Below are 115,343 nucleotides of genomic sequence, written 5' to 3'. Positions count from 1 at the left end.
GCAGATTCAGATGGATGCGCTGAAGCGGCTGCGGAAGCTGCTGGAGTCGCGTGGAATGAAGGGTGACGAGGTCCTGCCGAGTTCCTGAGCGGGTTGCCGGAAAGCGCCCGAGCCCTCCACTTTGCTAGAGGATGACGTGTCGCTTATCCGTTAATGATCAGGGCAGCGGCGACGTCGCGGCCCTCGGCCATGATCAGGTTGTACGTGCGGCAGGCGGCCGCGGTATCCATGATTTCCACCCCCAGGCCCTGCGAGCGCAGATGACGCCAGACCGCGCGGTCCGGGAATTGCTGGACCGTACCGGTGCCGATTAGCAGGACCTCGGGCGGCGCGTCCAGTATTGCTTGCAGGTGATCCACGCCCAGTTGTTCGACCGAGTCGACTGGCCAGTCGGTGCGCAGTTCGTGCGGGCGCACGATCAGGCTGCGGCTGTGCGCAATCTGGTTGATTCCGACGCGCCCCGACTCATAGCCGGTCACGATGTAGGAGTCTTCGCTGGTGACTTCGGAAAACAGCATCCCTTTACGCTACTCCGAGCCCGCGAAAGGCTCAAGATTCCATCCCCGTCCGGCGGGGTGTCCGAACCTCGGTTCGTTGACAGCCGAGGGCCCGGGTTATACTTTGGCGCGCTTTCCGGTGCGGCATCCGGAGGGGCCGTTTTGGCCCTGCAAAGCGATCCCCAAGGCCCCAACCAGGACCCAGAATCCGTGACCGACGTCTTTCCCCGTATCGAGCGCCTCCCGCCCTACGTCTTCAACATCGTGAACCAGTTGAAGGCCGAGGCCCGCGCCCGCGGCGAGGACATCATCGACTTCGGCATGGGCAACCCGGATCAGCCGACGCCGCAGCACATCGTGGACAAGCTGTGCGAGGCGGCGCAGCGCGGCGATACCCACCGCTATTCCGTGTCCAAGGGCATCCCGCGGCTGCGGCGGGCGATCACGCGCTGGTACAAGACCCGGTTCGACGTCGATCTGGACCCGGAGACCGAGGCGATCGTGACCATTGGTTCCAAGGAAGGCCTGGCGCACCTTGCGCTGGCGACCCTGGGGCCGGGCGATGCGGTGCTGGTGCCGAATCCGGCCTATCCGATTCATCCCTATGGTTGTGTGATTGCCGGCGCGGATGTGCGCCATGTGCCGTTGACGCCGGATGTCGACTTCTTCGCCGAGCTGGAGCGGGCGATCCAGGACTCCTGGCCGAAGCCGAAGATGCTGATCCTCAACTTCCCGGCGAATCCGACCACCCAGTGCGTGGATCGGGAGTTCTTCGAGCGGGTCGTGGCGATCTGCAAGGAACATGGCATCTGGATCGTGCACGACCTGGCCTATGCCGAGATCAGTTTTGACGGCTACAAGGCGCCTTCGATCTTCGAGGTGCCGGGGGCGAAGGACATTGCGGTGGAGTTCTACACCCTGTCCAAGACCTACAACATGCCGGGCTGGCGCGTCGGCTTCATGTGCGGTAACCCGACCCTGGTCGCGGCGCTGGCGCGGATCAAGTCGTACCTCGACTACGGCACCTTCACCCCCATCCAGGTCGCTGCGATCGCTGCGCTGGAAGGCCCGCAGGACTGCGTGGAGGAGATTCGCGAGCTCTACCGGGTGCGCCGTGATGTCCTCTGCGAGGGGCTGAACAAGCTCGGCTGGCAGGTCGAGAAGCCGAAGGCAACCATGTTCGTCTGGGCGCCGATCCCCGAGCCCTACCGCGAGATGGGCTCGCTGGAGTTTGCCAAGAAAATGCTGAGCGACGCCAAGGTGGCGGTCTCGCCGGGGGTGGGTTTCGGCAACTACGGAGACGACCACGTGCGCTTCAGCCTGATCGAGAACGAACAGCGTACGCGTCAGGCCCTGCGCGGGATCAAGGCGATGTTCCGCGCGGACTCGATCCTGGCCGACGCCTCCGAGGAAAATCCGGGTTCGGGCAGCTAGTTCGAGCGCCGCAGACCCTCAACGCAATGAACACGGGGCGCCGCTGGTGCCCGACGTCAAGGACAGCAAGGCTATGACGCCGGTAAAGATCGGAATTCTGGGACTGGGAACTGTCGGCTGCGGGACGATCAACGTGCTCGCGCGCAACGGCACCGAGATCGCTCGCCGCGCGGGTCGCGACATTCAGGTCGTGGCGGCCGCCGCGCGCGACATCCAGCGCGAGCGCGAATGCGATTGCTCGCAGATCCGCCTGACGACCGATCCGGCCGAGGTCGTCAACGATCCGGAGGTCGAGGTTGTCGTCGAACTGATGGGCGGGACGGATCTCGCCCTGAGCCTGGTACTGGCCGCGATTGACGCGGGCAAGCACGTGGTCACCGCCAACAAGGCCCTGATCGCGCTGCATGGCAACGCGATCTTCGAGCGCGCCCAGGAGAAGGGCGTGATGGTGGCGTTCGAGGCGGCAGTCGCCGGTGGCATCCCGATCATCAAGGCGATCCGCGAGGGTCTCGCCGGCAACCAGATCGAGTGGCTGGCCGGGATCATCAACGGTACCGGTAACTTCATCCTCAGCGAGATGCGCGACAAGGGTCGTGACTTCGAGGACGTGCTGGCCGAGGCCCAGGCACTGGGCTATGCCGAGGCCGATCCGACCTTTGACGTGGAGGGGATCGACGCCGCGCACAAGCTGGCGATCCTGGCCTCGATCGCCTTCGGCATCCCGCTCCAGTTCGACCGTGTCGCGGTGGAGGGGATCAGCGATATCACCCGCGAGGATGTCGGCTTCGCCGCGGAACTGGGCTATCGCATCAAGCACCTCGGGATCGCCCGGAGGACGCCGAAGGGCTACGAGCTGCGGGTGCATCCGACGCTGATCCCGGAGCGCCGGCTGATCGCGAACGTCGACGGCGTGATGAACGCCGTACTGGTGAACGCGGATGCGGTCGGCCCGACGCTGTACTACGGCGCCGGGGCCGGGGCCGAGGCGACCGCCTCCGCAGTGGTGGCCGATCTGGTCGACGTGGTGCGCGCCCTGACCACCGATCCGGAGAACCGCGTGCCGCATCTGGCGTTCCAGCCGGATGCCCTGTCGGACAAGCCGGTGCTGGATCTTGCCGAGGTGGAGACCTCCTTCTACCTGCGCCTGCGCACCCAGGACCGCCCCGGGGTACTGGCCGACATTACCCGGATCCTGGGCGAGCACGGCATCAGCATCGAGGCGATCCTGCAGCGCGAACCGGACCCGGAGCGCGGCGAGGCCACGATCATCATGCTGACGCACAAGGTCCGCGAGGGTGCGATGAACGAGGCGATTGCCGCGATCGAGGCCCTGGATCATCTGTTGACCCCGATTACCCGTATCCGCATGGAAGGACTGGCGCGCTAGTTGGCGCTCTATCCCTTTCGCAACGACGAAGAGAACACCATGGCCTTTGGACATCGCTATACCGGACTGATCGAGCGTTACCGTGACCGCCTGCCGGTACACGACGACACGCGCATCATCTCGCTGGGCGAGGGCAACACGCCCTTGATCCGTCTGAACAACATCCCGCGCGAGCTCACGCGCGAGGTCGAGATCTACGTCAAGTTCGAGGGGCTGAATCCGACCGGATCGTTCAAGGACCGGGGGATGACCATGGCCGTGACCAAGGCCATCGAGGAGGGCTCGCGGGCGATTGTCTGCGCCTCCACCGGCAACACCTCGGCCGCTGCCGCCGCGTATGCGGCGCGTGCGGGCATTACCGCGTTCGTGGTGATCCCGGACGGCAAGATCGCCCTGGGCAAGCTCGCCCAGGCGATGATGCACGGCGCCACGGTGATCCAGATCGAGGGCAACTTCGACGACGGCATGCGTCTGGTCAAGGAGGTTGCCTCCAATACGCCGGTGACACTGGTGAACTCGGTGAACCCCTATCGCCTGCAGGGCCAGAAGACGGCCGCCTTCGAGATCGTCGAGGAACTGGGCCGTGCCCCGGACTACCACTGCCTGCCGGTGGGCAACGCGGGGAACATCACCGCGCACTGGATCGGGTACAGCGAGATGGCGGCCAAGAGCAGCGACGACGTGACCGAAGCCTGTTCGTATTGCAAGGGCCACTGCAAGTACGCGGGTGGCGGCATGGTGGGTAACCGCCCGCACATGGTCGGCTATCAGGCGGCGGGATCCGCACCCTTCATGCGTGGGGCGATGGTCGATAACCCGGACACCGTGGCGACCGCGATCCGTATCGGCCATCCGCAGTCCTGGGACATGGCCTGGAAGGTCCGCGAGGAATCCGGCGGTTGGTTCGACGAGTGCCAGGACGACGAGATTCTGGCTGCGCAGAAGCTCCTGGCGGAAAAGGAAGGCGTGTTCTGCGAGCCGGCTTCTGCCGCGTCGCTGGCGGGTGCGCTACGCGACATCCGCGAGGGCAAGATCCAGGAAGGCTCCACCGTTGTGTGCACCCTCACGGGCAACGGCCTGAAGGACCCGGATACGGCCATCGCCCAGAGCGTGATTCAGCCAGCCAAGGTCCCGGCGGAGCTGGACGCGGTCTCCCGCGCGATCCGCGACAACCTGGTTTGAGGCACCCCGCCTTCGCGCGTGACGCGATGGCGAAGAGCGAATCTGGGTCGGGTCAGGGCTTGCTGCGCAGGTCCAGGTCGAACAGGGTGTCGCCGCCCAGTCGGAAGATACGGCAAGGCGGGCGCAACGCCTGATCCAGGGAATCGATCTCCGGCAGGGTCACACCCGGACGCCCGGAGCCGATCAGCATGGGCGCGATGGTCAGGTGCAGCCGGTCCAGGGTGTCGGCCTCGAGAAAGCGCGAGACCGTCTGGCCGCCGCCTTCGACCAGCAGGCGATGCAGGCCCATCTCCGCGAGTTGGCCGCGGATCCTGGCGGGGTCGAAGCGGTCGTCGGCCCCGGTGGGCATCTCCAGGCATTCGACATGCTCGGGCAGGCCGCAGGGTCCATACCCGGCTGCGTGCAGGACAATGGTCCGGACCTCGGCATTGCGAAAGACATGGGCATCAGCGGGAATGCGGCCATCGGGGTCCAGGATCACGCGGACCGGGTTGGGGCCCTCGGTCTTGCGCACGGTCAGGCGAGGGTCGTCGGCCACGACCGTGCCGGCGCCGACGATCACGGCATCGACCAGGGCCCGCAGGCGATGCAGGCGCTCGATGTCCTCGGGGCCGGTGACGTAGTGCGACTTGCCGCTCGCGGTGGCAATGCGCCCGTCCAGGCTCTGGCCGAGCTGGGCCACGGTGATGCTGGGGGCCTCGACGATCGGGCCGTAGAGATCCAGCAGCTCGTGGGCACCCGGTGCCAGGGGGCCGGGCAGGGGGCAGCACCCGGGATCGGCCCGTTGTGCCAGCAGCCAGCGCCAGGCCTGCTCCTCGGTTACCGGATAGGCCGTCATGCCGCAATCCCCGGGGTTACGGGACCGCAAGTAGCGAGTTGGGGTAGGCTAACGCCGTCTTCGACCTGCCTGGCCAAGCCGGGAGCCGCCTCCGGGGAATTCGCGGTTTGCGGGCTGGTCATAAACAAAACTCCGTATGGAAGCACCCGATGCACAACGCCGATCGCGGGATCTTTGATCTTCGCCGGGGCCATCCGGTCCTGGTGAGTGGTTCGCAGTCGAGTGTACTCGTTGCGGCCGTCGAGGGGCTGACCCCTGTGTTGCTGGATCGCCTGACCCACATGACCGGGTCCGCGCCTCGACTGATTCTAACCGCGCACCGCGCCTCTGCAATGGGCTGGTCCCAGCCGCTGCAGGAAGGCTGGGAAGGTGTGGCCCTGGAATTCGCTCCGAATACCGATCCCGAGGCCCTGTTTACACTGGCCAGCGCCCCGGAGGCCTCGAACGAGACCACCCATCCGTACGCCGCGATTGGGGAGCCCACGGTGGTTCGTGCGCTTCCCGCAGAGGTCGCGGCCCTGGAGCTTGTGCGTGCGGGGCGTCTGTTGCCGGCGGTGGTGGCCGCGCCGGTCCCCGAGCCGGTGCCGGAGGCCATTCGCACGGCGCTGGCGGATGGCATGTTCCTCGACGTCGACGAGCAGGAGGCGCGCGCGGTGGCCAAGCACCCGCGCCTGGAACTGGCCTATGTCAGCGAGGCCCCGGTGCCGCTGGCGGACGCACCAGTGACCCGGTTCATGCTGTTCCGCGAGGGCAACGGGATCCTGGAGCACGTCGCGGTGCTGATAGGGGAGCCCCGCGACTGGCCGGATGCGGTACCGGTCCGGCTGCACTCGGCCTGTCTGACCGGGGATCTGTTCGGCAGCCTCCGCTGTGACTGCGGCGATCAGCTGCGTCTGGGCGTGAAGACCATCAATGACTCGGGCGGCGGCGTCCTGTTGTATCTGGCGCAGGAGGGGCGTGGTATTGGACTGGCCAACAAGTTGCGCGCCTATACCATGCAGACGGCCGGGCTGGATACCATCGATTCCGATTGCCAGCTGGGTTTCGAGGCCGATGGCCGGCGCTACGATGCGGCCGTGGAGATGCTGGAGTTCCTCGGCATCGACAGCGTGCGGCTATTGACCAACAATCCCGGAAAAATGGATGCCCTGCGTGCCGGTGGCATCGACGTGGTGGCACGCGAGCCGGTGCATGGCAAGCTGAATCCGCACAACCTGCGCTATCTCAGCACCAAGGCCGACCGTGGCGGCCACTGGCTCCAGGAGCTGCTGGCCTCGGAGGCCGAGCGCGGCTGACGCACCTCGCTCCCTCTCAGGGCGCGAGTTGCGTCAGGTCGAACCGCGCGGCGTCGCGGATCGTCGCGGCCAGGGTGCGAGCGTAGTGCTCCACCAATTGCTGTCCCAACTCGGCGGTTGCGCCGCGGGCATCCCCGACGACACCGGACGGGTGGAGGTCACCCGCCATCCAGGCGAAGGCCGCGCGCCCTTCGGGTTCCAGCACTTCCAGCTTTTCTGCGAGCTCCGCGCCCAGCGACGGTGCGTCCGCGGCCGCTTCCATGCGCACGTGCTCGGGAGCGAGGAACCGCATCATCGCGGTCTCGATCAAGCCGCCGTGCAGGCCGTGGCGAAGCTCGTCGGGGGCGATGCGGGGCGCGTCCGGCGGGGGCTGGGTGAAATAGTGATGCTTGACCACAAGCATGCCGTGGGCCCGGCGCAGCTCCAGGGCAGCGAGGTCGCAGATCGCAGTATTGCCGCCATGACTGTTGACGAGCAGCAGGCGCCGCAGGCCGCTGCGGGACACGCTGTCGCCGATGTCCCGCAAGGTGGCCAATGCGGTTTCGGGCTGCAGGCTCAGGGTGCCGGGGAAGCCGGTATGTTCGGTACTGGTGGCGATCGCCACTGGCGGCAGGACCGCGAGCGGAAGGTCCTCCGCCATGGTCTCGCAGGCGGCCTGCAGCAGGCCCAGCCCGATGCGATAGTCGGTATCCAGCGGCAGGTGGGGGCCGTGTTGTTCGATGGCCGAGAGGGGCAGGATCGCGACCGCATCGCGGGCGGCGAGCGCGGCGATCCCGTCGCTCGTGTGGTGTTGCCACCAGGGGAGGTTGTCGGCGTTCATAGGCTCAGCCTTGCCGCTCGCACTGGTTCCGTCAAGGCGACCCCATCAAGCATCGTGTCGGCGGGCGTACAGGTCGCCCGAACCCAGGTTTTCGCCGTGTCGCTCCAGCCAGGCAAGGATCGCTGCGGCGGATTGCCAGTCGGCGAAGTGATACTGGCGGCGTTCGCCGCGGATCAGGTTGTATTCGTACGGGCCCAGTTCCGCGATCTGCTCGAGGCAGTCGCGGGTGACGTCCAGCGCGCCGGCTACGAACTCGAAGGACAGGGCGGAGATGGGGTGGCTCAGGCCGCGCAGAACCTCGGCCTCCATTCCCTCGACGTCGATCTTGCAGAAGGCTGGAGGCCCGTATTCGGCGATGAGCTGGTCGAGGGTGACCATGGGCACCGCGATCTCTTCGTCCCAGCGTACGTGTTCAAAGCTGCGGTTGCGGGTGCGCAGTGATCGCACCCAGGAACGCGAGGCGGAGGAGACGGTCGGGTGGCGTCGGCTGACCTGCAGCTGTGCGGTACCAGGACGTGGCCCGGCCACCTCGCGCCGAATCGAGATGCCCGGGCGCCCGCGCACCGCGCGGCGCAGCCAGGGCAGGAGCTGCGGTTGCGGTTCCAGTGCGACCACACGCGCGCCAAGATCGGCGAAGGCGCGGGTGCGGTCGCCGACATGGGCTCCGATGTCGAACACCAGATCCCCGGACTGAATAAACGGGGCATACATATGCTGTAGTCCGCGCTGGCGTCCGGGCCGGCGATAGATGATCAGGGATCGCAGGACACCGATGGTCTGATCCAGCCAGGCCAGGTGGCGTGGGTTTTGCGGGGGTGTGCTCATCCTTTCAGGCTAACCGAGCGGAGGTCTCGGGGGAACGCTGGAGGCGCCGCAGGGTCTTCTGGATAGTTTGGCCGTGCCGGGCCCCGGGCTCCGGGTTCGTGGAAAAGTGGGCGTTGGAAAATGCTCCCGCGCGTAGTGGGTTCGCAACGAGGAGTACTGCATGCAGGCGGGTTTTCGGGTGGGGACATGGGTGGGCGCGGTTGGCCTTCTGGCGGCCTTGTTGGCGGGTACCGTGAAGGCGGGCAGTGATTGTCCGGCTCCGGGGGTGTGGTCCACGCCGGCGGGCGAGCCGCTGGATGCCGCCGCGCTGTATGCCGAGCTTGCCACCCGCGAGGTGGTGTTGCTGGGCGAGCGCCACGACCGGATGGATCATCATCGCTGGCAGTTGGGCACGCTTTCTGCGCTGCATGGTCAGCGCCCGGACATGGTGATCGGGCTGGAGATGCTGCCCCGCTCCAGGCAGCCGGTGCTGGATGCCTGGGTCGCGGGCGAGCTGGACCCGGAGGCATTCCTGGAGAAGAGCGGTTGGTACGAGCACTGGGGTTTCGACCCGGAGTTGTACTGGCCGATCCTGCACTTTGCCCGCGTCCACGACGTGCCGCTGCTGGCGCTGAACCTGGAGCGGGAGTATATCCAGCGTCTGGGTCACGACGGCTGGGATACCGTGGATGCCGATACGCGCGATGGGGTGTCGGCCCCGGCCGCGGCGAGCCAGGGCTACCGTGACTATCTGGAAGCCGTGCTGGAACGTCACCCAGCGGGCATGGGACCGGACTCGGAGCGGTTTATCGCGACGCAGTTGGCGTGGGATCGGATGATGGCTGGCGGGATTGCGGCGCGCATCAAGGCGGGCGGCGATACGCCGCAACTGGTGGCCGCGATCATTGGCTCCGGGCACCTGGAATACGGCTATGGGGTGCCGCATCAACTTGCCGATCTGGGCGTGACCGAGGCCGCGGTCTTGTTGCCGCGCGAGCCCGGCGGTTGTGCGGATAGCGATCCGGCGCTTGCGGACGCCGTCTTCGGCGTGCCACACGACGAGCGTTTTGAACGCTCGAGTTTGATGCTGGGCGTGCACCTGGAGTCCGATGACGCGCCGGGGATTCGCATCCTGCGCGTGCAGGAGGGGTCGGTCGGTGAGGCGGCCGGCCTGGTGGCTGGAGATCGTGTTTTGCGGGCAGGCGAACAGACCATCCGCGCCGCTGGCGATCTGCAACGCGTGGTGCAAGCGACGCCACCGGGCATGTGGCTGCCACTGCAGATCGAGCGTGAGGGCGAGCGGCTAGAGCGCGTGGCACGCTTCCCGCGCGAGGACTGACGCATGCGCCTGGGGTTGTGGGTGTGCAGTGTTGTCTTGTGGCTGGCCAGTGGAGCGGCTTCGGCCGACACGGCATACGATGGTGTGACGCTGGAGGTGGAACTGGATCCCAGCCAGGCGCAACTGGAGGGGCGGTTCGAGGCGGATCCAGCCCGGATCGACCCGGCCTCGCTGCGCCGGTTCCGATTGGATCCGGGCATTGCCGTGGATGCGGTGACGCTCGGCGGGCAGGTAGTCGAGTTCGACCGCAGCGAGGATGGTTGGCTGGAACTGGCGCGCGAGCCGGCCGCGGATGACGGGCCTTTGGCGATCCGCTATGGGGCGCGTCTTTCGGCACCGGACCAGGCACGTCCCGGGAGCGGATATCTGGGCCCGGACGGCGGGTATCTGCCGCCGGGCGCCGACTGGTATCCGCGCCGGCCCGATGCCGAGCCCCACGCAGTGCGGATCGAATTGAAGAGCCTTGGTGGCCATCTCGGGGTGGCGTCCGGCTCCCGCGTGGCCGAAGAGCGCCGGGGTGACGAATACCATGCCACGTTCGAGCACCCCGCTGGTAGAGCCCTGGCGGTCGCCACCGGCCCCTGGGAGTCGGCCGAGCGGCGGGTTGGAGATGTGGAGGTACGCACCCTGTTTCCGGTCGGCCTCGAGGAGCGATTCGGGGAGACCTATCGCGAGCAGGCGGCCAAATACCTGCAGCGCTTCAATGACGAGATCGGCCCGTACCCGTTTGCGACCTTCACGATCGCCGCGAGTCCGCAGCCCGTGGGGCTGGCGTTTTCCGGCTTTACGTTGTTGGGGGAGCGTGTGATTCCGCTGCCATTCATTCCGCACACCTCGCTGGGCCACGAGGTCCTGCACGCCTGGTGGGGAACCGGGGTGTACGTGGATTATTCCGCAGGCAACTGGTCGGAAGGGCTGACGACCTACATGGCCGACTATCAGTTCAAGCGTGACCGCGGCGAAGGGCGGGACGAACGGGGCCAGTGGCTGCGCGATTACGCGGCCTTGCCGGCCGGGGAAGATCGCGCGCACGGGAGCTTCCGGGGTGGCAATTCCGGGGCGGCTCGCATCGCCGGCTATCACCGCGGCGCGATGCTGTGGCGAATGCTGGAGGATCGAATCGGGCGCGAGGCGCTGCTGTCGGGTGCGCGGGCCCTGTACGACGAATGGCGCTTTCGCGAGGCGGACTGGGACGCCGTGATCGGGGCGTTCGACGGAACGACGGATGAAGACCTGCGGCCCTTCTTTTCCCAGTGGGTAGAGCGCGCTGGCGCGCCTGCGCTGGAACTGACGGGACTGCGCCGCGAGGCGCGGGGAGACGGTTGGCGAGTACAGGGCCGGCTGCAACAACGCGACGAGCAGGCCCCTTGGGAGCTGTATGTGCCGCTGGAGCTGGAAACCGAGAACGGCCGCGAGACGCATTGGGTCGAGCTGAATGCGGCAGAGAAGGGGATTTCGCTGGAGACCTCCAGCCGACCCCTGGCCATTGCCATCGACCCCGACTGGCGAATGTTCCGCCATCTGGCAGCGGACGAGTCGCCCGCCATCCTGCGTCAGGGGGCGCTGGACCCGGAAGCCCGGGTGGTGGCGCTGGAGGATGCGGAACCCTCCGAGGTCGCCCCCTGGCTGGGTCGAGTGCCGGGCTCCGCGGACGACGCAGAAGGCATGCGGATCGTGCTGGGCTCGCATTCCTCCGTGGCCGGCTGGCTGGGGCGGCATGACTTGCCGAGCGACCCGGTCGCACTGGCGAATGCAGGCGAGATCGGTCCGGGTGCGCGGGCCTGGGCTGTACCGGATACCCGGTTAGTTGTGATCAGCGGGGCGGATGCGGATACACGGCGCGAGGTGTTGGCCGCATTGCGGCATCGATCCCACTACAGTTACCTGTTGCCCGGCGCGAACGGCGAATGGCGGACCGGCCTCTGGTCCCAGCCGGGAATATGGCAGGAGTTTGACGATGACGAATGAATTTCTGCTGGATCCACGCCTGGAGGCCGATACCTGGGCTGTGGCCGAGTGGCCACTGTCGCGGCTGCGCTTGATGGATCATCACGACTATCCCTGGTTCATCCTGGTGCCGCGCCGCGCCGATGTGCGCGAACTGCACCAACTGGCCCCCGAGGATGCCATCCAGTTGGCGCGCGAGTCCGGTGCACTGGCACGGGCGATGGAGCAGGCCTTCGCCCCGAAGGCGCTGAACGTGGCCAAGCTTGGCAATATCGTGGAGCAGCTGCACCTGCATCATGTAGCACGCTGCGAGGGCGACCCGGCGTGGCCCGGCCCCGTGTGGGGTGCCCCGAAATCGCGCGGGCTGGAAACGCAAGAGGCCGAGGACCGCATTGCGCGGGTCCTCGGCCTCGTCGGAGACGTCGGCGGCTAGGCCGGCGTCAGACGGTCGTGGCTAGCCTCAGAAGCGGTAGCCGACGTTCATCCCGAAGGTCCACGGATCGATCTTGACCGTGCCCAGGTCGGCGCCGCCCAGCGACACGTCGGTTTCGATGTCGATCCAGCGGACCTCGGCATTGACGAACCAGTTTTCGTCCACGGCAAAGTCGATGCCGGCCTGCACCGCGGCACCCCAGGAATCATCCAGGTCGATGTCCTGCCCCAAAGTCACGTCAGCCGTATCTTCGTCGAAGAAGTGGGTGTAGTTGATGCCCGCGCCGACGTAGGGTCGAACGGCCGTTCCGGTGTTGAAGTGGTACTGGAGGCTCAGGGTCGGCGGCAGGTGGCGCGTGCTGCCGATGTCGACACCGCCCACGTTCAGATCATGCTTGAACGGGATGGCAACCAGAAGCTCCAGGCCCAGGTTGTCGGTCATCATGTAGGTGACATTGCCGGACGGGCGGGTGTTGGAGCCGACATCGGCCGGCGCGTTAGCACTCAGGCCCAATCCGCTTGCATCCAGATTGCCGTTGTCGGACTTGGGGGCCACGTGGGTCAGGCCGCCGCGCAGCAGCCAGTCGCCAGCGGAGACATCGGCGTTGGCAGCGGTCGCGTGGGCCGGGATCATGGCCGCGGGGGCCAGCAGGCCGGCCAGGGTCAGAGCGCGCAGGGTGGTGGAACGTTGCATGTCGAGCCTCCGAATCGGTGTATGTTCGCAGGCACTATCCCGCCATCGGTATTAGCGGTTGTTGATGCAGATCATGGTTGTGGCGGGTGAGCGTTCAGAAAGGCAGGCGCTGGCCCTCGAAGTCGTGGAAGCTGCCGGACTGGTCGGCCTCCAGATGGTCCAGGACACCGAGCAGACGTTCGCTTGCGTATTCGGGGCTGAGGACCTCCGGGGCGCGTGACCGGTACGGCTCCGACAGACGGGTGTCGCAGGTGCCAGGCTGAAGCGCAATCACCAGCGCATGGCGATGGCTGAAGCGTAGTTCCAGGGCCGTGGTCCGCACGATCTGGTTGAGCGCGGCCTTGGAGGCGCGATAACTCACCCAGCCGCCCAGGTGGTTGTCCTCGATGGAGCCCACCCGGGCCGAGAGGGTGGCCAGGATGCCCTTGCGGCCCCGCGGGAGCAGGGGTGCCAGGTGCTTGAACAGTAATGCCGGGCCGATGGCGTTGATGGCGAAGGCACGGCCCATGATCGTCGGGTCGAGATCGCGCAGGCGCTTCTCCGGGCCGTGGCCGTCGATGGTCAGGATCCCGGTGGCGTCGAGGATCAGGTCCCACTCGGGTGCCTGGTCTCGCAGCCAGGCGGCGGCGTGTTCGATGCTGGCCTCGTCGAGCAGGTCCACGGACGGGGTGCTTTGGCGTCCGAGGCCGACCACGCGTTCGCAGTTCGGGTCGTTCTCCATGTGGTCGACAAACGCGGCACCGAGGCCGCCCGTGGCGCCGATGACTACAGCGCGATAGGGTATCTGCAGGGATTCCATGCAGCGTAGGACCATTACGCTTGCGATTGATTCCGGGGCAGCGCCTCGGTTAGGGAGCGCATGAATTTTCTCCACACCCTGGGTCATGCGGCACGCAACCTCGCTCCGATCGTGATCGTGGTGGCGGTGTTCCAGGCGCTGGTGCTGCGCACGGTGCCGGATGGCCTGCTGTCGATGGTGGTGGGCCTGGCCATCGTGGTGTTCGGCGTGGCCTTGTTCCTGCAGGGCCTGGAGATGGGGATCTTCCCCATCGGCAAGAACCTGTCCAACGCACTGGCGCGGCGTGGATCGTTGCTGTTGCTGATGGCCTTCGGCTTTACGCTCGGGTTTGCGACGGTGATCGCGGAGCCGGCACTGATCGCGGTGGCGGAGCAGGCGGAGGTGATCAGCGAGGGCCGTATCGAGGGCATGGTGCTGCGGCTGATTGTCGCGCTTTCGGTAGGGGCCGTGGTGGCGCTGGGGATCCTGCGCACGGTGCTCGGACATCCGCTGCACTGGTACATCCTGACCGGCTATGTGCTGGTGGTGCTGGTGACCTTCTTCGCCCCCGAGGAGATCGTGGGCCTGGCTTACGACTCGGGCGGGGTGACCACGAACATCGTGACGGTGCCGCTCGTGGCGGCACTGGGCCTGGGGTTGGCGGCCTCCATAAGCGGGCGTAACCCGCTGCGCGACGGCTTCGGGCTGGTGGCGCTGGCGGTGATGGTGCCGATGATCACGGTGCAGATCTACGGGATCATCGTGTTTACAGGAGCGGAGATCGCGGCTCCAACCGGCGCCGAGACAGCGGCCATGGATCCGGGAACCGATCTGCCAGGCGCAGGCGAGCGGCACTGGCTGTCCGCGATGGGCATGGACCTGTTGCTGATGCTGCGTGACGTGGCACCGATCATCGCAGTGATCGTGGTGTTCCAGTATTTCGTGCTGCGCAAGCGCATCCCGTATCTGCCGCGGGTGATGTTCGGTTTCGTGTTGGTGGTGCTGGGGCTTTATGCCTTCGTGGTAGGGCTGAAGCTGGGCCTGTTCCCGATCGGCGAGAGCATGGCCGAGCAGTTGATTACCAACGAACTGTTCGTGTGGGTCTATTTGTTCGCCTTTTCCATCGGGTTCGCGACCACCATGGCGGAACCGGCGCTGATCGCGATTGGCCAGAAGGCCGAGGAGGCCGCTCGCGGTTCGTTGCGCGGCAATGTAATCCGCATCCTGGTGGCGCTGGGCGTGGCCATTGGCATCACCATCGGAGTGCACCGCATCCTGGCGGGGGACTCCATCCACCACTACATCATGGGCGGCTACCTGCTGGTGATCGTGCTCACGATCCTGGCGCCCAAGCAGATCGTGGCACTGGCCTTCGATCTCGGTGGGGTGACCACCTCCGAGGTGACTGTGCCCCTGGTGACGGCTCTGGGGATCGGCCTGGCGACGCACCTGGAGGATCGCAACGTACTGATCGACGGCTTCGGTCTGATCGCGTTCGCGTCGATATTTCCCATCGTCACGGTGATGCTATACGCGATCGCCGTGGATCTTTACGAACGCTGGTCCGCTCGCGACGAGCGGCAGGAGGAGTGAGCAATGCGATTTTCTGCACTGGTGGCCGTCCTCTCGGATGATCTGGAGGAACAGGCGATTGCCACGGCCAAGGAAGCGGGCGCTGGTGGCGTAACCATCATGGATGCGCGCGGGATTGGCGCCGAGGCCCGCAGGACGTTTCTCGGCATGACCTACGAGGGCAGTCAGTCGGTCCTCTTGTGGGTGCTGGAGAAGAAGGTGGCCCTGGACGTGCTCAAGTGCATCTCGAGGGAGCTGGACCTGGCCAATGACCCGCGGGGAGTGGCCTTTACGGTGGATGTGGCCCATCTCGCCGGTATCGGGCGCAAGCAGATCGAGCAGTTCCAGGAACAGGTCAAGGAAGAACTCTGACGGAGAGCAACATGCTGGTAAGCGAAATTCTAAGACCCAATGTCGTCACGGTGTCTCCCCTGGCACCGCTGCGCGAGGCGATGCAGCTGATGCGCAAGCATGGCGTCAAGTCGCTGGTGGTGGAGAAGCAGCACGCCCACGATGCCTACGGCATCATCACCTACACCACCATCCTCAAGACGATCGTGGCGGAAGAGGGCGATATCGACCTCTCGAATGTCTATGATGTCTGCACGAAACCGGTGATCACGGTGCCCGCCGAGATGGATGTGAAGTACGTCGCGCGGCTGATGGTGAGCCAGGGGATCCGGCGGCTGGTGGTGCTGAAGGGCAACGAGCTGGAAGGGATCGTGACGACCAGCGACATTGTCGGGTCGATCCTCGAGATGGCGGACATGGACTGAACCGCGCCGCCCCAAGCGGGTCGGATCTCAGTGACCTCGCGCATGACCCCGTGTCGTGCGTTCATTTTTGCAGAAGGCCCGATATGGCGTCCGTGTCGATCATCGAGGGGTTCGAGAAACTCCGACTGCTGGATGCCGCTATCGAGCAATCGTACAACTCGGTCGTCATTACCGACGCCGATCTGGACGGCGGTCCGCGGATCGTTTACGTCAATGCCGGTTTCGAGCGCATGACCGGGTATTCGCGGGAGGAAGCCCTGGGGAAAACCCCGCGTATCCTTCAGGGCCCGGCAACCTCGCGCGCCGTTCTGGACAGGTTGCGCGGGGCCCTCGTCAGTGGCGAGTATTTCGAGGGCGAAACGGTCAACTACCGCAAGGATGGCTCCCCGTACGAGGTTCGCTGGCACATCTCGCCCGTATATGCCAGCGATAACGACCGTGACATCACCCACTTTGTCTCGGTGCAAAAGGACATTACCGAGGAGCGGCGGCGGGATGACGAGCTGCGGCTATTGTCGACCGCGCTTGAGGTGTCGGTGGACCCCGTGCTGATCACCGACCCGGACGGCACGATCACCTATGTGAACGCGGCCTTCGAGGAGCAGACCGGATACAGCCGGAATGAAGCGGTAGGCAAGAATCCGCGGTTCCTTCAGTCCGGTCAGCAGGAGCCCGGGTTCTATCGCGGGATGTGGGAAACACTCGCGCGCGGCGAAGCCTTCCGTGGCGAGTTCGTGAACCGCCGCCGCGACGGCACGCTGATGAACATGGAGCAGAGCATCAGTCCGGTGACCGATGCCCATGGCCGGGTGACGCACTACGTGTCGATCAGCAAGGATGTGACCGATCGAGTGCGCATGGAGGACGAGATCCGGCGCCTGGCGCATACCGACTGGCTGACGGGGCTGGCCAACCGCCTGAGCCTGGGCAACACGCTGGAGGCGGAGATGGAGCGCAGCCGCCGCTACGGACGGCCCCTTTCCCTGATCATGTTCGATATCGACCATTTCAAGGACTTCAACGACGACTACGGCCACGAGACCGGAGATGACGTCCTCAAGCGGCTGGCCGATACGGTGCAGGGCGCGCTGCGCGAGGCGGATGCCCTGGGGCGCTGGGGCGGGGAGGAGTTCATGGTCGTCGTGCCGGAGACCCCTGGCGCGGGCGCCGAGGCCATGGCCGAAAAGCTGCGCAAGGCCGTCGCGGCCATGGAAACGGCGTGCCCGGTGTCGGTTACGGCCAGTTTCGGGGTGACCGAGATGCGCCAGGGCGATACCCCCGAGACCTTCGCCCGCCGCGTGGACGAGGCGATGTATCAGGCCAAGGAGGCGGGGCGCAACCGCGTCGTCTTGCTCTGAGGCCGTGGTTCCGGTAGTGCGGCGGCGGCCCTAACGAAAACGGGCCGACCCCAAAAGGGCCGGCCCGTCCTGTCGGGGATGCCATGCCCCGAGATTGGCAGCGTCCGGACTACGCGCGGCGGCGCAGCACCCAGATCTCCAGCAGGGCCCAGTCTTCGCCCGGATAGTTCTCCTGCTCCAGCGGCGACAGGCGGCGATGGCGGCTGGCGGTGCTACCGACGAATTCCAGGTGTTCCAGCAGCAGGCGCTTGGTCGCGTCGGCCTTTTCGAGGGCGAAGGGGTTCAGGAAGTTGACCAGCATGTAGCCCTCGCGCGGGGTCTCGGCGAAGGAGCGGATCAGCTTCTCGATTGCCGGCGGGTCCAGATAGACCAGCGATGCGGTGGAGATCACGATGTCCGCGTCGGCCATGGCCTTTTCGATCGCGGCCTGGGTCTCCGGTGCGGGCTGGTTCAGGTCGGCCTCGAAGGTTTCGTCGAACAGCCCGGCGCTCTTGCCATAGGCCAGCGCGTTGCCCGAGATGTCGATGCCGGTGGTCTTCATCGGCAGACGGCGCGGGGCGGCGACGGTCTTGCAGGCCTGCTCATCGGCCCAGTTGGCGCGGATCGCCTCGACATCCATGTTGTGGATGGCGGCCATGGTGGTGTTGCCAAAACAGCAGCACAGGTCCACGTAGTTCAGGGTCTTGCCAGTGGCGGCCTGTTTCTCGGCCCAGGGCAGGATCAGCCGGTCGAAGGTTTGCCGGTTGAAGTCGTCGGAGATGTAGTCGAGCGCGTCGATGATGCGCTCCTTGAACGGCACCGGGGTCTCGGCGACGTAGATATCGTCGAAATGCTGTTTCTTCTCCTCGGTCTTCACTTGCGGCTCACTCATCGGCTTTTCCTCGTTGTATAAACCCACCATGCTCGGGGGTATGCGTGTAGAGCGTCAAGTAACGGCACTCACGCCAGTGATGCTGGCATGGCCTCGCGGAGCCCTTCGGCTATGTATCATGAAGGTGTACGCAACGGATTTCTGTCCGGTGCGGGAAGCGAATGATGCCGGTAAGGGGCGTGCATGAAGATCGACTGTTTCAAGGCCTACGACATACGTGGGCGGGTGCCGGACCAGCTCAATCCGGATGTGGTGCGAGCGATCGGGCGCGCCTTCGCCGAGGAGATCCGGCCGGGACGCACGGTCGTCGGGCACGATATCCGCCTTTCCAGCCCGGAACTGGCGCGGGCGCTCACCGAAGGGCTTACGGCGGGCGGGAGTGATGTTGCCGATATCGGCATGTGTGGCACCGAAGAGGTGTATTTCGCCACCGCGCACTATGGGGCCGGTGGCGGGATCATGGTGACGGCCAGCCACAATCCGCTGGACTATAACGGGCTGAAACTGGTACGCAGCGATGCGCGCCCGATCAGCGGGGATTCCGGGCTGCAGGCGATTCGCGTCTGCGCCGAGCGCGGTGACTTCCGGCCCATGCCCCACGGGCAGGTCCGGCACCTGGATCATCGGGCGGACTACATCTCCCGGTTGCTGGCTTCGGTCGACCGCGAAACCTTGCCGAAACTCAAGGTGGTCGTGAACCCCGGCAACGGGGGGGCGGGGCCGGTGCTGGAGGCCCTGGAGCCGCATCTCCCGTTCGAGCTGATCCGCGTCAACTTCGAACCGGATGGGCGTTTCCCCAATGGCATTCCCAATCCATTGCTGCCGGAAAACCGCGCGGCCACCGCGGAGGCGGTGCGCAAGCACGGCGCCGATCTGGGCGTGGCCTGGGACGGCGACTTTGATCGCTGCTTCCTGTTCGACGCCCAAGGCAACTTCATCGAGGGGTATTACATCGTGGGCCTGCTGGCCGAGGCATGCCTGGAGGGGCACGCCGGGGAGCGCATCGTCCATGATCCGCGCCTGACCTGGAACACCATTGAGATGGTGTGTGCCGCGGGGGGCGAACCCATCCAGTCCAAGACCGGACACGCCTTCATGAAGGAGCGGCTGCGCCACGAGGATGGAATCTACGGGGGCGAGATGAGTGCTCACCACTACTTCCGGGACTTCTACTACTGCGATACCGGGATGTTGCCCTGGTTGCGGGTGGCCGAGCTCATGGGCCGACGCGGCCAGGCATTGGGCGAGATGGTGGCCGAGCGCATGGCGCGCTTCCCCTGCAGCGGCGAGCTGAACTTCGAGGTCGAGGACGCCGCCGCCGCCACCGATCGGGTGATGCAGGCCTACGCGTCGGAAGCCGTGGGACTGGATCATACGGACGGCGTCAGCCTGGAATTCGCGGACTGGCGCTTCAACCTGCGCAGTTCCAATACCGAGCCGCTGTTGCGGTTGAATGTGGAGACCCGCGCCGATCCGGCCCTGCTGGAACGCCGCGTGGACGAGATTTCACGCCTGATACGGGGGTAAGGCCGATGGAACATACGCAAAGCCGGACGGAACTGCAGCCGGTGATCCTGGCCGGCGGATCGGGGACTCGGCTGTGGCCGGTATCGCGCAGTCACTACCCCAAGCAGTTCCTGCCCCTGACCGGGGAGCAGACGTTGCTGCAGCAGACGGCCGAGCGGCTCGACGGCCTGGGCGCGTCGGCGCCCCTGGTGCTGGCCAACGTCGAGCATCGCTTCCTGGCGGCCGAGCAGTTGCGGGCGGCAGGTGTGGAGCATGCCCGCATCGTGCTGGAGCCGGAGGGGCGCAATACCGCCCCGGCGATCGCCCTGGCCGCATTGCAGGCGCAGGCGGAAGGGCGCGACCCGTTGTTGCTGATCTTGGCGGCGGACCACCACATCGGTGATCCCGAGGCCTTCCAGGCCGCCGTGGCGCGAGCCATGACGCTGGCGGAGGCGGGCCACCTGGTGACCTTCGGGATCGTGCCTACCGCTGCGGAGACCGGTTATGGCTACATCCAGCAGGGTGAGTCCCTGGGGGAGGCCGGGGCGCGAGTGGCGCGTTTCGTCGAGAAGCCGGATGCCGCCACCGCGCGCGAGTACGTCGACAGTGGCGATTACCTCTGGAACAGCGGCATGTTCGTGTTCCGCGCCTCGCTGTACATGCAGGAGTTGCAGCGTTTCGAACCGGGCATCGTCGAGGCTTGTCGCGCCGCGCTGGAGGGCGCCCGCGAGGACCTCGACTTCCTGCGGGTGGACCCGGAGGCCTTCGCCGCGGCCCCGAACATCTCGGTGGACTACGCCGTGATGGAGCGCACCGAGCACGCCGCCGTCACACCGCTGGCCGCCGGTTGGAGCGACATCGGCTCGTGGTCCGCTCTGGCGGGCGTGCGTGGCGTGGATGAGCAGGGCAACACCCTGCGCGGGGACTGCCTGCTGGAAGATAGCGAGGGCTGCGTGGTGGATGCCGACGGCTTGCTGGTCGCCGGCATTGGCCTGCGCAACCTGGCCGTGGTCGCCACCCGTGACGCCGTACTGGTTGCCGACCGCGACCGCGTCCAGGACGTCAAACTCATCGTTGAGCGCCTGAAAGCCGACAACCGCAGCGAGCACGTCAATCACACAGCGGTTTATCGTCCCTGGGGGTGCTACGAATCCATCGATACCGGGGCGCGCTATCAGGTCAAGCGCATCACCGTGAACCCCGGTGCGCGTCTTTCCCTGCAGATGCATCATCATCGGGCCGAACATTGGGTAGTAGTCAGCGGCACCGCGCGGGTGACCAATGGCGAGCAGAACTACCTGGTCACCGAGAACGAATCGACCTTCATCCCGATTGGCCAGGTTCACTGCCTGGAGAACCCCGGCGCGCTCCCGCTGGAATTGATCGAGGTGCAATCCGGCAGCTACCTCGGCGAGGATGACATTGTCCGCCTGGAGGACGTGTACGGCCGCGCGTGACCGGGCATCGGGTGGTTCCGGGAATGCTATGATCCGCCCTTTTGGGCGGCGCGCGAACGGGGCGTGGCCTGCGAGCGGGAGTTGGCATGGCCAAAGTGGCATTGATCACCGGGATTACCGGGCAGGACGGGGCCTACCTGGCCGAGTTTTTGCTGGACAAGGGCTACGAGGTGCACGGCATCAAGCGCCGCTCCTCTCTGTTTAATACCGATCGTATCGACCACCTGTATCAGGATCCGCACGAGAGTGATCGCCGGTTCATCCTGCATCACGGGGATCTGACCGATTCGACCTGCCTGATCCGCATCATTCAGCAGGTGCAGCCGGACGAGATCTACAATCTCGCCGCGCAGTCGCATGTCGCGGTCTCGTTTGAGGAGCCGGAGTACACCGCCAACTCCGATGCCCTGGGCACGCTCCGCGTGCTGGAGGCGATCCGCATCCTCGGTATGGAGCAGACCACGCGCTTCTATCAGGCCAGCACCTCGGAGCTCTACGGGAAGGTTCAGGCCACCCCGCAGGACGAGGCCACCCCGTTCTATCCGCGCAGCCCGTATGCGGTGGCCAAGCTGTATGCCTACTGGATCGTGGTGAATTACCGCGAGGCCTACGGGATGTATGCCTGCAACGGCATCCTGTTCAACCACGAATCGCCGGTGCGCGGCGAAACCTTCGTCACCCGCAAGATTACGCGCGCCCTGGCGCGCATCAAGCTGGGGCTGCAGGAACGGCTCTATCTGGGCAACCTGGATGCCAAACGGGACTGGGGACATGCCCGTGACTACGTCGAGATGCAGTGGCTGATGCTGCAGCAGGAAACCCCGGACGACTACGTGATCGCCACCGGCGAACAGCACAGCGTGCGCGACTTCGTGGATGCCGCGGCGCGCGAACTGGGCATGAGTATCGAATGGCGCGGCGAGGGCGTGGACGAACAGGGATTCGACGAAAAGGGCCGCTGCATCGTGTCGGTGGACCCGCGCTATTTTCGTCCCACCGAGGTCGAGACCCTGTTGGGGGATGCCAGCAAGGCCAAGCGCGAGCTGGGCTGGGAGCCGCGCATTCGCTTTGACGAACTGGTGGCCGAGATGGTGCGCGAGGACCTCAGGAGCGCCGAGCGGGACGAGCTGGTGCGCGACCACGGCTACCGGACCCTGAGCCGCCATGAGTAAATCGCAACGCGTCTTCATCGCCGGACACCGGGGGATGGTGGGCAGCGCGGTGTGTCGCCAGCTCGAGGACTGGCCGGGGGTGGAACTGCTGACCCGTAGCCACGCGGAGCTGGACCTGACCGATCAGGCGGCGGTCGAGGCCTTCATGCGCGTGGAACGCCCGGATCAGGTCTATCTGGCGGCGGCGAAGGTCGGGGGTATCCATGCCAACAACACCTATCCGGCCGAGTTCATCCGCGACAACCTCGCGATCCAGACGAACGTGATCCATGGCGCGCACATCGCGGGCGTGCGGCGGCTGCTCTTTCTCGGGTCCAGCTGCATCTATCCGCGCGAGGCGCCGCAGCCGATCCCCGAGGAGGCCCTGCTGTTCGGGCCGCTGGAGCCGACCAACGAGCCCTACGCGATTGCAAAGATCGCCGGCATCAAGCTGTGCGAGAGCTACAACCGGCAGTACGGCACGGATTACCGCTCGGTGATGCCGACCAACCTCTACGGCCCGGGTGACAACTATCACCCGGAGAACAGCCACGTGATTCCCGGGCTCATCCGGCGCTTTCACGAGGCGAAGCGGGCCGGAGCCGGGCATGTGACCGTCTGGGGGAGTGGCACCCCGCGCCGGGAGTTCCTCCACGTGGATGACATGGCGGCGGCCTGTGTGCACGTGATGAACCTCGATCACGTGACCTACGCAGAACACACGCAACCGATGCTGAGCCATATCAACGTCGGCACCGGCGAGGATCTTGCGATCGCCGACCTGGCGCGGCTGGTGGCCCGGGTGGTGGGCTTTTCCGGCGAACTGCGTTTTGACACGTCGCGCCCGGACGGGACGCCGCGCAAACTGCTGGATGTCTCGCGACTCGCGGCGCTGGGATGGAAGGCCCGAATCGAACTTGAAGAGGGGCTCTCCGGGGCCTATGCCGAGTTCCTGGAACGCGGCGGAGATCGGCCGTGACCGAGCCCACCTCGCGTCCGATTCGGGTCAAGTTTCTCTCGACCATGCGCGAGGGTATCTGGCGCCATCAGTTGCCGGACGGCGAGGGGCGCTGGGGGCGCTGCGAGTTCGTTTTCGACCCCGCGGTAACGGACTACGACTGGCTGGTGGTCTACGACGAATTTCCTTCCAACACCGGGCGCAACCGGCACTACAGCGAACAGCTGACCTGTGGGGCCGAGCGCACGCTCCTGGTAACCATGGAGCCGCCGTCCATCAAGTCCTACGGCCGGCGTTTTACCCGGCAGTTCGGGCGCGTGCTGACCTCGCACCCGGAATGGGCCCTCAAGCACCGGCGGCGCATCCATTCCCAGCAGGGGATGCTCTGGTACTACGGTTTCGGCAGTCAGGGCGAGCGGCCGTACAACGAGATGCTCGCGAGGCCGCCGCTGGAGAAGACCCGCGAGATCGCCACCATGTGCTCGGCGAAACGCCAGCGCCACACCTTGCACCGGCGGCGCTATGACTTCACCTGGGCGCTGAAGGCCGAGCTGCCGGAACTGGAGATCTTCGGCAAGGGGGTGCAGCCGCTGGATGACAAGGCCGAGTGCCTGGACGCGTACCGGTACCACCTGGCGGTGGAGAATTACGTGGGCGCGCACCACTGGACCGAGAAGCTGGCGGACGCCTTTCTCGGCGCGACGCTCCCGTTTTACTACGGTGCGCCCAATGCGGCGGACTATTTTCCGCCGGAAAGCTTCATCGCGATTGATATCGATGACGTTGAGGGGACGGCGGAACGCATTCGCCACGCCATCCGCGACAACGAATACGAGCAGCGCCTGCCACACATCCTCGAGGCCCGGCGCCGGGTACTGGAGGAGTACAACGAGTTCGCCGTGGTCTCGCGGATTATCGAGGCCGCACACGACACCGAGCCGGCTGGTCCCACGGGGCAGTGGATCCATTCTCGTCGCGCCCTGCGGCGCCGCGATCCGCTGGCCGCTCTGGAAGGAGCCTGGGAGAAGGTCAGCCAGCGCATCGGCCACCTCGCCGGACGTACCTGAACTGGCCGCTTTGCGGTTCAGCCGAAGTCGCGGGAGTGGGTGGCGAGTTCGCCGAGCCAGGTGCTGCGGTCGATCAGGCGCTGCACGATCAGGTGGCCGACGCCCTCGCTGTACTGCCACTCGCCGTGGGCCTCCAGCAGGCGGCCGTGCAGGGCCTCGGCGCGAAAGCGTTCCACCCGGTCCGGCCAGACGATCAGGTTCAACGTACCGGTCTCGTCCTCCAGGGTCAGGAATACTGTGCCGTTGGCCGAGCCGGGGCGCTGGCGGGTGATCACAAGCCCGGCGTAGCGGGCGCCACTGTGGCCGGGTTGTTCGAGTAGCCGGGCGGCGGTGGCCAGGCGGTGCTGTTCCAGGGACGGGCGCATCAGTGCCAGCGGGTGCGGGCCCAGGCTCAGCCCGGTGGTGGCGTAGTCCTGGACCAGGTCATCCACCGCATCCGGGCGTGGCAATAGCGGGGTCACGTCGGCCTCGCGCACGGTCTCGCCTGGCCCCTCGGCGAACAGTGGCAGGGGTTCCTCCACCGCCTCCGTCGCCCAGCGCGCCTGGTGGCGGTTGCCGGCCAGGCCCTTCAGCGCGTCGGCGCGCGCCAGGCGATTGGCCTGGGCGCGGGTGAGGGCGGCGCGGGCCACCAGATCCGGGACGTCCGCGAAGGCCCGTTCAACGCGGGCGGTGACCACGCGCGTGGCGACGTCGCGGGCCAGCCCGCCGACGCGGTTCAGGCCCAGGCGCAGGGCCAGCGCATCGCTCCCGGCCAGCGGTTCCACCGTGCACTCCCAGTCACTGCAGCGCACGTCCACCGGGCGGACCTCCACGCCGTGGCGGCGGGCGTCGGCGACGATCTGCGCCGGGGCGTAGAAGCCCATCGGCTGGCTGTTCAGCAGGGCGCAGGCGAAGATCGCGGGCTCGTGGCACTTGAGCCAGGACGAGACATAGGTGATCAGTGCAAAGCTCGCCGAGTGCGACTCGGGGAATCCGTATTCGCCGAAGCCGAGGATCTGCTTGTACAGCTGCTCGGCGAATCTCTCCGGATAGCCGCGTTCGCGCATGCCGTCCATCAGGCGCTCGCGGTAACGCGCGAGCTGGCCGGTGCGGCGCCAGGCACCGATCGCACGGCGCAGCCCGTCCGCCTCGCCGGCGGAGAAGCTGGCCGCAACCATCGCCAGCTCGATCACCTGCTCCTGGAAGATCGGCACGCCCAGCGTGCGTCCGAGCACGCGTTTCACCTCTGCATTCGGATAGCGCACCCGCTCCGGGTGGGCGCGGCGCTTGAGATACGGGTGCACCATCTCGCCCTGGATCGGGCCGGGGCGCACGATGGCGATCTCGATCACCAGGTCGTAGAAGTTCGCGGGCTTCAGGCGCGGCAGCATGCTCATCTGCGCGCGCGACTCGATCTGGAACACGCCCAGGGTGTCGGCCTTCTGCAGCATGCGATAGACCGCCGGATCCTCGGCGGGAATGTCGGCCAGGCCCCAGTCGCGGCCCCGGTGATGCGCCATCAGCTCCAGCGCGCGGCGCACGCAGGAAAGCATCCCCAGCGCCAGCACGTCGATCTTCAGCAGGCCCACCGCGTCCAGATCGTCCTTGTCCCACTGGATCACCGAACGTTCCGGCATGGCCGCGTTCTCGATGGGGACCAGCTCGTCCAGCCGGCCGTCGGCGATCACGAAGCCGCCGGTGTGCTGCGACAGGTGGCGCGGGAAGCCGAGCAGCTCGGCGGTCAGCGTCTGCCACTGCCGGGCCAGGGCGCCGTCCGGGTCCAGCCCGACCTCGCGCAGGCGCTCGGCGGGGATGCCGTCGTCCCACCAGGCGAGGTTGGCGGTCAGCGCATCCAGCCGCGCGCGCGAGATGCCCAGCGCCCGGCCGACGTCGCGCAGGGCGCTGCGGCGGCGATAGCGGATCACCGTGCAGGCCAGTGCGGCGCGCTCGCGGCCGTAGCGCCGGTAGATGTACTGGATCACCTCCTCGCGGCGTTCGTGCTCGAAGTCGACGTCGATGTCCGGCGGCTCGCCGCGCTCGGCGGAGATGAAGCGCTCGAACAGCATGCTGGAGCGCGAGGGATCCACTGCGGTGATGCCAAGTGCGTAGCACACAGCCGAGTTGGCGGCCGAGCCGCGCCCCTGGCACAGGATCCCGCGGCCGCGGGCAAAGCACACGATGTCGTACACGGTCAGGAAGTACGGCTCGTAGCCCAGCTCGCGGATGATGCCCAGTTCGCGTTCGATCTGTTCGCGCACCGGGGCCGGGATGCCATCGGGCCAGCGCTTGAGCGCGCCCTTGAGGGTCTCCTCGCGCAGGTAGGCGGACGGGGTCATGGTCTTCGGCAACGGGTCGGTGGGGTAGCGGTAGGTGACCGCGTCCAGCGAGAAGTCGCAGTCCCGCGCGATGGCCACACTGGCCTCAAGCCAGGCGGCGGGATACAGCGTGGCCAGTTCGGCCCGCGGGCGCAGGCAGCGTTCCCCATTGGGGAAGCGTTCCTGCGCCGCCTCCGCGACCGTCGAACGCAGGCGCAGGGCGGTCAGCACGTCCTGTAGTGCTCGCCGGCCGCGCCGGTGCATGTGCACGTCGCCGCAGGCGACGAGCGGGAGTCCAGTGGCGGTTCCCAGCGTCCGGGCGCGGGTCGTCAGGGTGGCATCTTCGGGGGTACGCAACTGGCTCACGGCCAGGTGGCCCTGACCTGGGGCGGCCCATCCGGACAGCCAGTGGGCCGCTTCGGCGAGCGCCGTCCCTGGGCTGTCGGCCTCGACCCGCAGCAGGCTGTGCCAGCCGGTGCGGCTCTCGGCGGGCAGGGCATCCAGGTCGGCGCGCGTCAGGTGGTAGTGTCCCTTGTCCGCCGCGCCGCGGGCCCGAGTGATCAATCGACACAGGGCGGAATACCCCGTGGGATTGCGCACCAGAAGCGTCAGGGTGGGGCCATCGGCCAGCCGGAAGGTCGCCCCCAGGATCAGGTGTAACCCACATTCCTTTGCTGCCGAGTGTGCTCGTACTACACCAGCCAGCGAGGCGATATCGGTCAGCGCCAGCGCGCGATAGCCCAGTGCCTGCGCCTGCTCGACCAGTTCCTCCGGGTGCGAAGCCCCGCGCAGGAACGAGAAGTTGCTGAGCGTCGTCAGTTCGGCATAGGCCGGGGGGGCGCCGGCATGCTTGCGGGTGGGGGGATGGGCTGCGGATTCCATATACTGTCGATATATACAGTATATGGAATCCGTCCCACAATGACCGGGGGGATCGCCAACCCATTACGCTTCAACGCGGTGCCGGGATAACAGGCCACCTGACGAACCTTCGCCGGTTTTTGTAACCGGCTGTGTACACTGAGCCAAAATCCTCATGTATTCGCTGCGTGCCTGGAGACCCCATGCGCTACGTCCTGCTCCCGGTGGTGCTGATTGCCCTGATCTTTGCGCTGGGGAATGTGGTGCTGTTCAATGCGTTGCCGAAACCGGACCGGCTGAAAGAGCCGCTGGCGCTGGAGTACGGGACTTCGTCGGAGCAGTTCCGGCGGGACATGGGCCTGCTCCTGCAGCAGCCGATCATGAGCGGCAACCGCATTGACCTGTTACAGGACGGCGAGGCCATCTACGCGGCCAAGATCGAGGCGATCGAAAACGCCGAGCATTCGGTCACCTTCGAGGTGTACGAGTACTGGGGCGAGCAGGCGGCGATTTTCTCCGAGGTCCTGGCGCGTGCGGCGGAACGCGGGGTTCGGGTGCATGCCATGCTGGATTTCCTTGGTTCGCGCGATGCTGACCCGGAGATGTTCGAGCGCATGGAAGAGGCCGGGGTGGAGCTGGTGCGCTGGCGCGAGCCGTCCTGGTACCAGTTGTCGCGCTTCAATCACCGCACGCACCGCAAGCTATTGGTGGTGGACGGTCATACCGGTTTCATCGGGGGAGCCAACGTGGCCGATCCCTGGGTTGACGGTGACGACCGCGATGGCTATCGCGACAATCACTTCCGCATCCAGGGCCCGGTGGTCGGCAATCTGCAGGCGGTGTTCCTGGAGACCTGGCTGGACGCCACGGGGCGGATGCCCACCGGCGAGGCGTATTTCCCCGAGCTGTCCGAAATGGGGGATCGCGACGCCCAGATGGTTAACAGTGCCCCGCGCGAGGGGCGTCACCGGGTGCGCCTGATGTTTCTGCATGCCATCGCCGCGGCGGAAGAGCACATCACGATCGGTACGGCCTATTTCTATCCCGATCCGCGGTTCCTGGAGGTACTGGAGGAGGCGGCCGACCGGGGCGTCCGTATTCGCGTGCTCGTCCCGGGCGACAGCATGAACTTCGGTTTCTTCCGTCATGCATCGGTCAATCGCTGGCGGCCGATGCTCGAATCCGGGGTGGAACTGTACGAGTATCATCCGCGCATGTACCACTCCAAGCTGATGGCGATCGACGACCGCTGGGCCAGTATCGGCTCCGCGAATCTGCACAACCGGTCGTTTCGTCTGAACGACGAGGCCAACCTGAACATCTGGGACGAAGGCTTCGCCCGCGAGATCCGCGAACTGATCGAGGTGGACAAGGCCGATGCCGAGCGCCTGACCATCGAGGACTGGGAGAACCGGCCGCTGCGGCGACGCCTGGCGGGGTGGATCACGCACCTGATTGGTCCCTATCTTTGATGCACCCATTCCGACCCCCACGGCAGGAGCACGCCATGACATCCCCCACGGCCGGCCAGACCCCTTCGTTCGACATCGGGGTCATTCATCTGCCCGAGGGCGGGGCGATTGGCATGACTCGTTGCCCCGGCAAGCGGCCGGATGGAACGAGTTGCGCGGCGCAGGACGTGCAGGCGGATCTGGCGGCGCTGTGGGACTGGGGTGCGAACGTGCTCGTGACCCTGAATCAGGGGTCCGAGCTAACTGATCTGGGTGTTCCGGATCTCGGGAAGACCGTTCGGGCGGCGGGGATGCGCTGGCTGCATCTCCCGATCGGCGACATGGCCGCTCCCGATCGGCCCTGGGAAGAGGGTTGGCAGGATGTCGGGCCGCAGGTCCACCAGCGGTTGCGGGCCGGCGAGCGCGTGGTGTTCCACTGCGGGGGCGGTCAGGGCCGTGCGGGCACCATTGCTGCCCTGACCCTCATCGAACGCGGGCTTGCGCCGGAGGCGGCCATCCGGGAGGTCCGGTCGGCCCGTCCCGGCGCGATCGAAAGCCCCGACCAGGAACGCTACCTGCGCAGCTTGCCGCGCACGGACTGAGGTGCGTTTCAGGAGTGGTTCAACGGCCGCGCGACGATAAAGGCATCCGCGAGCGTATCCCCTTCCTGTGCCTCGAGGGCGGCCATCGCGGCTGCGCGCGCGTCGAACAGGCCGATGCGAACCCGGTAGCGTTCGGAGGCCGGCTCGGGTCCGTCCACGACCTCCAGGCGGCTGGCAAGCCCGCGGGCCTTCAGGATCCGGTCCAGCTTCCGGGCGTTTTCCAGTTCGGTGAATACGCCGGCCTGGATGGAATACAGCTCCTCGGGTGCGGAGGCGGCTTCGCTCCGCTCATGCTGGCGTTCCGGCGTGGGTTCCGCCAGCGACGGCTCCTGGCTTTTCCGCTCAATGCGGCCGGAATGGCGAGCCGGCGAGAAGAGTGGCAATGCGGTGTCATCGCCGGCGCGGGTCGACAAGGGTGCCGGGGTATCCAGCCAAGACGCGCGGGCGCGTCCGGATTCCGGCGCCGAGCCCGTGTTCTCGGTTGCCGGCGATTCGGGCTCGGCGACAAGCGGTCCGGGGGCCCCGATCGCGGCGCCCGAAAAGACACCCAGAACGAATAGCAGGACCGTGGCCAGCGGGGTGCCCAGCACCAGGAGGAACAGTTGGCGTCGGGTAAGGAACAGATTGATCATCTTATGACCCTCCTTGGCAATCTTTGCCTTTTCGTCATCGAGGGGCGGGACCTCCGTCGGGCGACGGAAAAATGACGTTTCCGCCCTCTTGTAGCGATATGCAAACAAGATGCCAGTTATGGGTCGGGCCGGGAGGCGAGAGGTTCGTGGAAGACTGTCTGCTTGGGTGCGATGATGCGCGCAGGGCCTGGCGAGGGTTCGTACGGCCCTTGTCCCTGCCGCGCTGCCCTACCGGTCCTTGGCGAGAAGCCTGATGCGAAGTGCGATCTACGATCTCCTGATCCTGCGACTGACCGCCCGCTGGTATGCGGAGGCCCTGGATCGGATGCCCGATGGCGCGCGAGTGCTGGATGTGGGCATCGGCACGGCGGGGGCATTGCTGGCCAATGCCGAGCGGGCGCGGCACAAGCAGTTGCACCTGACCGGGATCGACATCGATGGCGACTACGTCCGGCGGGCGCGGCGCCGGTTGCAGGAATCAACCCTGGCCGACTGCGCCGCGGTATTTCGGGAATCCGTGTACGACCACGCGGGTGGTCCCTACGACGTGGTGTACTTTTCCGCGAGCTTCATGCTGCTGCCCGATCCGGAACAGGCCCTGCGCCACTGCAAGGGGCTGCTCGCGCCAGGCGGCCGGTTCCTGTTCACGCAGACCATCCAGCGCCACCCGGCGCGCTGGGTCGAGATCCTCAAGCCCCTGCTGCTGCGGATCACGACCATCGATTTCGGGCACGTGACCTACGAGGCGGATCTCCGCGCCCAGCTCGCGGCCGCGGATCTGGTGGTGGAGGAATGGAGCGTGCTGGCCACCCATGGGTCGCGTGCTTCCTGCCTCGTGGTGGCGTGTCCGGCGAGCGAGGGCGCCGGATCAGGCAATGGGCTTGCGCGCCAGGATCATGTAGTTGACGCTCATGGATCGTGACAGCCACATCCGGCGGTTGAGCGGATTGACCCTGACCCCCGTCTGCGTCATGGGCTCCAGGCCGTCCCGTGCCAGTAGGTCCCGCGTTTCCCGGGGCGTGACGAATCGCTTCCACTGATGGGTGCCTCGGGGCAGGATGCGGAAGAGGTACTCGGCCCCGACAATGGCGACCACGAACGAGACCGGATTGCGGTTGATCGTGGCCACGAAGGTGTGACCGCCGCGGCGGAGCATGCGATTGACGCTCCCCATGAACGCCGGCAGGTCCGCGACGTGTTCGACCACCTCCATGTTGAGGATCACATCGAAGTCTTCTCCGCGCTCCGCGAGGGCCTCCGCCGTGTTGACCTCGTACTGGATATCGAGGCCTTGCTCGTCGGCGTGATGCCGGGCCGCGGCGATGTTGCGGTCCACCACGTCCACGCCCAGCACGTCCGCACCGAGGCGGGCCATGGCCTCGCTCAACAGGCCTCCGCCGCAGCCGATGTCCAGCATGCGCAGGCCGGCCAGGGGGCGGTCGGCTTCCGGGTCCCGTCCGAGCGAGTGGCAGAGCTGATCCCGGATGTAGTCGGTGCGCAGGCGATTCAGCACGTGCAGGGGCCAGAGTCTGCCATCCGGTTGCCACCACATCTCGGCCAGGGCGCGGTAGCGCTCCACCTCGTTCGGATCGACGGTTCGGTCGCGTTCCACATCCGGAGAATTCATTGGCTGCGCGGCTCACCATGTATGTGAAGGTTACTTTCGGACCACGCGATCCCGTTTTTGATCGCACCCGGCCAGGATCGATGCGATGGTGGCCCTTCGTCAGAAGCGGGCCGAGGTAGATCGAATGGGGCAGACGATCATCGGGGTGGACCTGTCCGGTCCCGGGAGTGCCGCGCATACCTCCGTCGCCGTGTTCCGTGAACAGGGTGGGGCGCTCGATCTGTTGGAGCTGGTGGCGGGGGCCAATGACCAGGCGATCCTCGACCGTGTACCCGCGGGCGCGATTGTGGGGCTGGATGCGCCCTTGTCGTATTCGCCCATCGGAGGCAGCCGCACATCCGACCAGTCCCTGCGACGCGTGGCGGTCGAACACGGATTGCCGGCCGGAACCGTCATGGCACCTTCCGCACCGCGCATGGCCTACCTGACGCTGCGGGGCGTGGCGGTCAGCCGCATGCTCCGCAGCGAGCGCCCGGACGCCCGGGTGGTGGAGGTACACCCCACCGTGGCGATGGTCCTGAGGGACGCCTCGGTGGCGACATTGAAGGCCATGAAGCATGATTCAGAGGCGCGCCGCGAGCTGCTGGTCTGGCTGGAGGGGCAGGGGCTCCACGGGGTGTGCGATCTCGATCAGGTCAGCGATCACTCGGTGGCCGCCTGTGCCGCGGCCGTGGCGGCCTGGTGGTGGAGCCAGGGCAGCCCCGCCTGGATCCACCCGGCCGAGCCGCCGCTGCATCCGTTCGACTTCGCCTGCTGACGGGCTGCTTCGATCAGAGGTGACGGCGCATCTGCCCGACCAGTACGGCCTGGATGCGGAGTCGGTCCGGGGCGACGAAGAGGGGCGCATAGGTCCGAGTCTCCGCGTGCAGCAGGACGACATTCGGGGGCTGCTCGATACGCTTGAGGGTGGCTTCTTCGCCATTGATCAGGACCACGAGGATCTCGCCGTTGCGGGCATGGTTGCGCGATTCGATCACCACCCAGTCGGGTTCTACCCCATTTCTGCGGACGGTTTGGAAAGGGCTGAAAACTTCAGATCCTGAACGGCGATGCGGCGCCGCATCCTTGGATTGTGGAACCGCTCAATGTAGCCAAACAGATCGTCGCGTACCACGAGTCGGGGCATGCCCTTCTGGCGTATTTGTTACCCAAGGCTGATGCTCTCGAAAAGGCGACCGTGATCCCGCGCGGGCACGCCCTTGCGGTAACGGCGCAGGTGCCCGAGGAGGAGCGCTACAATTTCGGCGAGTCCTACTTGCGCGACAAGATCGCGGTGATGTTCGGGCGGGCGTCTGGCCGAATCTCTGGTATTCAACGAGGCTCGCGCTCGGGAGACACTGGAAAAACACCGCGAAGCATTCGAAACCCTTGCCCAGGCCCTGGCGGAACAGGAAACCCTGGAGGTGGAAGCAATCCGCGAGATCCTGAAGGATCAGGCGATGGAAGGGCAGGCGTGACGCTCTTCCGCCGCGGGCTTGACTACACCCGTCATGAAAACCCCTGCATGGAGGAAGCACCATGAGCCTTGCCGACAAGCATGTCGCCATCCTCGCAGAAGATAATTACCAGGAGCTGGAGCTGCACTATCCACGGCTGCGCATGCTGGAAGCCGGGATGCGGGTTTCCGTTGTGGGCGCCGGCAAGCCGGAATACGCCAGCGCCAAGGGCTATACGGTGAAGGCGGACGTCAGTGCCGTCGGGGTCGATGCGAACGACCTTGATGCGCTGATCATCCCGGGCGGCATGGCACCCGACAAGATGCGGAGGCATCGGGCAATGGTCGATCTGGTGTGCGCCGTGCACCAGCGTGGCGGGCTGGTGGCCTGGATCTGTCACGGTGGCTGGATGGCCGTATCGGCCAACATACTGGCCGGGCGGCGGGTGACCTCGTTCCATTCGATCCGTGACGATATGGTCAACGCAGGTGCCGACTGGTTCGACGAGGAAGTCGTGCAGGATGGCAACCTGATCAGCAGCCGCACGCCGGATGACTTGCCTGCATTTTGTCGGGTGTTGCTCGAAAAACTGGGCTGATTCCCCCGCACATACAGCAGAGGGCTTTAGTTTGAGCCAGCAGGCCCTAGTCCCGGACCAATGCTTCCGCTAACGGATGTATTGGGGCGTGTTCAGGGCGCAGCTTTATATGCTGCGGATCCTTGGTTCGCAGCGGACCCATGCAATTCACGAAGAACAAGGATACGGACGAGATGAGTGATCGCGAACAATACGTCGAGAAGATGAAAGCAAAAATTGACGAGTGGAACCACGACCTGGGAAAGCTGGAGGCGAAGGCCAAGCAGGCGGATGCGGATCTGCGCGCCAAGTACGAAGAGCAAATCCAGGAACTGCGTAAACGGCGCGACGAGGCCGAGGAACGGCTACGCCAGGTGCGCGAGGCGAGCGAGGATTCGTGGAAGGAGTTGCGGGAAGGAATGGAGTCCGCCTGGGATGACATGGCAAAGGCACTTCGGAACGCTTCGGATCGCTTCCGGTAAGAACGAGGCCTGGCGAAATGGAAACGGTCGCGCGAGCCGCGTCGCCGCCCCGATCGCCTTTTCTTGCTCCCCGGCCCAGTGCCTGGCATTGCCAGAGGCATGGCCGCGAGTCCGTCCCGGGGGCGGTGCGTCCCCCGTGGAGGGAGGTCGCTTCGGTGGGTTCAGCCCAGCGTGGTGTGGCCCGCGCCTGCTGGTTCGCGAATAACCGCCATACTCGTGGGCGTCCGCCCTCGGCGTGGTGTTTCCGAGTGTGGAACGGGTCCGCACCGCAGTAAGCGGTGTCTGGTGCGGATCAGAAAGAAGACAGCCCGGTTGCCTCCATCATCCGGTAGCGCCAGTAGCGCAGCCGGGAGTCGTCGGCATATTCCTGGTAGGGGAGGCTGTGAACCCGGCCCGGCTCGTTGTGCCAGCGGGTATCGAAGAATTGGGCGGCATCGGCGATAACCGGAGTCCCGGCCTCGGCCTGAATCTGCACGTTGGTCTCCAGGTTGAAATTGTCCAGGTTGCGCCGGGTGAAGTTCGCGGAGCCCGCAAGCAGCGTGGCATCTCCATCGCGAGGACGATGCAGGAGCATCTTCGCGTGGCACTGCTCGCCCTGGGTATTGCACCAGCGCACCGAGACGCCCCCGGCGTTCAGTTCCAGCGCCACTTGCCGGTTGGGTAGTCCCTGCTTTTTCCGGCCGAATGCATCACGGTTCGGATCGAGAAGCACCCGCAGGTCGACGCCGCGCTGCTGCGCGGCCAGAAGGGCCTTCACGATGGCCCGGTGCGAGAGGTAAAACATCCACAGGTCCAGCTGGTCCCCGGGATCCGAGGCGTCAATCATCTCCAGGGCGGCGTCGCGGATCCGTGACTCGGTCAGGACTCGGATCCCGGCGGGCGAATCGACGGCTCCGTTCGCTTCCACGCGATCCGGAAGGGCCGTTCGGGTTCCATTCGAGAACTCTGCGACCGCGCGCTCGGTGTGCAGCAGGTCGATGGCCGCGGCGCCCCGGAAACGCACGGCGATGTTGTCGTGCCGGCTGCTGGCGTCATGCGGATTCCCCGAGGTCACCAGTCCGGTCCAGCCGTCCGGCCCATCCGTGACCAGCGTCTTGCGGTGGTTCGCCTTGAAGTTTAGAAGCGCAAGGTACGTGCGCAGGGTGACGGGTGTATCGCCCACCGGGTTCGGGAGCCAACCACCATGCGAACTGTTGCCGAACCACTGACAACAGATGCGCCAGGTGGCCGACCACAGGGGGTTGGGATCGCGCAGGGCCCGCAGATCCGTTTCGATCACGGGGATCCCCTGCGCCTCCAGCCGGGAGAGCAGGGGCTGCTTGATGCCGCCGTAGAGGGTGTTGAAGGGATCGGTGATCAGCAGCGCCTCGACCCCGGGGCGTTGTGCGTGCCACTCCGCCAGTCCGAGGACGAACTCGCTTGAGAGTGGACGATGCGCAGCCTCGGACGTCGCCGCAAACTGGTTCACCAGAAAGAAATCCGCGACGACCAGCGACTGCGCCTGTCCGATCATCTCCAGGGCGGCATCGAATATCTCCTGCTCTGTGTGCTGATTGCCCTGCGTGTCCGTCCATGTGGCATCCGCGAGGAACTCGACCCCCTCGGCGGGATGGTAGGGCGTGACGACATCGAGCCCTTCGGGAAGCGGCTTGTACAGGTGGTAGGCGCCGGTCGAGAGGTAGACAGCCAGCAACCCAAGCAGGAACCAGCGCCCGCGCCTCATGCGCAGCCCGAAGCGCCGGAGGCCAGGGACGAACGCGGCGGCGTTCCGGTCCTGGCACCATCGCCGATCAGGCCGTGATCCTCGATCGGCACATAGCCGTCCAGAGGTGGCGGGGGCATCTCAGTGACGTTCAACGGGACCCCTCCGATGGTGGGCTACACTGATGTCAGGGAACCCGCCCGGCTGCGGTGGCGGGTGGCCCCTGAAGCGCAACTGCTTGTCCGGGCCGTAGGACCGCGCAGCGTCTGCCTAGAGACTGGGGTTTGGTGGCGAAGTCTGTCAATGCGCAGGCGGGTGCCTGGACGCCAGTGCCGGACAAGTGGTCTCGCGATCCCGGCTTCGGCGAGAGCATCGCCGCGAACGGTGTGATGCTGGAAAAGGCCCGGGACGCCGGTGTGGAGACCGGCCTCGGCGGTCGGGCCCCGAACGACTACCCGGAGTTCGCCGCGTTTCGGGTGGAGCAGGGGATCGAACGCATCCTGGTGAGTGTCCGGACAGCTTCATGGTGAAGCGGAGGGTCGCGCAGGCCGAATGCACAGAGGAACTCGCAGCCGATGAGTGGGGCGCTACGCCGATACCCGGATTCGGTACTTGAGAACATCCGCGCGCAAGCACCGGAGGAAATACGATGCAACCGATCGTCACGCTCACGATGAATCCCGCACTCGACGTCAGCACGTCGGTGGAGGAGGTGGTCAGCAAACACAAGCTGCGCTGCTCGGGCGGCCGTTTCGATCCCGGTGGCGGTGGCGTCAATGTCGCCCGCGTGATCGAGCGTCTGGGAGGCGAGGCGACGGCGCTCTACGCCGTGGGCGGCCCGATGGGCGACGTGTACCGCGGGTTGCTGGAAGCCGAGTTGGATGGAGCACAGCCGATCGAAATCGAGGGCAGCACCCGCCAGAGCTTTAACGTGACCGAGGACTCGACCGGAAAGGAATATCGCTTTGTTCTGGAGGGTCCGGAGTGGCAGGAGAAGGAGTGGCGCGGGGCGCTGGACCGTGTGGAGGAGGCGCTTTCGGACGGTGGCTATCTGGTGGTGAGCGGCAGCCTGCCGGAAGGGGTCCCGGACGATTTCACGGCCCGGGTGGCACGGCTGGCAAAGCAGGCAGGGACCCGCTGTGTTGTCGATGCTTCCGGCGCCTCCCTGGAGGCTGCGCTGGATGAAGGGGTCTTCCTGGTCAAGCCCAACAAACAGGAATTGCGCCAGCTAACCGGGGCCGATCTGGATTCGCGGGAAGAGCAGGAGGCCGCGCTGCAGAAGATCCTCGACGCCGGCGGCTCGGAGATCGTCGCGCTGAGCCTTGGCGGGGAAGGGGCGCTGTTTGCCTCGTCCGAGGGTGTCTTCCATCTCCCCTCGCCAGAGGTTGAAGCCCGCAGCGCGGTGGGTGCGGGTGACAGCTTCGTGGCTGCTCTCGTACTCGGGCTGGCTGGCGGAAAGTCACTCGGGGGTGCGGCCCGGTATGCCGTCGCCGCGGGTGCCGCCGCGCTGTTGAGCGAGGGTACCGTGATGTGCCGTGCCGAGGATGTCGAGCGGTTTTTTCGGGAGACTCGTGGTGAAGACAACGATCGGTCCGGTCCGGACGATCTCCCATAACCGGTAGAAGTCCGCATGAAAGATGGCCTGGAAACAGGCGATCCTCGTTGAAACACCCGCGCCTTGGGGCGACCCAGGCCTGGGGCGTGTGCCCTGATCTCCGGGCTGGGGATGATGATCAGCCGCTTGGCGAACTCGATTGGCCAATCACTCTGAAAAACCCCGTTCAGCACGACAGTCGGGGTGCTCATTATCTGCGCGAGGGTGATATCCGTGCCGCGTGGCGGCGGCAGGGTTTCATCGAAGATCAGGGTTTCTTGGCGAAATCTTTCCATGCGTATGATGAGAGTGGGGGTTGCCTGCAGGCGCCGCCATTCGACCGAGGGATTTCATGCAGCGGGAGGCCCGCATGAAGGATCAGGCGGAACGAGGGGCAAACACCAGGGCCGTGCTGTTCGATATGGACGGGGTGGTGACGGATACGGCACGCGCCCACGCCGCGGCCTGGAAGCGCCTGTTCGACGAGTTCCTCGAGGCGCGCGCCGAGCGTTTCGGAGAGACGTTCGAGCCCTTCGACGCCGATGCGGAGTATCGCCGGTATGTGGACGGGCGCCCTCGTGCCGAGGGCATCCGCACGTTTCTTGACGCGCGCGGCATCGAACTGCCGGCCGGCAGCGACGAGGATGACCCGGAGGCGGAGACGGTCGCGGGCCTGGGCCGGCGCAAGAACCGGTATTTCCATGCCTGGCTGGAGGCAAACCGGGTGCAGCCGCTCCCGGGCACCCTGCGACTGCTTGATGTACTGCGCCGCGGTGGCATCCCGGCCGCGGTGTTCTCTTCCAGTCGCAATGCGGAGGCCGTCCTGCGCAGCGCCGGCTTGCTCGACGCCTTCGACGTACGGGTGGATGGCAACGAGCTGGCGCGGCTGGATATCCCCGGCAAGCCGGATCCGGCGATGCTGCTGGAGGCGGCGCGGCGACTGGGCGTAGCGCCGCAGGAATGCGCGGTCCTCGAGGATGCGGGCAGTGGTGTCGAGGCGGCGGTGCGCGGCCGCTTTCGGCCCGTGATCGGCATGGCCGGTCCCGACCGTGCCGATGCCTTGCTCGAGCTCGGCGCCGACCTGGTGGTCCGCGATGCCGCCGAGCTTCGCTACAGTCGTGCCGCCGGACTGACCCGACGCACGCTCGTCGATCTGCCCCGTGCCCGGGATCGCGAGAGCGAGATGTTCGCGCGCCTGCAGGCCGCGCGTCCGGTGGTGTTTCTGGATTACGACGGCACCCTGACGCCGATCATCGAGGATCACACGCAGGCATGGCTGGCCGGCGACATGCGCGCGACGGTGGGGGCGCTGGCCCGGCACTGCAGTGTGGTCATTGTGAGCGGTCGCGATCTGATGAAGCTTCGGGAGCTGGTCGCCCTCGACTCCGTGTGGCTCGCGGGCAGCCACGGCTTCGAGATCGCCGGTCCGAAGGACGACGACCGAAGTCTGGAGAAGGGCGATGAGTTCCTCCCCGAACTGGATGCGGCGGAACAGGAACTAACGCAGCGGCTGGCCGGGATCGAGGGCCACATGGTGGAGCGCAAGCGCTTTTCCATTGCCGTGCATTACCGGCGTGTCGCCACCGCGGAGGTGGATCGGGTCGGCGCGATCGTCCGCGAGGTGCTGGAGGTACACCCGAAACTGCGTCTCGGCCACGGCAAGAAGGTGCTGGATATCGGTCCGGGCATCCACTGGAACAAGGGCGAGGCCGTGCGCTGGATTCTTGGCGAGGTGGACGGCCCGGGCGAGAAGTTCGTGCCGGTGTATGTCGGCGACGACCTGACCGACGAGGACGCCTTCCGCGCGCTTGCGGGGGAGGGCATTTGCGTCGCGGTGCGACATGACGAAACCCGGGCGACTGCTGCCGACTGCGTGGTGGATGACGTCCTCGGCGTGAAACGTCTGCTCCAGTCCCTGACCGGGATTCTGGCGGCGCGCGTCTCCGATGCCGCGGCGGCGGATACACGGGACAAGGGAGGCTGGGTGTTGCGCTACTCCGGCTACCGTCCCTGGCAGGAGCGTCTGCGCGAGGCGCTGTGCACGCTGGGCAACGGGTATTTCGCGATGCGGGGTGCCGCGCCGGACGCGTGGGCGGATGACGTGCATTACCCGGGCACCTATCTCGCCGGCGGCTACAACCGCCTGATCAGCGAGGTGGCCGGTAGGAAGGTCGAGAACGAGGACCTAGTCAACCTACCCAACGCCTTGCCGCTGACCTTCCGCGTGGATGACGGCGACTGGTTCCGGCTTGACGACACGGAGATCCTGTCGTTTGCACAGGAACTCGATGTTGACCGCGGCCTGTTGCTGCGCAGCGTGCGTTTCCGCGATCCGGCGGGCCGTACCACGCAGTGGCGCGAGCGTCGGTTGGTCAGCATGGATAACCCGCACCTCGCGGCCCTGTGCGTGGAGCTGACCGCGGAGGACTGGTCGGGACGGGTCACCCTGCATTCCGCGCTCGACGGCGGGGTGGTCAATGATGGCGTGGCGCGCTACCGGGGGCTCGAGAACCGCCATCTCGAGATTCTCGAGGCGGACCACCGGGGCGACGACACCCTCTTTCTTCGGGCCCGGACCAACCAGTCCCGGCTCGACATTGCGCAGGCCGCCCGCACCCGTGTGTACCACGAAGGCGTGGAGGCCGGGGTCGAGCGCCAAACGCTGCGGGAGGCGCAGGGCGTGGCGCAGGAGATCATCCTCGATCTGCCGGAACGCGCTAACCTCCGGATTGAGAAGGTCCTCGCGCTGTACTCGTCGCGTGATGCCGCGATCGCCGAACCCGGCATAGAGGCCCTCCGAACCCTCGGCCGTGCCGGTGATTTCGACGCCCTTCGGGCCCGCCACGAGATGGCCTGGCGCCACCTGTGGGGGGAATGCGACATTGCGCTCGAGGATGACGCGGCGCCGGATACCGAACTCAAGCTGCGGATCCACATCTTTCACCTGCTGCAGACCACCTCGAAGCACTCGGTCGATCTCGATACCGGCATCCCCGCGCGGGGCTGGCACGGCGAGGCCTACCGCGGACATGTCTTCTGGGACGAGTTGTTCATCTTCCCCTTCCTGAACCTGCGTATTCCGATGCTGACCCGGGCGCTGCTCCGCTACCGCTATCGCCGCCTCGGGGAGGCCCGGCAGGCGGCGCTTGAGGCCGGCTATCGGGGCGCGATGTATCCCTGGCAGAGCGGCAGCGACGGACGCGAGGAGACGCAGCGACTGCATTTGAACCCGACTTCGGGGCGGTGGCTCCCGGATACCTCCCACCGGCAGCGGCACATCAACTCCGCGATCGCCTACAACCTGTGGCAGTACTTCCAGGCCACCGGTGACCAGGAGTTCATGAACTTCTACGGGGCGGAGATGCTGTTGGAGATCGCCCGGTTCTGGGCCAGTGCATCGGTCTATAACCCGAACCTGGAGCGCTACGAGATCAAGGGTGTGATGGGGCCGGACGAGTATCACACCGCGTATCCGGACGCCGACCCCGAGGCCCAGGGCGGGGTGGACAACAATGCCTACACCAACGTGATGGCGGCCTGGGTACTGACCCGCGCGCGGGACGTCATCGACCTGCTTCCGGAGATCCGCTGGCGGGAGCTGCGGGAACGTGTCGGCCTGGACGACGCGGAACTCGATCTCTGGGACGAGATCAGCCGCAAGCTGCGCGTGCCGATGGACGCGGACGGGATCATCTGTCAGTTCGAGGGCTATGAACAGCTCGCAGAGTTCGACTGGCAGGAGTACCGGGAACGCTACGGTGATATCCAGCGCCTGGACCGGATCCTGGAGGCCGAGGGCGATTCGTCAAATCGCTACAAGGTCTCAAAGCAGGCCGACGTCCTGATGATGTTCTATCTGTTCTCGGCGGAGGAGCTGGCGATGCTGTTCGAACAGCTCGGCTATCCGTTCGATCCGTCGATGATCCCGCGCAACGTCGATTACTACCTGGCCCGCACCTCGCACGGCTCGACCCTGAGCCACGTGCCGCATTCCTGGGTGATGGCGCGGTCTGACCGCTCCCATTCCTGGGATCTCTTTCAGCGCGTCCTGGACAGTGACCTCGAGGACATCCAGGGCGGTACGACGCCCGAGGGCATCCATGTCGGCGCGATGGCCGGGAGCGTCGATCTGGTTCAGCGTTGCTACCTGGGGATCGACATGCGGGGTAACGTGCTCCACTTCGATCCGGTGTTCCCCCCGGAACTGCACTGCGTGAAGGTGCGATTGCATTATCGCAACCAAACGCTGGAGGTGGAGGCCACCCGCGAGTTGCTGGAGATCCGCAGCGGTGCCTATACCACCCACTCGATCATGGTGGCTTACCGCGGTCATTACCGGGAGTTGGCGCCCGGCGACGACTGCCGCTTCCGGCTGCTGAAGCCGGAGGAACGCGTGCGCGACGAGAATCGCACCGGCGGGGCCGAGCCCGACGCGGCACATTGATCCGTGTTTCCCTGGAGGTTTCCGACATGAATGCCCAGACCGTCGACGAACTCTTCGCCTCGCAGTCGCCGGAGGAGGGGCAGGTGGCGGTCGTCGCGATGACCCGCGATGGCCTCGAAACCACTTCGCGGGCGGATCTGCTCGAGCGAGCCGGGCGTCTGGCGGCCGGACTCCGGGAGGCCGGCCTGGAACGCGGAGACCGGGTGGGGCTGTTCGCCCCGAACAGCCCGGAGTGGGTCATCGCCGCGCTGGGGGTGATGAACGCGGGGGGCACTGTGGTTCCCCTGGACACGCAGATGCCCTCCGAGGATCTGCAGCACGCCCTGTCCGATTCGCGGCCGCGCTTCATCTTCACTACGTCGAGGCTGGAACAGCGCCTCCCGGATGATTTGGGCGAGGTGCGCACCTGTCTCTTTGATGCCGAGCCGGAGGCTTCCAAGGCGTGGGAGGGGCTTCTGAAGCAGGATGCGGCATCGTCGGTTGCGCGACACGACGATGTCGCGGCGGTCTTCTACACCTCCGGTACCACCGGACCGCCGAAGGGCGTGCCGCTGACCCACCGGAACCTGACGAGCAATGTCGACGCGCTGTGTGCGGAGGAAATCGCGGACCATCGCGACCGGGTCCTGGTCCCGCTGCCGTTCCACCACGTCTATCCCTTTACGGTCGGCATCCTGGTCCCCCTGACCCTCGGGGCGCCCATCATCGTGCCGTTCTCCCTGGTAGGGCCGCAGATCGTGCGCGGCCTGCGCGACGGCGAGGCAACGGTGATGCTGGGGGTGCCGCGGCTTTACGAGGCCGTGTGGAAGGCCCTGGAGGACCGGGTTACGGGGCGTGGGCGGATCGTGGCGCTGTTGTTCCGGCAGATGCTGGGGCTGTCGAGACTGGCGCGCCAGCGATTCGGGCTGCGCCTGGGGCGCAGGCTGTTCAAGGGCCTGCATCAGCGGCTCGCCCCGCGCCTGCGCCTGGTGGTCGCCGGGGGTGCCGCGCTCGACCCCAAACTCGGGCGCGATCTGCAGGCGTTGGGCTGGGAGGTGGGTACCGGCTACGGGCTCAGCGAGACCGCGCCGATTCTCACGTACAACCCCCCGGACCGGTTGCGACTGGAGGCTGCGGGGCTGCCCCTTCCGGGCGTCGAGCTGGCCATCGACGACACTGATTCCCGCGACGGGCGCGGCGAGGTGATGGCACGCGGCCCGAACATCTTTGCCGGCTACCTGAATCTTCCGGACAAGACCGAGGAGGTCCTCGACGAGGACGGCTGGTTCCGCACTGGGGACACGGGCGAGATCGACGACGATGGCTACCTGCACCTGCACGGTCGCGAGTCCTCGATGATCCTGCTCTCCGGGGGCGAGAACGTCGACCCGGAACGGGTAGAGGGCGCCCTGCAAGGCATTGACGAGATCCGCGAGGCCGGCGTGCTGGCGCATGACGATCGCCTGGCGGCGGTCGTGGTTCCGGAGTCGGGGCTGTTGCGCGAGGTCACCGGCGAGGACCTGGAGAAACGGGTGAAGGATGCGGTCAAGCGCGGGGCAGAGGAACTGCCGAGTCATCACCGCCCGGGCGTGGTGCGCATTGCGCTCGATCCCCTTCCGCGCACGCGCCTGGGTAAGCTGCGCCGGCACAAGCTCGAAGAGCTCTTCGAGGAATTGGGCAAGGAAGATGCCGTTTCCGAGGCGCGACCGGAGCCGGTCTCTCCGGAGTCGATGGCCCCCGAGGACCAGCAGCTGCTCTCGGACCCGGGCGCCGAACGTACCTGGAACTACCTCGCCGAGCGCTTTCATGATATCCGCGTTACGCCCGACAGTAGCCTCGCCGAGGAGCTCGGGATCGATTCGCTCAGCTGGGTCGACCTCACGCTTGCGCTGCAGGATCGCGCCGGGATCGACCTGGATGATTCGGCGATCGAACGCGTCGAGACGGTCCGGGATCTGCTGCAGGAGGCGGCCGGGGCCTCCGAAGCCAAGGAGGGCCGGGGCGAACTGAAGGCGCAGCTCGTAGATCCGGAAGCGCTGCTCGCCGAAGACCAAAAAAAGGACCTGGAGCCCCCCGGCGCGGCCCGTCGTGTGATCGGCGGCCTGCTGCTGGTTTGTGCGCGGCTGCTCTCGCGGTTGCTGATGCGCGTGGAGGTCCAGGGCAGTCTTCCGGCCGACGGTCCTTACCTGCTCGCCCCCCGCCATCTGAGTTTCGTGGACCCCCTGGCGCTATTGCCCGCGCTGAGCAGGCAGGATCTCGAGTCGCTGTACTGGGCCGGTCTGGAGGACTATTTCTTCTCCAATCGGTTGTATGGGGCGCTCAGCCGCACTGCGCGCGTCCTGCCGGTTGACCCCGGGTCCGCTCCGCGCCGGAGTCTGGCTCTGGCCGCGGCCAGTGTGAAGCGGGGCAACAGCCTGATCTGGTTTCCGGAAGGCCAGCGCTCTCCGGACGGCACGCTCCAGAGACTGCGACCCGGTATCGGGCTCGTCCTTGCGGCACAACCCGTCCCGGTGGTGCCCGTGTGGATCGAAGGCACGCGCGAGGTGCTGCCGCCAGGGAAGCATTTTCCGCGCTTCGGCGGAAGGGTGCGTGTCGTCATCGGGGAGCCGGTTCTGCCGGCGCAATACGGCACCGACGAGCGAGAGATTGTCCGCACCCTGCAGTCCGCGATGGAGGAACTGGGCGCTGCGGCAGAACCCGGCAGGTGAACCACTACGTTGACCGCTAGGGGGTGAGGGGGTGTCTGGCGTCAACTACGCTGGCTGGCTGGCTGGCTGGCTGGCTGGCGGGGGTGGGGCGTGATGTGCCGTGCCGAGGATGTCGAGCGGTAGTTTTGGAGCGCTCGTGGTGAAGACAACGGTCGGCCCGGCCTGGACGATCTCCCGTAACCGGTGGACGTCAGCATGAAAGACGGCCTGGAAAGAGGCGATCCTTGTTGAAGCCTTGAGCCTTGAGCCTTGAGCCTTGGGGCGACCCAGCCCCTGTGTGTCCTGATCTCCGGGCCGTGGATGATGATCAGCCGCTTCGCGAACTCGATTGGCGGATCACGCTGACAAACTCCTCTCACCACGACAGTCGGTGCGGCCCCCGAGCTTGCTATCTGGTAGGCACCATCTAATCTCGGGGTAATGCCCTCATGTGACAGGGCGAGCGTTTTGGCCAGCCCGGCTCTGTACTACCTGCACTTGGTCTGGTGCAGGCCAAGGCGATTGTGTTCTGTACCACTTCGCCGTGGAGGATTTTAAATGGCCAAGAATATTTTCATCGTCGGGGCCGACCCGTTTAACATGAAGAAGGTCAGGGCGGTCGACATCGGCATCGACTACAGACTCCATGAGCTATTGACTTTTGATGAAGTAAAAGCCAAAGGGTTTTATCCTGTCGAAGAATGCCTTGGAAAGGCACGAGAACGTCTACAGGAGTTCGACGGTTCGATCGACGGAATTCTCGGTTATTGGGATTTTCCAGTGACCACGATGGTGGCGATCCTCTGCCGCGAATATGGACTTTCCTCGCCCTCGCTCGAGAGTGTCCTCCGCTGCGAGCACAAATACTGGAGTCGGCTGGAACAGCACAAAGTGATCCCGGGCATGGTCCCGCGATTCGATGTCCTGGATCCGTTCGATGATGCCGCCATCGACGCCATTGACGTTCCCTTTCCCTTCTGGATCAAGCCAGTTAAGGGGATGGACTCGCTTCTTGCATTCAGGGTAGGCAACCGGCGCCAGCTGGGCCATGCCATTGGCCAGTTCCGCGCGCGCATCGATCGGATCGCCGGACCCTTCGACCAGATCCTTTCGTATGCAGATCTCCCTGAGGAGATTGCCGCCATCGGCGGCCGGAACTGTATCGTTGAACAGGCTGTTGGTGGGCGCCAGTGCACGATAGAGGGTTACGTGTTTGCCGGCAAGCCGCAGCATTACGGGATCATCGATTCGATCAATTATCCCAACCGTTCGTCGTTTCTTCGCTATCAATACCCGTCTAGCCTTCCGAAGCGGGTGAAGAACAGGATCAGTGAGGCGACCAACAAAGTATTGCTACACTTTGGCTACGACAATGCGACCTACAACGTGGAGTTTTTTTACCGGCCAAAGTCCGAGGAGCTCACGTTGCTGGAAGTCAATCCGCGATTGTCACAATCACATAGCGATATGTTTGAAAAAGTGGATGGGGCTTCCAATTTCCAGATCATGCTTGAACTGGCATTGGGAAGGGCACCGGATTTACCGCTACGACACGGCCGTTATGGGTGTGCCGCGAAGTTTCACGTGCGCGTGTTCGAGGACGGAATCGCCACGCATGTTCCCAGCGCAGGCGATATCGAGCGTATCCAGGAGGAATTTCCGGATACCCTGATCGAGCTGAAGGTCGAGCAGGGGACGCGGCTCTCGAGCCTGCTGGAGCAGGACAGCTACAGCTACGATATCGCCCATGTCCATACGGGCGCAGAGGATCGCAAGGCATTGCTGGAAAAATACAACCGTATTCTGCAGGCCCTGCACTTCGAGTTCGGTTCTGTTCCAGAGACATCAGACGAGTCCCCGGAGGCGCAGAATGCTGTGTCCTGAGATGCGGCCTTCGCTACGGGATTGGAATCCGAAATGGCCCCGGGGTGTGCGAGGGTGCGCGGCCGGGGTTTCCGCTTTGCACGGGATACGGCTTGCGCGCATGGTCTGAAGGGCGATCATGTTCCAAAAAGCAGTGTTCGGTCGTCCCGGGGCATATGAGCGGATCAATCAGTCGCGTTTGCGGACCTGCGCGGAGGGGGTCTGATGAGGTAGCCCGGCACCGGTGGGCTGCTTGCCGACGTAGCGGCGCAGCCCTGGCCTGGCCGTACATCTTCTGGGTACGGGCTGTGATGTGGGTTGGCTTATCCCGTCGCAGGTCTTTTTGGTGGCGGATCGTTCATGCACAACGGCGGAAGGCGGGTGAACGAGGGGGCCGGATCCGGAGGAGAACGGACCATTGCGAATTTGGGTCTAGCTCATAACTCTGCCTAAAGTGGAGGGATTTATCGCGGCTGGAAACCGGCCGTCCGATTCTTGCAAGGAGCACGAGCATGTCAGCAAGCCAACAAGTCACGGAACTATTGCTCAGCGCTGACATCGAGGTTGGTGGCGAGCGGCCCTGGGATGTTCAGGTCCACGACGAGCGGCTGTATCGGCGGATTCTGGCTGAGGGGTCGCTCGGGACCGGCGAGGCCTACATGGACAGCTGGTGGGACGTCGAGCGGCTGGACGAGTTGTTCTTCCGGATCCTCCGGGCGCGCCTGGAGCGCAAGGTGCGCAGCCCCGCGGTGCTCGGCCGGGTGCTGCTGAGCTGGCTCGCCAATGAGCAGAGTCGAGGGCGCTCGCGGCGGGTCGCGGAGCAGCACTACGACCTCTCGAACCGACTCTACGAGGCCATGCTCGGGCCGACCATGCAATACACCTGCGCCTATTACGGCCCCGACGGGGCCGACGCGACCCTGGACGAAGCCCAGCGCGCGAAGCTGGACCTGATCGCGCGCAAGCTGCACCTGGAGCCGGGTATGCGCGTGCTCGAACTGGGCGGCGGGTTCGGCGAGCTGGCCCGGTTTCTGGCCGGCGAGTACGGATGCGAGGTGGACAGCTACAACATCAGCAGCCAGCAGGTGGAGTACGCGAGAGGACTCTGCGAGGGCCTTCCAGTCGATGTCCGGAAGCAGGACTACCGCGAGGCCGCCAACGAATCCCGGCAATACGATCGTGTCGTGAGCATCGGTCTGATGGAGCACGTCGGCCCGAAGAACTTTCGCGCCTTCTTCGAATTGGCCCGGGCCCGCCTGAAGCCCGCTGGCCTGATGCTGCTGCACACCATCGGGGGCAACGTCAGCTGCGTTCGTACCGACCGCTGGATCGCCAAATACATCTTTCCCGGCGGCGTGATCCCGTCCGAGGCGCAGCTCACCCGGGCCAAGGAGGGTTTGTTCGTGCTCGAGGACTGGCACAACTTCGGTCCGGACTACGACCGCACCCTGATGGCCTGGGACGACAATTTCGTCGCCGCCTGGCCGGAGCTGAAACGAAGCGAAGGGCTGGACGAGCGCTTCTACCGGATGTGGCGCTATTACCTGCTGAGCTGTGCGGGCGCCTTCCGGGCGCGCCATCTGAATCTCTGGCAGCTTGTGCTCAGCCACGGGGATCTGCCGCGTTACGAGCCGGTCCGATGAGCAGCGCCGCCTGGGACGCCCACCGCGATCGTGTGGCGGCGATGGCCGCGGCGCTGGCCGGCTCCGACGGGCCGGTGCGCCTCAGAAAGTCCACCAGCAACCTGTTCAGGCCGCGCCAGGAGGCCCGCCGGACAGAGATCGACGTGGCTTCGCTCAACCACGTGATCGAGATCGACGCCGAGGCCGGCATTGCCGAGGTGGAGGGCATGACGACCTATGCCGACGTGGTCGACGCAACCCTGCCGCACGGCCTGGCACCGGCCATTGTGCCCGAGCTCAAGAGCATCACCGTCGGCGGCGCGACCACCGGGATCGGCATCGAGTCGGGTGCGTTCCGCTACGGCCTGGTGCACGACACGGTGGACGAGCTCGACGTCATGGTCGCCGACGGCCGCGTGTTGACCTGCTCGCGCGAGCAGCGCCCGGAACTGTTCTACGGCTTTCCGAACTCCTACGGCAGCCTCGGGTACGCCACGCGGGTCCGGCTGCGGCTGATTCGGGTGGAGCCTTATGTGCGGCTGGAGCACACCGGCTTCCGCGACCCCGAAGAACTGTTCGCCGCGATCGCCGAGGAATGCGCGCACCCGACCTGCGCGTTCCTCGATGGCGTGTACTTCGGACCCGGCGATTACGTGCTGACCCGCGCGCATTGCGTCGAAGCGCCGCCGGCGGGCACCGAGGCCAGCGACTACACCTGGATGCGCCAGTACTGGCAGAGCCTGCGCGAGCGGCGCGAGGATTATCTGAGCATCCACGACTACCTCTGGCGCTGGGACACCGACTGGTTCTGGTGCAGCAGGAACGTCGGCGCCCACCTCAAGCCGGTGCGGCTGCTTCTGGGGCGCAAGCGCCTGTCGAGCGTGACCTACCAGAAGATCATGCGCGCCAGCCGCCGCTGGCCGCTGAGCCTGCTCCATGCCGTACGGCCGCGCAGCGAGGCGGTGATCCAGGACGTCGACATCCCGATCGCCAACGCCGCGGCGTTTCTGGCCGATTTCGAGGCCGAAATCGGGATCCGTCCGGTGTGGATCTGCCCATTTGTCGTGCCCGAGGCCGGGTTCTCGTTGTTCCAGCTGCGTACCGATACCGCGTACATCAACTTCGGCTTCTGGGACATGGTCCGCTCCAGCGAGCCCGATGGTTATTACAACGCTCGGGTCGAGGCACTGGTCGCGAAGCACGGCGGCAAGAAAAGCCTGTACTCGCGCAGCACCTACGACGAAGCCACCTTCTGGCAGAACTACGACCGCCCGGCCTACGAGGCCCTCAAGCGCGAATGCGATCCCGAAGGGCGCTTTCCGGGGCTCTATGAAAAGGCGGTGCAACGGGGCTGAGGCCGGTTGGGTCTCGAGGTCGGAACCGCTCGTCCACACCCTGGTGCGTCGCGCGCCGGGAAACCGCGGCGACCGGCAAGAGCGCGATCGACGGTCAATGCAGCGTTGCGCGTCCAGGGTGCCGCGGGCCGACCCCGTTAACGCGGCACGCAAAATGAGTTAACGGATGCTTTGACAGGGGGCGGGGAGTCGGTAGAATACGCGGCTCGAAGACGACAGGCGCGTAGCTCAGCTGGTTAGAGCACTACCTTGACATGGTAGGGGTCGTTGGTTCGAGTCCAATCGCGCCTACCAATTTGTTGAAAAAAGCGAGTCAGGGTCCGCCCGGCTCGCTTTTTTTATGCCTGGGCAGTCGGTATCGACAGGGCGCGTACGCGGCGTCAGGCTGGCACCGGGCGTGCTATTCGATATAAGGGGGCATCGCGTCGGGCGATTGCTTGTTCATGCTTGATTCGTATCGGTTTTCCTGGCTTCTGGCAGTGCTGTTTCTGGCGCTCGCGGCCGGTTGTGCGCCGTTGCAGCCGGCGCCGGAACGCGGATGGCAAGCGCTGGAGCCCCCCGCCTCAGAAGGACCGCTGGCGGAGTGGCTGGAAGGATTTGCGCCGGCCCGCGATCACGGTAAGACGGGATTCCGGCTGCTGGACGAGGGGGCCGAAGCCTTCCGCTGGCGGGTGATGAGCGTGCGCATGGCGCGCGAACGAATCCAGGTGCAGGCCTATATCTGGCGCGACGATGCTGCCGGACGGGTGTTGATGGGCGAATTGCTCGGGGCGGCCGATCGTGGCGTTCGGATCTCGTTGCTCCTGGATGACGTCGACGCGCGCGGGCGGGACGCGACGCTGGCCGCGATTGCCCAGCACCCAAAGATCGACGTTCGCATCTTCAATCCGTTCCGTACGCGCGAGGGCCTGCTGCGGGCCAGTGCCGAGTTCTTTTTTCGCGGTAGCGACCTGAACCATCGGATGCACAACAAGGCCTGGGTGGTGGACGGGCGCCTGGCGATTACGGGCGGGCGTAATGTCGGGGACGAGTACTTCGAGGTGAGCCCCGATTACAATTTTGCGGATCTGGATCTGGTGGTGGTGGGGCCGTTGGTCCGGGAGATCGACCGGTCGTTCGTGGAATTCTGGAACAGTCCGGGCGCGATCGGGGTCGAGCGCGTTGCGCGAAAGGACGGTTCGCCGGAGCGCCTGGCAATGCAGCAGGGGTCCTTGCGGGCCTGGCTGGCGCAGAATCACACCCATCCCCTGATGCAGATGGAACCTCTGAATGGGCAACCGGTGCCACAGCCGATTGCCGACCCGGCGGCATATGTGTGGACGACGCAAACCGAGTTCGTGGTCGATGACGAGGCCAAGGCGCGTGCACGAGGCGATGGCTCGCGCGTTGCGGACGCCCTGGGGGAGCGGCTGCTGGGGGTGGAGAAGGAACTGCTGATCGTCTCGCCGTACTTTGTTCCGGGGCGTGACGGGACCGCCCAGCTGTCGCGGATGAGCGAGTCGGGGGTGCGTGTACAGGTGCTGACGAACTCGCTGGCGGCGAACGATGTGGCCTTTACCCATGCCGGCTATGCGCGACGGCGACATGCGTTGCTGGATGCCCGGGTCGAGCTCTTCGAGCTGCGCCCGACCGGGCCGCCGCGCTGGGCGCGCCTGGAGCGCGATCGCGGGATCGAGCCCTCGCAGGCCAGCCTGCATTCCAAGCTGCTGGTTTTCGACCGCGAGGAGGCCTTTGTCGGCTCGTTCAACCTGGACCCGCGCTCGGCGCATACGAACAGCGAGTCCGGTGTGTTCCTGTCCGAGCCGGTTTTGGTGGAGCAGCTGGCCGCGCTGCATCAACGGGGAATTCGGCCGCAGGTGGCCTACCGGGTGGAGCGGGATGCATCCGGTGGTCTGGTATGGCGGGACGGTTCCGGAAATGCCTACCGTCAGGAGCCCAAGGCGGGTCTGTGGCGTCGGTTTGTGTCCGGGATGACCCGGATCCTTCCCGTCGAGCCGTTATTGTAGGCGGACCGTCCCGGCGAGAGCGCACAACATAAAGGGAGAGCGAGACATCATGGATTGTGGACAGTGTGGCAAGCAGAACCCACCAGAGGCGCGGTTTTGTATTCAGTGTGGTGCGCCACTGGCGGCCGGAGTCGGTAGTGACGACGGCCCGCCCGAGGCGCGCGCGGCCTACGGTGGCTTCTGGGTGCGCGTGGGGGCCTATCTGCTGGATGCGGTGATTATCGGGGTGCCGCAGATCGTGGCGCAGGCGCTGATCAGCCCGGAGACCCTGGCTGCGCGCGGGCCGGATGATCCCGTGCCGCCGGGGGAGGCGGCCTGGTTTCTGGTGAATGTCGTGGTGGCCTGGCTGTACTGGGCCGGCATGCACAGCTCCCAGTACCAGGCGACGCTGGGCAAGATGGTGTTCGGGCTGCGGGTGGTGGACTTCCAGGGCGAGCGGATCTCGTTCCTGCGTGCGACCGGGCGGCATTTCGCGACCATCCTGTCCGGGCTGATCCTGATGATCGGCTACATCATGGTGGCCTTTACCAAGCGTCGGCAGGCCTTGCATGACCTGATCGCGCAGACCCTGGTGGTGCGCAAGGAGTGGGTGCGCTGATTGTGCCAGGGACGACGCCCGACTCCCGGTTCGAGCCGCAACGCGCGCCATGAGTGAGGCGGCGAAGCATTTCGATGTGGTCGTGATCGGGGGCGGGGCGGCCGGGCTGATGTGTGCCCTGACGGCGGGCGACCGCGGGCGCCGGGTGCTGGTTCTGGACCACGCCAACCGGGTCGGGAAGAAGATCCTGATGTCGGGTGGCGGCCGCTGCAACTTCACCAACATGTACTGCGAGCCGGAGAATTTCATCTCCGCGAACCCGCATTTCGTGAAGTCCGCGCTCAGCCGCTACAGCCAGTGGGACTTCATCGCCCTGGTGGAAAAGCACGGCATTCCCTACCACGAGAAGAAGCTGGGCCAGCTGTTCTGCGACCATTCGTCGAAGGATATCGTGCGGATGCTGCTGGACGAGTGCGCGGCGGCCGGTGTCACGGTGCGCACGGACACGCCGGTGACGGATGTGGAAACGGGCTCGCCGCACCGCCTGCAGGCCGGTGCGGAGACCATTGTCTGCGAGTCGCTGGTGATTGCCACGGGCGGCTATTCCATCCCGCGCATGGGGGCCACCGGCTTTGGGCTGGACCTCGCGCGTTCGCTGGGGCTGCCGGTGCAGCCAACCCGTCCGGCCCTGGTGCCGTTCACCCTGAGCGGGCGGCCCCTGGAGGAGCTGGAGGGGCTTTCGGGTGTGGCGCTGGATACGGTGACGACGGCCGGGGGCATGGGGTTTCGCGAAAATCTGCTGTTCACGCATCGGGGATTGAGCGGGCCGGCGGTGTTGCAGGCGTCGTCCTATTGGGAGGAGGGGCAGGCGGTGGCGATCGACCTGTTCCCGGGCATCGATCTGGCGGCGCATCTGCGCGAACTGCGCGAGCAGCGTCCGAAGCTGGAGCTCAAGAGTGTGCTGGGCGAGCAGCTGACGCGCCGGGTTGCGCAGCGCTGGTGCGAGTTGTGGGTGGAGAACCGGGCGCTGGAGCACTTGAGCAACGCGGATATCGAGCAGGTAGTGGCCGCTTGTCAGCCATGGACGGTGTGGCCCGCAGGGACCGAGGGTTATCGTACGGCGGAGGTCACCCTGGGCGGGGTGGATACCGCTGCGCTGTCATCCAAGACGATGGAGTGCCGGACGATCCCGGGCCTTTACTTCATTGGCGAGGTGGTGGATGTAACCGGGCACCTGGGTGGCCACAACTTCCAGTGGGCTTGGGCCTCCGGACACGCCGCGGGCGAGTACGCCTGAGCGGTTTTCGTGCGCCGTGCACACGGCCTTTCGTGCTGTTCCGGAAACTGTGGTGGGGTTTTCCCTGTCGGGTTGGAAGAACCCGCGGAGGGTGACTACTCTTCGAAGGCAGTTCCACGCAGAAACCCAAGGAGCAGGCATGAAGATCGATCAGTTGGTAGAGACGGCCGAAGCGATGGTGGCCCCCGGCAAGGGCATCATCGCCATTGATGAATCCACCGGGACGATTGCCAAGCGCCTGGGCGCGGTCGGTGTCGAGAATACCGAGGAGAACCGCCGCACGTACCGCGAGCTGTTGCTGACGACGCCGAAGCTGAAGGAGTACATCTCGGGCGCGATCCTGTATGACGAGACGCTTCGCCAGTCCACCCGTGACGGCAAGCCGTTCGTGGACGTGATGAACGAGGCCGGCATCCTGCCCGGCATCAAGGTCGATACCGGCGCGAAGGATCTGGCCGGCTTCCCCGGGGAGAAGGTGACCGAGGGTCTGGACGGGCTGCGCGAGCGGCTCGAGGAGTACGCGCGGATGGGGGCCCGGTTCGCCAAATGGCGCGCGGTCATCACCATTGGCGAGACCATGCCCACGGATACCTGCATCGAGTCGAATGCGCATGCCCTGGCACGGTATGCCGCACTGTGCCAGGAGCACGGGATCGTGCCGATCGTGGAGCCGGAGGTCCTGATGGATGGCGACCATGACATCGAGACCTGTTACGGCGTGACCGAGGCGACCCAGCGCGCCGTGTTCCGGGCGCTGTACGAGCATCACGTGCTGCTCGAGGGCACCATCCTCAAGGCCAGCATGGTGCTGCCGGGCAAGGACTGCCCCGAGCAGGCCAGTGTCGAGGACGTCGCCCATGCGACCCTGCGCTGCCTGGAATCCGCCGTGCCTGCCATCCTGCCGGGGGTGGTGTTCCTCTCGGGGGGGCAGAGCGACGCCGATGCCACCAACCACCTGGACGCCATGAACCAGATCGGTGGGACACCGTGGCCGCTGTCCTTCTCCTATGGCCGTGGCATGCAGCAGGCCGCGATGGAGCTTTGGGGCAAGGATCCCGCCGCCAATTTCGAGAAGGCCCAGCAGACGGTGTTCGAGCGCGCCCGGGACAACGGGCTGGCGGCCCAGGGAAAGTACGGGGCCTGAGGTCGCCGCCTGCCAACCGCGGTTCGCAAGCGCGGCAAACGGATCGGCGTATATATTGATCTGGATCAAGAAAGACCGTCGGAAGGCTGACTAGCCTGAGATCGTCGGATCCGATCCTCGGCCCAGCAAGGGATGCACGATCCCCCAGCGTGCGCTGCGGGCCGATTGCTTCCGACGGTGTATGTCGCGTCTTGGCCTGCTATCTCCGGATAGCAGGCTTTTTTGTGTCTGCACCGGTGCGAAATGTGACGGGCCTGGCAAAAAGATGGAAATTCGCCAACACTCAGGAAATGGCGTGTTTTCCTCCCGATCTCCATCAAACAGCGCGAAAATACGCTTTTGTTGTGCGCATTCCCCCGCCCGGTCCGGGGAACATTCGCGGTGGCCGTGCGTCGGGAGCTTGGTAAGGGGTGCGATTGGCGTCCCGGATAAAACCAAGCCACCAAGGAGATCCATATGAGTCTTACGCGCAGAGAGTTTCTCGAAGCCATGGTCGCGGCCAGTGCCGCCGGCTTCTCGATGAATGCCTGGGCTGGCGAGAAGGGGTCCTGGAAGCCGGCCGATGCGAACATGTACGACCTGCCGAAATTCGGCAACGTGTCGCTGTTGCACTACACCGACTGCCACGCGCAGCTGAAGCCGGTGCACTTCCGCGAGCCGGACGTGAACATCGGCGTGGGCGACATGCAGGGCAAGCCGCCGGTGCTGGCCGGCAAGGACATGCTCGAATATTTTGATATCCAGCCGGGCACGCCGCTGGCGCATGCTGTCACCCATATGGACTTCAAGTATGCGGCCGAGAAATACGGTCGTCTGGGTGGGTTCTCCCATCTGTCCACGCTGATCCAGAAGCTGCGCGCGGAGCGCCCGAATTCCCTGCTGCTGGATGGTGGCGACACCTGGCAGGGCTCCGCGACATCGCTGTGGACGAACGGGCAGGACATGGTCGATGCGCAGAAACTACTGGGCGTGGACATCATGGTCGGCCACTGGGAGTTCACCTTCGGCGACGAGCGGGTGATGGAGATCATCGAAAACGACTTCAAACCCAACAACATCGAGTTCCTGGCGCAGAACATCGAGGATCGCGACTGGGGCGACCCGGTGTTCGAGCCCTATACCATCCGCGAGATGAATGGCGTGCCGGTCGCCGTGATCGGCCAGGCGTTTCCCTATACATCCGTGGCCAACCCCGACTACATGTTCCCGGACTGGAGCTTCGGCATCCGCGACGAGAACATGCAGCGCATGATCGACGAGTGCCGCGAGAAGGGCGCCAAGGTGGTGGCGATCCTGTCGCACAACGGGATGGTCACCGACATGGAGATGGCCCGTCGCCTGCGCGATGTGGACATCATCATGGGCGGGCACACGCATGACGCGGTGCCGGGCGCGATGGAGATCGAGAATGTCGGCGGCGAGACCACGCTGGTCACCAATGCCGGTTCCAATGGCAAGTTCCTTGGCGTGATGGATCTCGACGTGACCGACAGCGGCATCCGCGACTACAAGTTCACGCTGCTGCCGGTGTTCTCCAACCTGATCGAGGCGGATGCCGAGATGGAGGAGCACATCCGCTCGGTGCGCGAGCCCTATGAGGACAAACTGAATGAAGAACTGGCCGTAACCGACGGTGTTCTTTACCGCCGCGGCAACTTCAACGGTACCTTCGACGAGGTCATCATGGATGCGATGATCAAGGAAATGGATGCCGAGGTGGCCCTGTCGCCCGGCTTCCGCTGGGGCATTAGCGTCCTGCCGGGTTCGCCCATCACCTTCGAGGAGTTGATGACGCAGACCGCGACCACCTATTCGGAGACGCAGCGCAACGAGATGACCGGTGCGCAGCTCAAGAATGCCCTGGAGGACGTGGCCAACTCGATCTTCAATGCCAATCCCTACCATCACCGCGGCGGGGACATGGTGCGAACCTCCGGCATCGAATACACCATCGATCCGCACGAATCGATGGGTAGCCGTATCAGCGACATGCACATCAACGGTGAGCCGCTGGACCCGGACAAGAACTACGTGGTGGCCGGCTGGGCCAATGTCCACGAGCCGCTGGATACCGATCCGGTCTGGGAGGTGGTCGCCGGGTATCTGCGTGATCGCGAAACCATCAGCCCCGGCAAGCCCTATCTGCCGAAGCTGAAGAACGTGGCGGGTGATCCTGGCCTGGATCGCTGATCGGCGTTTGGCTTGGCCCGCGCAAGCGGTCCGGGTAGTCTCGCAGCCGCCGTGCACCATTCGGGTGTACGGCGGTTTTTTGTGTGTGGGAGAGGGGTTCTGGGATGGAAGCGAGCGGATCAGGCTTTTCCGGCCTGCTGCTGTATTGTCGCGCGGGCTTCGAGGCGGACCTGACGGCCGAGCTGACCGACCGGGCAGCGCGCGCGGGGCTGGGTGGCTTTGCGCGGGTGCAGCCAGGCAGCGGGTACGTCCATTTCGAGCCGGCCGGTTGCACGGTGGAGGCGCTGGCGCGCGCATTGCCGTTCGCGGAATTGATCTTTGCGCGGCAGGTCTTTCCGGCGTTGCCCGCACTCGAGGGCCTGGATCGCGCGGATCGGCTGACGCCCATCATCGAACAGGCGTTTGCAGCCGGGTGCCCGGTGGATTCCATCTGGCACGAGATGCCCGATACCAACGAGGGCAAGGGCCTGCGCCGGTTGATCAAGGCCGTGGAACGCCCGCTGGCCTCCGTCCTGCGCAAACGCGGGGTACTGCGGGCGCAGGCAGGCGGGCTGCGCCTGCATGTGTTCTGGCACTCCGGCGACTGCGTGCAACTGGGCCTTAGCCGGCCCGGCGAGCGCAGCGAGTGGCCGGGCGGGATCCTGCACCTGCGCTCGCCGCGCGAGGCACCCAGCCGGTCGACCCTGAAGTTGGAGGAGGCCTGGCACACCTTCATCCCGCGGGATGCCTGGGACGCGCGCCTGGCGCAGGGCATGCAGGCCGTGGATCTGGGCGCAGCCCCGGGCGGCTGGACCTGGCAGTTGGTGCGGCGCGGTATGTATGTGCATGCAGTAGACAACGGGCCGATGGATGCCACGTTGATGGCAACCACCCAGGTGGAGCACCACCGCGAGGACGCCTTCTCCTGGGTGCCACCGAAATCGGTCACCTGGCTGGTCTGCGACATCGTGGACAAGCCCTCGCGGGTGGCCGCACGCATGGCGGACTGGCTGGAGGCCGGCTGGTGCCGCGAGGCCATCTTCAATCTCAAGCTGCCGATGAAACAGCGCTGGCAGACCGTATACGACTGCCTCGACCACATCGAGGAACGCCTGCTGGATGCCCGAATCACCCACCGGATGCGGGCGCGCCAGCTCTATCACGACCGCGAGGAGATCACCGTGCATGTCGAGCGGAGCTGAATTGGATGTACTCGCCCTGACGCGACCGTTTTGCGTCCGAAATTGCACGAATAAGCGTCTCATTGGGTGGTTTTTGTGGGCAAAAAATACGTGGAGTCAGGTGGTTACCGTGGTCCGACCCTAGCGGTCACCCGTCGGGCCGGGCGGTGGCCATGTACCATATGTCAGGACCGCAGGAGAGGGTTGCGGTTGGACCCCGGCACCTGGACTGAAGAGGCCTGCTAATGACTCCCGCCACCGAAGACGCCCCTGATCCGCAACGGGAGACTTCGGTTCCGGCCAGTGACGGTTCCGCCACGATCGAAGAGTTGTTGCTTGGCCTGCAGGCGCAGCTCGCCGAATCCGACTCCCAAGCCGCTGTCTGCGATTTCCTGCAAGGCCTGGATGAACAGGCCATCGCCTTGTTGCTGGAATCGTTTCCATTCCGTGAGCGGGAACGCATCTGGTCCTGCATACCTCAAGACCAGCGCGGGGAGGTATTGGCCGAAGTCGGCGTGGATGCCCGCGAGCATTTGATGGCGGACATGCCGGTCGAGGAGGTCACGGCCCTGGCGCAGGATCTTCCACCGGAAACGGTGGCGGAGCTCCTGGACACGATCGACGATCCGATCCGAGAATCCGTGATCGAAACGCTGGCCGCGGGAGTGCGACACCATGTCACGACGCTTCATGGCTACGATGACGATGCGGTCGGGCGTTACATGGATCCCGAAACCACCAATGTGAAACCGGATGTAACACTCGAGGCCGTTCAACGGTTTGTACGCATTAGTCACTCGCTGGACAGCGAGTCGCAGGAATTGCTGGTCACGGACAAGGATGCCCGCCTCGTTGGCTCGCTACGTCTGGTCGACCTCGTGCGCAACCATCAAAAAAGGACGGTTGCCGATTTCATGTACATGCCGACGTGCCTGCTCGACACCATGGATATCCGCAAGGCGGCAACCATCCTGCGTGCCCGGGAACTGCCGTTTGCGCCCGTGGTAGACGCCGAAGGCGTCCTCGTCGGTCAGCTGAACATGAGCCACATCATGGAGATCGTGCGCGAGGATGCGGACGCGACCCTGCTCGGGATGGCCGGGGTCAAGGAAGAAGGCGAGCTGTTCGCACCGATCCGGTTCAGTATTCGCAGTCGCGGTATCTGGCTCGGCATCAATCTGGCAACGGCCTTTCTGGCCGCCTACGTCATTGGCCAGTTCGAGGCCGTGCTCTCGCAGGTCGTCGCCCTGGCGGTACTCATGCCCGTGGTGGCCAGCATGGGGGGTATTGCCGGGAGCCAGACCCTGACTGTGGTCATCCGTGGCCTGGCCATGGGTCAAATCGCCGGTACGAATCGCTGGTGGCTCTTGAACAAGGAGCTGTGGGTCGGCCTGGCCAACGGGATTATCTGGGCATTGGTTGTCGGCCTGGTGGCCCATTTGTGGTTCCAGGACCTGGCGATCAGCCTCATCATCACCCTGGCGATCATCATCAACATGACGGTGGCCAACGTGGCCGGGATCACCATACCGCTGACCTTGAAACGCCTCGGCATGGACCCCGCACTTTCCGGAGCGGTCATCCTGACGACCGTCACCGACGTGGTCGGATTCCTGTCATTCCTGGGGCTGGCGACGCTGCTGATTCTGGTCTGAGCTTCGTGTCTCAATCCTTCCCGGGCCTCGCGGCATTCGTCGAGCCGAGTACGCGTCGATGAGGTCCGGAGGGAGATGATTACCGTGCATGTAGAGCGGGGCTGAGTCGGGTTCTACTCGCCCTGGACCGTAATCGTGAGCTTGCGCGAGTGGGCGGCGCCAGCGGTGCTCCCAGATATGGTTCGTGGGATCAACGGTCGTACCCTGCGTTAGGTTGACCGAAAGCCGCGATTCGCCCTAGACCGCGCACCAACTGTCGGTAGAGCCGCATCGGCCGTCGGGTTGAACGTACAGCGCGAATATGGCGCCTATTCGCGCTGAGCGCCCCCCTCGCGCAGGGTTTCTTCGAGTAGTGTCTTCACGCCGGACGGAAACGACCAATTCGTGTATCGGGGTTTCCAGCGACCACCAAGGTTCCGGGCGGTTTCCTTAAGCCGTGCGTTGAGATCTTTGTCGAAGGCCGACCACAGCGTGATACCCCAAGGGTAAGTGCGGATTACGATGGGCACGCCATCCCAACGCCATTTTTCCTGGTCGGGTTTCGTCTTGCTGTCTGAGGTTTCCGCCGGAACAGCCGGCTTGCGGGCGTTCTCTCGCATTTGTTCAAGGATTGGGTGGTAGAGCCACACCCGGTTAAGAGGGTCCTCCAGAACTTGCTTGCGCAGCAGCTCCCAGCTCCATTCAAGATTCGGATCGCCTGCCAAGTGGATTTCCATGGCGGGATGTCCAAGGTTGGCCAGGAGCTGTCTTTTCTCCGGGTCTGCGAAATGGCTGACGGCGACCTCGATCAGGATCGGTTGGCCGGCGTACTCAGCGACAACGTCCGCGCGGATCAGCCCGGAGGCAAGGGTCACTTCGGGCTTCGGGTCATGAAGGTGGGCAACCCCCTCGGGCGGCATCCATGCGCCGTCAGAGTCGCTCGGTTCACACTCCAAGCTCGTTCGTTCTCGCTCAAGTGGGGGCAGGGTGATCCATCTTTCTTGCAGGAGGATCTGCTTGGCCGCTTGATGCAGTGCGCTCTCTCCTGTGCCCCCGCAGTCCGCGCCGCTGCTGTGGGCGAAGTGCCATTGCCGTACCTGACCCTGCCGCGCGATGACGACCTCGCCGCACTCGGGGCAGCTGCAGCCACAGGCCTTGCCCTTGGTAACGTCGTGGATGGAAACGATCTGGCCCGCGTTGTTGCGGGCAAAGGACTGCAGTAGCGTGGACTTCTCCATGGTGACCTCCAGAAGGACCTGTTGATGGAACACTCAGAGGCAAAGTTGGCTTCGATTGCCGCGCCCAAACAGGGAGTAGAAACCGGAAAAACCGGTTTTCATGAGCGCGCGGCGGCTCGCAAGCTGCTGGACATCTCCGAGGCATGGCTGGCTTCGGAGTCGAAAACAAACCCCGTCAGGCTCCTGCGCTGCCTATGCGAAATGACCGCAGAGTCCGAGGACTCGGAAGAACCCTGGTTTACCAATAAGGCCCTGGCTCAATGCGCGGTTCGCGGGGGAGCAAGTGCCTCGACGTGGGGCGTCGGATCCGATGGCGGTATCGACGATCGGGAATCCGCAAGAAAGGCAGTCACGAACGCATGGAGGGAGGTGGAAGACCTTTGGTCAAGGAAGTCGCAAGGAGTGGAAGAGCGATTCAGGGATGCGGGTTGGCCGTCCTGTCCGCGACCCGAAAAACAGAAGAGTCAGGGCGGGAGAAACAAGCCAACTAAGTACTTCATCAAGCTGGATCCGATTTCCGAGTCTGAGGGGCCTTCGGACTCCCTGCCTGACACCGTCTCACCGTACGGGGTGCGTTACTACACTGAAGATCTTCAACTCGGACGGGGGGCTAGAGCCGCCTTGGTGCGTGGCTGGCCGATCACGGGTTGGCGAGCGGTTCTGACGGGATTCCTCATCTTTCTCGTTGTCTCACTGGGTGCTGTTGGAGCCTGGGTGTCGCTGGTGTCGATCGCTCAGGCGTCCACTACCGGCCACGTCGTTGCCGTGGCAATGGTGGTGGCGCTGGCGGCAGGACTGGCTTGGTGGGTCGTAGGGCCGCTGGAAAAGCTCTCTCGAAACCGGATCGCCCTGGCTCCCTTCTGGATGCAACGCGCCACCAGCGGCTGGGATGACCGTGTGCTGGAACTGCGCCCGGACTTTGCCCATGGAGTGAACCGTCTCTATCTCGCCCATTATTCGGCCGATTGCCCCATCTGCTCCGCACCGGTACATGTCGCCGCCGGTGGTCGCGAGTTCTATGGGCGATTGGTCGGGCGTTGTGCGGCTTCGCCTGCTGAGCATGTTTTCTCGTTCGACCACGTGACGCGGACGGGCCTGCCCCTGCGAAGACATATCCAGCTCTGATTGGGCGCTGGTTCCTCTCATAGCGATAGGCCGAGTTTCGCGATCCGTCACGTACGAATGTGCGGCTCAGGTAAGCCCGCGATGGACGGCGGCTGCCTACGCCATGAGCGTCCACAAGGAGGTATTGCCGTTGGCCACGTCGGACGCTGATCGCGCTGAGCGCTCATTGCTGCAACAATCGCGTGGGGATTGTGGCTGGGGGTAAGCCGCATATCGAGTTCATTGAGGGAGAGCGGTAGTTGAATACGGAGAATCATTCGGAGACGGCGGCGTGGATCTGGTCGGTGGCGGATCTGCTGCGGGGGGACTTCAAGCAGTCGCAGTACGGGCGGGTGATCCTGCCGTTCACGCTGCTGCGGCGGCTGGAGTGCGTGCTGGAGCCGACGAAGGACGGCGTGCTGGCCGCCGCGAAGGAGCACGAGAACAAATCGGAGACCGTTCGCGAGCAACTTCTGCTGCGCAAGGGCGAGCAGCCGTTCTTCAACACCTCGCCGCTATCGCTGGGCAGTCTGTCGGACACGCAGACGGCCGAGGACCTGATGAGCTACATCGAGTCCTTCAGCTCGCATGCCCGCGAGATCTTCGATCACTTCCACTTCGAGGATTTCGTCGAGCAGCTCGCGTCCAACAACCTGCTGTATCAGGTAGTGCAGCGTTTCGCCGCCATCGACCTGCGCCCGGCGCGCATCTCCAACTTCGGCATGGGCCTGATCTTCGAGGAGCTGATCCGCAAGTTCGCGGAGAGCTCCAACGAGACGGCGGGGGAGCACTTCACCCCGCGCGACATCGTGCACCTGACCACCTCGCTCGTGCTCACCGGGCAGGACCACAAGCTCAAGCCGCACGGCATCGTCACCGTGTACGACCCGACCTGCGGCACCGGCGGCTTCCTGTCCGAGAGCGACGAATACGTCCAGCAGATCAGCCAGGACGTGACCGTGTCCTTGCACGGGCAGGAGTTGAACCCCGAGTCCTACGCCATCTGCAAGGCGGACATGCTGGTGAAGGGCCAGAACGTCGAGAACATCAAGCTCGGTAACACGCTCTCCGACGACCAGCTCGACGAGCTACAGGCCGACTTCATGCTCGCCAATCCACCGTTCGGCGTGGAATGGAAGAAGGTCCAGAAGCAGGTCACCGACGAGCACAACCACAAGGGCTTCAACGGCCGCTTCGGCCCCGGCCTGCCGCGCGTGTCCGATGGCTCGCTGCTGTTCCTGCTGCACCTGGTCAGCAAGATGCGCGACCCCCGCAAGGGCGGCTCGCGCATCGGCATCATCCTCAACGGCTCGCCGCTGTTCACCGGCGGGGCCGGTAGCGGAGAGTCCGAGATCCGGCGCTACCTGCTGCAGCACGACATGGTCGAGGCCATCATCGGCCTGCCGACGGACATGTTCTACAACACCGGCATCGCCACCTACATCTGGGTGCTGAACAACAACAAGCCGGCCGAGCGCCGTGGCCGGGTGCAGCTCATCGACGCCACCGACCGCTACGCCAAGATGCGCAAATCGCTGGGCTCCAAGCGCCAGTACATCGACGACGCCAACATCGACGCGATCGTGCGCACCTACGGCAGCCTGGAGGAGAGCGACCAGAGCAAGTTCTTCCCCAACGAGGCCTTCGGCTACCGCCGCATCACCGTCGAGCGCCCGCTGCGCCTGAACTTCCAGGCCAGCCCCGCGCGCATCGAACGCATGCTGGCCGAGAAGCCGATCCAGAAGCTAGACGACACCACCCGACTCGGCGTGCAGGCCGCCTGCGAGCGGCTGGACGCCGACCGCGTCTACACCAACCGCGAGGCCTTCCTGAAAGACCTGAAGGCCACGCTGAAGGACCTCGGCATCAAGCTGGGCGCCCCGGTCCTCAAGGCCATCTGGAACGCACTGAGCGAACGCGACCCCGAAGCGGACATCTGCACCGACAACAAGGGCAACCTGGAGTCCGACAACGAGCTGCGCGACACCGAGAACGTCCGGCTGGGCGAGGACGTGTTCGACTACTTCGAGCGTGAGGTGAAGCCGCACGTCCCGGATGCCTGGATCGACGAAGACAAACGCGACGAGCAGGACGGCGACATCGGCATCGTTGGCTTCGAGATCCCCTTCAACCGCCACTTCTACGTGTTCCAGCCCCCGCGCCCGCTGAAGGAGATCGACGCCGACCTGAAGGCCGTCACCACCCGCATCAAGAAGATGATCGAGGAGCTGTCGGCGTGAGCTTCCCGAAGTACCCCGAATACAAGGACTCCGGTGTCGAGTGGCTGGGCGAGGTCCCGGCGCATTGGAAAGTGAAACGACTGCGATATGTGGCGGAGCTGAACCCATCAAAATCCGAGATCCGATCATTGCCGGAAGAGACCCGGGTGAGTTTTATCCCGATGGAGGCCGTGGGTGACGATGGCTCCCTTGTCCTGGATCAGACCCGTGCGCTTCACGATGTGATTGATGGCTATACGTACGTCCGTGAAGGTGACGTGGCTGTGGCGAAGATCACGCCCTGCTTCGAAAACGGGAAAGCGGCAATGATGCGTGGTCTGACCAATGGAGTGGGACTTGGCACGACGGAACTAACCGTTCTCCGTCCACGAGGCCCGGTTACCACGAGCGCTTATCTTTTCCGGATCGTCACGTCGGAGCCGTTCCGGTGGTTGGGTGAATCACACATGTACGGAGCCGGCGGGCAGAAGCGTGTTCCGGACGATTTCCTGCGCGATTTCTCAATTGCATGGCCATCTAGGGAGGAGCAGGCCGAGATTTCCGCCTTCCTCGACCACGAGACCGGGAAGATCGATGCGCTGATCGAGGAGCAGCGGCGGCTGATCGAGCTGCTGAAGGAGAAGCGGCAGGCGGTGATCTCCCACGCCGTCACCAAGGGCCTTGACCTCAACGTGCCCATGAAGGACTCCGGCGTCGAATGGCTGGGCGAGGTGCCTGCGCATTGGGAGGTTCGGAAGCTGTCTACCGTTACGGAAAAGATTACGAATGGGTATGTTGGGCCAACGCGGGATATTTTCGTTAATGAAGGGGTGCCCTATCTTCAGTCCCTTCATATCAAGAATAATCAGATTGTGTTCTCACCCAGGTATTTTGTTTCCGATGGTTGGAGTCGCCTTCACCAGAAATCGATATTGCAGGCAGGGGATGTCCTGATCGTGCAGACGGGTGATATTGGCCAGGTGGCAGTAGTAACGAAGGAGTTTTCAGGTTCGAACTGCCACGCATTGATCGTCGCGTCACCTGTGTCAGAGTTTGTAGATGGGGTATGGCTATCTTGGGTTTTGAACTCGGATTATGGCTATAACTCATTGCTTTCCATAAAGACAGGAGCTCTCCATCCGCACCTTAATTGCGGGTACGTGAAAGATGTTTATGTGCCTGTGCCGCCACTTGGGGAGCAATATGATTTGGTCGGTCATATAAAACGTGAGTTGGAAAGTTTTTCGGGGTTGATATCTGAAGCAGAAAAGGCGAAGAATTTCCTTCAGGAAAGGAGATCAGCCCTGATCTCCGCAGCCGTTACCGGGAAGATCGATGTTCACGGCTGGTCGGCCGGGGCCGAGTCGGAAGAGCCGGAGCTGGCGATGGTCGCCGAAGAGTCGGCCGGCTATTCGGCGCAAGGCGGTTCGGCATGAGTCAGGGTCGCAGCATCCGCCTGTTCTTGGTCGATGGCACGCCGCACGGACTGCTGACTGCGGAGATCATGAACTGGACCGGTCATGTGCTATCGGGACAGCGGACGAAACTCTCGGAGCTAGTGAAACGCCCAGAGTGCGGCCGCACCGGAGTGTACTTCCTGGTGGGCCCGGACCCGGATAATGGTTTGCGCCCGTTGGTTTATATCGGCGAATCTGACGATGTGGGTATGCGTTTGAAGCAGCACAATCGTCCGGAGGAAAAAGGCGGTAAGGATTTCTGGGAAAAGGCCTGCCTGGTCACCAGCAAGGATCCTAATCTGACCAAGGCGCATGTGAAGTATTTGGAGAGCCTGTTGATACAGAGCGCGGGCGAGGTGGGCCGGTGCAAGCTGGTCAACGGGACAGCACATGAGTACATCAATCTTCCAGAGTCGGATCGTGCCGATATGGCATTTTTCCTTGAACAGATCCGCACGATACTGCCGGTACTGGGTTTCGACTTCCTGAGCGAACAACGCAAGACGCCCTCGAATGAAGGGCCAGGGGAAGGCGGGCCTGAATCCTCGCCGGTCTTCGTGATGGAAATCGCCTCCCACGGGGTCAAGGCGCGAGCACAGGAAGTCGATGGGCAGTTCTTTGTGCTTTCCGGAAGCATTGCGCGGGAGAAGTGGGTTAGCGAGCACACCAGTTACCGAGCCCTCTACGAGCAGCTCAAGGCAGACGGAGTGCTGAAGGTTGATGAGTCGGGCAAGACGCGTTTTTCGGCGGAACAGGCGTTTTCAAGCCCGAGCGCGGCGGCGGCAATCGTTTCCGGGCGCCCGGCCAATGGCCGGACAAGTTGGTGTGTCGAGGGCTCTGGACAGACCTACGCCGCCTGGCAGGACCAACAGGTGTCGGCAGCGGCGGGAGAGGGTTGAGGCGGGTATCTGGAAAGCCGCAAGTCGCATGGGGTCGGGCTCGGAGGGGTTGACGGGCTGCCCGTAGCACTCTGCTGAGCAGAGGTCCGGGGCCATTGCGTATAGGCCGGTGCAAACAGACAAGCCGACACTCCGCGCTAGTAACGGGACCCACGAAACACAAGGAGCATCATGGCCGACAGCAGGGAAGCACAGTTCCAGCAGGACATTATCGACGCGATGACCGCCGATGGCTGGCTGACCGGTCCGGCCAGCGGGTATGACGCCGCCCATGCGCTGTACACCGAAGATCTGGTCGGCTATCTGCAGGAAGCCTGGCCGGAACGATGGGAGAAGTTCGCCGCGAAGAACCCGCAGGACCCACAAAGGGCCTTGGTGCGGGCGGTTACCCGGGAGCTGGAGCGCGGCGGCACGCTGGACGTGCTGCGCCACGGCATCAAGACGCCCGGCGTGAAGCTGGATCTGTGCAGCTTCAAGCCCGACCACGGCATGAACCCCGAGTCCCAGGCGCGCTACGGCGCCAACCGCCTGCGCGTGGTGCCGGAGGTCTCGTACTCGCCGCATGCCCGCAGCGGGGAGTACAACCCACGGCTGGATCTGGTGCTGTTCGTTAACGGCATCCCCACCGCCACGCTGGAGCTGAAGAGCGAGTTCAAGCAGTCGGTGGAGAACGCCAAGCGCCAGTACCGGCGCGACCGCCCGGTAAAAGACCCGGTCACGCGCAAGCCCGAGCCGTTGCTCACCCCCAAGCGTGGGGCGCTGGTGCATTTTGCGGTCAGCCAGCACGAGGTAGCGATGGCGACCCGCCTGGCCGGCAAGGACACCTTCTTCCTGCCCTTCAACCAGGGCACCGAGGACGGCGGGGCCGGCAACCCCGCGCCCCCGGACCCGGACAGCTATGCCACCGGCTACCTGTGGCAGCAGGTGTTCCAGCCCGATGCCTGGTTAAAGGTGCTCGGGCGCTTCCTGCATCTGGAGCAGAAGACGGTCGAGGACTTCCACGGCAAGCGCAGCAAGAAGGAGACCCTGATCTTCCCGCGCTTCCACCAGTGGGACGTGGTGAACCAGTTGATCGCAGCCACGCGGGAGGAAGGAGCCGGCCAGCGCTACCTGATCCAGCACAGCGCGGGCTCCGGCAAGTCCAACTCGATCGCCTGGATCGCACACCAGCTCGCCTCGCTGTACGACGGGAGCGGCCAGAAGCTGTTCAACTCCGTGGTGGTCGTCACCGACCGCACGGTGCTGGACAGCCAGCTCCAGGACACCATCTACCAGTTCGAGCACGCCCACGGGGTGGTACGGCCCATCACCCGCGATGTCGGCAGCCAGAGCAAGTCGGAGCAACTGGCTGAGGCGCTGGCCGAGCAGACGCGCATCATCATCGTGACCATCCAGACCTTCCCGGCGCTGTTCGACGCGCTGGACAAGCGCCCGGAGCTGGCCGCCGGGCGTTACGCGGTGATCGCCGACGAGGCGCATTCCTCACAGACCGGCTCCTCCGCCACCAAGCTCAAGGCCATCCTGGGCACCGACAAGCCGGAGGGTGAAGAGATCAGCGCCGAAGAGCTGATGGATGCGGCCGTCGCCTCGCGTAAGCCGACCGAGCGCATCAGCTACTACGCCTTCACCGCCACGCCCAAGGCGAAGACGCTGGAGCTGTTCGGCCGCCCGCCGAACCCGGACCTTCCGGCTTCGGCCGACAACAAGCCCGAGCCGTTCCACCTGTACTCCATGCGCCAGGCGATCGAGGAGGGCTTCATCCTCGATGTGCTGAAGAACTACACCACCTACTTGACCGCCTGGAAGCTGGCTCACCCCCATGGCGACGACGAAGAAGTGGAGTCGCGCAAGGCCTCGACCAAGATCGCCCGCTGGGTGCGGCTGCACCCGTACAACATCAGCCAGAAGGTCGAGGTAATCGTCGAGCACTTCCGCGCCAACGTGCGCCACCTGCTGGACGGCCAGGCCAAGGCGATGGTGGTGACGGGCAGCCGGCAGGAGGCGGTGCGCTACGCGCTGGCGATGCGCGAATACATCCAGGACAAGGGCTATGGCGACGTGCACGCACTGGTGGCCTTCTCTGGCTCCGTGCTGCCGGACGAGGTGATCCCCGAGGAGGTGACCGAGCACAGCTCGCTTCTGAACCCGGGCCTGAAGGGGCGCGATCTGGCCGATGCGTTCAAGACCGCCGAATACAACGTGATGATCGTCGCCAACAAGTTCCAGACCGGGTTCGACCAACCCAAGCTCTGCGCCATGTACGTGGACAAGAAGCTGCAGGGCGTGGAGTGCGTGCAGACGCTCTCCCGTCTGAACCGCACCTTCCCGGGCAAGGAGGACACGTTCGTCCTCGACTTCTTCAACGACGCCGAGGACATCCTCGAAGCCTTCCGCCCCTACTACAACAAGGCCGAGCTCGCCGACGTCTCCGACCCCAACGTGGTCTACGACCTGCAGCACAGCCTGGACGCCTCAGGCATCTACCACTGGGACGAGGTCGAGAACTTCGCCCGCGCATTCTTCAACCCGAAGGCCAACGCCAGCCAGCTCAGCTACTACTGCCAGCCCGCCAGGGAGCGCTACACCACCCGCCACAAGGCCGTGCTCGAGCAGATCCAGGCCTGGAAGGCCGCCTACGCCGAAGCCGAGCGCAATGGCGACAAGACCGGCCTGCACCGAGCCGAGCAGGAGCTGAAGGACGCCCACACCACTCGCGACGAGCTGGACCTGTTCCGCAAGAATCTCCAGAGCTTCGTGCGCAGCTACGAGTTCCTTTCACAGATCGTCGACTTCGAAGACCGCGAGCTGGAACAGCTCAACGTGTACGCCCACGAACTGTATCCACTCCTGCGCCCCGAGAATCTTGAAGAAGATGCGATCGAGGTCTCCGAGCTGGAGCTGACCCACTACCGCCTGAACAAGCGTGCCGAACACCAACTGAACCTCGGCGAAGAGGGTGAGGACTACGACGGCCTCAAACCCCTCTCCGACGTCGGCTCCGGCAAGCCCCACGACCCGGAAAAGAAACGTCTCTCCGAGATCATCGACCAGCTCAACGACCTCTTCGGCGCCGAAGTCAGCGACGAGGACAAACTCCAGTTCGCCAACGGGATCGCCGACCGCATCCGCCGCGACGACGCTGTAATGGCCCAGGTCGAGAACCACAGCCCCGACCAAGTGATGCACGGCCTCTTCCCCAAACGCGTCACCGACACCGTCCTCGACGCCATGACCGACCACGAAAAACTCTCCATGCAGGTCTTGGACGATCCCGAACGCCAACGCGACTTTGCCCTGCTGATCCTGCGCCTGCTGACCGCCGGGGCAGGCGACCAACGACCCAGCCCCACGAGGCCCGCTCAATGAACAAGCGTCTCAGGGCATTGGCGCTCCCTTCAGCAGCCCGGGGGCTGAAACGCAGCACGCCGCCATCCTGTCGATCGGTTCGCCAAGCGGTCTCCCATCTGCGCGTTGGTAACCGGACGGTATTGACCCTCGCACGCGGGATATCACGGCTATGCCGGTGTAATCCAGAATCTGTATAGCGCCAATATCCCAGATTCTGCCTAATACACTGTTAAATTTACAATCGTATATGAGAATGATTGCAAGAACGTGAATACAGAAAAAGGTGAGTTAACTTTGAAGAATATCGCAAACAATGAATTTAGCGAATTCGTTCTTTTTTCCGAAGACGAGAACCAAGCCCTAGACCAGCGGAGCTTTGAACGAGAAGTTCGAGGAAAACCTGCTGTCTTCGTTACTTGCCTTGCTCGCAATAAAGACGTCCAGCTCAAGCCTGAGGAGCGCACTCGGCAACTATGGCTGGCGCGGCTGATCGACCAATATGGCTATCCCTCGTCCAGAATACAGGTTGAATACCCGATCACCTTCGGGCGCGACAGTTCCAAGCGCGCCGATATCGTGGTCTTCGACGCTGACCGCCCTACAGTTCCTTACATCATAATCGAAGTAAAGGCGGCCAAACTGCGCGATGGCAAGGAACAACTTCGCTCCTATGCGCACGCGACAGGCGCACCGCTGGCGATGTGGAGCAACGGGATTATTGCCGAGGTCTGGCACCGCAAGAACCCCAACTACTTCGTCCCCATTCACCACCTGCCACGGGCTGCGCAGACGATTGAAGATATCGTCGATCAACCGTGGACCATTCAGACCCTCATCGACAAAGAGAACGAGCGGGAGCGTGAAGGGTCAAAAGCACGGTCGCTGCGCGAGTTAATCGTGGACATGGAGAACGAAGTGCTGGCCAACGCTGGCGTCGATGTCTTCGAAGAAGTGTTCAAGCTGATCTTTACGAAACTTTATGACGAGATGGCCACGCACCGGGGTCAGTACCCGTACCTGCGCTTCCGTAACACCAACACCGCCGCACAACTCAAGCGCGCCATGCAAGACCTGTTCGACGAAGCCAAGCGCAAATGGCCCGGCGTCTTCCTCGAAGATGAACGCATCCGCCTGTCGCCCGATCACCTTCAAGTCTGCGTCGGGTCGCTTGAAGAGTGGAAGCTCTTCAACTCCAATCTTGACGTGATAGACGACGCCTTTGAATACCTCGTGAACAAGTCGTCGAAGGGCGAGAAGGGGCAGTACTTCACGCCGCGCTGGGTCATCGACATGTGCGTGAAGATGCTCAATCCGCAGGAGCATGAAACTGTCATCGACACGGCGTGTGGGTCGGCAGGTTTTACCGTGCACACCATGTTCCACGTCTGGCGTCAGATCATCGCGGACATGGGGATGGAAGAAAGCCACCTGTTCACGATGGACCAGAAGCCGCCACGCTGCGAAGACTACGTGCGAGACAAGGTGTTCGCTATCGACTTTGACGAAAAGTCCGTGCGCGTGTCGCGCTGCCTCAACCTCATTGCGGGGGATGGCGAAACTAACGTGCTGCATCTCAACACGCTGGATTGGACCAAGTGGGACGAGACAGTGAAGCAGGACGAATGGTCTGACACTTACGGCGACGGGTGGCGACGGTTGCGCAAGCAGAGGGCAAACCCACGTCAGGCAGACTATCGGTCATTCGGCTATGACGTACTCATGGCCAATCCGCCCTTCGCGGGCGATATCAAACAGTCAGACATGCTGTCGCCTTATGACCTGGCCCACAAGAAAACGGGCAAGCTGGAACGCGCAGTGGGGCGCGACCTGCTGTTCATCGAGCGCAATCTGGACTTCCTCAAACCGGGCGGGCGCATGGCCGTGGTGCTGCCGCAAGGACGGTTCAACAACTCGTCCGACCAGCGCGTGCGCGAGTTCATCATGGAACGCTGCCGCATCCTTGCCGTGGTGGGGCTGCACCCCAACACCTTCAAGCCGCACACGGGCACCAAGACCAGCGTGCTATTCGTGCAGAAGTGGAACAACGATCCCGCCGCGGGGCCGCTATGTCCGAAGGTGGACGACTACAACATCTTCTTCGCCACGCAGCAGGTGGAATGCGTAAACAACTCGGGAGAGAAGGTCTATGTGCGCCGCGATGACGGAACCCTCATGCGCGACACGCACGGCCACTTTATCGTGGCCCATGACCTCTACAATCACGAAGGGCTGACGCAGGACGGCATAGCCGAATCCTTCCAAGAGTTTGCGGCGCAGGAGCAATTCAGTTTTTTTCGCCACGCCCCTTTGACAGTGACCGCCTAAGCGCACTGTTAGAGGGGCTGGAAGCAAGCCTTGTACCGAAGTCCAGCCTTGAGTTTTCGGGCCGGATCGACAGCGAATACTACCAAAAGAAGTTCCTCAAACTTGAAGCTGAGGTTCAAGCAAGGACGTGCGTCCCTATGGGCGACGCAGCAGACTTCTTGATTGGTCCGTTCGGGTCTGCATTCACGGTCAATAACTACACCGATGTAGAAGACTATCGGTATATCCGGGGAAAAGACGTCAAGCCGCTCATGCTAATGGATAATGACAATGTCTTCATGCCCGAAGCGGATTACAGGCGTTTGGAGAGATACGCGCTCAGAGAAGACGACGTGATGATTTCGGTAGTGGGCACGATTGGAAATGCTGCGCTTGTGACTGCCAAAGACCTTCCGGCTATATTCAGTTGCAAGAGTTCAGTGGTAAGGCCTGAGAAGCTAAATCCGGTTTTCCTCACTGTCTATCTCAATTGTCGGCATGGCAGAAACCTCACGCTGCGAAAAGAGCGCGGTGCAATACAAAAGGGCCTCAACCTCGACGATTTGAAGGACGTGCTGGTATTCGAGCCTTCACAGGGCTTTCAGTGTGTAGTTGAACAAACCTTTCGCGGAGCACTCGACCTAACAGAGCAGTCAAAAGGACTACAGGAGCAGGCCGAAGAAACACTGCTAGAAGCACTCGGGCTGGCAGACTGGACGCCGCCGGAACCGCTCAGCTACTCCGCCCGCTCCAGCGATGCCTTAGCCGCCGGGCGTTTGGATGCGCAGTATTTCCGCCCGGTGTTCGCAGAAGTCGAACGGCGACTACTGGCGACTAGCGGAGCTATAGAGTTAGGCGCAATCCTAGACATCAACAGTAGGGGACGACAGCCGAGCTATTCGGACGAGGGATTGCCGGTCGTCAACTCTAAGCATGTCCGCACGAACAAGGTGCTGCTAGATGATGGCAATCGACTTGCAGTTGAGGCAGGCTCGCCAATCGCTATCGAAGAAGGCGATGTTTTGGTGAATGGAACAGGTGTCGGCACCATCGGTCGCGCAGCGGCCTACTTGCATAAACAACGGGCCTTGCCAGATAACCATGTCACAATCCTGCGGACGTCTCGTGTCGATCCGATCTATCTCGCCGTGTTCTTGAACAGCTTGCTAGGCCAGCTGCAAATCGAGCGGCATATCAAAGGTTCATCTGGCCAGATTGAACTGTACCCGAATGATATTGCGAAAGTCGTTTTCTGGGATGCTCCCGAGCATGTGCAGGTAAGCGTTCGCGACGCGGTACTGTCGGCTTTCCACAAGCAACGCCAATCCCACAACCTTCTCGAAGCCGCCAAGCGTGCCGTCGAGATCGCCATTGAAGACAGCGAAGACGCAGCGATGGCCTTCCTTGACGAAGCAGAGGGGGCAGACTGATGGCGCTTCCACCACATGCTAGGGATTGGCTTGAACGGGCAGAGATTGACTATATCGGCCCGTTCGTAAAAGCATGGGCAGCGTTCAACGCATGGTATCGGCACGACAGCGGCGCGGCCACGGAACGCGCGATGCTCAACTTCGCTATCCGCAACAACAATAGTAGATTGCGTCGCCGTGTCCTGCCCTTGCTGCAACACGACAACGAAACCGCAGAAGCGGAGCGGCTCAAACAGGCAATCTGCGACCTACAACTTCAACTGGACGGCATTCAGTGGGAGGTAACGCCCAAGGGCAATGTCGAGCGAGTATCGCTTAGGGAAGTGTGCATCGCACCCAGGTATCTTCAGAACGAGCAGATTGAACGGAACGGCCAACGCTTCACCGCTCGCAAAATCCAAGGCGGCCATATCGAAGTTAAGGTTGTGTCACTCACTACTGGCCACGTGAAGTTCGAATATGTGCAGGAACGGTATGACCCGGCGACCGTGTATGCGCAGCCAGAGTTCACGAGCGGCCTATCAGCACCACAGCAACTGAGACTGCGTGAGTTCTATGACGGTTGCAATCCGCGCCCGATGGTGGACCTTGTGCAGGGCGGCGGCCCGCAGTTGCAGGTATCGACCATGCATTTCCAATGCACGAACGAAGACTTGTTGGCTGGCCTTGTCGAAACGCTCTACGCGATGCGCAATGCCTTGTTGCACGGTGAAGTGGACCCGGACGAGCAAGTGCTTGCCTGCTTCGAACCGGCATATCGAATAGTTATTTCTTTCCTGGAATCAATAAGGTGAATGATCAAAAAAGAGCTTCATGCTGATATCGGCCGGAATAGCGCAACCAACCTGAAATTTAACAAGTGGATGAAGCTGACCGATACTACGCTGCGCTCCGTCCCGGCAGCTTACCCAAGGCGTTGGGCCTCTTATGCCGGACTTTGACCCGTACGATTCGTTGGTTCCTGTGTTTGTCGAAACGGAGATTCCGAAGCGCGTGCATCAGATCGGCACCGCCATCTTCCGCGAGTTCTGGGGTGAGCCTTTTCTTATCACCGTCGCGCACGTTACAGACGAACTGAGCAACGGCGTATTACTCGTTCCGACCGTACAAGGATTAAGTCCAATCGACGGATACATGGCTTACATCGACTTGCCGCCGGAGGTCTCTCGCCGCGAAGACAATGTGGACGTCGCTTACTACAGGCTATCTTCGGAGTTCGCAGCGCAACTTTCATATCATTTCAAACCTCTGCCCCAAGGTCGCGGCGAAATTATTCAGTCGGCCCTCGAACTGACCGTATGCTCGGCGTCCGGGTATCCGGCCAGTAAAGGCAAGAAAAATGATCAAACATACTCGTCGGAAATCTTTTCGTTTCGTGGCGTTGCAGCCCGCCTGGAAACGTATGACCAATTTGGTCTCTCTCCTGAGCAGTCCATCATCATTCATTTCCACAAGAAGCGGGCTGTGCATCCAGAAACGATGGATACATTTCCTACACCAAGCCTCAAGGGTTCTAGTGGCGGTGGAATATTTGCTTGGCCTCCCGGAGCTGAACTATCTGACGATTGGTCACTTCCGCGCCTCGTCGGGGTTATTCACTCATTCAAGGAGAAAGATGGGCTAATCATTGGCACAACCCTCGTCCCCATCTTGGCGGCTATCGGTCTTGGTCGGCTAAAGAAGTTTGGAGGCATCCAGTGATGGTTCCCTCGCGTCCCGCGATACGCGGGGTCGGACCACGGTAACCGATGGAGAACACGACAGAATATGCGGAATTGAGCCCTGAATTCGGGCTTAAAGCGGCAATTTCTGTCTTCAAATGGCCATTCCAGGGAAGAGAGCCATGCAACGCGACGAGTACGCGTTCCACTCCACTGGGCGGGTTGTGTCGGTATAACACTCCCGGAGTCAGGGACTTATGGTGGTCCGACCCTGGTTATTGTTCAGCCCTGCCGGAATACCGGCGGAGGACTGGCAGGTTTCCCTGCTTTTCCCCGCGACGTGACGTCCGGTATCTGATTTCGACAGAGCTGAGAGGCATTGCGCATGGATAAGGAACATCTGCCGAGACTGGTGGGCGAGTTGTATCGTGTTGTCGGGGAGCTAGAAGCGATGTTTCCGGGTAGGCATTTCACGCCGGATGGTCACCTTGTGGGCAGTCTGGGTGAGTGTCTCGCGGCCTATCATTACGGGCTGGATCTCCTCCGGGCATCTTCACCGGGCGTGGACGCCGTTAAGGATGGGCGAGAGATCGAGATCAAGGCGACTCAGGGCAAAAGCGTAGGCCTTCGAAGTGGTCCGGAGCATCTGCTTGTGCTAAAGCTGGACCGGGAAGGCGGCTTCGCGGAAATCTACAACGGACCGGGGAAAGTCGTTTGGCGAGAGTTCGAGGGAAAAGCGAAACTGAGTAACGGCCAGTATCAGATCTCGGTGAAGCGGCTTACCCAATTAATGGAGGCTGTCTCTCCCCATCAGAGAGTGGCAATGAAGATCGCAAACGGATGAGTAGGCCTTCATCGGCCCAGAAGACAGCCTTCAGCCTCCCGCAATCGACGGTAGGCGCATCTGGGTATCCGGAAGGACCATCGGGATGGGCAAGCATCAAAGTCCTCCGACCCGAAGTCGCTTAGAAGAGATTGGTGGAACCTTCGTCCAGGGGTTCTCGGCGCTCTGCAAAGGTGCCCACCAAGGGCGGTGGCTTCTGGGCGGCAAGATGATCTGTGGAGCTGATAAGAACAGGACTTTGGTCAGCTACATGGCCTTGGAGGGCCGGGACATCTTGTGAGCACTGGGTCAAACCTTGCTTTTGCGCTTTCTGAAGCGGATGTACGCCGAGCCGGTGATTGTGTTTCCTCAGGAGCGGGGCCGATACGGGTTCTACTCGCCCTGGACCGTAATCGTGAGCTTGCGCGTGTGGGCGGCGTAGCGGTGCTCCCAGAGGAAGAGGCCCTGCCAGGTGCCGAGGATCAGGCGGCCCTGGCCGACCGGGAGGGTCAGGTCGTTGTGCGTGAGCATGGCGCGGGCGTGGGCGGCCATGTCGTCGTCGCCTTCCATGTCATGGCGGTAGGCCGGGTCGCCGTCCGGGGCCATGCGCGCGATCAGGGTCTCCAGGTCGTGGCGGACGTCGGGATCGGCGTTCTCGGTGACCAGCAGGGAGGCGCTGGTGTGGTGCTGGAAGACGTGGCAGGTGCCGGTGGTGATGCCGGAGGCGCGTACGATGTGCTCGACCGCCTGGGTGATGTTCAGGGTGCCGCGTCCGCGGGTTTGCTCGGTCAGGGTGTCCTGGTAGACGGCCATGCGCACTCCTCGAATGCAAACAAAAAAGCGCCCGTAGGCGCTTGATTGGTCGATCTAAATTGGTGGAGGCGGCGGGAATCGAACCCGCGTCCGCAGGACCTCCGCCTTCGGCTCTACATGCTTATTCTGTCTTTTAATTTAACCAGCGACTACCCGACAGGCAGGGAATGTAGCTGGCGATCCCGGTTGAGTTTTAATGGATCCACGCCGGGCGCGCTTCACCACGATCTTATGAGAGTCGACGCCCGATACTGGACGCATAAGCACGGCTCCAGTCGGACGGCATCTACCGGTTTTTAAGCGGCGAGTGCGTAGTTGTCGTCGTTGGCAACTATTTTTTTGCAGTGGTTTTAACGAGGTCCACTACAGCCTCGGCATGCACCTCAGGTTTCGCGACCCGCGTCGAAGCCATGTCGCCCCCAAGTACTACATGGACAGGGTAACGCATTGGGAGTTCCCCAACCAGCGCAATTGCTGTCACGTACCGGTCCCGCGCGGCAGGCGCCTCCGGTACAATGCGCGGCTTTCGGTACGTCCGGTTTCGAGGAAGCGTAATGCGGGTTGTGGAAGGGGGCGCGGCGGTCTCGCCGTTTCGGCTGCGGGCTCTGGAGGCAGGGCTGCGGGCAAGCGTACCGGGCGCCGGCCCGCTGGCGGCACGGTTCATCTATTTCGTGGCGACTCGCCGTCGGCTGAGTCCGGACGAGGAGGCGGTGCTGGCGCGCCTGCTGCGCGAGGGCGATGCCTGGGAGGCCCCCCAGTTTGCGGTGCAGCGCGAACTGGTGGTGATCCCGCGCTTTGGCACGATCAGCCCGTGGTCGTCCAAGGCCACCGAGATTGCCCACCATGCCGGGCTGGAGGACGCGGTCGAGCGGATCGAGCGCGGCATCCACTGGCAGATCGGGGGCGAAGCAGCGGCGAGGGCCGATTTGGAGGCGCTGGCCGACCTGCTCCATGATCGCATGACCGACGCGGTGATCGAGGATCCGGCGGCCGCGGCCCAACTCTTTCACCACGAGACGCCACGGTCGCTGGGGCGTGTGGAGCTCGGCGAGGATGCCCGCGCGGCGCTGGAGCGCGCGAATGGCGAGCTGGGCCTGGCGCTGTCCCCCGACGAGATCGATTACCTGGCCGATGGGTTCTCCGCGCTGGGGCGCGCGCCGACCGATGCCGAACTGATGATGTTCGCGCAGGCCAACTCGGAACACTGCCGGCACAAGATCTTCAATGCCGCCTGGGTGCTGGACGGCGAGGCCGACGAGCGCACGCTGTTCGGGATGATTCGCCAGACCCATGCGCGCCATCCCGAGGGCGTGCTGTCCGCCTATAGTGATAACGCATCGGTCATCGCCGGGCATGAAGGGACGCGCCTGATGCCGGATGCAATTACCGGCGAGTATCGTCGCGAGGCGCTGGATCTGGCGATCCTGATGAAGGTCGAGACGCATAACCATCCGACCGCGATCTCCCCGTTTCCCGGGGCTGCCACCGGCTCCGGTGGCGAGATCCGCGACGAGGGCGCGACGGGACAGGGGTCCAAGCCCAAGGCGGGGCTGACCGGGTTCTCCGTGTCCAACCTGCGCATTCCCGGCTTCGAACAGCCCTGGGAGCGGGATTTTGGCCGCCCTGGCCGCATCGAAAGCGCGCGCCAGATCATGCTGGATGGCCCGATCGGCGCGGCTGCCTTTAATAACGAGTTCGGACGGCCGGCGCTGGCTGGCTACTTCCGTACCCTGGAGATGGCACTGCCGGATGCCGCCGGTGGCGAGACCCTGTACGGCTATCACAAGCCGATCATGCTGGCCGGCGGGGTCGGGTCGATCCGCGGCGAGCACGTGCACAAGCAGGATGTGCCGGCCGGCACCCCGATCGTCGTGCTGGGTGGCCCGGCGATGCTGATCGGTCTGGGCGGCGGGGCGGCCTCGTCCATGGCGAGCGGGGCGAGTTCGGAGCAGCTGGACTTTGCCTCGGTGCAGCGCGGCAACCCCGAGATGGAGCGGCGCTGCCAGGAAGTGATCGACCGTTGTACGGCCCTGGGGGCCGGCAACCCCATCCTGTCGATCCACGACGTGGGTGCGGGCGGGTTGTCCAACGCCATTCCGGAGATCCTGGACGACGCCGGGCGCGGTGGGGTGATCCAGTTGCGCGACCTGCCGACGGCCGAGCCGGGTCTGTCGCCGATGGAGCTGTGGTGCAACGAGGCGCAGGAACGCTACGTGCTGGCAATTGCCCGCGAACATCTGGAGACCTTCCGTACCCTGGCGGCGCGTGAGCGCGCCCCGTTCGCGGTGGTGGGCGAGGCCACGGACGAGGGGCACCTGAAGGTCGAGGACGACCTGTTCCACGAGCCGCCGGTGGATATGCCCATGGGCATGTTGCTGGGCAAGATGCCGTTGATGACCCGCGAGGACCGCCGCCGGGCGCCGCCGGTGACGGACTTCGATCCCGAGGCCTGTCCGTTGGCGGAGGCACTGGAGCGCGTGCTGCACATGCCTTCGGTCGCGGCCAAGCACTTCCTGATCACGATCGGGGATCGCAGCGTGGGAGGGCTGGTCGCGCGCGACCAGATGGTCGGTCCCTGGCAGGTGCCGGTGGCGGACTGCGCCGTCACGCTGACGGATTTCGATGGGTATACCGGCGAGGCGATGGCCATGGGCGAGCGCACGCCGCTCGCGATCCTGTCGGCGCCGGCCTCCGGGCGCATGGCGATCGGCGAGGTGGTGACCAACCTGGCCGGGGCCGATATCGGCGGCACGGATGCGATTCGCCTTTCGGCCAACTGGATGGCCGCCGCCGGGGTACCGGGCGAGGACGCCAACCTGTTCGACACCGTGCGCGCCATTGCCGAGGACCTGTGTCCGGCGCTGGGGATTTCGATCCCGGTGGGCAAGGACTCGCTGTCCATGCGCACGGTATGGGAGACCGAGGACGGGCAGGCGCGGCACATGCACGCCCCGGTCTCGTTGATCGTCTCGGGCTTTGCCCGGGTCGCGGATGCCCGCCGGACCCTGACGCCGCAGCCGGATCCGGCTGCGGACGATCGGCTGTGGCTGATCGATCTGGGCGAGGGTCACGCGCGCATGGGGGGCTCGGCGCTGGCTCAGGGCTACGGGCATATCGGCGAGACCGCCCCGGACGTGGTGGATGCCGCCCGCCTGCGCGCCTTCTTCGATGCCATCGGCACCCTGCGCCGCAACGGCCTGTTGCGCGCCTACCATGACCGCTCCGACGGCGGACTGGTCACGACCCTGCTGGAGATGGCCTTCGCCGGGCGCTGTGGGCTCGATGTGGAGATCCCTGGCGGCCAGCCGGTAGCGGCCTGGCTGTTCAACGAGGAACTGGGTGCGGTGGTCCAGATGGCTGCGGGTGCCGAGTCCGCGCTGCGCGACGCCTTCGCGGAGGCGGGGCTGGAGGCGCACCTGCACCCGGTGGCGCGCCTGCGCGAGGATGAGCAGATCGCCATCCGCCAGGACGGGCGGCATCTGTACACCGGTGACCGTGCCGGTCTGCAGCGTCAGTGGCAGGAGACCTCGGCGCGGATGCAGCGGCTGCGCGATGATCCGGAGTGTGCCGACGAGGAGCTCGCGCGGGTGGAGGCCGATGGCGGTCTGCAGCCACGGGTGAATTTCGATCCGGCCGAGGATGTGGCCGCCCCGATGATCGTGCGCGGCGAACGTCCGCGCATTGCGATCCTGCGCGAGCAGGGGGTCAACGGGCAGCTGGAGATGGCGGCGGCGTTCGAGCGCGCCGGGTTTGCCCCGGTGGACGTGCACATGACTGACCTGCTGGATGGGCGCCAGGATCTGCGCTCGATGCAGGGGATGGCCGTCTGCGGCGGGTTTTCCTACGGCGACGTGCTGGGTGCCGGCGGCGGCTGGGCGCAGACCATCCTGAATCATCCGGCTCTGCGGGATGCCTTCCAGGGGTTCTTCGAGCGTCCCGAGACCTTCACGCTGGGGGTCTGCAACGGCTGTCAGATGCTTTCGCATCTCGCGCCGCTGATCCCGGGAGCCGATCACTGGCCGCGCTTTGTGCGCAACCGTTCCGAGCAGTTCGAAGCGCGCCTGTCGCAGGTGCGCATCGAGCCGGGCCCGGCCGTGCTGCTCGACGGAATGGCCGGCTCGGTGCTGCCGGTCGTGGTCTCGCATGGCGAGGGACGCACCCGTTACGCTAATGGTGTGCCGGTCCATGATCAGGCCACCCTGCGCTACGTGGAGGCCGATGACACCCCGGCGACGGTTTATCCGGCCAATCCGAATGGCTCTGCCGGCGGGGCCACCGGCTTCGCGAGTGAGGATGGGCGCGCGCTGATCATGATGCCGCATCCGGAACGCGTGTTCCGCAGCGTGCAGCACAGCTGGCACCCGGCGGACTGGGGCGAGGAGGGCCCGTGGTTGCGGCTGTTCCGCAATGCCCGGGTGTTCGTCGGCTGAAGCCCGCCATGGTCTATAACGGAAACATTTGTTCCGGCGACGAGGGAGGCGGGAGCGCACATGGATGACGCCAGTCAGGACGAGTTTCTCGGAGATGACCTGCGTGTGACGACCGCGCTGATGATTGGTCCGTCGGTCCGGTCCGCCACCGATCCTGTGCTGGCGCAGCGCCTGATCGAGAGCCTGGACCTGTTCGACGACGCGCACCCGCGCGGAGCGATGCCGCACGAGGACGAGTCCTCGCCCGAGGTGCAGCGTCTGGAACACAAGCTGGATCTGTTGTTGCATCTGGTCGCGGAGTCACTCCACCCCGAGCGCCCGGATCCGGTGGAGGCGACGCTCAGTGGCCACGGGATTGTGCTGCCAGCGGGCACGCTGCCGGAGGATTGTGACCGCGTGGAGGTCTATCTCAGTCGCCTGTTGCCCCAGCCCTGCGTTCTGGGTGTCGAGACTCCGACAACCCGTGGAGGCCTGCAGATGACTCGCTGGACAGGGATTGAAGGTCCCCTGGAAGAGGCGATCGGTCGCTGGATCTTTCGGTTGCATCGCCGCGAGGTCGCCGGGAAACGCCAGAAAGTTGACGGCAATCACAAATAAGCTCGATACTGCGAACTCGATCACACCATTGGATGCCGGCCCGGACTTTTCTCGGGTGGGCGCATCCGATCGCGGCAATCGGGGCACAGATGCGGGATCCGGGGGAACAACAACAGGCCATGCGCATTGCACTCAGCGGCGATGCGGGAGCCGCGGACGCAACACGGGCGATCCTGAACTGCCTTGGTTGCGAGGCCGAGACCCACTCCAACCCCACTGATCTGATGGACGGCACGCCCGCCGCAGCCGTGTGGCTTTGCGGACCTGCCGCCGAACTCTCCGCGCGCCTGCAGGAGCCGCGCGGGAATCTGGCACCGGTTGTCGTGCAACCGACTGACGGTGGCCAGGTGCAGGCCAACGGGGTGGATTGCATCGTCGAGCATCCGCTCTCGATTGGCCGGGTTTCTCAGGTCCTTCAGTGGCTGCGCTTCGGTCGCGAGCCGGGGTACGACGATATCCCCGGGCTGGTCGGGTCGCATCCGACCATGCAGGCGGTCAAGCGCCTGGTCGGGCAAGTGGCGCGGACCGATGCCACGGCGCTGATCCTGGGCGAGACCGGATCCGGCAAGGAGGTCGTGGCCCGCGCGATCCACAACGCCTCCGACCGCGCGGACAAGCCGTTCGTGGCAGTCAACTGTGGCGCCATCCCGGCGGATCTGTTGGAAAGCGAGCTGTTCGGCCACGAGAAGGGCGCGTTTACCGGCGCCTTCACCGCGCGCGCCGGCCGGTTTGAACTGGCCGAGGATGGCACGCTGTTTCTCGACGAGATCGGCGACATGCCGTTGCCGATGCAGGTGAAACTGCTACGCGTACTGCAGGAGCGGGTGTTCGAGCGGGTCGGCTCCAACAAGTCGATCCCGGCCCGCGCGCGAATCATCGCGGCCACCCACCGGAATCTGGATGATGCGGTGGCGGATGGCAGCTTCCGGCAGGATCTTTTCTTCCGCTTGAGTGTATTCCCGATCGAGCTGCCACCCCTGCGCGAACGCACCAGCGATATGCCGCTGCTGATCGCCGCTCTGGAAGACCGGCTGCGCGACCAGGGCATGGCCCCCGCCCACCTGACCCCTGCGGTGGTTGCCCACCTGGGGCAACTGGCGTGGCCGGGGAATATCCGCGAGCTGGCTAACCTCCTGGAGCAGCTTGCGATCATCTATCCGGATCTACCGGTGGACCTGGCGCAGCTGCCACCGCGGGTGCGTCCGGACGGAATCGAGGATCTGACCCTGCCGCCGACTACGCCGAATGGTTTCGAAGGCGGTTCCGCTGCGGGCGCCAACCTGCTGGCCGGTGGTCTGCCACCGGAGGGCGTCGATCTGCGCAGCTTCCTCAACGACCTCGAGCGCGACATGATCACCCGTGCCCTGGATGAAACCGGGCACGTGGTGGCGCGCGCCGCGCGGCGTCTGGGCATGCGGCGGACCACCCTGGTTGAGCGCATGCGCAAGTTCGGCCTGGGCAAGGCCTGAGAAGACGCGAATGCGGGCGTGAATGCGCCCGGAAATCGGTGTGCTCAAGTGGACGGAATCCCGTCACTCGATGGAGCCGAGATGGGCAACCCCCGCGTCATAGGCTTGACGGATCCCGGGCCGATCCAGAAAAACCCTCTATAAACCAATCGCCTGCCTTGATGGCGCGATGTTTGCTAGATCTTTCCCGAATCGATACGGGAAGACCTTCATGTCGCGAGCCACGATCCTGCTGGTGGATGCCGAACCCGAACTGCGAGAGGCCGTGGTCCAGGTGCTGGCCACGATCCCGCGGGTGCGTCTGCAGACGTGTACTGCCGGCGAGTTGGTGCAATCCCTGGAGGTATCCGCCCCGGCGGTCATTCTGCTGGCGCAGCCTGCGGACCTGTCCCGGGATGCCCTGAGCCATGCCACGGCAGCGCTGGCGGCAGTCAGCCGCGACGCGAGCCAGGATCAGGAACTGGCCGCGATGCGACATGGGCTGGAGGCGCACTTCGCGCTCCCGCTTATGGCGGACGAGCTGGCCGGGTGGCTGCGTCCGCGGGTGCGACCGGAGCCGTCGCTCGAGGTCCCTGCGTTGGTGACACGCAGTCCCGTGATGCGCGGCATCGATCGCTTCGTTACGCGCATTGCCGGCAGCACGGCAACCGTGTTCGTTACCGGTGAGTCGGGGGTGGGCAAGGAGGTTCTGGCGCGGCAGTTGCACGCGCGCTCGCCGCGGCGACGGGGACCATTCGAAGCGATCAACTGCGCCGCACTGCCCGAGGCGATGCTCGAGGCGATGCTCTTCGGGCATGCCAAGGGCGCCTTTACCGGCGCGGTCGAGGCACGACCGGGCAAGTTTGTGCGGGCCGACGGCGGCACATTGCTGTTGGACGAAGTGACGGAGATCCCGGTGCATTTGCAGGCAAAGCTGCTGCGTGCGCTGCAGGAGCGCGAGGTCGAGCCCCTGGGCGGGCGGCGGCCACAGCGCGTGGACGTGCGCGTGATCGCAACCTCCAATCGCGATTTGCGCGCGGCCGTGGCCGAAGGGCATTTGCGCGAAGACCTGTACTACCGACTGAACGTCTTTCCCCTGTGCATCCCGCCACTGCGCGAGCGTGCAGAAGATATTGTGCCCTTGGCCGAGGCCTTGCTCCGACGCCTGAGTGACGGCCAGCTCCAGACCCTGGATGACGGCGCACAACGACGGCTGCGCGAACACGACTGGCCGGGCAACGTGCGCGAACTGGCGAACGTGATGGAACGCGCGGTCACATTGCATGACAACGCGGATCCGCAGGTGAGTGCAGAGTCGGTTTGGCTGGATGCGGACATGGTGAATCCCTGGAGTACCGGGGCCGGCGAGGTGACCACCGGGGCGCAATCGAAGCCGGATGACGAGAACCCGACACCGATGCTGGAGCAGACCCTGCAGACGCAGGAGAGCCGGGTGATCATGAACGTCCTGCGCGAGTCCGGCGGGCGGCGCAAGGAGGCCGCCGACCGGCTGGGAATCAGCCCCAGAACATTGCGTTACAAGATTGCGCGTCTGCGCGAGCACGGCTTTGCGGTGCCCGCGTCGGGCTAATGTGTGGTCGCCTGGCATATGGATTGCTTGAGAGTTTCTGTCGAACACGAAAATACGACGGGCCCGTCGTGGTCGGTCGGCCGGCGTAACAAGACGCCCCGGGGGTAGTGAGCATGAGCGAGATGCAGATCCAGAACGTCCTGCAGCAGATGCGTCAACTGACGCAAGCCAACGGCGTGGAAAACACGAATGCGGCCCAGCAGGCGCGCGAACCCCAGCGCGTCGGCGGCACGGACTTCCAGAACGTGCTGACGGAGTCGCTACGGGGTGTCAATCAGGTGCAGCAGCAGGCGACCGATCTGCAGACGCGCTTCGAGCTGGGCGATGACAACGTGAGCCTGCCGCAGGTGATGACCGCGATGAGCAAGTCGAGCATCGCCTTCGAGGCGACCAACCAGGTGCGCAACCGTCTGCTGACGGCGTATCAGGAAATCATGCGGATGCAGGTCTGATCGGCCGATCGGGCTGAGGGAGAGAACGGACGATGGCCGAAAATGCACAATCCCTGCCCGCGGTGGTGACCGGCGGGATCAAGGAGTTTAACGGGATGCCTGCGGGCCGCCAGCTTGCCCTGATCGGCATGCTGGCGGGTGCCATTGTGGTGATCGTGGCGCTGCTGTACTGGGCGCTGCGCCCGACCTACGTACCGTTGTTTCCGCGCATGGATGCGGAGGATGCGGCGGAGGTCGTGCAAGTCCTTTCGCAGGCCGGTATCCAGTATCAGGTCGATTCCACGACGGGGCAGGTGAAGGTGCCCCAGGGCGAGGTGGCTGGTGCGCGGCTGCAGCTGGCCGGCGAAGGCCTGCCACGTTCCGGCGACATGGGCTTCGAGCTGCTGCAGGAGGATACCGGCCTGGGTACGAGCCGGATGATCGAGGGGGCGCGCCACCATCGGGCGATGGAGGGCGAACTGGCGCGTACTGTGGCATCGCTGAATGCGGTGGACCGCGCGCGTGTGCACATTGCCGAGGGTGAGCAGTCGGTGTTCGTGCGTGATCGGCGCCCGGCCAGCGCGTCGGTGGTCGTGCACCTGCGCGGTGGGCGGTCCCTGAGCGAGTCGCAGGTCGGTGCGATCGTGCACCTGGTCGCGTCCAGCACCTCTGATCTGGATCCTGATCGGGTCACTGTGGTGGACCAAAGTGGGACGCTCCTGACCCAGGATGGCGGCGAGACGGGCATGGGTGGTAGTGGCGACCGCCTGAGTTTCACCCGCGACGTGGAGACCCGCTATACCGACCGTATCCGTGACCTGCTGATTCCGATCGTCGGGCGCGACAAGGTACGGGTGCAGGTGAACGCGGACATCGACTTCTCGAGCGTCGAGCGCACCGAGGAACTGTACGATCCCGAGACGATTGCCCTGCGGTCCGAACAGACCCGCGAGGACGAGCGCACGGGACCCGAGGGCGGTATCGGGGGTGTCCCCGGGGCGCTGACTAACCAGCCGCCCGCCGGTGGGGTGGTCGGCGAGGAAGGCGAGGAGGGTGAGGGCCCGCCCGCGGCGCTCCCGGGCAGCCGCAGCACCAATATCACCCGCAACTACGAGGTGGATCGCCGCATCAACCATATCCGCGAGATGCCGGGGGGCGTGCAACGCGTGTCCACGGCGGTGGTGGTGGACTTCCGCCAGGAGGTCAACGAGGACGGCGAGACCGTGCAGGTGGCGAGGGATGCGGAGGAACTGCAACGCATCGAAGCGCTGGTGCGCGAGGCGGTTGGATTCAATGCCGAACGGGGGGATACGATCAATGTAGTGACCGCCCCGTTCGAGGCGCCCATCGAGGCGGTGGCGGCGGACGAAATCGCGTTCTGGGAACAACCCTGGTTCCTCGAGGTGGTCAAGATCGTGGCGGCATTGCTGCTGGCTCTGATTATCCTGTTGACGGTGGTGCGTCCGGCGATGAAGCATCTGATGAAGCGGCCGGCGCCGCCGCCGCGGCGCGAGGAAGATCGCGAAGCGCTGACCGACGAGTCAGCGGGCAGCGAGATGGGCATGGGGATGGGCCAGGGCGAGGGTTCGGCCGTGGCCGCGCTGACCGGCCCCAAGGGTCCGGACCAGCAGGAGATGGATCTGGAGGCGGTGCGCGAGATGGTCCGCGAGGACCCCAAGCGCGTGGCACAGGTGATGAAGACGTGGTTGGGTGACGATGGCCGCTGACAAGAACGCCAAACAGGAAGGTGCCGAGCGCGCCGCCGTGTTCATGATGAGCCTCGGCGAGGACGCCGCCGCCGAGGTCATGCGCCACATGGGGCCCAAGGAGGTGCAGAAGATTGGCACCGCGATGGCCTCCATGGACCGCATTTCGCGCAGTGACGTGAATGCCGCGCTGCATGAATTCTCCACCCACGTGCAGGAGCAGACGGCGCTGGGCGTGGGTGCCGACGAGTACGTGCGCAGCGTCATGGAGAGCGCGCTGGGTGACAAGGCCTCGGGCCTGATTGACCGCATTCTGCTGGGACGCAATTCCAAGGGAATCGAGGCCCTCAAGTGGCTGGATCCACGGGCGATCGCCGACATGCTGCGCAACGAGCACCCGCAGATCGTGGCGATTGTTCTTTCCCACCTCGACTCCGACCAGGCCTCGGACACCCTGCAGTACCTGCCCGCGCGGGTGCAGTCCGACATCGTGATGCGCATTGCGACCATGGATGGCGTTCAGCCCCAGGCCCTGCAGGAGCTGGACGAGATCCTCGACCGTCAGCTTTCCGGCAATGCCGCGAGCAAGACGTCGATGCTGGGTGGCGTGCGTTCGGCGGCCAACATCATGAACTTGATGGAGGGCTCACGGGAGGCGGAGATCATGGATACGATCAAGGAGTCCGATTCCGATCTGGGTTCGCGGATCGAGGAAGAGATGTTCGTGTTCGAGAACCTGGTGGAGATCGAGGACCGCGGTATCCAGACGCTGATGCGCGAGATCCAGACGGAATCGCTGGTGCTCGCCATGAAGGGTGCCGACGACGACATGAAGGACAAGATCTTCCGCAACATGTCCAAGCGCGCGGCCGAGATGCTGCGCGAAGACCTCGAGGCCAAGGGGCCGGTCCGGGTCAGCGAGGTCGAGGCCGCACAGAAGGAGATCCTGTCCGTGGCCCGCCGGCTCGCGGAGAACGGCGATATCGTGCTGGGTGGCGGTGGTAGCGAGGCGATGTTGTGACCGACGCCCCGGCGGCCAGGCTTTACACCGACGCGGCGGCATCGCGGTGGGAGCCGCCGGAGATTGGCGACAATGGGGTCCACCCCCCGCGTCGCCTGCCCACGGCCGCCGAGATCGAGGCGATCGAGGACGAGGCCCGCAAGAACGGGTTCGAGGGCGGTTATGCCGAGGGGCATGAACTGGGCAAGAAAGAAGCCGAGAAGGCCACCCGGGCGCGTGAGGACAAGAAACTGCGGGAGACGGTCGCCGTGCTGGAATCCGTGGCCGGCGGGCTTGCCGACCCGCTGGCGGATGCCGCCGATGCCCTGGAGCCGGAGTTGCTGGCGCTGGTGACGGCGCTTGCACGCAAGGTCGTCCAGAGCGAGCTGGAGACGCGACCGGAGCAGATCCGGACGGTCCTGGAGGGGGCATTGGCCCAGCTTCCCGGGCGCAACCAGGAGGTTCGGGTGCACTTGAACCCGGAGGACCAGGCGCTGGTGGAGGCCTATGGTGAGCGGGCGGATGCGCGCATCACCTGGGTCCCGGACGCGGGACTTGCGCGCGGCGGCTGTCGCCTCGAATCGGGCGCGGCAAGTGTCGACGCAAGTCTCGAGCGGCGTCTGCAACACGCGGTGGAAGCCCTCTGGGATGGCGACTATCCGGAGATGGACGGCGCACCCGACGAGGAAGATCACCAGTCCGCCAATTCCGTGGACAGCGCGGCCCCGGAGGATTCATGAGTACCCCGATCGACGAGGTCCGCCGCAAGGGCCGGGAACGGCTGAGTAGTGGCTTGCTGGATCGTCTGCAGCAGTCGCGCGGGCGGGTCGAGCGGGTCAATCCGCCGCAGTCGGAGGGTCACCTGTCGCGCCTGACCGGCCTGACGCTGGAGGCGGAAGGCCTGCGCTTGCCCATTGGGGGGCGCGCGCTGATCCACGGCGAGAACGGAGACACGGTGCCGGCCGAGGTCGTCGGTTTCCAGAATGAACGCACGTTCCTGATGCCTGAGGAAATCGCGGCGGGCCTGACGCCCGGCGCGCGCATCGAGCCGCTGGATAACCAGCGTCAGATTCCGGTCGGGGAGGGGCTGCTGGGCCGCGTGATCGATGCCAACGGGCAGCCGCTGGACGGAAAAGGCCCGATCCGCACCCATGATTTTGGGCTGTTGGCCGGGCGGCCGATCAACCCGCTGCAACGCGCACCGGTCCGCGAGCCGCTGGATGTGGGGATCCGGGCAATCAATGGTCTGCTGTCGGTGGGTCGTGGTCAGCGCCTCGGTCTGTTCGCCGGATCCGGGGTCGGCAAGAGTGTGCTGCTGGGGATGATGACGCGCAACACGACGGCGGACGTGATCGTGGTCGGGCTGATCGGCGAGCGCGGTCGGGAAGTGAACGAGTTCATCCACGAGATCCTCGACGAGGAATCGCGCACGCGCACGGTGGTGGTCGCCGTGCCGGCGGACCAGTCGCCGCTGTTGCGCCAGCACGGGGCCTGGGTGGCCACTGCGGTTGCGGAGCATTTCCGGGACCAGGGCCTGCACGTGCTGTTGTTGATGGATTCCCTGACCCGCTTTGCCCAGGGCGCCCGCGAGATCGCGATGGCGATCGGCGAGCCGCCGGCCTCCAAGGGGTATGCGGCATCGGTATTTGCGCGCCTGCCGCAACTGGTGGAGCGCGCCGGCAACGGCGACGTAGGGGGCGGCTCGATTACCGCCTTCTATACCGTGCTCGCCGAGGGCGATGACCAGAACGATCCGATCGTGGACGCCGCGCGCGCGATCCTGGACGGCCATGTCGTGCTGTCGCGCGAGGTGGCAGAGACCGGGCGCTACCCGGCGATCGACGTCGGTGCATCGGTCTCGCGCGTGATGTCGTCGCTGATCTCGCCGGAACACGAGCGGGCAGCGCGACGCTTCCGCGGCCTCTCCGCCACCTATATGCAGAACCGCGATCTGATCGCGGTCGGGGCCTATCGCAAGGGTGCCGACCCGCATCTGGACGAGGCAGTGGCGATGCACGAGCGCCTGGAGGCGTATCTGGCGCAGGGTCGCGAAGAGGCCGTCGGTTTTGACCGGGCGCGGGATGACCTGCTGGCGCTGGTTGGCGGGGCGGCATGAACCCGAAGCGCCTGGAACGACTGTTGCGCCTGCGCCGGATCGAGGAGAGCGAGGCCACCCGCCAGCTGGGTGAACGTCTGCAGCAACTGGATGGCATTGCCGGTCAGCGCGAGCGCCTGGAAACCTATCAGCGCGAGTATCTGCAGGCGACCCTTCCGGATGACGCCAACGCCCTCAAGTGGTTGGCGGGCATGCGCGACCAGTTGCGCTCGGCGCTGGAGCAACAGGACCTGCGCATTCAGGCGGCGGAGTCGCAGGTGGAGACCGCGCGCCAGGAGTGGCTGGAGCGCCACCGCAACAGCCTGTCGCTGGAAAAGCTGCTGCAATGCAGGAAGGCCGAGACGGCGCAACACGGCGCCCGGCGCCAGCAAACCGAACAGGATATGTGGGCCACGCGGCAGGCTCATGCGCGCGAGGAAGCGTCGCGTTGGCAAGGTTCTTGAATGGACCGTGACTATCGATTAGGGCAAGGGCCCGGGGATCCACCCGGCACACCGAGGATTCGGAGATGATCGCGACACAGAACACCGGTCAGGGCATGCTGCCGCTGCTGCAATTGCTGGGCGGCGAGGCATCGCTGCAGGACCTGGACGGCCTGAAGGGGCTGAAAGGGAAGGACGGCGAGGGGTTCCTCGCGGTTCTGGAGCCGCAGATGGAGGCCTTGCTGGCGAACCTGGGGGTGCCTGGAGACGAGCTGGAAGGGCTCGATCTGGAAGCCATGCTGGCGCGGCTGCAGGATCTACTCGACGGGCAGGGTTTCGCCGCGGGCGACGAGGCGGGGGGCAAGGGCTTGCCGGTCGCCAGCCTGATGGCGGCAGTGCAGGAACCGGGGCGTATGGACGCGGCCCGTGGGGAGGCGGGCGCCTCCGGCCGCGGGGGTGCCGAGGGCCAGGCGTTGCCGGTCAAGCCCCTGCCTGCAGCCGTCATGCGCCTGTTTGTCGAGGCCAGCCAGGCGGCGGGCGGGCGCGACGGCCTGGCCGCATTGAAGCCCGAACTGCTGGGCGCGCAGGGCGGGCTGTCGCGGGACGGCGTGCTCGATGTCCTCGCCCAGTGGATGACCCAGGGCGGGGACGACGAGTCGCGCCGCGGGCGTACCGACCCCCTGGGGGGCGTCCTGCCGGCTCTCGCCGGTGGGCAGGCCGAGGGGGCGGAGGCCGCGCGTGCGCTGCCGCGACTGGACCTGACCCGGCTCCTGCAGCAGCCCAATGGGGCCCGCGAGCTGGCCGATCAGGTGCGCATGCTCGCCCAGGCACAGGGTGGGCGCACCGAGCTCAAGCTGCATCCCCCGCAGCTGGGCAGTCTGGATATTCGGGTGCTGGTCGAGGGTGACCGCACAAGCATCCAGTTCATCAGCGCCAATCCGGTGACCCGCGAGGTGCTGGAGGCGGCCATGCCGCGCTTGCGCGACAGCCTCGCCGAGAGCGGGCTGATGCTCGAGGACGCGACCGTCTCCGACCAGGCGGCCGAGGAGGAGGCCGAGCAGGATGAGCGCCAGGCAGCCGCCGGGGCCGCTTCGGAGCTGGCCGAGGCCGAAGACAACGAGAATGAGGGCAGCACGCTCTCGATGCTGAATCGGCGCCTGGATTTGTTTGCCTGATTCGAGCCCGGCGCGGGCTCGGTCTTGCGATATCCGATGGGCGGCGGGCGGTGTCCGTGACCTGCCCCATCGGGCCCCTTTCGCTGTCGTAGCGATTTTCCGTGAGTGCCGCCAAGAATCCGTCTTTCCCGCGCGGCGGGCGGCCGATTCTTGACGTTATCGCCCGTTCCTTCCCCCGAAGTGTCCTTCAGCCTCCTCCAGTATTGGTCGCTAACTATCGGATAAAGCGATAGAAAGACAATGCTGGCATCTGCCTTGCTAAGGTCTTTTCCGAGAGCAAATCCTCGGTTTACCGGATAGCGGGTGCGACATGGCGAAGAAGGAAGTCAATCTGGACGACGAAGAAGGCGGCACCCCGAAGAAGGGCGGCATGGGCAAGCTGCTTGTGCTGCTGCTGATTGTGATCCTGCTGGTGGGCGGCGGGGCCGCTGCGGCCTGGTTCTTCCTGGTTGCGGGCGACGAGGCTGCCGAACAGGTGGAGGAGGGCCCCCCCGAGCGCTTCTACACCAGCCTGGAGCCGATGACTGTCAACATCGAAGCGCCGGGCCGCATCCGGTATCTGCGTGCCGAGGTGAGCCTGGTGACGCACGAGGCGCCGGTGATCGAGGCGTTCGAGCGGCATATGCCGGCGATCCGCAACGACATCCTGGGCATCCTGGCGGAACAGCGTTACGAGGATCTCAATACGCGTGATGGCAAGGATGCGCTGGCGGAGGAGCTGAAGGAAGCAATCCGCGAGATTCTGCGCTCGCGGGATGCGCCGGACGCGGTCGAGGCCGTGTTGTTCAACGAACTGGTGATGCAGTAGGAGCCCCGTTATGGCGCAGACGGATATCCTCAGCCAGGACGAGATCGATGCCCTCCTGCATGGTGTGGACGAGGGCGACGTCGAGACCGAAGACCCGTATCCGAGTGACGGTCAGGCGCGGGAATTCAACTTTGCCACGCAGGATCGCATCGTCCGTGGGCGCATGCCCACGCTGGAGATGATCAACGAGCGCTTTGCGCGTCAGCTCCGGGTCCGTCTGTTCAATGTACTGCGTCGCTCGGCCGAGATCTCGGTGGTCGGCACCCGTATCACCAAGTTCTCCGAGTACATGCACTCGCTGTTTGTCCCCACCAGCCTGAATCTGGTGCGGGCGCATCCGCTGCATGGCACCGGCTTGTTCGTGTTCGACCCCAAGCTGGTGTTCATCCTGGTCGACAACTTTTTCGGTGGCGACGGGCGCTACTACACCCGCATCGAGGGGCGAGACTTCACCCCGATGGAGATGAAGGTCGTCCACGGCGTGCTGGAAGGGGCCTTCGAGGATATGCAGAAGGCCTGGCAGCCGGTGATGGAGCTGAAGTTCGAGTTCCTGAACTCCGAGGTCAACCCGCAGTTCGCGAACATCGTCTCGCCGACCGAGATCGTGGTCATCAGCGAGTTCCACATCGAGCTCGACGGGGGCGGCGGCAACCTGCACGTGACCCTGCCGTACTCGATGATCGAGCCGATCCGCGAGCAGCTGGATACCGGCATCCAGTCGGATCGCTCCGACGTCGACCAGCGCTGGATGCACGCGCTGCAGGAGGAGATCCAGACCGCCGAGGTCGAGATCAGCTCCATGCTGGCGGAGACCGAGGTCACCGTGCGCGAGCTACTGGATATCCAGCCGGGCGACATCATCCCGGTGGACCTCCCCGAGAAGATCACCTTGCAGGTCGAAGACATCCCGATGTTCCGCGGGAAGTTCGGCGTATCCAATGGCATGAATGCGATCCAGGTTTCGGAACGCATCATCAAACGATAGAGGGCGCAGCATGGCTGACACCGACGATCCCAAACAGGACACCCCGACCGCGGATGAAGATACCGCGGGCGCTGAAACCATGGCCGAGACCGAAGGCGGTAGCGACGACCAGGCGCTGGCCGACGAATGGGGGGCCGCTCTGGCGGAACAGTCCGCCCTGGCCGAGCAGAAGGATGACGAAGAGGCCGCCGACCCGGACGCCCTGCTGAACGAAGCACAAGGCGGTGGGGGTGCCGCGTCCGCGCAAGCGGCGCCGAAGACCGAGAAGAAGGAACGCAAGCACAAGCCGGATTCGGCCGCGGAGGCCCTGCAGCCTGAACAACTGTCGGGGGTGGTGCAGGGCGACGGCGAGGAGATGAACCTGGAGATGGTGCTGGACGTTCCAGTGACCATCGCCATGGAGATCGGTCGCACGCGCATCCCGATCCGCAACCTGCTGCAGCTGAACCAGGGCTCGGTGGTGGAGCTGGACCGTCTGGCCGGGGAGCCGCTGGACGTGCTGGTGAACGGCACGCTGATCGCGCACGGCGAGGTCGTGGTGGTCAACGAGAAGTTCGGTATCCGGCTGACCGATGTGATCAGCCCCAGTGAGCGCATCCGCAAGCTCAAATAGCCATGAATCCACGTAATACGCGTAGTTCGGCCCTCGTCCTGGCGGCCGTCACGGGGACCCTCTGGCCTTTGACTGCCCTTGCGGAGGGTGGCAGTGGCGGGGCCGCTGCCTATCTGACCCAGCTAATCGGCGGTCTGGTACTGGTGATCGGTGCCATTGTGGTGCTGGGCTGGATCCTGCGCCGGACCCAGGGCGGACTGAACCGCGGCTCGCAGGTGATCGAGATCGTCGCGGCACGCTCGGTGGGCACGCGCGAGCGTCTGGTGCTGGTGCAGGTGGGCGATGAACAGGTGCTGGTGGGCGTGGCGCCTTCCGGCATGCGCACCCTGCACACGATGCGCGAGCCGGTGGTGGCGCCGGTAGGCGAGACCCCGGACTTCTCCAGTGCGCTCAAGCGCGCCGTGACCCGCCGGGCTCCGCCCGGTAGCAGCGAGCGGGGGCAGTTGTGATGGCGCTGTTCCTGCGGTTCGCGCTGGCACTGGGCCTGCTGCTCCTGCCGGGCCTCGCCGGGGCCCAAGTGGCGCAGGGTATCGAGGCCCTGACCGTGACCACCAACGGAGACGGGGGCGAGACCTACTCGGTCACGCTGCAGATCATCCTGTTGATGACGCTGCTCACCCTGCTGCCGTCGATCCTGATCATGATGACGTCCTTCACCCGGATCATTGTGGTGTTGGCGATCCTGCGCCAGGGCCTGGGCACGACCCAGACGCCCTCGAATCAGATCCTGATCGGTTTGGCCTTTTTCCTGACCCTGTTCGTGATGGCCCCGGTGCTCGACGAGATCTACGAGACCGCGTTTGTGCCCTACGTGAACGAGGAGATCGGGACGGAGGAGGTGATCGAGGCGGGGGTGCAGCCGTTGCGCGAGTTCATGTTGATGCATACCCGCGAAAGCGATATCGCGATGTTTGCCGAGATCAACGGGATCGACGGATTCGAGGAGGCGGATGACATCCCGTTGAACCTGCTGGTGCCAGCGTTCATTACCAGCGAGCTGAAGACCGCATTCCAGATTGGCTTCCTGATCCTGATCCCGTTCCTGATCATCGACCTGGTGGTGGCCTCGGTCCTGATGTCGATGGGGATGGTGATGCTCTCCCCGCTGATTATCTCGCTGCCGTTCAAGGTGATGCTGTTCGTTCTGGTGGACGGCTGGGCGCTGATGATGAACACCCTTGCCACCAGTTTCTTCGTGTAGGAGAGCGCGATGACACCCGAACTCGTTGTGGACATCGGTCGCGAGACGCTGACCGTGGTGGTCCTGCTGGCCGCGCCGCCGCTGCTGACGGCGCTGGCCGTGGGTCTGACCATCGGGATGCTGCAGGCAGCGACCCAGATACAGGAAATGACCCTGTCGTTCATCCCCAAGCTGCTGGCGATGTTCGCGGCGCTGCTGATCAGCGGGCACTGGATGCTGGCGTTGTTGATCGACTACACCGAGCGCCTCTACGAGGGTGCGCCGGGGATGGTGGGGTAGGCATATGGCCCTGGCGGCGGAACAGCTGGTGCTGTGGGTGGGGGCGGTCCTGTGGCCGTTCGCCCGCATTGGCGCCATGCTCGTCGCCATGCCGATCTTCGGTGCGGATACGGTCAATGCGCGGGTGCGCATGGGGCTGGCGCTGTTGCTGGCGATCTTCGTGGCCATGCAGGGGCCGGTCCTGCCGGATATCGATCCGCTCAGCCTGGAGGGCGTGCTGGTCACCCTGCACCAGGTCGCGATCGGCGTGTTCATGGGGTTCATTCTGCAGATGGTGTTCTCGGCCGTGACTCAGGCGGGCGAGGTGGTCGCACTGGGCATGGGCCTGGGTTTTGCCTCGATCATGGATCCGGCCCAGGGCGTGCAGGTCCCGGTGGTCTCCACCATCTTTGTGATCTTCTCGACCCTCCTGTTCCTGGCGATGAACGGCCATCTGATCGCCCTGGAGCTGATGCTGACCAGCTTCGAGACCATGCCGATCGCCCCGACCGGTCTGAACGCCGAGGCCTTCTACGCCCTGGTGGGCTTCGGCTCCACGATGTTTGTGGGCGCGGTGCTGGTGGCGTTGCCGGCGGTTGCCTCGCTCCTGTTGGTGAATATCTCCATGGGGGTCATCACCCGCGCGTCCCCGCAACTCAACATCTTCGCGGTGGGTTTCCCGATGATGATCCTGATCGGGTTCGTACTGATGATGTTGATCCTGCCGGGCCTGCCCGAACGCTTCGGCGAGCTGATGCTCGAGGGCTTCAACCTGATGCAGACCCGGATGGGCTTCTGAGATGGCCGAGAACGAGAGCGGACAGGAAAAAAGCGAAGAGCCCACTCCGAAACGCCTGCGCGAGGCGAAGGAGAAGGGGCAGGTCCCGCGCTCGCGCGAGCTGAGCACCTTTCTGGTGCTGATGGCGGGCGGGAGCTTCCTGCTGATGTACGGCCCGAACATGGGGGCGCAACTTACTGAACAGATGAGCAGTCGCCTGGATTTCGAACGCGAAATGGCCTACGACTCGTCGCTGTTATTGCCTTATCTGGCCGATGAGATCTTCCGTACCCTGCGGACCCTGTTCCCGTTGTTCGGCGTACTGATCGTCGCCGCGGTACTCGCGCCGATCGTGATCGGCGGCGCCAATTTTTCCTGGAAGGCCGCCGCGCCCAAGGTCTCCAAGCTGAATCCCGGGAAGGGCCTCAAGCGAATCTTCTCCTGGCAGGGGCTGATGGAGTTCGGCAAGACCTTCGCCAAGTTCGTACTGATCAGCAGTGTCGCGGTCGCCGTGCTGGCCACCTTCTCCGACCGGCTGCTGATGCTCGGTTACGAGCCTGTTCATCAGGGCATCATCCATGCCGCCCAGCTGGTTCTGGGAACCTTCATCGCGGTCTCGGCGGCCCTGATCGTGGTCGCCGCCATTGATGCGCCGTTCCAGATGTGGAATCACCAGAAGCAGTTGCGCATGACCCGGCAGGAGGTCAAGGACGAGTACAAGGAGACCGACGGCAAGCCGGAGGTCAAGCAGAAGATCCGTCAGTTGCAGCAGGAGATGGCGCAGCGGCGAATGATGGAGGAGGTCCCCAAGGCCGACGTGATCATCACCAACCCGACCCACTACGCCGTGGCTATCGTCTACGAGGCCTCGCGCATGGCGGCACCGAAGGTGGTGGCCAAGGGCGTCGACGAGGTGGCCGCCTCGATCCGCGCAGTCGGGGACGAACACGCGATCATCCGTGTCGAGGCCCCGCGCGTGGCCCGCGCCATCTATTTCACCACCGATCTGAACCAGGAAGTGCCCAACGGTCTGTTCGTGGCCGTGGCCCGCATCCTGGCGTACGTCTACCAGCTCAAGCGGGCCGATGCCGACGCGCAGATGCCGGATGACCTTCCAGTGCCCGAGGACTATCTCGATCCTGACAAGCAACGCGGCCCGCGGAGGGATCGCTAATGGCCTTCTTTGACCGTCTGGGTAACGTGGGCAAGTGGGGGCTGGGGGCGCCGATCCTGCTGATCGCGATGCTCTCGATGATGGTGCTGCCGCTGCCGCCGCTGGCGCTGGACGTGCTGTTCACCTTCAATATCGCGCTGTCGCTGGTGGTGATCATGGTTGCGGTGTACACCCCGCGGCCGCTGGAATTCGCGGTCTTCCCGACCGTGTTGCTGGTCGCTACGCTGCTGCGCCTGGCGCTGAACATCGCCTCCACCCGCGTGATCCTGCTGGAAGGCCACACCGGCACGGATGCCGCCGGCAAGGTCATCCAGGCCTTCGGCGACTTCGTGGTCGGCGGCAACTACACCGTGGGGCTGGTGGTGTTCGCGATCCTGATCATCATCAACTTCGTGGTGGTGACCAAGGGGGCCGGGCGTGTGTCCGAGGTCAGCGCCCGCTTTACCCTGGATTCCATGCCCGGCAAGCAGATGGCGATCGACGCCGACCTGAACGCCGGCATCCTGACTCAGGAAGAGGCGCGCAAGCGCCGCGAGGAGATTGCCAGCGAGGCGGACTTCTACGGCTCCATGGACGGTGCCTCCAAGTTCGTCCGCGGCGATGCCATCGCGGGGATCCTGATCCTGTTCGTAAACATCATCGGCGGGCTCACCATCGGTGCGGTGCAGCACGGCATGTCGATCGGCGATGCCGCGACCAACTACGTGTTGCTGACCATCGGCGACGGCATCGTTGCCCAGATCCCGTCGCTGGTGCTGTCCTCCGCCACCGCGATCATCGTGACCCGCGTGACCAGCAGCCAGGACATGGGCCAGCAGGTGTACGGGCAGATGTTCTCCAACCCGCGGGTCCTGTACGTCGCCGGTGGCGTGATCGGCGCGCTGGGCGTCGTGCCGGGCATGCCGAACGCCGTGTTCCTGGGGCTGGCGGCGTTGATCTTTGGCTGGGCCTACCTGCTCAAGCGCCGGAGCCGCGAGGCCGAGGTGGAAGTGGAGCGCATCCCGCAGGAAGACGAGGGCGGGGCTCGTTCGGAGGATCGCGACCTGACCTGGGAAGATGTCCCGCCGGTGGACCTGGTCTCCCTCGAGGTCGGCTACCGCCTGATCCCCTTGGTGGACCGCACCCAGGACGGCCAGCTGATGGGACGGATCAAGGGCGTGCGCCGCAAGCTGTCGCAGGAGCTCGGCTTCCTGCTGCAGCCGGTGCATATCCGCGACAACCTGGAATTGAGCCCGAACGCCTACCGGATCAGCCTGCTGGGCGTCACTGTGGCGGAGGCCGAGGTGTTTCCCGATCGCGAACTGGCGATCAATCCGGGCGAGGTCTTCGGCACCGTCCCGGGTACCCCGACCAAGGACCCGACCTTCAACCTGGATGCCCTGTGGATCGACCCGTCGGATCGCGACCAGGCCCAGGGTGCCGGCTATACCGTGGTCGACTGCTCCACGGTGATTGCGACGCATCTGTCGCAGGTGTTCCGCGAGAACGCCCACCGCCTGATCGGGCACGAGGAGGCACAGCACCTGCTGGATCAGCTGGCGCGGCATTCGCCGAAGCTGGTGGAGAACCTCGTGCCCAAGACCCTGTCGCTTTCGATCGTGCTGAAGGTGTTGCAGAACCTGCTGGCCGAGCAGGTCTCGATCCGCGACCTGCGCACGATCGCCGAAACCCTGGCAGACGACGGGGTGAAGAGTCAGGATCCCGGCACTTTGACCGCAGCGGTGCGCGTCGCGCTGGCGCGCTCCATCGTCCAGGACCTTGTAGGACCGGAGGATGAGCTGCCACTGATCGCCCTGGACCCGTCGCTGGAACAGCTCTTGCATAAGTCCCTCCAGGGCAGCTCGGGTGGCACGGTTGGACTGGAGCCCGGGCTGGCGGAACGGCTGCAGCGTTCGGTTGCGGATGCGGCGCGGCGCCAGGAGACGGCCGGCCAAGCGGCGATCCTGGTGGTGGCACCGGAGATCCGTTCCTGGATTGCCGGCTGGTTGCGCGGCGCGGTTCGCAGCCTGACCGTCCTGGCGTTTACCGAGATCCCCGACAACCGGCGGATTCGGGTAGTGGCCACGGTCGGTCAGGAAGAAACGCAGAAGCAGTCCGCATGAGACATAGGGGTTCCGCCGCGTGAGCGGCGCAGGAGATCAAAGCATGAATGTCAGACGATATCGGGCCCGGGACATGCGCGACGCCATGCGTCAGGTGCGCGAACAACAGGGAGAGGATGCCGTGATCCTCTCCAGTCGCCGGGTGGATGGCTGGCTGGAGGTGGTCGCCGCCCTGGAGGATGGCGAGTCCTCGGAGCCGGTTCGCGAGCCGGAGGCTGCAAACCCGGCCCGCGAGGCGCGCACCGCCGACCGCGCCCCGAATTCGGCGGCGCCTTCCTGGCCGGCCGATCCCGAACTCACTGCGATGCGCCAGGAGTTGCGTGACCTGCGCAGCCTGATGACGCGTCAGTATGCGGAGAGTGACGAGGCTCGCTGGGCGGCCCGTCATCCGCTGGCGGCAGAATGCAAGGTCCGCCTGATCGACCGCGGCTTCAGTGAATCGCTGGCCCGCAGCCTGGCGGGCAGCATCCTCGATGACAGCTCCCCCGAGCAGGCTTGGGAGCGTCTCCGCGCGCGGCTTTCGGGTGCGATTGCCACGCATCGCCCGGCGATCCTGGACGAGGGCGGGCTGCTGGCGATGGTGGGGCCGACCGGTGTCGGCAAGACCACCACGCTGGCACGGATCGCGTTGCGCCAGATCCGTCGGATGGGACCGGATTCGGTTACGCTGGTGACCCTGGACAGCCAGCGCATCGGTGCCACACGGCAGCTGCAAGCCTTTGCGCAGATGGCGGGGATCTCGGTGCGCGTGCTGCAGAATGCGCGCGAACTGCGCGATCTGGCGCGGCGCGTGGACGATGGCCACCTGATCCTGGTGGATACCGCCGGGCAGGCGCCGCGCGCGGTGGAGGAGGAGTCGCTGTTCGCGCATCTGCCGCCGGATATCCGTGCCGAGAGCTGGTTGGTTGTGTCGGCCACGACCCAGGGCAGTACCTTGCGGCGGGTGCTGGAGGCGTTTCGCAAGGCGGATCCCTCGGCGCTGGTGCTGACCAAGCTGGACGAGGCAGAACAGCTGGGCGAGGTCCTGTCGGTCCTGCTGGATCAGCACCTGGGACTTGGGTTCGTGAGCGATGGCCAGCGCATCGCCGAGGATTTTCACCGGGTTGATACGGGGTATCTGACCCGCCTGGCGCTGGACGACGACGCGGAGGGCGCGCGGGCGGGTGGCAATGCCCGTGAGACCTGGGCTGCCGAACGGCTGGCCGAAATGGAACCGCCGCGACGCTCGCGCGCGCCGCTGCGCCCGGCGCAGGGGACCGAGCCGGCAACACTGGAACTGATTCAGCCGGTTGGAAAGGGGCGTTATGCCACGCACTAACAAGCCGTTGAAGGTCATTGCGGTCGCGTCGGGCAAGGGCGGGGTCGGGAAGACCAACGTGTCGGTCAATCTGGCGGTCGGCCTGGCCCGGTTGGGCCGCGAGGTGATGCTGTTCGATGCGGATCTGGGCCTGGCCAACGTGGACCTGTTGCTCGGGATGCGCCCGGAGCGCACCCTGCATGATCTGGTGACCGGCGCGGTGGACAGCCTGGACGATGTCCTGGTCCAGGGGCCGGACGGGGTGAAGGTGGTCCCGTCGGCCTCCGGTATCGCGGCGATGGCGAACCTCACGCCGGCGGAGCACGCAGGGCTGATCCATGCCTTCAGCGCCTACCGCAGGCCGCTGGATGTCCTGATCGTGGACACCGCCGCAGGCCTGCAGGAGTCGGTGACTTCGTTCTGCCGGGCGGTACAGGAGACCCTGGTGGTGGTCTGCGACGAGCCGGCTTCGATTACCGATGCCTATGCCTTGATCAAGGTGCTGCACCGTGACCACGGCCTGCGGCGTTTCCGCATGGTCACGAACATGGTCAGCGGACGCGAGGGGGCGGAGCGGCTGATGCAGAAACTCAATACCGTCTGCGGCAAGTACCTGCCGGAGGTGGTCCTGGACCTGGCCGGCTATATCCCCATGGACGAACATCTGCGCAAGGCCGTGCAGAAAAGGGCGCCGGTGGTTCAGCAGTATCCCGGCAGTCCGGCTGGCAAGGCGTTTGCCGACCTGGCACACACGGTGGATCGCTGGCCAGTCGGTGGGGGTGACCACGGGGGCGTCGGGTTCTTCGTGGAACGAATGCTGCAGAGCGCATGATGACGACGCGTAATCGCCTTTCCGGCTACCAGGCGACGTCCACCGCGACCGGTGGACACGAGAAGCTGATTGCCGATCACGTTGAACTGGTGCATCGCATTGCGCACCACCTGATGGCCCGTCTACCGGCCTCGGTCCAGGTCGATGACCTGATCCAGGCCGGCATGATCGGTCTGCTGGAGGCGGCGCGGCAGTTCGAGGGCGGGCAGGGGGCGACCTTTGCCACCTACGCCGGAATCCGCATCCGCGGCGCGATGATCGACGAGTTGCGTCGCAGTGACTGGACGCCACGTTCGGTGCATCGCAACAGCCGGCGTATTGCCGCCGCGATCCAGAGTGTCGAGGCCCGCGAGGGGCGTGCGGCGCGTGGGAGCGAGGTGGCGGCCGAGCTGGACGTGCCTATCGATGACTATTACGACATGCTCAAGGACCACGCCGGGGCCCATCTGTTTGCACTGGACGATCTGGGTGGCGGGGATGACGGGGCCGATCGCGTGATCGAGGGGCAGGAAGTCTCGCCGTCGCGTAGCCTTGAGGCTGGCGAGTTTCGCGAGGAGTTGGCCGAGGCCCTTGGGGATCTGCCTGAACGCGAACGCCTGGTGCTTTCGCTGTATTACACCGAAGAACTGAATCTGCGCGAGATCGGGGCTGTTCTGGGCGTGACCGAGTCGCGCGTGAGCCAGATTCGCAGCCAGGCGGTCATTCGGCTGCGCGCGCGCATGGGGTCGTGGCTCGAAGACGGCGCGGCTTTGCAGTTATTCTAAAACTCACCTTACGAATCCCGGAGTGACGTGTGGACAAGGGAATGAAAATTCTCATCGTGGACGATTTTTCCACGATGCGGCGCATTATCAAGAACCTCTTGCGCGATCTTGGCTTCAATAATACGCAGGAAGCCGACGACGGCAGCACCGCGCTGCCGATGCTGCAAAATGGTGATTTCGACTTCCTGATTACCGACTGGAACATGCCCAACATGCCGGGCATCGACCTGCTGAAGGCCGTCCGGGCGGATGCCAACCTGAAGTCGATGCCGGTGCTGATGGTGACGGCCGAGGCCAAGCGCGACCAGATCGTGGAGGCCGCGGAGGCGGGTGTGAACGGTTATGTGGTCAAGCCGTTTACCGCCGAAACGCTGAAGGAAAAGATCGACAAGATCTTCGAACGTATTGAAGCACAGGGCTAAGGATCGCCCGGTGGTGAATACGGACGACGTCCGTCTCGCTTGCGCGGGTGGGCGTGACCCGGCTCCTTCGGCGCCGTACCAGCAAGAGGCTCCTCATGACTGAACAGGAACACCCCCCACGCGACGGCCAGCTCGAGCTGGCCCGACAACTGGTGCAGACGCTCGAGGCGGGCGACGACGCGGCGGCGCGCGCGCTGGTGCAGGATCTTGCGCGTCCTTACGACCGCGAGCTCTTCGATGAACTGGGCAAGCTGACGCGCGACCTTCACGAGGCCTTGCAGAGTTTCCGTGGGGACTCGCGTCTGGTGGAGCTGACGCAGGCGGAGATCCCGGATGCGAAGGAACGCCTGAACTACGTGGTCACCATGACCGAGCAGGCCGCGCACGCCACGATGGGCGCCATCGAGTCGAGCCTGCCGATCGCCGAGTCGTTCAGCCAGCAGGCGGCCGACTTGACCGCCAAATGGACGCGGTTTCGCAACCGGCAGCTCTCGGTGGACGAATTCCGCGATTTCGCGCGTGAGCTGGACAGCTTCTTCGGGCAGGCGGGCGAGGACGCCGAGGAGTTGCGGCGGCTGCTCTCCGAGGTGCTGATGGCACAAAGTTATCAGGACATTACCGGCCAGGTGATTCGCCGGGTGATCCAGTTGGTGACTGACCTCGAAGAGAACCTCGTTACCCTGATTCGGCTCTCCAGCGGGCGCATGGAGCAGGTCGAAGCGGCCGAGGCGTCCCTGGATCGTGGCGAAGAAGACCGCGAGGCGGACCGCAAGGGTCACGGCCCCAGTGTGCCCAAGACTCAAGATTCCAGCGCAGATGTCGTTCAAGGACAGGACGAGGTGGACGATCTGCTATCAAGCCTGGGCTTCTAGCAGTGCCCCCCATACGACTGGCGCCACGGGACCGGAGAGACTGAATGGCCATCGACCCCAATGACGAGATCCTTCAGGACTTCCTGATCGAGGCCGGGGAACTGCTGGAGGGGCTCAACGAGCAACTCATCGACCTGGAACAGAACCCGGACGACCGGGATCTGTTGAATGCGGTCTTTCGAAGCTTCCACACCATCAAGGGGGGCGCCGGGTTCTTGAGCCTGGATGCGCTGGTGACGGTGTGTCATCACGCCGAGGACGTCTTCAATCTGCTGCGCAACGGCGAACGCCGTGCCGATAGCCATCTGGTGGACACCATGCTCCGCGTGCTGGACTCCCTGAACGTCATGTTCGGGGATCTGCGTTCCGGAGTGGACCCGACCCCCGCCGATGCCGCGGTGGTCGAGGACCTGCGGCGCATGGCAAAAAACGAAGATGTCGCCGGAGATACCGCCGGGGCGCCGCCCGCGCCTGAACCGGAGCCCGTCCCCGAGCCACAGGCCTCGGCCCCCGGCGACGCCATGGTGGGCGGTGGGGAGGAGATCACGGACGACGAGTTCGAGGCCCTGCTGGATACGTTGCATGGTGACGGGGCCCCGGCACCCGTGGACGCGGCCGTGCCGGGCGACGCCGGGGCCAGCGAAGACTCGGGCGGTGATCTGATCAGCGACGACGAGTTCGAGAATTTGCTGGACGAGTTGCAGGCCAAGGGCGGAGGTCCGGCATCGCCCGAACCGGCTGCGGACGCCCCTGCGGATCCACTGCCGACCGAGCCCGCGGCCGTGGCGCCCGAGCCGGAAAAAGCGGTAACGCCGGAACCGGCGGCTGCCGGTGGGCAGGGCGGCGGTAGTGCCCGCGCCGGCGGGGCCGAGGCCGGTGGGCGCTCGGCTCCGCAGGGCGAGACCTCCGTGCGTGTGGATACCGAGCGCCTGGACGAGATCATGAACCTGGTGGGCGAGCTGGTTCTGGTACGAAACCGGCTGAGCATGCTGCGTTCGCAGCATGTCGACGACGAACTGGGCAAGGCGATCAGTTCGCTGGCACTGGTGACCTCCGACCTGCAGACCTCGGTGATGAAGACCCGCATGCAGCCGGTGAAGAAGGTCTTCAATCGCTTCCCTCGAGTGATCCGCGATCTGTCGCGGAATCTGGGCAAGGAGATCGAGCTGGAGATCTTCGGCGAGGAAACCGACCTCGACAAGAATCTGGTCGAGGCCCTGTCCGATCCGCTGGTGCATCTGGTGCGGAATGCTGTGGACCATGGCATCGAGACGCCCGATGTGCGCGAGGCGGCGGGCAAGTCGCGCAAGGGTACGGTCGTGCTCGGCGCGGCCCAGGAGGGTGATCACATCGCACTGCTGATCAAGGACGACGGCGGTGGCATGGACCCGCAGGCCCTGCGTCGGAAGGTGGTGGAGAAGGGGCTGATGGAGCCCGCGATGGCCGAACGCATGACCGATCGCGAGGCCTTCAACGTCATCTTCATGGCCGGATTCTCCACCAAGACCGAGATCTCGGACGTCTCCGGCCGCGGGGTTGGCATGGACGTGGTCAAGACCAAGATCTCGCAGCTCAACGGCACCATCGAGATCGATTCCGAGATCGGCGTAGGGACCACGCTGCGGGTGAAGCTGCCCCTGACCCTGGCGATCCTGCCCGCCCTGATGGTGATTCTGGACGGCCGGCGTTTTGCGATCCCGCTGGCCTCGGTCTCCGAGATCCTGGATCTGGATTTGACCAAGACGAATTACGTGGATGATCAGGAAGTCATCATGGTGCGCAAGCACGCCCTGCCAGTCCATTACCTCAAGCGCTGGCTGAAGCCTGGGCACGAGCCCGAGGTGCGCAAGGATGCCCACGTAGTGGTGGTCCATACGGCCGACCGCAAGGTAGGACTGGTGGTGGATGATCTCGTGGGGCAGGAAGAGGTGGTCATCAAGCCGCTCGGCCAGAATCTGCAAGGCGTGAAGGGCCTGGCGGGAGCGACGATCACCGGGGATGGGGGCATCGCCCTGATCCTCGACGTCTCCGACCTGGTGACCATCCTGATGCGGCAACTGCAAATGTCCGGTCGACCGCGCCGCGCGTCGCGCTCGAGCGAGGGCTGAGGATGCCGATCAGGGTTCTGGTAGTTGACGATTCGGGGTTCTTTCGTCGGCGTATCGCCGAGATCCTGGATTCCGATTCCGGCATTGAGGTCGTAGGTTCGGCCGAGAATGGCGAGCAGGCGATCGCCAAGGTCCGGGACCTCGATCCCGATGTCGTGACCATGGATATCGAGATGCCGGTGATGGACGGCATCACTGCGGTGCGCAAGATCATGGCCGAGCGCCCGCTTCCGATCCTGATGTTCTCCAGTCTCACGACCGAGGGAGCCCAGGCGACCCTGGATGCGTTGGAGGCCGGGGCGGTGGACTTCCTTCCCAAGCGCTTCAGCGACATGGCGGGGGACGAGGACAGCGCGCGCATGCTGCTTCGGCGCCGCGTGCGCTCGTTGTCACGCAGCCGGGCGCGCTCTGTCAGTGCCCCGGGCACGACCACGCCTGCGCGGGAGGCCCGGCCGTCCGCGCGCCGCGAAGAGACCGACCGTCAGGCCGCGGCCGATGCGCGCAAGCCGGCTCCGGCGGTTGCCAGTTCCCGGCCGCCGACGCCGTTACGGCAGTTGCGCGCGGTACTGATTGGTACCTCCACCGGCGGTCCAGTGGCGCTGCAGGAGGTGCTGAAGCCGCTCCCGGCGAATTTCCCGCTGCCGATCCTGCTGGTGCAACACATGCCCGCCAGTTTTACCCCGGCCTTCGCCGAACGTCTGAACGCCATGTGCAATATCGAGGTGCGTCAGGCGAAGGACGGTGATGTGCTGAAGCCGGGCGTGGCGCTGCTGGCCCCGGGCGGGATGCAGACAACGCTGGAGCGCGGCAGCCAGACGCATGTGCGAATCGCGGAGAGCCCCCTGGGCACCATCTACAAGCCGAGCGTGGATGCGGCCTTCGGTTCCGCCGTGGAGGCGCTGCGCGGGCAGGTGCTTGCCGTGATCCTCACCGGCATGGGCGCCGATGGCCGCGAAGGCACGCGGGCGCTGAAGGGCGCCGGCGCGCAGGTGTGGTCGCAGGATGCGGCGACCTGCGTGGTGTACGGGATGCCGGCGGCAGTGGCCGAGGCCGGCCTGTCCGATCATGTGTACCCGCTGCCCGAAATCGGGCCCGCACTGGTGAAGGGGTTCTGCTGACATGGATATCCTGAGCCTCATCGGGATTACCCTGGGGCTGGTGGCGGTTCTCGGCGGCAGCATTGCCAAGGGCAGTGGCCTGGGTGCGCTGTGGAATGCCGCGGCCTTCCTGATCGTGGTGCTGGGGACCCTGGGGGCGACCCTGGTGCAGGCACGGCTGTCGGTCTTCATGCACGGTATGCGCATCCTGCCGTGGGCCTTCAAGCCACCGAAGGTCGACAATCGCGCGACGGTCGAGCAGATCGTCGAGTGGTCGCATGTCGCGCGCAAGGAAGGCCTGCTAGGCCTGGAGACGCTGGCCGACGAGGAGACCGACGGCTTTGCCCGCAAGGGACTGCAACTGCTGGTGGACGGTAGTGAACCGCAGACCATTCGCCAGATCATGGAGGCCGACCTCGACAACCGCGAGCACTTCGACCTGCAGGGCGCGAAGATCTTCGAGAGCATGGGGATCTATGCCCCGACCCTGGGGATTGTCGGCGCGGTGATGGGCCTGATGGCAGTGATGCAGAACCTCGCGGATCCGAGCAAGCTGGGGGCGGGCATCGCGGCGGCCTTTGTCGCCACGATCTACGGCATTGCCTCGGCCAACCTGCTGTTCCTTCCGGTGGCCAACAAATTGAAGTCGATTATTCAGAACCGCTCGCAACACCAGCAAATGCTGATGGAAGGTCTTATCGCCATTGCGGAAGGTGAAAACCCGCGGAACATCGAAAGCAAGCTGAGTGGCTTCATCCACGAGTGAGGTCACCATGGCGCGACGCAAGCGGGCGGAAGAACATCAGAATCACGAGGCATGGGCCATCCCCTATGGGGATCTGGTCACACTGCTGCTGGCGTTCTTCGTGGTGATGTACGCCATCTCCTCGGTGGATGACGGCAAGTACAGGGTGCTGTCCGAGTCGCTAGTGGACGCCTTTCGCGCACCGATGCAGGCCGACCCGATTCAGGTCGGGGATCCCACCGTGGCCCGGGAACGTACACCGCAGGATCTGCGTGCCCTGGTGCCTATCGAGGTCCAGCCAGGTCTGGTGGAGGATGGTCCTCAGCCCATCGACATGGCCTTGAGCGGGATGCTTGACGAGGGCCCGGACGACGCTGGGATGCAGGCGTTCCTGGACGAACTGGCGGATACCGCGCGCGAGATCGAACAGGCGATGGCGCAATGGATCGAGGATGGCGACCTGCGCGTGACGCGCGAGGCCTATTGGCTGGAGATCGAGATCACCAGCCGTCTCCTGTTTGCGTCCGGGGCGGCGACCCTGAACCCACAGGCGGAGGGTCTTCTGCAAGAGGTTGGCGAGATTCTTGCGCCACGTGTCTCCCGCGTTCATGTGGAGGGACACACGGACAATGTGCCCATCCAGACCGCGATCTATCCGTCGAATTGGGAGCTGTCGTCCGGACGGGCGGCCGCAGTGGTCAGCGTGTTCGAGGAGGTCGGGGTCGATCCGGAGAATCTGGTCGCCCTAGGCTATGGCGAGCACCGGCCGACGGCCAGCAACGACACTGCGGAGGGGCGGGCCGAGAACCGGCGCGTGTCCATCGTGGTACTGCCCGGGGCGCGTCCGCGCGCCGAGGGCGCGCAGGAACCGGAGCGCCTGCGCGAGGATCTTCCGCCCGCACCGCTCCCGATGGATGGAGACACACCATGAAGGTCTGGGCGGTTGCAAACCAAAAGGGGGGGGTGGGCAAGACCACCACCACGGTGACGCTGGGCGGGCTCCTGTCGGGCCCGGAGCAACGCGTGCTGCTGGTGGATGTGGACCCGCACGGATCGCTGACGGCGTATTTCGGCCATGATCCGGAGACCGCCACGCGCGGGGTGTACGAGCTTTTCAGCCAGTGCGCCGAGGGTGCGGATCCGGACCCGAATGGACTGATCCGCGAGACCCGGTTCCCGGGGCTGGATCTACTGACCGCGAGTACCGCGCTGGCGACGCTGGATCGCCAGCTGGGAACCCGCAGTGGCATGGGGCTGGTGCTGCGTCACGCGCTGGAGAAGATCTCGGGGCAGTACGACTACGTGTTGCTGGATTGCCCGCCGATGCTCGGTGTGTTGATGGTCAATGCGCTGGCCGCCTGTGACGAACTGCTGGTGCCGGTGCAGACCGAGTTCCTCGCCCTGAAGGGGCTGGAACGAATGATCAATACGCTGAAAATGGTACAGAAATCGCGCAAGTCCGAGTTGGCGTACCGGATTATTCCGACCCTGTTCGACCGTCGTACGCGCGCGGCGCACGAGGCCCTGTCGGAACTGCGTCGTTTGTACGGCGACGACGTCTGGCCGGGCGTAATCCCGGTGGACACGAAATTCCGCGATGCCTCCAGTGCCGGGCAGCCGCTGTGTTTCATGATCCCGGACGCCCGGGGTGTGCTCGCCTACTCGGATCTGCTGGAGGCCATCGGTGGCCGGCTGTCCGAACCCCATGAACGGAGGCGACGCGGATGAACCGTTCCATAGTCGACAACCTGGCCCTGAAGGCCGAGCCGGAGGCGCTGGACGACTACTTCGGCAGCCTGCTGGACGAGCCGGAGCCCGTTCGCCCGCTTCTGCGACCGGATATCCTGGAGCCACGGCCGCCGGTAGAAGAAGCTGCGCCCGTAGTGGAGTTGGAAGCCCCGGTCCGTGAAGCCGATGCGGTGGACGTCGTCCCGGCGCCGGTAGTGGCCTCGGCCCCACCAGCCCCACCGGCCGATCCAGCGGAGCGCGAGTATGCGCGGCCCGAGCAGCCGTTTTCGGCCCTCGTGATCGAGGCTGGCAACCTGACCCTGCTGGCGCCGCTACATGCGCTGGGCGGGGTGGCGCCGCTGGACAGCCTGGAAGTGCGGCCCACCCCGAATCATTCGGTCTGGTACCTTGGATTGGCGGATACCAAGCAGGGGCGGGTGCAGCTGATTGACCTGGCCGCAGTGGTGACACCGGAAGATCGTGACTACGAGCCGGATACGGCCCGGCAGGTGGTGTTCCTCGCGGGTTCGCGGTTCGCGCTGGCCTGTCGCGCGATTCACGGTACCCGGGTGATCCAGCCGGAGTCGTTGCGCTGGCGCAGCCACCGCCGGCGCCTGCCCTGGCTGGCCGGCGTGGAGCGCGAGAAGATGGCGACGTTGCTGGACCTGGAGGCGCTGGATCGCACCCTCGACGAGGGTGGCTGGGACTGATCCCGGCCGGCGCCATTCAAGCATGGCGGTAATCGGCCGATAACCCGGTCAAGACGACACCACAGGGCGGCCCCCGCCGGCACGGAATATCGAGGATGACATGAGCAGCGCACAAGACGTAGAAGCCATGACCAAGGCCGACACCGCTCCGTATGTGACTTTCAGTCTGGCGGAGGAAACCTATGCGATCGACGTTCTGCAGGTTCAGGAGGTGCTCAAGGTTACCGAGATCGCCCCGGTACCGGGTGTGCCGGACTACATCCTCGGGATCATCAACCTGCGCGGGAATGTCGTTACGGTGATCGACGCCCGGCGGCGTATGGGGCTGGATGATCGCGAGTCGGATGAGGCCTCGCGCATCGTGATCATCGATGTAGACAACCAGAACGTGGGGATTCTGGTGGATTCCGTCTCGGAGGTCGTGCGGATCTCCCCGGATTCGGTCGAGCCGGCGCCCGAGGTGGGTAACGATGACAGCAGCCGCTTTATTCAGGGCGTGACCAGCACCGAGGAGGGCCTCACCATCCTGGTGGACCTGAACAGGCTGCTATCGGACGACGAGTGGGCGCAGTTGCGCGAACTGTAGCCGCGCACGTCGGGTCTACAGTCAACAGACGAGGACCATGAGGCGCAAGCCGGGAGGTGAACCATGGTCGACGAACTCCAGCCGGACCGGACTGTTCGACCGGTCCATACCACTGTTCCCGGGCGCAGTTTGAGCGACGACCATGACCGCGATCCGGTCTTTCGTCCCGCAGTGCGTCCAACCCAGCAGCGTCCGCCGCGCAAGGAAGAACGCCGCCAGCGGCGCGGCCTGATCGACGACTACGCTTGAACTCCCCGGGGACCGGCACCCACTCGGTCCGGGCGCGGGTCCGTGTCCGATTTTTTCGCCATGGCTGGTCACGCCCTCACGAATCACGCGACAATCGGCAGGCCCCGGGTTTCAGGAGTGTGCAGGCAATGGGAGAGGGAATGCTGATCTGGCTCGCCGCGTTGATTGCGTTGCTGGCGACCATCGTCGCCGGATTTGCCGTGGGGCTCGTGATTCTGTTGCGTCGGCAGTTGGTTGCCCTGCGTCAGGATTATCAGCGTCAGGCCACCTCGGTAATGGCGCTGCAAGGGGCAATGAAGGCTCTGTCTGAAGGGGTTGCGACCCACGGGCAGGCACAGGCCTCGGTACAGCGTGCCCTGGCGCGCCTGCATGACCAGCACAGCGAGCTACGCGCCCGCGAGGGCGACAGCGGTGCCTACGAGCAGGCGATTCTTCTGATCCAGCAGGGCCTGGGTCGTGAAGAGGTCCGTCGGCGTTGTGGCCTTACTTCCACCGAACTCGACTTGTTGTTCAGCCTGCACGGCTCCGGGAATGCCGGCGGTTCCGGGTTCGCCGGGCGTTCATGAGTCCCGGTCCGGCCCTTCGCGGTCCGGTCTGGACTGGCGCGAGGGGGCCTGATACCCACTGCCCCGGTCGTCGGGTGTGATCCCTGCCAGCAGGAACACAAAGGCGAGAATCTCCGCGACTGCGATGTAGAGCTCTTCCGGGATCTCGCTGCCGACGGGGACCTGCGCCAGCGCCTCGCTCAGGGCCGGGTCCTGATGCAGCGGGATTCCGTGTTCCTCGGCAATGCGCAGGATGGCCTCGGCCGTCAGGCCCGAGCCGCTGGCTGTGATCCGCGGCGCCTGCCGACGATCCCATTCCAGTGCGACCGCCTTGGCCGGTGATCGGCCGCGGTCGGCCGTTCGGTCCCCATGATCCTTTCGTGCCATCGGCTCAGGCCTGTTCGTCCAGCATGCGATGCGAATTCGTGGGGCGCGGGTCCGTATCGACCTCGCCCTGACGTACCGACAGCCCCGTCACCGTCAGGTCGCGCTCGCCCAGCCGATCGCGGAGATAAGCCATTTCGCTGCGCAGTCGCGTGACAGTATCGGCCTCGGGTGCGGTGAAGTGCACGCTGACGCCCCCATTGCGCGATGCCAGGGCGATCCGCGTCGGGCCGAGGTCACCGATATCCAGCGTCAACACAATCGACCAGGGCGCTTCGGCTTCGTCGTCGCTTCCGCCTTCGCGGTGGATCTCGCCGAAAACACCGTGGATACCCTGCTCGCTGCGCAGCGGAAGTTCGAATAACCAGCGACTGTTGCCGGGCTCGTCACTTGCGAAGGACTGCAGCGACTGGAGCTGGAGCGACGTGACACGTTTCAGGAGGCCCTCCAGAAGGCCGGACAGGGCGGCCGGGGCAGGGGGAGCCGAGGCGGTGGCGGGGGGTGCTTGCGCTGCAGGGCGTGCGTCCGCCGCTTGGCGAACCTGGTCTGCGGCACGCAGCAGCTGGGCCTTGAGATCTGCCGCGAATGGATGCATCGGGCCTTGACCGCGTCCGGCATGCCCCAGCATGGCCTCCATCCAGAGTCCCGATTGCTGGACGTGCTGGCGCAGGGTCTCGGGCTGTGCCAGTTGGCCCGGCGTGGGCAGGAGCTCCAGGATACGGTGCAGTGCGGGTGCGGCCTGGGCCCCGGGCATGGCGCTCGTGGCTGGCGCCCCGGTCCCGGAGGGCTGGGTCAGCAGGCCATGCAGAGCCGGCCCCAGTGAGCGAGCCCCGGGGAGCTGTAGACGCAGTTCTTGTCCCAGCCACTGCTGGGCCGGGTTGGGCGCTGAGCCGCTACTGGCGGGGCGGGGTGCGGCGCGATCCATGGTCAGGGGGAGCAGGCGGACCTCCAGGCGTGGCTCGGTGCGGGTGATCTCGGCCAGCATGGCGGTGCCGGAAGCGCCCGAGCCGGGTCGGTTCAACAAGGCCGTGGGCAATGCGCCGGTCAGCTGGGCGGCGACCACCGTGGCAGGGGGGGAGGGGCGTGTCGCGGTCGATGCGCCGCTGCGGCCCGGGGAGGGTTCGAGACGCAGCCGCACCCCGCGATCGGCAAGTACGTCCAGGACACGAACCTCGATGCGCGTTCCGGTCTGGAGGGATTGTCGCGTTCCGGTGCCCGCCCCACTGGCCACATTGCCGGGGGGTGTCCAGCCGGGAATGCGCGGACCGCCAAGGTCGACCATCAATGGATCTCGTGATGCAAAGCCTCAGCATGGCATACCGGAGGGCGCGGAATGAAACGGCCCGCCCAGGATGCCCGGTTTGTTATCCTGATGCCTTTCGCGATTCGGACTGTGGAGCGATGTCGAAGATACGTGTACTGATGGTTTGCCTGGGCAATATTTGTCGCTCGCCGATGGCCCATGGGGTGTTCGAGGCGCGGGTGCGCGAACACGGACTGAGCGAGGCCATCGAGGTCGATTCGGCCGGAACCGCCGGGTATCACGTGGGAGCGAAGGCGGATAGCCGGGCCCGCCAGGAGGCGCGCTCGCGCGGCTACGATCTGGAACATCTGCGCGCGCGCCGGCTGGAGCCCGAGGATTTCCTGGAGTTCGATTACATCCTGACCATGGACGACGCAAACTACCGCAATGCCGAGCGCATCCGTCCGGCAGATGCGCGGGCGGAGTTGCTGCGGTTTCTGGACTTTGCGCCACAGTTCGGCGAACACGAAGTCCCGGACCCGTACTACGGCGGGGACGAAGGGTTCGTGCACGTCATGGACCTGGTGGAAGCGGCAGCGGATGGGTTGCTGGAACATATCCGCGATCGCCACACGTTGAAGGCCTCCTGACAGCACTGCCGGGCGAGTGGCGGACCGGGCGCAGGAGTCGCTGCCGGAGTCGACTGGCGCAGGGTCGCGTGCAAGCCGCGCCAAAGGCGTCGGTCTGACCCTTCTGGAAGATCATCCATTCGGAATCCCGAGGCCAGAACCAAAAAGGGCCCGCCAATAGGCGGGCCCTTTTTGGTTGGACGAGGGACCTCGTCCTGTCAGTCGTCGCCTTTGCGGTTCGGACTTTCGGCGGCCGGTTCCGCTGGCTCGGCAGTGGGCTTGGGCGCGGCAGGTTTGTCGTCTTTCGCCTCCGCAGGCTTTTCTGCTTTCACTTCGTCCGGCCTTGAAGCAGAGGCCCCTTCATCGGAGGGGGTGGTCTCCGCCTTGGTCGCCTTTGGCCGGCGGGTTCTTGGCTTGGGAGCGGTGTCCGGCGGTTCCGTCGGGGTCGCATCGGTCTTGCTCGCGGCATCCCCGGCATCGGCTGCGGACTTCTTGGCCCGGGCCGGGCGCTTGGCCGGGGCCTTGTCGCTTTGGCCTGTGGCGTCCGCCGTGTCCTGCTTCGCAGCCGGCTCGGCTTTTGGGGCCGGTTCCCGGGAATCGGAAACGGCCGGCTGGCTTTCCGTCGGGGTGTTCGGCTCGCTGGAGCCCGGAGTCCCTTCGCCGGCGGAGGTGTCTGAGGAGGCCGGGGCCGGCTTGCGGCCGCGACCACCGCGGCTACGCCCCTTGGCGGGCGCGGCGTCCTTGGGGACGCCATCGTCGGGGCTGGCCTTTTCCGGTGGCGGGGTACTCTCGCCACCGTCCCGGGTTGGGGCAGAGGACTCGGGGTTCTGAGCTTCTTTGGGCGTCTCAGCGTGCGCCTTTCCGGTGTCGGCCGAGGCGGCCGAATCCGGGGCGGCCGTATCACTGCCGGATTCCGGAGCGGAACCCTCGTTTGCAGTGTTCTGCGCACCATCGGTGCCGGCTTCGCCGGCGTTTTCGCCAGAACGTCCACGACCGCCACGACGCCGGCCACCGCGACGGGAACGGCGGGAACGGGTGCTGCGACCCTTGCTGCCGTCATCCTCGTCCGACTTCTCCGGTCCGTTACCCGCAGGAGTGTCCGCGGCTTCGCTAGTGGCGGCCTCGTCCTTGTCCCGTGCTGGTTTCTCGGCCGGCTTCTCGGCCGGTTTCGAGTCTGCGGACTTCTCGGGTCCCCTGGTGTCAGGCGTCCGGCTTTCGGCGGCTTGTTTCGGAGATTCGTTGCTCGTGCCCTTCGCGGCATCGGCATCTTTCTTGCCGCCACGACGGGAACGGCCCTTGGCACCATCGGGCTTGGTGCCATTGCCCTTGGCACTATCCGTCTTGTCGGGTGCGCCCTTCTTGCCCTTGTCGGTCTCGTCACGCTTGTCGCCGGTATTGCGGCCGCCGTTGTCGGCCTTTTTCCGACTGCCCCCGCGGCCGCTGCCCTTGCCGCCGCGGTTGCTTTCGCCGGCGCGCCCGCGACCTCCGCCCTTGCGGCTGTCTTCCTGTTCATCTTCCGGTCCGTCTGCCGGACGCGCGTTGGGGAACAGCGAGGACCAGATGCGCGTGAAGAATCCGGGCTTCGCCACCGGCGGTGACGTCTCTGGAGCGGAGGGTGCGCTGTCGCTGACCGGGGCCGGCCCGGTCATCTTGACGCCCTG

Annotated in this window: 97 protein-coding genes, 1 tRNA gene, 1 other RNA gene and 3 pseudogenes (1 of these 102 running past the window's edge); 84 read left to right on the top strand and 18 right to left on the bottom strand. The window is 64.9% G+C overall.

Annotated features, from left to right (window positions below; translation table 11 throughout):
* Positions 1 to 88 carry the 3' portion of an RNA polymerase sigma factor RpoS gene (rpoS, locus tag B0684_RS02085; RefSeq protein WP_018650210.1) on the top strand. Its footprint begins 989 nt before the window's first position, so the window shows 88 of its 1,077 coding nt (coding positions 990–1,077); its start codon lies off the left edge, out of view; it ends in the stop codon at positions 86 to 88.
* Between the two features lie 55 nt (positions 89 to 143).
* On the opposite strand, the gene B0684_RS02080 is transcribed toward rpoS, so the two are convergent.
* Complete coding sequence (locus B0684_RS02080; RefSeq protein ID WP_018145813.1) at positions 144 to 518, bottom strand: Mth938-like domain-containing protein; 375 nt, start codon at positions 516 to 518, stop codon at positions 144 to 146.
* 189 nt (positions 519 to 707) lie between these two features.
* Between B0684_RS02080 and alaC the strand changes: the two genes are divergently transcribed.
* From alaC to thrC, 3 genes are all read left to right on the top strand, one after another.
* Complete coding sequence (gene alaC / locus B0684_RS02075; protein WP_019563739.1) at positions 708 to 1,931, top strand: alanine transaminase; 1,224 nt, start codon at positions 708 to 710, stop codon at positions 1,929 to 1,931.
* Between the two features lie 73 nt (positions 1,932 to 2,004).
* Positions 2,005 to 3,318 carry a homoserine dehydrogenase gene (locus B0684_RS02070; RefSeq protein ID WP_018145811.1) on the top strand — a complete coding sequence of 438 codons (1,314 nt, stop codon included), beginning with the start codon at positions 2,005 to 2,007 and terminating at the stop codon, positions 3,316 to 3,318.
* 39 nt (positions 3,319 to 3,357) lie between these two features.
* Complete coding sequence (gene thrC / locus B0684_RS02065; protein WP_026289478.1) at positions 3,358 to 4,500, top strand: threonine synthase; 1,143 nt, start codon at positions 3,358 to 3,360, stop codon at positions 4,498 to 4,500.
* A 52-nt stretch (positions 4,501 to 4,552) separates the two neighbouring features.
* Here the strand turns inward: thrC and B0684_RS02060 are convergent, their stop codons facing one another.
* A complete protein-coding gene (locus B0684_RS02060) occupies positions 4,553 to 5,338 on the bottom strand; it encodes a RibD family protein (RefSeq protein ID WP_018145809.1) in 786 nt (261 codons plus the stop codon).
* A 149-nt stretch (positions 5,339 to 5,487) separates the two neighbouring features.
* On the opposite strand from B0684_RS02060, the gene ribA reads away from it, so the two are divergent.
* Complete coding sequence (gene ribA / locus B0684_RS02055) at positions 5,488 to 6,633, top strand: GTP cyclohydrolase II RibA (protein WP_018650207.1); 1,146 nt, start codon at positions 5,488 to 5,490, stop codon at positions 6,631 to 6,633.
* Positions 6,634 to 6,649: 16 nt separating this feature from the next.
* On the opposite strand, the gene B0684_RS02050 is transcribed toward ribA, so the two are convergent.
* Together B0684_RS02050 and B0684_RS02045 are read right to left on the bottom strand one after the other, a co-directional pair.
* A complete protein-coding gene (locus B0684_RS02050) occupies positions 6,650 to 7,453 on the bottom strand; it encodes a creatininase family protein (RefSeq protein WP_018650206.1) in 804 nt (267 codons plus the stop codon).
* 45 nt (positions 7,454 to 7,498) lie between these two features.
* The gene (locus B0684_RS02045) at positions 7,499 to 8,278 is read right to left on the bottom strand and encodes an FkbM family methyltransferase (protein ID WP_018650205.1); all 780 of its coding nucleotides are present in this window, start codon (positions 8,276 to 8,278) and stop codon (positions 7,499 to 7,501) included.
* Positions 8,279 to 8,438: 160 nt separating this feature from the next.
* Between B0684_RS02045 and B0684_RS02040 the strand changes: the two genes are divergently transcribed.
* From B0684_RS02040 to B0684_RS02030, 3 genes are read left to right on the top strand one after another with little or no spacing between them, the layout of a single operon-like run.
* Positions 8,439 to 9,596, top strand: coding sequence for a ChaN family lipoprotein (locus tag B0684_RS02040; RefSeq protein WP_018650204.1), 1,158 nt, complete (start codon positions 8,439 to 8,441; stop codon positions 9,594 to 9,596).
* A 3-nt stretch (positions 9,597 to 9,599) separates the two neighbouring features.
* Positions 9,600 to 11,564, top strand: coding sequence for a M1 family metallopeptidase (locus B0684_RS02035; RefSeq protein WP_018650203.1), 1,965 nt, complete (start codon positions 9,600 to 9,602; stop codon positions 11,562 to 11,564).
* Positions 11,554 to 11,976, top strand: a complete 423-nt coding sequence (locus B0684_RS02030; RefSeq protein ID WP_018176866.1) for an HIT domain-containing protein — start codon at positions 11,554 to 11,556, stop codon at positions 11,974 to 11,976. Before B0684_RS02035 ends, B0684_RS02030 begins: the two co-directional genes overlap by 11 nt.
* 27 nt (positions 11,977 to 12,003) lie before the next feature.
* Here the strand turns inward: B0684_RS02030 and B0684_RS02025 are convergent, their stop codons facing one another.
* Both B0684_RS02025 and B0684_RS02020 read right to left on the bottom strand, forming a co-directional pair.
* The gene (locus tag B0684_RS02025) at positions 12,004 to 12,669 is read right to left on the bottom strand and encodes an OmpW/AlkL family protein (RefSeq protein ID WP_018650202.1); all 666 of its coding nucleotides are present in this window, start codon (positions 12,667 to 12,669) and stop codon (positions 12,004 to 12,006) included.
* Between the two features lie 94 nt (positions 12,670 to 12,763).
* Complete coding sequence (locus B0684_RS02020; protein ID WP_018650201.1) at positions 12,764 to 13,468, bottom strand: SDR family NAD(P)-dependent oxidoreductase; 705 nt, start codon at positions 13,466 to 13,468, stop codon at positions 12,764 to 12,766.
* A gap of 60 nt (positions 13,469 to 13,528) precedes the next feature.
* On the opposite strand from B0684_RS02020, the gene B0684_RS02015 reads away from it, so the two are divergent.
* The 4 genes from B0684_RS02015 to B0684_RS02000 all read left to right on the top strand — a co-directional run bounded on the left by B0684_RS02015 (position 13,529) and on the right by B0684_RS02000 (position 17,153).
* Positions 13,529 to 15,040 (top strand): DUF1538 domain-containing protein, encoded by a 1,512-nt coding sequence (locus B0684_RS02015; protein WP_018169656.1) that lies wholly within the window; start codon positions 13,529 to 13,531, stop codon positions 15,038 to 15,040.
* Between the two features lie 3 nt (positions 15,041 to 15,043).
* The gene (locus B0684_RS02010) at positions 15,044 to 15,391 is read left to right on the top strand and encodes a P-II family nitrogen regulator (RefSeq protein WP_018145799.1); all 348 of its coding nucleotides are present in this window, start codon (positions 15,044 to 15,046) and stop codon (positions 15,389 to 15,391) included.
* Positions 15,392 to 15,402: 11 nt separating this feature from the next.
* The gene (locus tag B0684_RS02005; protein WP_018145798.1) at positions 15,403 to 15,795 is read left to right on the top strand and encodes a CBS domain-containing protein; all 393 of its coding nucleotides are present in this window, start codon (positions 15,403 to 15,405) and stop codon (positions 15,793 to 15,795) included.
* Between the two features lie 83 nt (positions 15,796 to 15,878).
* Positions 15,879 to 17,153 (top strand): sensor domain-containing diguanylate cyclase, encoded by a 1,275-nt coding sequence (locus B0684_RS02000; protein WP_018650200.1) that lies wholly within the window; start codon positions 15,879 to 15,881, stop codon positions 17,151 to 17,153.
* Positions 17,154 to 17,262: 109 nt separating this feature from the next.
* On the opposite strand, the gene B0684_RS01995 is transcribed toward B0684_RS02000, so the two are convergent.
* Positions 17,263 to 18,024 (bottom strand): class I SAM-dependent methyltransferase, encoded by a 762-nt coding sequence (locus B0684_RS01995; protein ID WP_018650199.1) that lies wholly within the window; start codon positions 18,022 to 18,024, stop codon positions 17,263 to 17,265.
* A 183-nt stretch (positions 18,025 to 18,207) separates the two neighbouring features.
* On the opposite strand from B0684_RS01995, the gene B0684_RS01990 reads away from it, so the two are divergent.
* The 5 genes from B0684_RS01990 (at position 18,208) to B0684_RS01970 (ending at position 24,163) form a co-directional block, all read left to right on the top strand.
* Positions 18,208 to 19,551 (top strand): phosphohexomutase domain-containing protein, encoded by a 1,344-nt coding sequence (locus B0684_RS01990; protein WP_018650198.1) that lies wholly within the window; start codon positions 18,208 to 18,210, stop codon positions 19,549 to 19,551.
* Positions 19,552 to 19,556: 5 nt separating this feature from the next.
* Entirely contained in the window at positions 19,557 to 20,987 is a 1,431-nt protein-coding gene (locus tag B0684_RS01985) for a mannose-1-phosphate guanylyltransferase/mannose-6-phosphate isomerase (protein ID WP_018650197.1), read from the top strand.
* Positions 20,988 to 21,073: 86 nt separating this feature from the next.
* Entirely contained in the window at positions 21,074 to 22,159 is a 1,086-nt protein-coding gene (gene gmd, locus B0684_RS01980) for a GDP-mannose 4,6-dehydratase (protein ID WP_018650196.1), read from the top strand.
* A complete protein-coding gene (gene fcl / locus B0684_RS01975; RefSeq protein ID WP_018650195.1) occupies positions 22,152 to 23,117 on the top strand; it encodes a GDP-L-fucose synthase in 966 nt (321 codons plus the stop codon). Before gmd ends, fcl begins: the two co-directional genes overlap by 8 nt.
* Positions 23,114 to 24,163, top strand: a complete 1,050-nt coding sequence (locus B0684_RS01970; protein WP_018650194.1) for a glycosyltransferase family 10 domain-containing protein — start codon at positions 23,114 to 23,116, stop codon at positions 24,161 to 24,163. The genes fcl and B0684_RS01970 overlap by 4 nt, the downstream gene beginning before the upstream one ends.
* 17 nt (positions 24,164 to 24,180) lie before the next feature.
* On the opposite strand, the gene B0684_RS01965 is transcribed toward B0684_RS01970, so the two are convergent.
* The gene (locus tag B0684_RS01965) at positions 24,181 to 27,339 is read right to left on the bottom strand and encodes an error-prone DNA polymerase (RefSeq protein WP_018650193.1); all 3,159 of its coding nucleotides are present in this window, start codon (positions 27,337 to 27,339) and stop codon (positions 24,181 to 24,183) included.
* Between the two features lie 182 nt (positions 27,340 to 27,521).
* On the opposite strand from B0684_RS01965, the gene B0684_RS01960 reads away from it, so the two are divergent.
* The gene (locus tag B0684_RS01960) at positions 27,522 to 28,790 is read left to right on the top strand and encodes a phospholipase D-like domain-containing protein (RefSeq protein ID WP_018169663.1); all 1,269 of its coding nucleotides are present in this window, start codon (positions 27,522 to 27,524) and stop codon (positions 28,788 to 28,790) included.
* 35 nt (positions 28,791 to 28,825) lie between these two features.
* A complete protein-coding gene (locus tag B0684_RS01955; RefSeq protein WP_018176859.1) occupies positions 28,826 to 29,371 on the top strand; it encodes a cyclin-dependent kinase inhibitor 3 family protein in 546 nt (181 codons plus the stop codon).
* 8 nt (positions 29,372 to 29,379) lie between these two features.
* On the opposite strand, the gene B0684_RS01950 is transcribed toward B0684_RS01955, so the two are convergent.
* Positions 29,380 to 30,003 (bottom strand): SPOR domain-containing protein, encoded by a 624-nt coding sequence (locus B0684_RS01950; RefSeq protein WP_018176858.1) that lies wholly within the window; start codon positions 30,001 to 30,003, stop codon positions 29,380 to 29,382.
* Between the two features lie 253 nt (positions 30,004 to 30,256).
* Between B0684_RS01950 and B0684_RS01945 the strand changes: the two genes are divergently transcribed.
* Positions 30,257 to 30,925 carry a class I SAM-dependent methyltransferase gene (locus B0684_RS01945; protein WP_018650192.1) on the top strand — a complete coding sequence of 223 codons (669 nt, stop codon included), beginning with the start codon at positions 30,257 to 30,259 and terminating at the stop codon, positions 30,923 to 30,925.
* Here B0684_RS01945 and ubiG read toward each other — a convergent pair.
* Complete coding sequence (gene ubiG / locus B0684_RS01940; protein WP_038084752.1) at positions 30,872 to 31,630, bottom strand: bifunctional 2-polyprenyl-6-hydroxyphenol methylase/3-demethylubiquinol 3-O-methyltransferase UbiG; 759 nt, start codon at positions 31,628 to 31,630, stop codon at positions 30,872 to 30,874. The two genes, B0684_RS01945 and ubiG, sit on opposite strands and share 54 nt — an antisense overlap.
* Before the next feature lie 85 nt (positions 31,631 to 31,715).
* Between ubiG and B0684_RS01935 the strand changes: the two genes are divergently transcribed.
* Positions 31,716 to 32,387 carry a DUF429 domain-containing protein gene (locus tag B0684_RS01935; protein WP_018169668.1) on the top strand — a complete coding sequence of 224 codons (672 nt, stop codon included), beginning with the start codon at positions 31,716 to 31,718 and terminating at the stop codon, positions 32,385 to 32,387.
* A 13-nt stretch (positions 32,388 to 32,400) separates the two neighbouring features.
* Here B0684_RS01935 and B0684_RS01930 read toward each other — a convergent pair whose 3' ends face one another.
* On the bottom strand, positions 32,401 to 32,607 hold the full coding sequence (locus tag B0684_RS01930) for a LexA family protein (RefSeq protein WP_018169669.1): 207 nt from the start codon (positions 32,605 to 32,607) through the stop codon (positions 32,401 to 32,403).
* Positions 32,608 to 32,723: 116 nt separating this feature from the next.
* Between B0684_RS01930 and B0684_RS01925 the strand changes: the two are divergent.
* From B0684_RS01925 to B0684_RS01915, 3 genes and pseudogenes are all read left to right on the top strand, one after another.
* A pseudogene (locus B0684_RS01925) lies at positions 32,724 to 33,087 on the top strand (hypothetical protein); the annotation flags it as partial.
* A 61-nt stretch (positions 33,088 to 33,148) separates the two neighbouring features.
* Positions 33,149 to 33,664 carry a type 1 glutamine amidotransferase domain-containing protein gene (locus B0684_RS01920; RefSeq protein ID WP_018650190.1) on the top strand — a complete coding sequence of 172 codons (516 nt, stop codon included), beginning with the start codon at positions 33,149 to 33,151 and terminating at the stop codon, positions 33,662 to 33,664.
* Between the two features lie 173 nt (positions 33,665 to 33,837).
* A complete protein-coding gene (locus B0684_RS01915; protein WP_038032202.1) occupies positions 33,838 to 34,125 on the top strand; it encodes a sll1863 family stress response protein in 288 nt (95 codons plus the stop codon).
* Positions 34,126 to 34,417: 292 nt separating this feature from the next.
* On the opposite strand, the gene B0684_RS01910 is transcribed toward B0684_RS01915, so the two are convergent.
* Positions 34,418 to 35,848: a phospholipase D-like domain-containing protein gene (locus B0684_RS01910; protein WP_018650189.1), complete on the bottom strand. Its 1,431-nt coding sequence runs from the start codon at positions 35,846 to 35,848 to the stop codon at positions 34,418 to 34,420.
* Between the two features lie 266 nt (positions 35,849 to 36,114).
* On the opposite strand from B0684_RS01910, the gene B0684_RS01905 reads away from it, so the two are divergent.
* The 15 genes from B0684_RS01905 to B0684_RS01825 all read left to right on the top strand — a co-directional run bounded on the left by B0684_RS01905 (position 36,115) and on the right by B0684_RS01825 (position 59,361).
* Positions 36,115 to 36,357: a hypothetical protein gene (locus B0684_RS01905; protein ID WP_231365734.1), complete on the top strand. Its 243-nt coding sequence runs from the start codon at positions 36,115 to 36,117 to the stop codon at positions 36,355 to 36,357.
* A 119-nt stretch (positions 36,358 to 36,476) separates the two neighbouring features.
* Positions 36,477 to 37,442, top strand: coding sequence for a 1-phosphofructokinase family hexose kinase (locus B0684_RS01900; protein ID WP_018650188.1), 966 nt, complete (start codon positions 36,477 to 36,479; stop codon positions 37,440 to 37,442).
* A 331-nt stretch (positions 37,443 to 37,773) separates the two neighbouring features.
* On the top strand, positions 37,774 to 41,865 hold the full coding sequence (otsB, locus tag B0684_RS01890) for a trehalose-phosphatase (protein ID WP_018650187.1): 4,092 nt from the start codon (positions 37,774 to 37,776) through the stop codon (positions 41,863 to 41,865).
* A gap of 26 nt (positions 41,866 to 41,891) precedes the next feature.
* Positions 41,892 to 44,552, top strand: coding sequence for an AMP-binding protein (locus B0684_RS01885; protein ID WP_018650186.1), 2,661 nt, complete (start codon positions 41,892 to 41,894; stop codon positions 44,550 to 44,552).
* 537 nt (positions 44,553 to 45,089) lie between these two features.
* Positions 45,090 to 46,415 carry an ATP-grasp domain-containing protein gene (locus B0684_RS01875; protein ID WP_018650185.1) on the top strand — a complete coding sequence of 442 codons (1,326 nt, stop codon included), beginning with the start codon at positions 45,090 to 45,092 and terminating at the stop codon, positions 46,413 to 46,415.
* A 491-nt stretch (positions 46,416 to 46,906) separates the two neighbouring features.
* Positions 46,907 to 48,037, top strand: a complete 1,131-nt coding sequence (gene cfa, locus B0684_RS01870; protein ID WP_077276943.1) for a cyclopropane fatty acyl phospholipid synthase — start codon at positions 46,907 to 46,909, stop codon at positions 48,035 to 48,037.
* Positions 48,034 to 49,371 carry an FAD-binding oxidoreductase gene (locus tag B0684_RS01865; protein WP_018650183.1) on the top strand — a complete coding sequence of 446 codons (1,338 nt, stop codon included), beginning with the start codon at positions 48,034 to 48,036 and terminating at the stop codon, positions 49,369 to 49,371. The genes cfa and B0684_RS01865 overlap by 4 nt, the downstream gene beginning before the upstream one ends.
* 217 nt (positions 49,372 to 49,588) lie before the next feature.
* Positions 49,589 to 49,665, top strand: a tRNA-Val gene (locus B0684_RS01860).
* Positions 49,666 to 49,814: 149 nt separating this feature from the next.
* A complete protein-coding gene (locus B0684_RS01855) occupies positions 49,815 to 51,377 on the top strand; it encodes a phospholipase D family protein (protein WP_018650182.1) in 1,563 nt (520 codons plus the stop codon).
* Between the two features lie 49 nt (positions 51,378 to 51,426).
* Positions 51,427 to 51,975 carry an RDD family protein gene (locus tag B0684_RS01850; protein ID WP_018145771.1) on the top strand — a complete coding sequence of 183 codons (549 nt, stop codon included), beginning with the start codon at positions 51,427 to 51,429 and terminating at the stop codon, positions 51,973 to 51,975.
* 49 nt (positions 51,976 to 52,024) lie between these two features.
* Positions 52,025 to 53,212, top strand: a complete 1,188-nt coding sequence (locus B0684_RS01845; RefSeq protein ID WP_018650181.1) for a BaiN/RdsA family NAD(P)/FAD-dependent oxidoreductase — start codon at positions 52,025 to 52,027, stop codon at positions 53,210 to 53,212.
* 139 nt (positions 53,213 to 53,351) lie between these two features.
* Positions 53,352 to 54,356, top strand: coding sequence for a class I fructose-bisphosphate aldolase (locus B0684_RS01840; protein ID WP_018145769.1), 1,005 nt, complete (start codon positions 53,352 to 53,354; stop codon positions 54,354 to 54,356).
* A 456-nt stretch (positions 54,357 to 54,812) separates the two neighbouring features.
* On the top strand, positions 54,813 to 56,546 hold the full coding sequence (gene soxB / locus B0684_RS01835; protein WP_018650180.1) for a thiosulfohydrolase SoxB: 1,734 nt from the start codon (positions 54,813 to 54,815) through the stop codon (positions 56,544 to 56,546).
* 104 nt (positions 56,547 to 56,650) lie between these two features.
* Positions 56,651 to 57,727, top strand: coding sequence for a 23S rRNA (cytidine(2498)-2'-O)-methyltransferase RlmM (gene rlmM, locus B0684_RS01830; protein WP_018650179.1), 1,077 nt, complete (start codon positions 56,651 to 56,653; stop codon positions 57,725 to 57,727).
* Between the two features lie 224 nt (positions 57,728 to 57,951).
* The gene (locus B0684_RS01825; protein WP_018650178.1) at positions 57,952 to 59,361 is read left to right on the top strand and encodes a magnesium transporter; all 1,410 of its coding nucleotides are present in this window, start codon (positions 57,952 to 57,954) and stop codon (positions 59,359 to 59,361) included.
* A 308-nt stretch (positions 59,362 to 59,669) separates the two neighbouring features.
* Here B0684_RS01825 and B0684_RS01820 read toward each other — a convergent pair whose 3' ends face one another.
* Positions 59,670 to 60,578, bottom strand: a complete 909-nt coding sequence (locus B0684_RS01820) for a competence protein CoiA family protein (protein WP_026313057.1) — start codon at positions 60,576 to 60,578, stop codon at positions 59,670 to 59,672.
* 24 nt (positions 60,579 to 60,602) lie between these two features.
* On the opposite strand from B0684_RS01820, the gene B0684_RS01815 reads away from it, so the two are divergent.
* From B0684_RS01815 to B0684_RS01770, 10 genes are all read left to right on the top strand, one after another.
* On the top strand, positions 60,603 to 61,703 hold the full coding sequence (locus tag B0684_RS01815) for a hypothetical protein (protein WP_018650177.1): 1,101 nt from the start codon (positions 60,603 to 60,605) through the stop codon (positions 61,701 to 61,703).
* A 239-nt stretch (positions 61,704 to 61,942) separates the two neighbouring features.
* Positions 61,943 to 63,922 carry a type I restriction-modification system subunit M gene (locus tag B0684_RS01810; protein WP_018650176.1) on the top strand — a complete coding sequence of 660 codons (1,980 nt, stop codon included), beginning with the start codon at positions 61,943 to 61,945 and terminating at the stop codon, positions 63,920 to 63,922.
* Positions 63,919 to 65,337: a restriction endonuclease subunit S gene (locus B0684_RS01805; RefSeq protein WP_018650175.1), complete on the top strand. Its 1,419-nt coding sequence runs from the start codon at positions 63,919 to 63,921 to the stop codon at positions 65,335 to 65,337. The genes B0684_RS01810 and B0684_RS01805 overlap by 4 nt, the downstream gene beginning before the upstream one ends.
* Positions 65,334 to 66,257: a GIY-YIG nuclease family protein gene (locus tag B0684_RS01800; protein ID WP_018650174.1), complete on the top strand. Its 924-nt coding sequence runs from the start codon at positions 65,334 to 65,336 to the stop codon at positions 66,255 to 66,257. The genes B0684_RS01805 and B0684_RS01800 overlap by 4 nt, the downstream gene beginning before the upstream one ends.
* Before the next feature lie 171 nt (positions 66,258 to 66,428).
* The gene (locus tag B0684_RS01795) at positions 66,429 to 69,623 is read left to right on the top strand and encodes a type I restriction endonuclease subunit R (RefSeq protein WP_018650173.1); all 3,195 of its coding nucleotides are present in this window, start codon (positions 66,429 to 66,431) and stop codon (positions 69,621 to 69,623) included.
* Positions 69,624 to 69,872: 249 nt separating this feature from the next.
* Positions 69,873 to 71,930, top strand: coding sequence for an N-6 DNA methylase (locus B0684_RS01790; protein WP_233123362.1), 2,058 nt, complete (start codon positions 69,873 to 69,875; stop codon positions 71,928 to 71,930).
* A 137-nt stretch (positions 71,931 to 72,067) separates the two neighbouring features.
* Positions 72,068 to 73,339, top strand: a complete 1,272-nt coding sequence (locus B0684_RS01785) for a restriction endonuclease subunit S domain-containing protein (RefSeq protein WP_018650171.1) — start codon at positions 72,068 to 72,070, stop codon at positions 73,337 to 73,339.
* Entirely contained in the window at positions 73,339 to 74,133 is a 795-nt protein-coding gene (locus B0684_RS01780; RefSeq protein ID WP_026313056.1) for a hypothetical protein, read from the top strand. The genes B0684_RS01785 and B0684_RS01780 overlap by 1 nt, the downstream gene beginning before the upstream one ends.
* Before the next feature lie 133 nt (positions 74,134 to 74,266).
* On the top strand, positions 74,267 to 75,040 hold the full coding sequence (locus tag B0684_RS01775; protein ID WP_018650169.1) for a hypothetical protein: 774 nt from the start codon (positions 74,267 to 74,269) through the stop codon (positions 75,038 to 75,040).
* A 345-nt stretch (positions 75,041 to 75,385) separates the two neighbouring features.
* Positions 75,386 to 75,844, top strand: a complete 459-nt coding sequence (locus B0684_RS01770) for a DUF6998 domain-containing protein (RefSeq protein ID WP_018650168.1) — start codon at positions 75,386 to 75,388, stop codon at positions 75,842 to 75,844.
* 372 nt (positions 75,845 to 76,216) lie between these two features.
* Here B0684_RS01770 and B0684_RS01760 read toward each other — a convergent pair whose 3' ends face one another.
* Together B0684_RS01760 and ssrA are read right to left on the bottom strand one after the other, a co-directional pair.
* Positions 76,217 to 76,636, bottom strand: coding sequence for a secondary thiamine-phosphate synthase enzyme YjbQ (locus tag B0684_RS01760; protein WP_018650167.1), 420 nt, complete (start codon positions 76,634 to 76,636; stop codon positions 76,217 to 76,219).
* 60 nt (positions 76,637 to 76,696) lie between these two features.
* Positions 76,697 to 77,057, bottom strand: a transfer-messenger RNA (tmRNA) gene (gene ssrA / locus B0684_RS01755).
* Positions 77,058 to 77,190: 133 nt separating this feature from the next.
* Between ssrA and purL the strand changes: the two genes are divergently transcribed.
* The 34 genes and pseudogenes from purL (at position 77,191) to B0684_RS01585 (ending at position 111,447) form a co-directional block, all read left to right on the top strand.
* Positions 77,191 to 81,066, top strand: coding sequence for a phosphoribosylformylglycinamidine synthase (gene purL, locus B0684_RS01750; RefSeq protein WP_018650166.1), 3,876 nt, complete (start codon positions 77,191 to 77,193; stop codon positions 81,064 to 81,066).
* 60 nt (positions 81,067 to 81,126) lie between these two features.
* On the top strand, positions 81,127 to 81,663 hold the full coding sequence (locus B0684_RS01745; protein WP_018145763.1) for a PilZ domain-containing protein: 537 nt from the start codon (positions 81,127 to 81,129) through the stop codon (positions 81,661 to 81,663).
* An 89-nt stretch (positions 81,664 to 81,752) separates the two neighbouring features.
* Positions 81,753 to 83,132 (top strand): sigma-54 interaction domain-containing protein, encoded by a 1,380-nt coding sequence (locus B0684_RS01740; RefSeq protein ID WP_026304832.1) that lies wholly within the window; start codon positions 81,753 to 81,755, stop codon positions 83,130 to 83,132.
* Between the two features lie 211 nt (positions 83,133 to 83,343).
* Positions 83,344 to 84,702, top strand: coding sequence for a sigma-54 interaction domain-containing protein (locus B0684_RS01735; RefSeq protein WP_018650165.1), 1,359 nt, complete (start codon positions 83,344 to 83,346; stop codon positions 84,700 to 84,702).
* 113 nt (positions 84,703 to 84,815) lie between these two features.
* Positions 84,816 to 85,154, top strand: a complete 339-nt coding sequence (fliE, locus tag B0684_RS01730) for a flagellar hook-basal body complex protein FliE (RefSeq protein WP_018650164.1) — start codon at positions 84,816 to 84,818, stop codon at positions 85,152 to 85,154.
* 32 nt (positions 85,155 to 85,186) lie between these two features.
* A complete protein-coding gene (gene fliF, locus B0684_RS01725; RefSeq protein ID WP_018650163.1) occupies positions 85,187 to 86,860 on the top strand; it encodes a flagellar basal-body MS-ring/collar protein FliF in 1,674 nt (557 codons plus the stop codon).
* Entirely contained in the window at positions 86,850 to 87,860 is a 1,011-nt protein-coding gene (gene fliG, locus B0684_RS01720) for a flagellar motor switch protein FliG (protein ID WP_018169717.1), read from the top strand. Before fliF ends, fliG begins: the two co-directional genes overlap by 11 nt.
* Positions 87,857 to 88,579, top strand: coding sequence for a FliH/SctL family protein (locus B0684_RS01715; protein WP_018169718.1), 723 nt, complete (start codon positions 87,857 to 87,859; stop codon positions 88,577 to 88,579). Before fliG ends, B0684_RS01715 begins: the two co-directional genes overlap by 4 nt.
* A complete protein-coding gene (locus B0684_RS01710; protein WP_018145756.1) occupies positions 88,576 to 89,955 on the top strand; it encodes a FliI/YscN family ATPase in 1,380 nt (459 codons plus the stop codon). The genes B0684_RS01715 and B0684_RS01710 overlap by 4 nt, the downstream gene beginning before the upstream one ends.
* A complete protein-coding gene (gene fliJ / locus B0684_RS01705; RefSeq protein WP_018650162.1) occupies positions 89,952 to 90,398 on the top strand; it encodes a flagellar export protein FliJ in 447 nt (148 codons plus the stop codon). The genes B0684_RS01710 and fliJ overlap by 4 nt, the downstream gene beginning before the upstream one ends.
* Before the next feature lie 65 nt (positions 90,399 to 90,463).
* On the top strand, positions 90,464 to 91,552 hold the full coding sequence (locus B0684_RS01700) for a flagellar hook-length control protein FliK (RefSeq protein WP_018650161.1): 1,089 nt from the start codon (positions 90,464 to 90,466) through the stop codon (positions 91,550 to 91,552).
* Between the two features lie 310 nt (positions 91,553 to 91,862).
* Positions 91,863 to 92,360, top strand: a complete 498-nt coding sequence (locus B0684_RS01695) for a flagellar basal body-associated FliL family protein (protein ID WP_018650160.1) — start codon at positions 91,863 to 91,865, stop codon at positions 92,358 to 92,360.
* A gap of 10 nt (positions 92,361 to 92,370) precedes the next feature.
* A complete protein-coding gene (gene fliM / locus B0684_RS01690; RefSeq protein ID WP_018169722.1) occupies positions 92,371 to 93,345 on the top strand; it encodes a flagellar motor switch protein FliM in 975 nt (324 codons plus the stop codon).
* A 10-nt stretch (positions 93,346 to 93,355) separates the two neighbouring features.
* Complete coding sequence (gene fliN / locus B0684_RS01685) at positions 93,356 to 93,958, top strand: flagellar motor switch protein FliN (RefSeq protein WP_018169723.1); 603 nt, start codon at positions 93,356 to 93,358, stop codon at positions 93,956 to 93,958.
* A 2-nt stretch (positions 93,959 to 93,960) separates the two neighbouring features.
* Entirely contained in the window at positions 93,961 to 94,407 is a 447-nt protein-coding gene (gene fliO, locus B0684_RS01680; protein ID WP_026313055.1) for a flagellar biosynthetic protein FliO, read from the top strand.
* A complete protein-coding gene (gene fliP / locus B0684_RS01675; RefSeq protein WP_018145749.1) occupies positions 94,407 to 95,159 on the top strand; it encodes a flagellar type III secretion system pore protein FliP in 753 nt (250 codons plus the stop codon). The genes fliO and fliP overlap by 1 nt, the downstream gene beginning before the upstream one ends.
* Positions 95,160 to 95,168: 9 nt before the next feature.
* Complete coding sequence (fliQ, locus tag B0684_RS01670; protein WP_018145748.1) at positions 95,169 to 95,438, top strand: flagellar biosynthesis protein FliQ; 270 nt, start codon at positions 95,169 to 95,171, stop codon at positions 95,436 to 95,438.
* A gap of 4 nt (positions 95,439 to 95,442) precedes the next feature.
* Positions 95,443 to 96,216, top strand: coding sequence for a flagellar biosynthetic protein FliR (fliR, locus tag B0684_RS01665; RefSeq protein ID WP_018176836.1), 774 nt, complete (start codon positions 95,443 to 95,445; stop codon positions 96,214 to 96,216).
* A 1-nt stretch (position 96,217) separates the two neighbouring features.
* Entirely contained in the window at positions 96,218 to 97,369 is a 1,152-nt protein-coding gene (gene flhB, locus B0684_RS01660) for a flagellar biosynthesis protein FlhB (protein ID WP_018650158.1), read from the top strand.
* Complete coding sequence (flhA, locus tag B0684_RS01655) at positions 97,369 to 99,471, top strand: flagellar biosynthesis protein FlhA (RefSeq protein WP_018650157.1); 2,103 nt, start codon at positions 97,369 to 97,371, stop codon at positions 99,469 to 99,471. The genes flhB and flhA overlap by 1 nt, the downstream gene beginning before the upstream one ends.
* A 43-nt stretch (positions 99,472 to 99,514) precedes the next feature.
* Positions 99,515 to 100,607: pseudogene (gene flhF, locus B0684_RS01650) on the top strand (flagellar biosynthesis protein FlhF); the annotation flags it as partial.
* 168 nt (positions 100,608 to 100,775) lie between these two features.
* On the top strand, positions 100,776 to 101,600 hold the full coding sequence (locus B0684_RS01645; RefSeq protein WP_018176833.1) for a MinD/ParA family protein: 825 nt from the start codon (positions 100,776 to 100,778) through the stop codon (positions 101,598 to 101,600).
* The gene (locus B0684_RS01640; protein ID WP_018169731.1) at positions 101,597 to 102,364 is read left to right on the top strand and encodes an RNA polymerase sigma factor FliA; all 768 of its coding nucleotides are present in this window, start codon (positions 101,597 to 101,599) and stop codon (positions 102,362 to 102,364) included. Before B0684_RS01645 ends, B0684_RS01640 begins: the two co-directional genes overlap by 4 nt.
* Positions 102,365 to 102,405: 41 nt before the next feature.
* Positions 102,406 to 102,786 (top strand): chemotaxis response regulator CheY, encoded by a 381-nt coding sequence (gene cheY / locus B0684_RS01635; RefSeq protein ID WP_018145741.1) that lies wholly within the window; start codon positions 102,406 to 102,408, stop codon positions 102,784 to 102,786.
* A 95-nt stretch (positions 102,787 to 102,881) separates the two neighbouring features.
* Complete coding sequence (locus tag B0684_RS01630) at positions 102,882 to 103,658, top strand: protein phosphatase CheZ (protein WP_018176832.1); 777 nt, start codon at positions 102,882 to 102,884, stop codon at positions 103,656 to 103,658.
* Positions 103,659 to 103,702: 44 nt separating this feature from the next.
* Entirely contained in the window at positions 103,703 to 105,766 is a 2,064-nt protein-coding gene (locus B0684_RS01625) for a chemotaxis protein CheA (RefSeq protein ID WP_018650155.1), read from the top strand.
* Between the two features lie 2 nt (positions 105,767 to 105,768).
* Positions 105,769 to 106,884: a protein-glutamate methylesterase/protein-glutamine glutaminase gene (locus B0684_RS01620; protein ID WP_018176830.1), complete on the top strand. Its 1,116-nt coding sequence runs from the start codon at positions 105,769 to 105,771 to the stop codon at positions 106,882 to 106,884.
* A gap of 1 nt (position 106,885) precedes the next feature.
* Positions 106,886 to 107,629: a flagellar motor protein gene (locus tag B0684_RS01615; protein ID WP_018145737.1), complete on the top strand. Its 744-nt coding sequence runs from the start codon at positions 106,886 to 106,888 to the stop codon at positions 107,627 to 107,629.
* A 7-nt stretch (positions 107,630 to 107,636) separates the two neighbouring features.
* Positions 107,637 to 108,539 (top strand): flagellar motor protein MotD, encoded by a 903-nt coding sequence (motD, locus tag B0684_RS01610; RefSeq protein WP_018169734.1) that lies wholly within the window; start codon positions 107,637 to 107,639, stop codon positions 108,537 to 108,539.
* Complete coding sequence (locus B0684_RS01605) at positions 108,536 to 109,336, top strand: ParA family protein (RefSeq protein WP_018169735.1); 801 nt, start codon at positions 108,536 to 108,538, stop codon at positions 109,334 to 109,336. The genes motD and B0684_RS01605 overlap by 4 nt, the downstream gene beginning before the upstream one ends.
* Positions 109,333 to 110,046 carry a chemotaxis protein CheW gene (locus tag B0684_RS01600; RefSeq protein WP_018176829.1) on the top strand — a complete coding sequence of 238 codons (714 nt, stop codon included), beginning with the start codon at positions 109,333 to 109,335 and terminating at the stop codon, positions 110,044 to 110,046. The genes B0684_RS01605 and B0684_RS01600 overlap by 4 nt, the downstream gene beginning before the upstream one ends.
* Before the next feature lie 127 nt (positions 110,047 to 110,173).
* Positions 110,174 to 110,632 (top strand): chemotaxis protein CheW, encoded by a 459-nt coding sequence (locus tag B0684_RS01595; RefSeq protein WP_018145733.1) that lies wholly within the window; start codon positions 110,174 to 110,176, stop codon positions 110,630 to 110,632.
* A gap of 63 nt (positions 110,633 to 110,695) precedes the next feature.
* Positions 110,696 to 110,881 (top strand): hypothetical protein, encoded by a 186-nt coding sequence (locus tag B0684_RS01590; RefSeq protein WP_018169737.1) that lies wholly within the window; start codon positions 110,696 to 110,698, stop codon positions 110,879 to 110,881.
* A gap of 140 nt (positions 110,882 to 111,021) precedes the next feature.
* Positions 111,022 to 111,447, top strand: coding sequence for a DUF2802 domain-containing protein (locus B0684_RS01585; RefSeq protein ID WP_018176827.1), 426 nt, complete (start codon positions 111,022 to 111,024; stop codon positions 111,445 to 111,447).
* On the opposite strand, the gene B0684_RS01580 is transcribed toward B0684_RS01585, so the two are convergent.
* Positions 111,442 to 111,813 (bottom strand): EscU/YscU/HrcU family type III secretion system export apparatus switch protein, encoded by a 372-nt coding sequence (locus B0684_RS01580; protein ID WP_018176826.1) that lies wholly within the window; start codon positions 111,811 to 111,813, stop codon positions 111,442 to 111,444. The genes B0684_RS01585 and B0684_RS01580 overlap by 6 nt on opposite strands.
* Before the next feature lie 4 nt (positions 111,814 to 111,817).
* Positions 111,818 to 113,092: a flagellar hook-length control protein FliK gene (fliK, locus tag B0684_RS01575; protein WP_018176825.1), complete on the bottom strand. Its 1,275-nt coding sequence runs from the start codon at positions 113,090 to 113,092 to the stop codon at positions 111,818 to 111,820.
* 119 nt (positions 113,093 to 113,211) lie between these two features.
* Between fliK and B0684_RS01570 the strand changes: the two genes are divergently transcribed.
* Positions 113,212 to 113,703 (top strand): low molecular weight protein-tyrosine-phosphatase, encoded by a 492-nt coding sequence (locus tag B0684_RS01570; protein ID WP_026313054.1) that lies wholly within the window; start codon positions 113,212 to 113,214, stop codon positions 113,701 to 113,703.
* 197 nt (positions 113,704 to 113,900) lie between these two features.
* On the opposite strand, the pseudogene B0684_RS01565 reads toward B0684_RS01570, so the two are convergent.
* Positions 113,901 to 115,343: pseudogene (locus tag B0684_RS01565) on the bottom strand (ribonuclease E/G); the annotation flags it as partial.

Origin of the sequence: Thioalkalivibrio versutus (assembly GCF_001999325.1) — a bacterium.
Taxonomy (GTDB): Bacteria; Pseudomonadota; Gammaproteobacteria; order Ectothiorhodospirales; family Ectothiorhodospiraceae; genus Thioalkalivibrio; species Thioalkalivibrio versutus.
Note: the sequence above shows the minus strand (reverse complement) of the source record. Positions and strands in the feature narration are given on the sequence as shown.

Bases quoted from the DNA above. Each gene is read 5' to 3' on its own strand.
- fliK (WP_018176825.1), bottom strand. From the start codon at position 113,092: ATGGTCGACCTTGGCGGTCCGCGCATTCCCGGCTGGACACCCCCCGGC.
- B0684_RS01910 (WP_018650189.1), bottom strand. From the start codon at position 35,848: ATGAGGCGCGGGCGCTGGTTCCTGCTTGGGTTGCTGGCTGTCTACCTC.
- B0684_RS01595 (WP_018145733.1), top strand. From the start codon at position 110,174: ATGACCAAGGCCGACACCGCTCCGTATGTGACTTTCAGTCTGGCGGAG.
- B0684_RS02035 (WP_018650203.1), top strand. From the start codon at position 9,600: ATGCGCCTGGGGTTGTGGGTGTGCAGTGTTGTCTTGTGGCTGGCCAGT.
- B0684_RS01990 (WP_018650198.1), top strand. From the start codon at position 18,208: ATGAAGATCGACTGTTTCAAGGCCTACGACATACGTGGGCGGGTGCCG.
- soxB (WP_018650180.1), top strand. From the start codon at position 54,813: ATGAGTCTTACGCGCAGAGAGTTTCTCGAAGCCATGGTCGCGGCCAGT.
- B0684_RS01855 (WP_018650182.1), top strand. From the start codon at position 49,815: ATGCTTGATTCGTATCGGTTTTCCTGGCTTCTGGCAGTGCTGTTTCTG.
- B0684_RS02060 (WP_018145809.1), bottom strand. From the start codon at position 5,338: ATGACGGCCTATCCGGTAACCGAGGAGCAGGCCTGGCGCTGGCTGCTG.
- B0684_RS01630 (WP_018176832.1), top strand. From the start codon at position 102,882: ATGACTGAACAGGAACACCCCCCACGCGACGGCCAGCTCGAGCTGGCC.
- B0684_RS02015 (WP_018169656.1), top strand. From the start codon at position 13,529: ATGAATTTTCTCCACACCCTGGGTCATGCGGCACGCAACCTCGCTCCG.
- B0684_RS01615 (WP_018145737.1), top strand. From the start codon at position 106,886: ATGGATATCCTGAGCCTCATCGGGATTACCCTGGGGCTGGTGGCGGTT.
- fcl (WP_018650195.1), top strand. From the start codon at position 22,152: ATGAGTAAATCGCAACGCGTCTTCATCGCCGGACACCGGGGGATGGTG.
- cfa (WP_077276943.1), top strand. From the start codon at position 46,907: ATGTCAGCAAGCCAACAAGTCACGGAACTATTGCTCAGCGCTGACATC.
- B0684_RS01620 (WP_018176830.1), top strand. From the start codon at position 105,769: ATGCCGATCAGGGTTCTGGTAGTTGACGATTCGGGGTTCTTTCGTCGG.
- B0684_RS01815 (WP_018650177.1), top strand. From the start codon at position 60,603: ATGGAACACTCAGAGGCAAAGTTGGCTTCGATTGCCGCGCCCAAACAG.
- B0684_RS01985 (WP_018650197.1), top strand. From the start codon at position 19,557: ATGGAACATACGCAAAGCCGGACGGAACTGCAGCCGGTGATCCTGGCC.
- B0684_RS01920 (WP_018650190.1), top strand. From the start codon at position 33,149: ATGAGCCTTGCCGACAAGCATGTCGCCATCCTCGCAGAAGATAATTAC.
- cheY (WP_018145741.1), top strand. From the start codon at position 102,406: ATGAAAATTCTCATCGTGGACGATTTTTCCACGATGCGGCGCATTATC.
- fliR (WP_018176836.1), top strand. From the start codon at position 95,443: ATGGCCCTGGCGGCGGAACAGCTGGTGCTGTGGGTGGGGGCGGTCCTG.
- B0684_RS01965 (WP_018650193.1), bottom strand. From the start codon at position 27,339: ATGGAATCCGCAGCCCATCCCCCCACCCGCAAGCATGCCGGCGCCCCC.
- B0684_RS01995 (WP_018650199.1), bottom strand. From the start codon at position 18,024: ATGAGTGAGCCGCAAGTGAAGACCGAGGAGAAGAAACAGCATTTCGAC.
- fliJ (WP_018650162.1), top strand. From the start codon at position 89,952: ATGAACCCGAAGCGCCTGGAACGACTGTTGCGCCTGCGCCGGATCGAG.
- B0684_RS01935 (WP_018169668.1), top strand. From the start codon at position 31,716: ATGGTGGCCCTTCGTCAGAAGCGGGCCGAGGTAGATCGAATGGGGCAG.
- B0684_RS02005 (WP_018145798.1), top strand. From the start codon at position 15,403: ATGCTGGTAAGCGAAATTCTAAGACCCAATGTCGTCACGGTGTCTCCC.
- B0684_RS01695 (WP_018650160.1), top strand. From the start codon at position 91,863: ATGGCGAAGAAGGAAGTCAATCTGGACGACGAAGAAGGCGGCACCCCG.
- thrC (WP_026289478.1), top strand. From the start codon at position 3,358: ATGGCCTTTGGACATCGCTATACCGGACTGATCGAGCGTTACCGTGAC.
- purL (WP_018650166.1), top strand. From the start codon at position 77,191: ATGCGGGTTGTGGAAGGGGGCGCGGCGGTCTCGCCGTTTCGGCTGCGG.
- fliP (WP_018145749.1), top strand. From the start codon at position 94,407: ATGGCGCTGTTCCTGCGGTTCGCGCTGGCACTGGGCCTGCTGCTCCTG.
- ribA (WP_018650207.1), top strand. From the start codon at position 5,488: ATGCACAACGCCGATCGCGGGATCTTTGATCTTCGCCGGGGCCATCCG.
- B0684_RS01955 (WP_018176859.1), top strand. From the start codon at position 28,826: ATGACATCCCCCACGGCCGGCCAGACCCCTTCGTTCGACATCGGGGTC.
- B0684_RS01590 (WP_018169737.1), top strand. From the start codon at position 110,696: ATGGTCGACGAACTCCAGCCGGACCGGACTGTTCGACCGGTCCATACC.
- B0684_RS01875 (WP_018650185.1), top strand. From the start codon at position 45,090: ATGGCCAAGAATATTTTCATCGTCGGGGCCGACCCGTTTAACATGAAG.
- fliN (WP_018169723.1), top strand. From the start codon at position 93,356: ATGGCTGACACCGACGATCCCAAACAGGACACCCCGACCGCGGATGAA.
- B0684_RS02050 (WP_018650206.1), bottom strand. From the start codon at position 7,453: ATGAACGCCGACAACCTCCCCTGGTGGCAACACCACACGAGCGACGGG.
- motD (WP_018169734.1), top strand. From the start codon at position 107,637: ATGGCGCGACGCAAGCGGGCGGAAGAACATCAGAATCACGAGGCATGG.
- otsB (WP_018650187.1), top strand. From the start codon at position 37,774: ATGCAGCGGGAGGCCCGCATGAAGGATCAGGCGGAACGAGGGGCAAAC.
- fliQ (WP_018145748.1), top strand. From the start codon at position 95,169: ATGACACCCGAACTCGTTGTGGACATCGGTCGCGAGACGCTGACCGTG.
- B0684_RS02080 (WP_018145813.1), bottom strand. From the start codon at position 518: ATGCTGTTTTCCGAAGTCACCAGCGAAGACTCCTACATCGTGACCGGC.
- B0684_RS02025 (WP_018650202.1), bottom strand. From the start codon at position 12,669: ATGCAACGTTCCACCACCCTGCGCGCTCTGACCCTGGCCGGCCTGCTG.
- B0684_RS01585 (WP_018176827.1), top strand. From the start codon at position 111,022: ATGCTGATCTGGCTCGCCGCGTTGATTGCGTTGCTGGCGACCATCGTC.
- B0684_RS01775 (WP_018650169.1), top strand. From the start codon at position 74,267: ATGCCGGACTTTGACCCGTACGATTCGTTGGTTCCTGTGTTTGTCGAA.
- B0684_RS02000 (WP_018650200.1), top strand. From the start codon at position 15,879: ATGGCGTCCGTGTCGATCATCGAGGGGTTCGAGAAACTCCGACTGCTG.
- B0684_RS02010 (WP_018145799.1), top strand. From the start codon at position 15,044: ATGCGATTTTCTGCACTGGTGGCCGTCCTCTCGGATGATCTGGAGGAA.
- B0684_RS02020 (WP_018650201.1), bottom strand. From the start codon at position 13,468: ATGGAATCCCTGCAGATACCCTATCGCGCTGTAGTCATCGGCGCCACG.
- fliF (WP_018650163.1), top strand. From the start codon at position 85,187: ATGGCCGAAAATGCACAATCCCTGCCCGCGGTGGTGACCGGCGGGATC.
- fliE (WP_018650164.1), top strand. From the start codon at position 84,816: ATGAGCGAGATGCAGATCCAGAACGTCCTGCAGCAGATGCGTCAACTG.
- B0684_RS01950 (WP_018176858.1), bottom strand. From the start codon at position 30,003: ATGATCAATCTGTTCCTTACCCGACGCCAACTGTTCCTCCTGGTGCTG.
- fliM (WP_018169722.1), top strand. From the start codon at position 92,371: ATGGCGCAGACGGATATCCTCAGCCAGGACGAGATCGATGCCCTCCTG.
- ubiG (WP_038084752.1), bottom strand. From the start codon at position 31,630: ATGAATTCTCCGGATGTGGAACGCGACCGAACCGTCGATCCGAACGAG.
- B0684_RS01625 (WP_018650155.1), top strand. From the start codon at position 103,703: ATGGCCATCGACCCCAATGACGAGATCCTTCAGGACTTCCTGATCGAG.
- B0684_RS02045 (WP_018650205.1), bottom strand. From the start codon at position 8,278: ATGAGCACACCCCCGCAAAACCCACGCCACCTGGCCTGGCTGGATCAG.
- B0684_RS01605 (WP_018169735.1), top strand. From the start codon at position 108,536: ATGAAGGTCTGGGCGGTTGCAAACCAAAAGGGGGGGGTGGGCAAGACC.
- fliG (WP_018169717.1), top strand. From the start codon at position 86,850: ATGGCCGCTGACAAGAACGCCAAACAGGAAGGTGCCGAGCGCGCCGCC.
- B0684_RS02040 (WP_018650204.1), top strand. From the start codon at position 8,439: ATGCAGGCGGGTTTTCGGGTGGGGACATGGGTGGGCGCGGTTGGCCTT.
- B0684_RS01960 (WP_018169663.1), top strand. From the start codon at position 27,522: ATGCGCTACGTCCTGCTCCCGGTGGTGCTGATTGCCCTGATCTTTGCG.
- B0684_RS01915 (WP_038032202.1), top strand. From the start codon at position 33,838: ATGAGTGATCGCGAACAATACGTCGAGAAGATGAAAGCAAAAATTGAC.
- B0684_RS01900 (WP_018650188.1), top strand. From the start codon at position 36,477: ATGCAACCGATCGTCACGCTCACGATGAATCCCGCACTCGACGTCAGC.
- B0684_RS01645 (WP_018176833.1), top strand. From the start codon at position 100,776: ATGCCACGCACTAACAAGCCGTTGAAGGTCATTGCGGTCGCGTCGGGC.
- B0684_RS01780 (WP_026313056.1), top strand. From the start codon at position 73,339: ATGGCGCTTCCACCACATGCTAGGGATTGGCTTGAACGGGCAGAGATT.
- B0684_RS01845 (WP_018650181.1), top strand. From the start codon at position 52,025: ATGAGTGAGGCGGCGAAGCATTTCGATGTGGTCGTGATCGGGGGCGGG.
- B0684_RS02070 (WP_018145811.1), top strand. From the start codon at position 2,005: ATGACGCCGGTAAAGATCGGAATTCTGGGACTGGGAACTGTCGGCTGC.
- B0684_RS01840 (WP_018145769.1), top strand. From the start codon at position 53,352: ATGAAGATCGATCAGTTGGTAGAGACGGCCGAAGCGATGGTGGCCCCC.
- fliO (WP_026313055.1), top strand. From the start codon at position 93,961: ATGAATCCACGTAATACGCGTAGTTCGGCCCTCGTCCTGGCGGCCGTC.
- B0684_RS01850 (WP_018145771.1), top strand. From the start codon at position 51,427: ATGGATTGTGGACAGTGTGGCAAGCAGAACCCACCAGAGGCGCGGTTT.
- B0684_RS01770 (WP_018650168.1), top strand. From the start codon at position 75,386: ATGGATAAGGAACATCTGCCGAGACTGGTGGGCGAGTTGTATCGTGTT.
- B0684_RS01820 (WP_026313057.1), bottom strand. From the start codon at position 60,578: ATGGAGAAGTCCACGCTACTGCAGTCCTTTGCCCGCAACAACGCGGGC.
- B0684_RS01600 (WP_018176829.1), top strand. From the start codon at position 109,333: ATGAACCGTTCCATAGTCGACAACCTGGCCCTGAAGGCCGAGCCGGAG.
- B0684_RS01785 (WP_018650171.1), top strand. From the start codon at position 72,068: ATGGGCGACGCAGCAGACTTCTTGATTGGTCCGTTCGGGTCTGCATTC.
- B0684_RS01580 (WP_018176826.1), bottom strand. From the start codon at position 111,813: ATGGCACGAAAGGATCATGGGGACCGAACGGCCGACCGCGGCCGATCA.
- gmd (WP_018650196.1), top strand. From the start codon at position 21,074: ATGGCCAAAGTGGCATTGATCACCGGGATTACCGGGCAGGACGGGGCC.
- B0684_RS02030 (WP_018176866.1), top strand. From the start codon at position 11,554: ATGACGAATGAATTTCTGCTGGATCCACGCCTGGAGGCCGATACCTGG.
- B0684_RS01865 (WP_018650183.1), top strand. From the start codon at position 48,034: ATGAGCAGCGCCGCCTGGGACGCCCACCGCGATCGTGTGGCGGCGATG.
- B0684_RS01740 (WP_026304832.1), top strand. From the start codon at position 81,753: ATGCGGGATCCGGGGGAACAACAACAGGCCATGCGCATTGCACTCAGC.
- B0684_RS01745 (WP_018145763.1), top strand. From the start codon at position 81,127: ATGGATGACGCCAGTCAGGACGAGTTTCTCGGAGATGACCTGCGTGTG.
- B0684_RS01825 (WP_018650178.1), top strand. From the start codon at position 57,952: ATGACTCCCGCCACCGAAGACGCCCCTGATCCGCAACGGGAGACTTCG.
- B0684_RS01640 (WP_018169731.1), top strand. From the start codon at position 101,597: ATGATGACGACGCGTAATCGCCTTTCCGGCTACCAGGCGACGTCCACC.
- B0684_RS01795 (WP_018650173.1), top strand. From the start codon at position 66,429: ATGGCCGACAGCAGGGAAGCACAGTTCCAGCAGGACATTATCGACGCG.
- rlmM (WP_018650179.1), top strand. From the start codon at position 56,651: ATGGAAGCGAGCGGATCAGGCTTTTCCGGCCTGCTGCTGTATTGTCGC.
- B0684_RS01700 (WP_018650161.1), top strand. From the start codon at position 90,464: ATGATCGCGACACAGAACACCGGTCAGGGCATGCTGCCGCTGCTGCAA.
- flhA (WP_018650157.1), top strand. From the start codon at position 97,369: ATGGCCTTCTTTGACCGTCTGGGTAACGTGGGCAAGTGGGGGCTGGGG.
- B0684_RS01710 (WP_018145756.1), top strand. From the start codon at position 88,576: ATGAGTACCCCGATCGACGAGGTCCGCCGCAAGGGCCGGGAACGGCTG.
- B0684_RS01735 (WP_018650165.1), top strand. From the start codon at position 83,344: ATGTCGCGAGCCACGATCCTGCTGGTGGATGCCGAACCCGAACTGCGA.
- B0684_RS01800 (WP_018650174.1), top strand. From the start codon at position 65,334: ATGAGTCAGGGTCGCAGCATCCGCCTGTTCTTGGTCGATGGCACGCCG.
- B0684_RS01570 (WP_026313054.1), top strand. From the start codon at position 113,212: ATGTCGAAGATACGTGTACTGATGGTTTGCCTGGGCAATATTTGTCGC.
- B0684_RS01945 (WP_018650192.1), top strand. From the start codon at position 30,257: ATGCGAAGTGCGATCTACGATCTCCTGATCCTGCGACTGACCGCCCGC.
- B0684_RS01760 (WP_018650167.1), bottom strand. From the start codon at position 76,636: ATGGCCGTCTACCAGGACACCCTGACCGAGCAAACCCGCGGACGCGGC.
- B0684_RS01885 (WP_018650186.1), top strand. From the start codon at position 41,892: ATGAATGCCCAGACCGTCGACGAACTCTTCGCCTCGCAGTCGCCGGAG.
- flhB (WP_018650158.1), top strand. From the start codon at position 96,218: ATGGCCGAGAACGAGAGCGGACAGGAAAAAAGCGAAGAGCCCACTCCG.